The organism is Pseudoalteromonas sp. 1CM17D, assembly GCF_023161805.1.
Lineage (GTDB): Bacteria > Pseudomonadota > Gammaproteobacteria > Enterobacterales > Alteromonadaceae > Pseudoalteromonas > Pseudoalteromonas atlantica.
This window is the reverse complement of sequence record NZ_JALNTP010000006.1, coordinates 173015-262847: the sequence shown is the minus strand read 5'-3', so window position 1 is coordinate 262847 and position 89833 is coordinate 173015. Positions and strand designations below refer to the sequence as shown.

The 89833-nt window shown below is 39.6% G+C and carries 86 protein-coding genes and 2 pseudogenes (1 of these 88 only partly in view); 30 read left to right on the top strand and 58 right to left on the bottom strand.

Annotation, left to right across the window (positions count from 1 at the left end):
• Window positions 1-312: 312 nt before the first annotated feature.
• The 3 genes from MSC25_RS12825 to gcvA form a co-directional block, all read right to left on the bottom strand.
• Entirely contained in the window at window positions 313-1542 is a 1230-nt protein-coding gene (locus tag MSC25_RS12825) for an MFS transporter (RefSeq protein ID WP_248443646.1), read from the bottom strand.
• A gap of 42 nt (window positions 1543-1584) precedes the next feature.
• Complete coding sequence (locus tag MSC25_RS12820) at window positions 1585-2121, bottom strand: carboxymuconolactone decarboxylase family protein (protein WP_248443645.1); 537 nt, start codon at window positions 2119-2121, stop codon at window positions 1585-1587.
• A gap of 155 nt (window positions 2122-2276) precedes the next feature.
• Window positions 2277-3206, bottom strand: coding sequence for a transcriptional regulator GcvA (gene gcvA / locus MSC25_RS12815; RefSeq protein ID WP_248443644.1), 930 nt, complete (start codon window positions 3204-3206; stop codon window positions 2277-2279).
• Between the two features lie 169 nt (window positions 3207-3375).
• On the opposite strand from gcvA, the gene MSC25_RS12810 reads away from it, so the two are divergent.
• The 5 genes from MSC25_RS12810 to MSC25_RS12790 all read left to right on the top strand — a co-directional run bounded on the left by MSC25_RS12810 (window position 3376) and on the right by MSC25_RS12790 (window position 6719).
• On the top strand, window positions 3376-4155 hold the full coding sequence (locus MSC25_RS12810; RefSeq protein ID WP_248443643.1) for an SDR family oxidoreductase: 780 nt from the start codon (window positions 3376-3378) through the stop codon (window positions 4153-4155).
• A 65-nt stretch (window positions 4156-4220) separates the two neighbouring features.
• Window positions 4221-4502: a hypothetical protein gene (locus MSC25_RS12805; RefSeq protein ID WP_096042628.1), complete on the top strand. Its 282-nt coding sequence runs from the start codon at window positions 4221-4223 to the stop codon at window positions 4500-4502.
• A gap of 28 nt (window positions 4503-4530) precedes the next feature.
• Window positions 4531-4875 carry a carboxymuconolactone decarboxylase family protein gene (locus MSC25_RS12800; RefSeq protein ID WP_096042627.1) on the top strand — a complete coding sequence of 115 codons (345 nt, stop codon included), beginning with the start codon at window positions 4531-4533 and terminating at the stop codon, window positions 4873-4875.
• A gap of 62 nt (window positions 4876-4937) precedes the next feature.
• Window positions 4938-5612 (top strand): cupin domain-containing protein, encoded by a 675-nt coding sequence (locus MSC25_RS12795; protein WP_248443641.1) that lies wholly within the window; start codon window positions 4938-4940, stop codon window positions 5610-5612.
• 3 nt (window positions 5613-5615) lie between these two features.
• Window positions 5616-6719, top strand: coding sequence for an FAD-dependent oxidoreductase (locus MSC25_RS12790; protein ID WP_055254279.1), 1104 nt, complete (start codon window positions 5616-5618; stop codon window positions 6717-6719).
• A gap of 117 nt (window positions 6720-6836) precedes the next feature.
• Here MSC25_RS12790 and MSC25_RS12785 read toward each other — a convergent pair whose 3' ends face one another.
• Together MSC25_RS12785 and MSC25_RS12780 are read right to left on the bottom strand one after the other, a co-directional pair.
• The gene (locus tag MSC25_RS12785) at window positions 6837-7355 is read right to left on the bottom strand and encodes a hypothetical protein (RefSeq protein ID WP_054982021.1); all 519 of its coding nucleotides are present in this window, start codon (window positions 7353-7355) and stop codon (window positions 6837-6839) included.
• A 27-nt stretch (window positions 7356-7382) separates the two neighbouring features.
• Complete coding sequence (locus MSC25_RS12780; protein WP_054982020.1) at window positions 7383-7625, bottom strand: hypothetical protein; 243 nt, start codon at window positions 7623-7625, stop codon at window positions 7383-7385.
• Between the two features lie 108 nt (window positions 7626-7733).
• Between MSC25_RS12780 and MSC25_RS12775 the strand changes: the two genes are divergently transcribed.
• The gene (locus MSC25_RS12775) at window positions 7734-8642 is read left to right on the top strand and encodes a LysR family transcriptional regulator (RefSeq protein WP_054982019.1); all 909 of its coding nucleotides are present in this window, start codon (window positions 7734-7736) and stop codon (window positions 8640-8642) included.
• Between the two features lie 119 nt (window positions 8643-8761).
• Here the strand turns inward: MSC25_RS12775 and MSC25_RS12770 are convergent, their stop codons facing one another.
• The 3 genes from MSC25_RS12770 to MSC25_RS12760 form a co-directional block, all read right to left on the bottom strand.
• The gene (locus tag MSC25_RS12770; protein WP_054982018.1) at window positions 8762-9004 is read right to left on the bottom strand and encodes a hypothetical protein; all 243 of its coding nucleotides are present in this window, start codon (window positions 9002-9004) and stop codon (window positions 8762-8764) included.
• A 191-nt stretch (window positions 9005-9195) separates the two neighbouring features.
• Window positions 9196-9927 (bottom strand): SDR family oxidoreductase, encoded by a 732-nt coding sequence (locus MSC25_RS12765; RefSeq protein WP_054982017.1) that lies wholly within the window; start codon window positions 9925-9927, stop codon window positions 9196-9198.
• Window positions 9928-10036: 109 nt separating this feature from the next.
• On the bottom strand, window positions 10037-10588 hold the full coding sequence (locus MSC25_RS12760; protein ID WP_054982016.1) for a carboxymuconolactone decarboxylase family protein: 552 nt from the start codon (window positions 10586-10588) through the stop codon (window positions 10037-10039).
• 300 nt (window positions 10589-10888) lie between these two features.
• Here MSC25_RS12760 and MSC25_RS12755 point away from each other — a divergent pair, with 300 nt between their 5' ends.
• On the top strand, window positions 10889-11473 hold the full coding sequence (locus MSC25_RS12755; RefSeq protein ID WP_054982015.1) for a TetR/AcrR family transcriptional regulator: 585 nt from the start codon (window positions 10889-10891) through the stop codon (window positions 11471-11473).
• 251 nt (window positions 11474-11724) lie between these two features.
• On the opposite strand, the gene MSC25_RS12750 is transcribed toward MSC25_RS12755, so the two are convergent.
• Entirely contained in the window at window positions 11725-12609 is an 885-nt protein-coding gene (locus MSC25_RS12750; RefSeq protein WP_248443639.1) for a LysR family transcriptional regulator, read from the bottom strand.
• 166 nt (window positions 12610-12775) lie between these two features.
• Between MSC25_RS12750 and MSC25_RS12745 the strand changes: the two genes are divergently transcribed.
• Together MSC25_RS12745 and MSC25_RS12740 are read left to right on the top strand one after the other, a co-directional pair.
• Window positions 12776-13258: a DUF2938 domain-containing protein gene (locus tag MSC25_RS12745; RefSeq protein WP_282448124.1), complete on the top strand. Its 483-nt coding sequence runs from the start codon at window positions 12776-12778 to the stop codon at window positions 13256-13258.
• A 21-nt stretch (window positions 13259-13279) separates the two neighbouring features.
• A complete protein-coding gene (locus MSC25_RS12740) occupies window positions 13280-13690 on the top strand; it encodes a hypothetical protein (RefSeq protein ID WP_248443637.1) in 411 nt (136 codons plus the stop codon).
• A 120-nt stretch (window positions 13691-13810) separates the two neighbouring features.
• Here MSC25_RS12740 and MSC25_RS12735 read toward each other — a convergent pair whose 3' ends face one another.
• The 7 genes and pseudogenes from MSC25_RS12735 to MSC25_RS12705 all read right to left on the bottom strand — a co-directional run bounded on the left by MSC25_RS12735 (window position 13811) and on the right by MSC25_RS12705 (window position 18213).
• A complete protein-coding gene (locus tag MSC25_RS12735; RefSeq protein WP_248443636.1) occupies window positions 13811-14401 on the bottom strand; it encodes a TetR/AcrR family transcriptional regulator in 591 nt (196 codons plus the stop codon).
• Window positions 14402-14527: 126 nt separating this feature from the next.
• Window positions 14528-15478, bottom strand: a complete 951-nt coding sequence (gene trxB, locus MSC25_RS12730; protein WP_248443635.1) for a thioredoxin-disulfide reductase — start codon at window positions 15476-15478, stop codon at window positions 14528-14530.
• A gap of 19 nt (window positions 15479-15497) precedes the next feature.
• Window positions 15498-15821: a thioredoxin domain-containing protein gene (locus MSC25_RS12725; protein WP_248443634.1), complete on the bottom strand. Its 324-nt coding sequence runs from the start codon at window positions 15819-15821 to the stop codon at window positions 15498-15500.
• A gap of 540 nt (window positions 15822-16361) precedes the next feature.
• The gene (locus MSC25_RS12720) at window positions 16362-16850 is read right to left on the bottom strand and encodes a GNAT family N-acetyltransferase (protein ID WP_248443633.1); all 489 of its coding nucleotides are present in this window, start codon (window positions 16848-16850) and stop codon (window positions 16362-16364) included.
• Window positions 16851-16906: 56 nt separating this feature from the next.
• Window positions 16907-17107: pseudogene (locus MSC25_RS12715) on the bottom strand (GNAT family N-acetyltransferase); the annotation flags it as partial.
• Between the two features lie 163 nt (window positions 17108-17270).
• A pseudogene (locus tag MSC25_RS12710) lies at window positions 17271-17513 on the bottom strand (GNAT family N-acetyltransferase); the annotation flags it as partial.
• 199 nt (window positions 17514-17712) lie between these two features.
• The gene (locus tag MSC25_RS12705) at window positions 17713-18213 is read right to left on the bottom strand and encodes a lactoylglutathione lyase family protein (RefSeq protein ID WP_054982007.1); all 501 of its coding nucleotides are present in this window, start codon (window positions 18211-18213) and stop codon (window positions 17713-17715) included.
• A 101-nt stretch (window positions 18214-18314) separates the two neighbouring features.
• On the opposite strand from MSC25_RS12705, the gene MSC25_RS12700 reads away from it, so the two are divergent.
• The gene (locus MSC25_RS12700; protein ID WP_248443632.1) at window positions 18315-19184 is read left to right on the top strand and encodes a LysR family transcriptional regulator; all 870 of its coding nucleotides are present in this window, start codon (window positions 18315-18317) and stop codon (window positions 19182-19184) included.
• A gap of 64 nt (window positions 19185-19248) precedes the next feature.
• Here MSC25_RS12700 and MSC25_RS12695 read toward each other — a convergent pair whose 3' ends face one another.
• The 8 genes from MSC25_RS12695 to MSC25_RS12660 all read right to left on the bottom strand — a co-directional run bounded on the left by MSC25_RS12695 (window position 19249) and on the right by MSC25_RS12660 (window position 29826).
• A complete protein-coding gene (locus MSC25_RS12695; protein WP_054982121.1) occupies window positions 19249-20451 on the bottom strand; it encodes a multidrug effflux MFS transporter in 1203 nt (400 codons plus the stop codon).
• A 231-nt stretch (window positions 20452-20682) separates the two neighbouring features.
• Window positions 20683-21762, bottom strand: coding sequence for a heparan-alpha-glucosaminide N-acetyltransferase domain-containing protein (locus tag MSC25_RS12690; RefSeq protein ID WP_248443630.1), 1080 nt, complete (start codon window positions 21760-21762; stop codon window positions 20683-20685).
• Window positions 21746-22384 (bottom strand): hypothetical protein, encoded by a 639-nt coding sequence (locus tag MSC25_RS12685; RefSeq protein WP_248443629.1) that lies wholly within the window; start codon window positions 22382-22384, stop codon window positions 21746-21748. Before MSC25_RS12685 ends, MSC25_RS12690 begins: the two co-directional genes overlap by 17 nt.
• On the bottom strand, window positions 22377-24725 hold the full coding sequence (locus tag MSC25_RS12680; RefSeq protein WP_248443627.1) for a GNAT family N-acetyltransferase: 2349 nt from the start codon (window positions 24723-24725) through the stop codon (window positions 22377-22379). The genes MSC25_RS12685 and MSC25_RS12680 overlap by 8 nt, the downstream gene beginning before the upstream one ends.
• 25 nt (window positions 24726-24750) lie before the next feature.
• The gene (locus tag MSC25_RS12675; protein ID WP_248443626.1) at window positions 24751-25929 is read right to left on the bottom strand and encodes an MFS transporter; all 1179 of its coding nucleotides are present in this window, start codon (window positions 25927-25929) and stop codon (window positions 24751-24753) included.
• A complete protein-coding gene (locus tag MSC25_RS12670) occupies window positions 25926-27245 on the bottom strand; it encodes a SidA/IucD/PvdA family monooxygenase (protein WP_248443625.1) in 1320 nt (439 codons plus the stop codon). Before MSC25_RS12670 ends, MSC25_RS12675 begins: the two co-directional genes overlap by 4 nt.
• A complete protein-coding gene (locus MSC25_RS12665) occupies window positions 27245-28783 on the bottom strand; it encodes an aspartate aminotransferase family protein (RefSeq protein ID WP_248443624.1) in 1539 nt (512 codons plus the stop codon). The genes MSC25_RS12670 and MSC25_RS12665 overlap by 1 nt, the downstream gene beginning before the upstream one ends.
• 365 nt (window positions 28784-29148) lie before the next feature.
• Complete coding sequence (locus MSC25_RS12660) at window positions 29149-29826, bottom strand: haloacid dehalogenase type II (RefSeq protein WP_248443623.1); 678 nt, start codon at window positions 29824-29826, stop codon at window positions 29149-29151.
• Window positions 29827-30305: 479 nt separating this feature from the next.
• Between MSC25_RS12660 and MSC25_RS12655 the strand changes: the two genes are divergently transcribed.
• From MSC25_RS12655 to MSC25_RS12645, 3 genes are all read left to right on the top strand, one after another.
• Window positions 30306-30731, top strand: coding sequence for a hypothetical protein (locus MSC25_RS12655; protein WP_248443622.1), 426 nt, complete (start codon window positions 30306-30308; stop codon window positions 30729-30731).
• Window positions 30732-30926: 195 nt separating this feature from the next.
• Window positions 30927-31403 carry a hypothetical protein gene (locus tag MSC25_RS12650; RefSeq protein ID WP_138685417.1) on the top strand — a complete coding sequence of 159 codons (477 nt, stop codon included), beginning with the start codon at window positions 30927-30929 and terminating at the stop codon, window positions 31401-31403.
• A 140-nt stretch (window positions 31404-31543) separates the two neighbouring features.
• Window positions 31544-32170: a DJ-1/PfpI family protein gene (locus MSC25_RS12645; RefSeq protein WP_248443621.1), complete on the top strand. Its 627-nt coding sequence runs from the start codon at window positions 31544-31546 to the stop codon at window positions 32168-32170.
• Window positions 32171-32285: 115 nt separating this feature from the next.
• Here the strand turns inward: MSC25_RS12645 and MSC25_RS12640 are convergent, their stop codons facing one another.
• The 3 genes from MSC25_RS12640 to MSC25_RS12630 form a co-directional block, all read right to left on the bottom strand.
• Complete coding sequence (locus MSC25_RS12640; protein ID WP_248443619.1) at window positions 32286-32939, bottom strand: class III extradiol ring-cleavage dioxygenase; 654 nt, start codon at window positions 32937-32939, stop codon at window positions 32286-32288.
• Complete coding sequence (locus MSC25_RS12635; RefSeq protein ID WP_248443617.1) at window positions 32923-33075, bottom strand: hypothetical protein; 153 nt, start codon at window positions 33073-33075, stop codon at window positions 32923-32925. Before MSC25_RS12635 ends, MSC25_RS12640 begins: the two co-directional genes overlap by 17 nt.
• A 186-nt stretch (window positions 33076-33261) precedes the next feature.
• Window positions 33262-34017: a glucose 1-dehydrogenase gene (locus tag MSC25_RS12630; protein ID WP_004586289.1), complete on the bottom strand. Its 756-nt coding sequence runs from the start codon at window positions 34015-34017 to the stop codon at window positions 33262-33264.
• A 298-nt stretch (window positions 34018-34315) separates the two neighbouring features.
• Here MSC25_RS12630 and MSC25_RS12625 point away from each other — a divergent pair, with 298 nt between their 5' ends.
• Window positions 34316-35221 (top strand): LysR family transcriptional regulator, encoded by a 906-nt coding sequence (locus MSC25_RS12625; RefSeq protein WP_004586290.1) that lies wholly within the window; start codon window positions 34316-34318, stop codon window positions 35219-35221.
• Window position 35222: 1 nt separating this feature from the next.
• Window positions 35223-36170: a LysR family transcriptional regulator gene (locus tag MSC25_RS12620; RefSeq protein WP_248443616.1), complete on the top strand. Its 948-nt coding sequence runs from the start codon at window positions 35223-35225 to the stop codon at window positions 36168-36170.
• Between the two features lie 64 nt (window positions 36171-36234).
• Here the strand turns inward: MSC25_RS12620 and MSC25_RS12615 are convergent, their stop codons facing one another.
• Together MSC25_RS12615 and MSC25_RS12610 are read right to left on the bottom strand one after the other, a co-directional pair.
• The gene (locus tag MSC25_RS12615; RefSeq protein WP_248443614.1) at window positions 36235-37242 is read right to left on the bottom strand and encodes a zinc-binding alcohol dehydrogenase family protein; all 1008 of its coding nucleotides are present in this window, start codon (window positions 37240-37242) and stop codon (window positions 36235-36237) included.
• Window positions 37243-37447: 205 nt separating this feature from the next.
• A complete protein-coding gene (locus MSC25_RS12610) occupies window positions 37448-38332 on the bottom strand; it encodes a LysR family transcriptional regulator (RefSeq protein ID WP_248443613.1) in 885 nt (294 codons plus the stop codon).
• A gap of 111 nt (window positions 38333-38443) precedes the next feature.
• Here MSC25_RS12610 and MSC25_RS12605 point away from each other — a divergent pair, with 111 nt between their 5' ends.
• On the top strand, window positions 38444-39169 hold the full coding sequence (locus MSC25_RS12605) for an amino acid racemase (RefSeq protein ID WP_248443612.1): 726 nt from the start codon (window positions 38444-38446) through the stop codon (window positions 39167-39169).
• Between the two features lie 66 nt (window positions 39170-39235).
• Here the strand turns inward: MSC25_RS12605 and MSC25_RS12600 are convergent, their stop codons facing one another.
• Both MSC25_RS12600 and MSC25_RS12595 read right to left on the bottom strand, forming a co-directional pair.
• On the bottom strand, window positions 39236-40396 hold the full coding sequence (locus MSC25_RS12600) for an aldo/keto reductase (RefSeq protein ID WP_248443610.1): 1161 nt from the start codon (window positions 40394-40396) through the stop codon (window positions 39236-39238).
• A 350-nt stretch (window positions 40397-40746) separates the two neighbouring features.
• Window positions 40747-41997 (bottom strand): NADH:flavin oxidoreductase/NADH oxidase family protein, encoded by a 1251-nt coding sequence (locus MSC25_RS12595; RefSeq protein ID WP_248443609.1) that lies wholly within the window; start codon window positions 41995-41997, stop codon window positions 40747-40749.
• Between the two features lie 87 nt (window positions 41998-42084).
• On the opposite strand from MSC25_RS12595, the gene MSC25_RS12590 reads away from it, so the two are divergent.
• Window positions 42085-42489, top strand: a complete 405-nt coding sequence (locus MSC25_RS12590) for a MerR family transcriptional regulator (protein ID WP_138685408.1) — start codon at window positions 42085-42087, stop codon at window positions 42487-42489.
• Window positions 42490-42523: 34 nt separating this feature from the next.
• Here MSC25_RS12590 and MSC25_RS12585 read toward each other — a convergent pair whose 3' ends face one another.
• The 6 genes from MSC25_RS12585 to MSC25_RS12560 all read right to left on the bottom strand — a co-directional run bounded on the left by MSC25_RS12585 (window position 42524) and on the right by MSC25_RS12560 (window position 51700).
• Entirely contained in the window at window positions 42524-42886 is a 363-nt protein-coding gene (locus MSC25_RS12585; RefSeq protein ID WP_248443608.1) for a hypothetical protein, read from the bottom strand.
• Window positions 42886-43437 (bottom strand): GNAT family protein, encoded by a 552-nt coding sequence (locus MSC25_RS12580; protein ID WP_248443606.1) that lies wholly within the window; start codon window positions 43435-43437, stop codon window positions 42886-42888. Before MSC25_RS12580 ends, MSC25_RS12585 begins: the two co-directional genes overlap by 1 nt.
• Before the next feature lie 43 nt (window positions 43438-43480).
• Window positions 43481-44947 carry a DNA recombination protein RmuC gene (rmuC, locus tag MSC25_RS12575; protein ID WP_004586298.1) on the bottom strand — a complete coding sequence of 489 codons (1467 nt, stop codon included), beginning with the start codon at window positions 44945-44947 and terminating at the stop codon, window positions 43481-43483.
• A gap of 956 nt (window positions 44948-45903) precedes the next feature.
• The gene (locus MSC25_RS12570; protein ID WP_248443605.1) at window positions 45904-49047 is read right to left on the bottom strand and encodes a DEAD/DEAH box helicase; all 3144 of its coding nucleotides are present in this window, start codon (window positions 49045-49047) and stop codon (window positions 45904-45906) included.
• A gap of 436 nt (window positions 49048-49483) precedes the next feature.
• Window positions 49484-50446 carry a hypothetical protein gene (locus tag MSC25_RS12565; RefSeq protein WP_004586300.1) on the bottom strand — a complete coding sequence of 321 codons (963 nt, stop codon included), beginning with the start codon at window positions 50444-50446 and terminating at the stop codon, window positions 49484-49486.
• A 15-nt stretch (window positions 50447-50461) separates the two neighbouring features.
• Window positions 50462-51700 (bottom strand): AAA family ATPase, encoded by a 1239-nt coding sequence (locus tag MSC25_RS12560; RefSeq protein ID WP_004586301.1) that lies wholly within the window; start codon window positions 51698-51700, stop codon window positions 50462-50464.
• Window positions 51701-52474: 774 nt separating this feature from the next.
• Between MSC25_RS12560 and MSC25_RS12555 the strand changes: the two genes are divergently transcribed.
• Window positions 52475-53689, top strand: a complete 1215-nt coding sequence (locus MSC25_RS12555; RefSeq protein WP_004586302.1) for a hypothetical protein — start codon at window positions 52475-52477, stop codon at window positions 53687-53689.
• Window positions 53690-53751: 62 nt separating this feature from the next.
• On the opposite strand, the gene MSC25_RS12550 is transcribed toward MSC25_RS12555, so the two are convergent.
• Window positions 53752-54627 (bottom strand): DNA replication terminus site-binding protein, encoded by an 876-nt coding sequence (locus MSC25_RS12550; protein WP_138684847.1) that lies wholly within the window; start codon window positions 54625-54627, stop codon window positions 53752-53754.
• Window positions 54628-55617: 990 nt separating this feature from the next.
• On the opposite strand from MSC25_RS12550, the gene MSC25_RS12545 reads away from it, so the two are divergent.
• Complete coding sequence (locus MSC25_RS12545; RefSeq protein WP_024032363.1) at window positions 55618-56967, top strand: 3-deoxy-7-phosphoheptulonate synthase class II; 1350 nt, start codon at window positions 55618-55620, stop codon at window positions 56965-56967.
• Between the two features lie 60 nt (window positions 56968-57027).
• On the opposite strand, the gene MSC25_RS12540 is transcribed toward MSC25_RS12545, so the two are convergent.
• Window positions 57028-57837 carry a pyruvate, water dikinase regulatory protein gene (locus MSC25_RS12540; protein WP_004586305.1) on the bottom strand — a complete coding sequence of 270 codons (810 nt, stop codon included), beginning with the start codon at window positions 57835-57837 and terminating at the stop codon, window positions 57028-57030.
• A gap of 154 nt (window positions 57838-57991) precedes the next feature.
• Here MSC25_RS12540 and ppsA point away from each other — a divergent pair, with 154 nt between their 5' ends.
• Window positions 57992-60367 carry a phosphoenolpyruvate synthase gene (ppsA, locus tag MSC25_RS12535; protein ID WP_248443604.1) on the top strand — a complete coding sequence of 792 codons (2376 nt, stop codon included), beginning with the start codon at window positions 57992-57994 and terminating at the stop codon, window positions 60365-60367.
• A 65-nt stretch (window positions 60368-60432) separates the two neighbouring features.
• Here the strand turns inward: ppsA and MSC25_RS12530 are convergent, their stop codons facing one another.
• Window positions 60433-60642, bottom strand: coding sequence for a TMEM134 family protein (locus MSC25_RS12530; RefSeq protein WP_248443603.1), 210 nt, complete (start codon window positions 60640-60642; stop codon window positions 60433-60435).
• A 145-nt stretch (window positions 60643-60787) separates the two neighbouring features.
• Between MSC25_RS12530 and MSC25_RS12525 the strand changes: the two genes are divergently transcribed.
• Complete coding sequence (locus tag MSC25_RS12525) at window positions 60788-63835, top strand: FAD-binding and (Fe-S)-binding domain-containing protein (RefSeq protein ID WP_248443602.1); 3048 nt, start codon at window positions 60788-60790, stop codon at window positions 63833-63835.
• Between the two features lie 143 nt (window positions 63836-63978).
• Here MSC25_RS12525 and MSC25_RS12520 read toward each other — a convergent pair whose 3' ends face one another.
• Window positions 63979-65178 (bottom strand): cation:proton antiporter, encoded by a 1200-nt coding sequence (locus tag MSC25_RS12520; RefSeq protein ID WP_248443601.1) that lies wholly within the window; start codon window positions 65176-65178, stop codon window positions 63979-63981.
• Window positions 65178-66389, bottom strand: a complete 1212-nt coding sequence (locus tag MSC25_RS12515) for a tyrosine-type recombinase/integrase (protein ID WP_054981980.1) — start codon at window positions 66387-66389, stop codon at window positions 65178-65180. The genes MSC25_RS12520 and MSC25_RS12515 overlap by 1 nt, the downstream gene beginning before the upstream one ends.
• A 137-nt stretch (window positions 66390-66526) precedes the next feature.
• On the opposite strand from MSC25_RS12515, the gene MSC25_RS12510 reads away from it, so the two are divergent.
• Both MSC25_RS12510 and MSC25_RS12505 read left to right on the top strand, forming a co-directional pair.
• Window positions 66527-67090: a YSC84-related protein gene (locus MSC25_RS12510; protein ID WP_055019010.1), complete on the top strand. Its 564-nt coding sequence runs from the start codon at window positions 66527-66529 to the stop codon at window positions 67088-67090.
• Between the two features lie 166 nt (window positions 67091-67256).
• Window positions 67257-67655 (top strand): hypothetical protein, encoded by a 399-nt coding sequence (locus MSC25_RS12505; RefSeq protein ID WP_248443600.1) that lies wholly within the window; start codon window positions 67257-67259, stop codon window positions 67653-67655.
• A 329-nt stretch (window positions 67656-67984) separates the two neighbouring features.
• Here the strand turns inward: MSC25_RS12505 and MSC25_RS12500 are convergent, their stop codons facing one another.
• From MSC25_RS12500 to MSC25_RS12485, 4 genes are all read right to left on the bottom strand, one after another.
• Complete coding sequence (locus MSC25_RS12500; RefSeq protein ID WP_248443599.1) at window positions 67985-69007, bottom strand: patatin-like phospholipase family protein; 1023 nt, start codon at window positions 69005-69007, stop codon at window positions 67985-67987.
• Window positions 69008-69146: 139 nt separating this feature from the next.
• Complete coding sequence (locus tag MSC25_RS12495) at window positions 69147-70553, bottom strand: alanine/glycine:cation symporter family protein (protein WP_004586317.1); 1407 nt, start codon at window positions 70551-70553, stop codon at window positions 69147-69149.
• A gap of 126 nt (window positions 70554-70679) precedes the next feature.
• Window positions 70680-71591, bottom strand: a complete 912-nt coding sequence (locus MSC25_RS12490; RefSeq protein WP_248443598.1) for an arginine deiminase-related protein — start codon at window positions 71589-71591, stop codon at window positions 70680-70682.
• Window positions 71588-72670 (bottom strand): ornithine cyclodeaminase, encoded by a 1083-nt coding sequence (locus MSC25_RS12485; RefSeq protein ID WP_248443596.1) that lies wholly within the window; start codon window positions 72668-72670, stop codon window positions 71588-71590. Before MSC25_RS12485 ends, MSC25_RS12490 begins: the two co-directional genes overlap by 4 nt.
• A 167-nt stretch (window positions 72671-72837) precedes the next feature.
• Between MSC25_RS12485 and MSC25_RS12480 the strand changes: the two genes are divergently transcribed.
• From MSC25_RS12480 to MSC25_RS12470, 3 genes are all read left to right on the top strand, one after another.
• Window positions 72838-73269: an Lrp/AsnC family transcriptional regulator gene (locus MSC25_RS12480; RefSeq protein ID WP_248443595.1), complete on the top strand. Its 432-nt coding sequence runs from the start codon at window positions 72838-72840 to the stop codon at window positions 73267-73269.
• A gap of 86 nt (window positions 73270-73355) precedes the next feature.
• Window positions 73356-74066, top strand: a complete 711-nt coding sequence (locus MSC25_RS12475) for an AraC family transcriptional regulator (protein ID WP_248443593.1) — start codon at window positions 73356-73358, stop codon at window positions 74064-74066.
• A gap of 150 nt (window positions 74067-74216) precedes the next feature.
• Entirely contained in the window at window positions 74217-75080 is an 864-nt protein-coding gene (locus MSC25_RS12470) for an EamA family transporter (protein WP_248443592.1), read from the top strand.
• 67 nt (window positions 75081-75147) lie between these two features.
• Here MSC25_RS12470 and MSC25_RS12465 read toward each other — a convergent pair whose 3' ends face one another.
• The 3 genes from MSC25_RS12465 to MSC25_RS12455 all read right to left on the bottom strand — a co-directional run bounded on the left by MSC25_RS12465 (window position 75148) and on the right by MSC25_RS12455 (window position 78299).
• Window positions 75148-76143 carry a patatin family protein gene (locus tag MSC25_RS12465; RefSeq protein ID WP_029772994.1) on the bottom strand — a complete coding sequence of 332 codons (996 nt, stop codon included), beginning with the start codon at window positions 76141-76143 and terminating at the stop codon, window positions 75148-75150.
• Window positions 76144-76425: 282 nt separating this feature from the next.
• Entirely contained in the window at window positions 76426-77415 is a 990-nt protein-coding gene (locus MSC25_RS12460) for an LLM class flavin-dependent oxidoreductase (protein WP_004586324.1), read from the bottom strand.
• Between the two features lie 140 nt (window positions 77416-77555).
• Window positions 77556-78299, bottom strand: a complete 744-nt coding sequence (locus MSC25_RS12455; protein ID WP_248443590.1) for a siderophore-interacting protein — start codon at window positions 78297-78299, stop codon at window positions 77556-77558.
• Between the two features lie 123 nt (window positions 78300-78422).
• On the opposite strand from MSC25_RS12455, the gene MSC25_RS12450 reads away from it, so the two are divergent.
• From MSC25_RS12450 to MSC25_RS12440, 3 genes are all read left to right on the top strand, one after another.
• On the top strand, window positions 78423-78842 hold the full coding sequence (locus MSC25_RS12450) for a MarR family winged helix-turn-helix transcriptional regulator (RefSeq protein WP_121638559.1): 420 nt from the start codon (window positions 78423-78425) through the stop codon (window positions 78840-78842).
• A gap of 81 nt (window positions 78843-78923) precedes the next feature.
• Entirely contained in the window at window positions 78924-79337 is a 414-nt protein-coding gene (locus tag MSC25_RS12445) for a S24 family peptidase (protein WP_004586327.1), read from the top strand.
• On the top strand, window positions 79325-80584 hold the full coding sequence (locus tag MSC25_RS12440; protein WP_121638558.1) for a Y-family DNA polymerase: 1260 nt from the start codon (window positions 79325-79327) through the stop codon (window positions 80582-80584). The genes MSC25_RS12445 and MSC25_RS12440 overlap by 13 nt, the downstream gene beginning before the upstream one ends.
• Before the next feature lies 1 nt (window position 80585).
• Here the strand turns inward: MSC25_RS12440 and MSC25_RS12435 are convergent, their stop codons facing one another.
• From MSC25_RS12435 to MSC25_RS12415, 5 genes are all read right to left on the bottom strand, one after another.
• Window positions 80586-81041, bottom strand: a complete 456-nt coding sequence (locus MSC25_RS12435) for a hypothetical protein (RefSeq protein WP_248443589.1) — start codon at window positions 81039-81041, stop codon at window positions 80586-80588.
• 181 nt (window positions 81042-81222) lie between these two features.
• Entirely contained in the window at window positions 81223-81738 is a 516-nt protein-coding gene (locus tag MSC25_RS12430) for a DUF4240 domain-containing protein (RefSeq protein ID WP_096043004.1), read from the bottom strand.
• Entirely contained in the window at window positions 81738-81929 is a 192-nt protein-coding gene (locus MSC25_RS12425) for a YwbE family protein (RefSeq protein WP_004586332.1), read from the bottom strand. The genes MSC25_RS12430 and MSC25_RS12425 overlap by 1 nt, the downstream gene beginning before the upstream one ends.
• Window positions 81930-81988: 59 nt before the next feature.
• Window positions 81989-82270, bottom strand: a complete 282-nt coding sequence (locus MSC25_RS12420; protein WP_248443587.1) for a hypothetical protein — start codon at window positions 82268-82270, stop codon at window positions 81989-81991.
• Window positions 82271-82273: 3 nt separating this feature from the next.
• The gene (locus tag MSC25_RS12415) at window positions 82274-82486 is read right to left on the bottom strand and encodes a hypothetical protein (RefSeq protein ID WP_004586334.1); all 213 of its coding nucleotides are present in this window, start codon (window positions 82484-82486) and stop codon (window positions 82274-82276) included.
• 89 nt (window positions 82487-82575) lie between these two features.
• Here MSC25_RS12415 and MSC25_RS12410 point away from each other — a divergent pair, with 89 nt between their 5' ends.
• Complete coding sequence (locus tag MSC25_RS12410) at window positions 82576-83403, top strand: ion transporter (RefSeq protein WP_004586335.1); 828 nt, start codon at window positions 82576-82578, stop codon at window positions 83401-83403.
• Between the two features lie 66 nt (window positions 83404-83469).
• Here MSC25_RS12410 and MSC25_RS12405 read toward each other — a convergent pair whose 3' ends face one another.
• From MSC25_RS12405 to MSC25_RS12390, 4 genes are all read right to left on the bottom strand, one after another.
• Window positions 83470-84585, bottom strand: coding sequence for a DUF748 domain-containing protein (locus MSC25_RS12405; RefSeq protein WP_248443586.1), 1116 nt, complete (start codon window positions 84583-84585; stop codon window positions 83470-83472).
• 461 nt (window positions 84586-85046) lie between these two features.
• A complete protein-coding gene (gene asd, locus MSC25_RS12400; protein WP_039972138.1) occupies window positions 85047-86186 on the bottom strand; it encodes an aspartate-semialdehyde dehydrogenase in 1140 nt (379 codons plus the stop codon).
• A 367-nt stretch (window positions 86187-86553) separates the two neighbouring features.
• Window positions 86554-89271 (bottom strand): TonB-dependent receptor plug domain-containing protein, encoded by a 2718-nt coding sequence (locus MSC25_RS12395; protein ID WP_248443584.1) that lies wholly within the window; start codon window positions 89269-89271, stop codon window positions 86554-86556.
• A 95-nt stretch (window positions 89272-89366) separates the two neighbouring features.
• A protein-coding gene (locus tag MSC25_RS12390; protein ID WP_121638538.1) for a hypothetical protein crosses the window boundary here: on the bottom strand, window positions 89367-89833 show its 3' portion. Its footprint extends 1135 nt past the window's final position; 467 of the gene's 1602 nt are visible here — the last part of the coding sequence; its start codon lies beyond the right edge, outside the window — the gene reads right to left on this strand; it ends in the stop codon at window positions 89367-89369.

Sequence of the window (89833 nt, the reverse complement as noted above, 5' to 3'; positions counted from 1 at the left end):
TGAATATTGGGTACCCATGGCACACCTCCTGAACTTATAGTTTAGTAAAGGTGGTGCACTTCGACCTTGAATCTGGCGTGGGTGTCATTATAATTTTTTTGTGGGTGTCATTATAATTTTTTTTAAGAGGCGATCATGTCAGTAGCACCAGTACAAAAGAGCTTGGTTTTATCAAGCAAGGGAATATTTTAGGCCGCGTTATATTTCATATAAAACAGCCTCGCTACAAGAATTAAAAGTAAGGCAATTTTGCCAGCAGCTTAATAAACTTTAGCTTGCTAATAAAAGCGGCTTGTAGGGCAGTTAGTGTGTTTAAGCTTGCTCGCAAAAATTGGCTTGGTATTTTTTGGTTAATATCAAAACAATAACGGCCAGTAATAAAGGCAAAAACGACGCCCATAAAACGGTGTGCCAACCGTACGCACTTAATAACCCACCTGATGAAAAAGAGCCTACCGCCATTAAGCCAAACACTATAAAGTCACTAAACGATTGAGCACGGTTTTTTTCTTCTGGCTTGTGCGTTTCTAGCACTAATGCGGATGCCCCTAAAAAGCCAAAGTTCCAACCTATGCCTAACAAAATTAATAGCGCGTAAAAGTGATATACACCTTCACCTAAAAAGCCTATAGCTGCTGAAATTGCAGTTAAAATAATACCAAAAACAGAAATACGAGCAGCCCCAAAACGCGCAATGAGCTTACCAGTAAAAAAGCTAGGTGCATACATAGCAATAACATGCCACTGCATTCCTAAGTTTGCTGACTCTTGGCTATGCCCGTGCATATGCATTGCCAAAGGTGCCGATGTCATTAAAAAGTTCATCACCATATACGATGCTGCACCACAAATAACCGCGCTTATAAATCGTGGTTGCAAAGCAATTGTTCTCAATGGTCTTCCTGAATATGCTTGATTTGCTAAAGGCTTAGCCAATTTAACGCCAAACAAAATAACACCAGCGAGAGCCGCGACAATGGCTTGTGCAATAAATGTGGCAGCAAACATTTTGTCTGACCACAGGTGCATGGTATGCGTTACTAACTGCGAGCCAATAATACCTGCAGCTATGCCACCGGCCATAACCATAGAAAGCGCTTGCGGGCGTTTATTTTCGGGCACGCCATCGGTTGCAGCAAACCGAAATGACAAGGCCACTGCCGCATAAGCGCCGCCCAATAGCGCAGACAAACAGTACAGCCAAAAGCTGTCTATATACAACGCAATAGTCGCTAATAGTCCGGTTAAAACACCCGCGCCAGTGCCTGCCATAAAGGCTGCACGCCGGCCATATTTTCGTGCTAATTCACCGGCGGGTAAAACACACAACGCCATTCCTAAAACAAAAATAGAAACAGGTAAAGTGGCTAAAAGTGCAGTAGGAGCAAGCAAGCTGCCCACTACCGCACCTGTTGCATATAGCGCAACGCTATTAGCTCCAGAAAGTGCCTGGGCTAACATTAAACGCCATAAGTTAGCTGTTTGAACTTGAGGGTCGCTTTGCTCAAGCCTATCTGAGTCTATAGCGTTTAATTTTTCCATGATTTCACTTTCCTAAAAGTATTCAAGGCGCTTAAAAGCAATTTATGGTTGAGGTATTAAAATGTCTAACGCCACTAAAAAGCGCGATACCATGTTGTAAGCAGCAACCGTTGCTACCGCTTCTACTGTTTGCGTTTCGCCAAATAGTGCTTTTAAACGTTCAATAACGTCGCCATCAACATTTACTTTAGTGGTTGATTGCTCAGTAAGCTCAAGCAAAGCCAGCTCCTGCTCAGAGAATAACTCAGCATTTACTACCACACTTTTAAGAGCCGTTGCTTTTTCATCGCTACCGCCAGCCTGTATGTATGCAGGGTAGTGCACATTCCATTCAAAATCGGCTTTGTTTAATACCGCTACACGCAGCATAATAAGTTCGCGATACTCAAGCGATAAGCCAAAGTTTGCTCTAACGCGCCCTAACAGCTCATTCCAGCCTTTAGCTAAAGGAAAGCTTTTTAGTAGTACTCTATCTATGCCTATTAGTTCACCGTTTGGACGACGACCTTGCATTTCGGCTAGTAGTTCGCCTGGGGCTTGCTCGCCATCTTGCCATGGCGTTACTCTTACTTGTGACATAATGTTTACTCCTAATTAAACGCCACTTTAGTCATTAAAGTGGCTAACTTGGAGCGAAAGCTTACGGGGAATGAACGTACTTAACCACAGAGATTATCTTTTACCATGGTAAATATTTTCTTTATTGCTGTATTTTATCAAAGTACTCCTGAGCTTTAATCTCTTTTAGCCCGCGGGTTTCCTACCTCTTTAAACAGCCATTCTTTAAATGCGTGTATTCTTGGCAGTTCAGCACATTCGGGGCGGTAAATAACGTAATACGCCAATGGTGATTCAAAATAAATATTAGGGAACAACCTGACTAATCGCCCTGCGGCTAGGTCATCTTTAGCCATTACACTGCGCGCTAAAGCCACACCGTGGCCGTCAATAGCTGATTGCAATACAGCCGCGGAGTTATTTATTTGAATGCTTTTAGTGGTTAAAGGGCCTGTTACTCCGGCTTTTTTTAACCACGCCGACCAAGACGGAAAACCAGTATGGTCATCCATTGACTGATCGTGTATCAGGGTTTCGTTCAATAGTTTATCAATGGTATTTAAGCGGTTTGAGTCTTCTAAAAATTTAGGTGAGCATACTGGGTATACCTCTTCATCCATTAGTTCTTCTGCGCTCAAGCCTTGCCAATTGCCTACGCCAAAGCGTATGCCTACATCTATACGCTGCTCAGTAAAATCAACAGGTTTTAAATTAGTATTTAAATTCACACTGGTTTGCGAACATATTTCTTGAAAAAAATGCAATCTAGGCAATAACCACTTGGCGGCAAATGCGGGGCTTACTGCCACTGTTAACGCGCCACTTATGGCGTTGTCTTTTAAAATGTCTAGTCCTTGGGCAAGTTTATTAAAGCCTTCGCGTATTAGTGGCAGGGCACTTTGCGCGGTTTCGGTGGTTACTAGCCGTGTTTTACCTGAGCTCATTCTATGAAACAGCGGCGTGTCGAGCCACTCTTCTAATGTTTTTACCAGCTGCCCAACGGCTGCAGGCGTTACATTTAGCTCTTCAGCTGCCGCTGAAAAACTTTGGTGCCTTGCGCTTGCTTCAAACGCTTTTAATGCATTGAGATGTATAGGTGATTTCATACGATAAACTTTTTCTTTACTGATGATTCAGATTATCTCGTTTGTTAAAGTAAGTAAATAAGTAAAAAATACCGCCCAAGCCAAATAGCAAGTTACTTGCTATTAGGCAACCCAATACTTTTTATTTATATAACAAATACAGCGCTTAGTGGCGCTTGGAGCAATAAACATGACTAAGCAATTTTTAGGTAAAAAATTACTCGTTATTGGTGGTACTAGCGGAATGGGTTTTGAAACGGCTCGATTAATTTTAGAGCAAGGCGGCCACGCTGTTATTGTTGGCCACCGTAAAGAAAAAGCCCAAGCAGCAAAAGAGCAGTTATCAGCTTTAGGAACTGTTGAGGTGTTAACCGCTGATTTAACCAGCGACGAAGGCGTGCAAAACTTAATTAACACACTTTCACAAGACCACGCAGACGTGGATTTACTGGTAAATGCGGCCGGTGTGTTTTTCCCTAAACCATTTTTAGAGCACGAAGCGGCTGATTACGATCAGTACATGCAAATTAACCGCGCACTATTTTTTATTACACAAAAAGTAGCCGCTAATTTAGTGGCAGCAAAACGCGCAGGCGCCATTGTAAATGTGGGTTCTATGTGGGGTAAGCAAGCTATTGCCGCTACACCATCGTCAGCGTATTCAATGGCTAAAGCGGGCTTACATGCGCTAACTCAACATTTAGCAATGGAATTAGCCGCGCACAACATTCGCGTTAATGCAGTATCGCCAGCGGTTGTACAAACGCCAATTTACGAAGGTTTTATTCCTAAAGCACAAGTAAACGATGCCCTACAAGGCTTTAACAGTTTCCACCCAATTGGCCGTGTAGGTACCAGCGAAGATGTCGCCAATACCATTGCTTTTTTACTTAGCGACAAAGCCGCTTGGGTAACGGGTGCAGTATGGGATATTGACGGCGGCGTAATGGCAGGTCGTAACAGCTATTAATAAATATTGTAAGCGCTAATGGGCTAAAGCTGCCCGTAGCTAAATTTAATCACTGGAGAACAAATATGGTTTATTTACAAATTACACTAAATGTTGACCACGGTAATAGAAAAGCAGCAGCAGAGGTTTTTAATACCTACAAAGCCCCATTTTTAGACACTGTAAGAGGGGCAGTTTCAAAAGAGTTATTAGCGCGTGATGAAGATGTACAGGTACTTCACGGCTTTGAAACTATTGAGCACGCTCATGAGTACTTAGAAAGCGATTTATTTAATGCAGATGTAGTTACCGCGCTCGCGCCACTACTTACTAATGAACCAGAAGTACGCATTTACTGCGTAGCTTAGTAAAAATTTAAGATAGGAAAGTAAAAAAATGTCACAAGATTGGAACGCGTACCGCACCGAAGTAATGAACACTGTAGGTGCGTTTGCTAAGCAAAGCCCAGATACCCTACGCGGATTAATGACAATGGATGGCGCTGGCGAAAAGACAGGCCACTTAACGCCTAAATTACATGAGCTAATAGCGCTCGCTGTTGCAGTAACAACACGTTGTGATGGGTGTATTGCGATGCACACTAAAAAAGCGGTTGAGCACGGCGCAACAATTGGTGAAATATCTGAAGCGTTAGGCGTTGCTGTAGCCTTAAATGCAGGTGCTGCGCTAACTTACAGTGCACGAGTACTTGACGCTCACGCACAATTACAAAACGCTTAATAAGCGTAAATTTATAGAGCAATAACTTATGTTATTGCTCTTATTTTATTTAGGTTGGACAAATGCGAGTCAATTCAGATTTTTCACAACAAGCTTCTATGCTAGCAAGTCAATATAGTTGGCAAACATCGCCTCAGGCGGGTGTTGAGCGGGTAATGCTCGACAGAATAGGCGCTGAAAAAGCCAGAGCAACTAGCGTAGTACGCTACGCGCCTGAGTCTACTTTTCCAAGCCATGCTCACCCCGGTGGTGAGGAAATAATGGTACTTTCAGGCACCTTTTCAGATGAGTCGGGCGACTATCCACAAGGTTTTTATTTACGAAACCCGCCTGGGTCTTCACATGCACCTAAAAGTAAAAGTGGCGCAACCATTTTTGTAAAACTGTGGCAAATGTGCGTAACAGAAGCCACCTCTGTGCGCATAAATACACACGATCCGGCTACGTGGATAACCCAAAATAACCGCCTAATATGCCCGCTTTATCAAGATGATAACGAAGTAACTAAACTGGTAAAGTTAACCCCGCAACAGCCCCTATTTGATAACCTAAAAGCACATAATGCCTTAGAGCTATTTGTACTGGGCGGCAGCGTAATACACAACGAGGTTGAATATACAAAAGGAAGCTGGCTAAGGCTGCCAAGCACGAGTAAAGCGTTAATATCTGCGGGAAATAACAGCGCTACAATTTACCTAAAAGTAGGTAATTTTATAAACATAGGCTGTGGAGGCTAAATAATGCGTACAAAAATTGCGATTATAGGCGGTGGGCTAAGCGGCGTGTATGCAGCTTACCAGTTAGAGCAATGCGGCATTACCGATTACATATTGCTTGAAGCCAGAGACCAATTAGGTGGCCGTATTATGGACTTTACAAGCCTGTCGCAAGCGACAACAAATAGCTTTGATCTTGGCCCAACATGGTTTTGGCCAGAGTTTCAGCCGCAATTAAATGCCATTATTAAAACCCTAAACCTAGAAACATTTGCCCAGTACGAGCAAGGCAATACGTTAGTAGAGCGCTCACATACACAACCGCCCACAGCAATACCCGGTTATACGCATGCGCCTACGTCTATGCGGTTAAAAGGTGGCATGGGCACCCTTATTAATGCCTTACATGCAAAGCTTAGCAACAAACACATAGTGACCGGCGCTTTGGTTAAAACAATTACCCACCAACACGGTAATATTGAAGTTAACTTTAGCACCTCAAAGACAACCGATCATAAAGTAAACGTTGAGCACGTAATGCTTGCGCTACCACCACGCTTAGCCGCAAGCCAAATAACATTTACCCCCGCATTGCCAAGCGATTTAGTAACGCAGTGGCAAAATACCGCAACCTGGATGGCACCCCACGCTAAGTATATTGCAGTGTACGATACGCCATTTTGGCGTAAGCGAACGCTCTCGGGCAGCGCCCGCAGCAGTGTTGGGCCAATGGCAGAAATACACGATGCATCAAATCCACAAGGCCAAGCGGCATTATTTGGTTTTATTGGTATACCCGCCGATGATCGAAAACGCATTAGTAATGAAGATTTAATCACCCATTGCAGAGCGCAATTAGTCAGGCTTTTTGGCACACAAGCCGCTACACCCAAAGCCGATATTATTAAAGACTGGGCACAAGACCCACTCACCGCAACACATTTAGATACACATGCGGCTAATACGCATACCCCAGCACCTTACATAACCGCGCAAAATGGCCCATGGCATCAAAATTTAGTCGGTATTGGCAGTGAATGGTCAGTGCAATTTCCGGGCTACGTTGCCGGTGCGGTTGATGCGGCAAATATAGGTGTTGAGCATTATTTAAAAAAGGTTAAAGCATGATGTGTAGAGGCTGAGGTTTGAGCTTAGTGCTTTAATGGATAGCTCATAACGGCAGCTGATGGGCGGTTATGAGCGTTCAAGAAACAGCCATCATTATAGTGATTTAAACAGATTAACTTATTCGTTTTTAAACTTCCTAAATATCCACACATTCAGCCCAATTAGCAACATAACAATTAATGTTAGAATTGGAGGCTTTGATTGTAATGGTAAAAACTCAGCAGTTACCTCTGGAATCATGTGAACATACACTGCGACAAACATAATAGATAGCGCTAATAGTGATGAGCAATAAAATACTTTTCTTATTATATTTTTTGTTAGAACCTTGGATAAAGTAAGCACAATCAAAAACCCTAAACCTGCTGAAATTTCACCTAATTGACCAGCCCACCTAGCTATCTCGGGTAATGGCAGTCCACTCAAAGCTATTTGTTTAGTAAACATAGTATTGAACGGCTCAAAGAACTTTACTGTGCCAGCCATAATTAAAAAAATAGCTAACAAGCCGGTTAATAGCTTTTGCATGATGGCCGAAGGGTTCATCGCTGAATGGCGTAACGCCAGCCACATTAACCCGACAATAACGAATACACTCGATATTAGTGATACTTCTAGTAATAATTGTTTCCCCATTTCATTTTTCCTATATTTTATGGTGAATTATTTCTCTTCAGATTCTAATAATACTTTGCTAACAAAAAGCCGAACTGTTGGTGCAACTACAGCTAAAAGCAATAGTGCAGAAGGAATAACTTCTCCTATAGAGTATGACCATGCACTCATAAATGAGACATCGTCAGACACCATTTTCCTGGCCATAATAGCCGTCATGCCCAAAAGCATTGAAGGTAAAACCATTGAGGCTATTAGCGGATATTTAAATTTTTGAGGGAATTTTTTCATATTGGTCACACCTTGAATAATTTAGAGGGCATATTTTAAAGCCTTGCCCTTATTTCAAAAATAGCTATTATTGAAATTTATAAATTCATATTTGAATGATTAGATATTATGGATGCAAAAGAGCTCGGCAATTTATATTGGTTTTGCCTGTCAGTAGAGTGTGGTGGTTACGCCCCGGCTAGTCTTTTAGCTACAGCCTCTGCCCCGACGCTTTCTAGGGCTGTGAGTCAGTTAGAAGAAAAAGTAGGTGAGAAACTCATTCATCGACATGCCAAAAAATTCCAACTCACTAATGCAGGTGAAGAATATTACCGACGCTTTGCTCCTATTTTCAAACAAGTTGATGAACAATGGCTCAACCTTTCTAATACACAGGCAACATTAACGGGTGAGATTTATGTATCGTGTCCAGAGCCTTTCGCTGATTATTTTCTTCAGAATCTAGCAATCGAATTTATGACAGAACATCCCGGTGTTAAAATCCACATTAGTTTCTCTTCTGACACTGAAAACTATATTGATGAACGTATTGATCTCGCGATTGTTACTACACCGAGCAATATACCTACATTAATTCAAAAACCCTTATTTCAAACTGAGCTAGTCTTAGCTGCATCACCCAAATACCTTAAAGCTCAAGGTATTCCCAATAATATAGAGTCATTACTTGAACATAATTTACTTGCAGGAAATACTATACCTTTTTGGGAATTTAAGTACCAAGGTGTAACTACAAAGCTACCTGTAATGGCTAAGTATTCAATAAATAGCCTCCGTTTAATGATTAATGCAGTTAAAGCGGGCATAGGGATAGGCTTGATACCGAAAGAAGTGTTAGAATTTGAAAAAGACGCAGTGCTACAGAGGGTATTGCCCGATGTAGAGTGCCCGAAAGGCAAAGCTTATATTGTATGGAGTGATCGTCAGTTGATTGCTAGTAGGGTGGTCGCATTTAGAGAAAAAATAATTCAAAAAATGGATAAACCATCAGACTTATTTAAATCCATAGTGAGTTAGTTTTGCTAGAACAGATTAAGTGCTAAATACATTAAAAAGATAAGTCTAATAGACCGCTATTGGCTATTATAGTATTGATGACGTTGATAAAAATAAGCGCTTAAAGTCAGTACAACTTCTCATTTTGCTTCTGGCTCTAACAATATTTTCGTCACAAGGAGTTTAATCGTTGGTGCGACAACTAATAATAGCATTATTGCAAAAGGGATAATTTGCTCAATAGAGTTAATCCATGCACTGATAAACGAAGCCTCATCAGGCAGGGTTTTATAGGCCATCACCCCAGACGTTCCTAGCAACATTGAAGATGACACCATAGAAACAGTAAGTGGATATTGATACTTACGCGGAATTTTTTTCATGCTTGCTCCAAGGTGTCATTAAAATTCAGCTTACTGAATAGAAAGTAAATAGCTAAGTCCTAATACAGAAATAATACCAAAGCTTGCCATGGTCCATTTTCTTCTATCTTTCTCTGCTATAACGACAAAAAAAAATAACAGTGCTTGAGAGTAGATAGCCGTATAACCCTTAGCTATTAGCTCAAGATTTACTATGAAAAATCTTTCAAGATAATATTGTCTGCGTAGCTTTGGTAAGCACCTTCAATCATCTTAGCCATATCGTCTGGGAAGAGTAAAAAGTCGCCTTTTTCAAGAGAGTCTATAATGCCTTCAGAGACAGACTCAGCACTTGCTAAGTTATCAAAGCCAGCTCTTTTTCCCATATCTGTTTCAATTGGGCCTGGGTGAACACTAAGTACCTGAACGCCTTTTTCGGCAAATGCGTCTTTCAATCCTTGTGTGATTGAGTAGGATGCAGCTTTAGATGCCGAGTAAGTGGTTTCCTGAAGAAAGTTTTTCATCGATACCACAGAATTCAGTTGGACTAACGCACCTTTATTACGTTCAAGCGCTTTTGCAAAGGCGTTAGCGATACGCACTAAACCATAAACATTAACGTCTATTTCCCTAGCTAAAGACTCAAAAATATTCTCTGCTAAAGGTGTAGTCGACAGCATTATACCTGCGTTGTTAACTACAAGATCGACATCAGTAGCCTCAGCTGCCGCTTTGTTAACTGAGTCGGTGCTTGAAATATCCGTCTGGATAGTTGCTACTTTTTCACCGTATTGCTTTTCTAATGCTTTAGTTGACTCAGGATTGCGCACACCAAGATATACTTTTTTGGCACCGTGTTGCAGAAGTGACTCAACAATGGCTTTACCTATGCCACGATTTGCGCCGGTAACGAAAGCTACTTTGTCTTTAATGATAAAACTCATTTGATATTCCTTTGGTTTAGTATCCGTTGCGATTGCTAAAGTTTTATCGCAACGGAAAATTGATTAGGCTGTAATACAGTATTTACTATAACTGTGCAGTTATAACTCGTTACTTTTTAGTCCATTCAAATTTATTAAACATTGAATCTACTGGTGTTTCAGCAATGTGGTTTACATAGTTGCTGATCACTTTTTGTGATAACCCAAGAATGATTTCTAATACTTGTTGCTGCGCGTAACCTGCGGCAAAGAAAGCATCGACTTGTTCAGGTGTTACGTTGCCGCGTTGGCGTACGATAGCTAGCGTGAAATCTTGAAGCGCTTGTAGTTTCTCTGTTGGCATCGCTTCTTGGTTACGTAACGCCTCAGTTAAAGCGGCATCAACTTTCATTGAGTGTGCAATACCAGTATGAGCTGGCACACAATAATGACACTCATGCTCAACGTTAATTGTTTGCCACACTACAGTTAATTCTTCTGCGTTGAATGATGTTGCTGTAAATAACTGATGTAGCTGTGTATAAGCTTTTAATATTTCTGGTGATTCAGCCATTGCTGCATATAAGCCAGGAACAACACCCATTTGCTTTTTAGCGCCCTCTAAAATTGCTTTGCTTTTTTCTGGTGCTGTTTCTACTGTGTGTAATGTAAATTTGCTCATTTTTAATCTCCAATGACATAGGTTGTTTAGGGGTTGTCCCTATATAAAAAGGGAATAAATCTTGAAGCCCCTTAGTTGATGGAGTGAACTATATACCCACCTGAACGATCGTTCAAGCTATATTTGAGCGATCGTTCAATTATTTTAAATATGTAAATATAATCTATTGTATTTAAATGGATATTTGTCTTGAAATATTTTTGCTTTATTAGAAGTCACCTCTGCTGAGTTTAACTTTACCTAAAGATAAAATATAACTATAATTGAACGACTGTTCATTTAATGTTTTTAGGTGAAGTTATGGCAAAGACCACAACATTTGATCGCCAAGAAGTGATAGATAAGGCAACCAATCTTTATTGGAAGAAAGGCTTTCATGCAACATCAATGCGAAACTTGCAAGACGCGGTAGACCTTCGCCCCGGTAGCATATACTCAGCATTTGGTAATAAAGATGGTTTATTTAAGGAAGCCTTAGCTAACTATGCTGATATGAGCCTGTCACTATTACAGCAATGTAAAGACGAACATGATTCGCCACTTCATGCACTAAAAGCCTTTATGAAGTTAATAATAGTAGAGTCACAAAATAGTGCTCCAAATGGCATTTGTATGCTGTCAAAAACTATTTCAGAATTAACAGATGAGAATCAAGATTTAATTGATGTAACGAAAGCACATCTAGTTAATATATCCTCAGCATTGGTCAAATTAATTGAAGAAGCACAGACATTAGGTGAGGTGGATAAAAATAAAAATGCTGAAGATCTTGCTACCCATGTACAAATTCAAATAACAGGTTTACGTACTTTTGCTAAAATTAATAAAGACAAAAATAAGGTTAGTGCCATGATAGACGATATTTTTACGCATTATCCTTTTTAATAGGAGTTAAGGGTTAATCATATAGGTCTAAAGGATCAAACCTTGGCGGCCTACAACATGCTCCTGATCCTCTGAAAATGGCACTCTCTAGCTACTCAACAACATTAAATACTGTAATAATTGGCAAAGTATTTTACTGTGTCGGATGGCGCTTCGCTTATCCGACCTACACTGGCATATACCTAACAGCTCAAGTTAATCCCCCAAATTATTAATTCTCTTCACCGCCTTACATTTAACAGCAAAGCCATTTACACATTTGAGCGGGTTGACTCTATAAACCCTTTTACATAATCAAGCTGTAAGTCGTCATCGCGCACGCCTACATTCACGCTTTTTTGCAGCCCTTTATTACCTATGCGGATGCCTTTTATGCCTAAACGGCTTTCGTGCGATGACACTAGCCACTCGGGTAATGCTGCCACGCCACGATTGGCAGACACTAATTGCAGCATCATTTCGGTGCTTTCTATGGGTACTCTGCGTCTGGGTTGCACGTTAGCGGGGTCTAAAAATCGGGTATATACATCTAAGCGGTTGTAGCCTACAGGCACGGTATAAAGTATTTGGTCTTCGAGGTCTTGCGCTGTAACAAACGCTTTGTTGTATAACGGGTTTTGCTCGCTCACGACAATACATAAATTGTAGTTAAACACAGACCTAAAGTTTAAGCCCTCTGTATTGATGGGGTCGGGGGTTATTAGCACATCTATTTCGTTGGCTTTTAGCGCTGCTATGCCATCAAATCTAAAGGCACTTTTTATTTCTATGTCTACCTCTGGCCATGCTTTTAAAAATTGCTGAATTTTACCCATTAACCATTGCTCACACGGGTGGCATTCCATGCCTATACGCATGATTCCTCGCCGGCCTTGGGCAAATTCTTGCAATACGCGCTCGGCGTGTTCAAACTCGGTGACCATTTTGTCTGCAAGTGAAAGTAAATAAAGCCCCGCCTGAGAATACACCAGCGTATTGCCTTTACGGTGCCACAGTTTTACGCCAAATCGGCGCTCTAATTTAGCAATAGTATGGCTCACAGCCGACTGGCTTAAGTTTAAACTCTCGGCCGCGGCGGTCACGCTTTTAAGGCGATTAACCTCTTTAATAATGTGTAGATGATTACGTTCAAGCATTATGATTTATATTCATTCCAAAACCAGTTTTTACCATTAGTGTTCATAATGGTGTTTTGGTAATATTATCACATTACATACTCAAGTCTATGCACTTTGCTGTTGTGCTATGTATACGCACCAGCAAAACACCTAGCATTTAACGTATTACCAGGAGATACAGCCTATGTTTAGCGACTCTATCTATACTTTTATATTAATAGGTATAGGGGGCACAATAGTGTTAGATATTTACGCGGGGTTACTCGCTAAGTTTTTTGATTTACCTGCCACAAATTGGCGATTAGTTGGTCGCTGGGTGGGCCATATGAAATCGGGGCAATTTTATCAGCCTGCACTACCTAAGGCCGAAAAAATACCGGGTGAGCTTGGTATTGGTTGGGTTGTACACTACCTAATTGGCATAGCGTACGGGTTAATATTAATGGTGTGTGTAAACACGCAGTGGCTTGATTTGCCAACCATACTACCTGCATTACTTGTTTCGTGGTTTGGCATAGTTGCCCCCTTTTTTATTATGATGCCAGGCATGGGGGCGGGTATGGCCGGTGCAAAAACACCTAACCCCACCGTTACGCGCATAAAAAGCTTTGTAGGGCACACCATATTTGGCTTAGGCATGTTTTTAGCCGCACTGGTTTTAGCATAATTTTAAGTAGGAAAGCAGACTATGAACATTTTAAATTTAAGCACCTATTCTACGCATATAAAAATAGTGGGCTTATTAGCTATTGTTATTTCAATAGCTGCGTGGAGCACAGATTTATTAGGCATTGTGTATGCGTGCCCCTATTGTAGAGTGCAGCGCTCAGTAATAGGCCTGTTAGGCTTATTATTAATAACGCCTGCGGTTACACACTGGATAGGCAAATATTTTGCTTTAGTAATTGGTTTTTTTGGCGCAACAGTGGCCGCTAATCAGCACTTTATGGGCTGGAAAAAAATATCAGCAGGCACCTTTGAATTTAAAGATAACCTGTTAGTTGACCCATTTATTTTATCGGCCTGTGCACTAACAGGTATTATTGGACTTACTTATTTAGCAGTAACAGCCACTAAGTTACCCGCTAAAACGGTTTAATATTAAATACTGTAGCTAAAGGCGCACTTTTTATTAAAAGTGCGCCTTGTTTTTTTATATATAAATTTAATTTAGTTACGTTAAATCTGTTTTTTCTACGCGCTTAAAGCAATCTACTTATTACCACCTATCTAAAAATAACTCACAGGCTTCTAAAAGCTTTTCCCGTGCAATGCCGTCTCTTGATTGAATAGAAAGACCATTAATAAAGGTATCTAAAATTAGCATAAATTGCTCTACAGGCATTTCTTGTTGCCACTCTTGCTGAGCAGTTCCGCGCTCTATGCATTTTACAAGCGCTTTACGAATGTCGTTACGTACCGACAGCGCCATTTGCTCAACTTCTTTATTTTCGTCGCCGCAATTTAAGCCAGATAAAACAATCATGCAACCCGATGGTTGCTTAGTTGAGGTTTGCATATGAATGGTTTTAAACACCATGTTTTTAATCGCTGCTTTTGCAGGAACCGACTCGTTTTTTAGCTCCGAAAAGGTCTCTCCACAGGTGCTGGTATAAAGTGCTAAACATTCACTGTATAGAGCTTGCTTTGAGCCAAATGCTGCGTAAAAACTCGCAGATGAAATATTGCCTAACACTTTGCGTAGCTCAGCTAAAGAAGTGGATTCGTAGCCTTTTTGCCAAAATAAATCCATTGCACTTTTTATTGCATCTTCACGGTTAAACTGGCGTGGGCGTCCGGTTCGGGCCATATAAATTACCTCAAGTAAGTAAATTTTAAATAAGTGTATTGTTAGTTAAAACACTCAAGCCCGAAATACTAAGTATTGTCGGGCATTGTGCTGATCATATCATAAGTTTTAAATACAGTTGCTGTGCTAAGCACCTAAGCGAGTAAAGTATTGCTCTACATCTAGTGCTGCTTTACACCCAGAACCTGCAGATGTAATTGCCTGCCTATAATGGTTATCGCTTACATCACCTGCGGCAAATACGCCGGGAATATTCGTTAATGTTTCACCATTTTCAAACCCAGAATACACATTAATGTAGCCATCGCTCATATCAAGCTGATCTTTAAAAATATGTGTATTAGGCTGATGCCCAATGGCAATAAACACGCCATTAACGCTCAGTGTTTCTCTATCTTGCTCAAGTAACGTTGATTTAATAGTAATTCCTGTAACGCCGTTAGCGTCACCCACTATTTCATCCACTTGGTTATTCCACTTAATAGTTACTTTACCTTGCGCTACTTTATCAAATAGGCGCTGTTGTAAAACCTTTTCGGCACTGAGTGAATCACGACGGTGAATAAGCGTAACGTGCGAGGTAATATTAGCTAAATATAAAGCCTCTTCAACAGCGGTATTACCACCGCCAACCACAGCTACGCTTTGGTTTTTATAAAAAAAGCCATCGCAGGTTGCACATGCCGATACACCCTTACCTTTAAACTCGGTCTCGCTTGATAGGCCAAGGTACTTTGCCGATGCACCCGTAGAAATAATTAACGCATCAGCTGTGTAAGTTTGCTGCCCTTTAAGCACAAATGGCCTTTGCTGCAGGTCAACATGTGTGATGTAGTCATGCACTATTTCGGTATCAAAATTTTCGGCATGATCTTTAAACTGCCTCATCAGTTGTGGCCCCTGAATACCCGTTGGGTATCCTGGCCAATTTTCAACATCAGTTGTTGTTGTGAGTTGCCCACCCACTTCAAGGCCAGTAATTAGTAATGGTTTAAGGTTTGCTCTAGCTGCATAAATAGCGGCAGTGTAACCAGCAGGCCCTGAACCCAAAATTATCAACTTTCGATGGGTGCTCATTTACCACCTCTTTGGCGTACTAATCTTTTAAAATTAGCGCTTGTAGCTCTGGCGCAGGCATCATACCTACAGAGCGATTTATTTCTTTACCGTTTTTAAATACAACAACAGTAGGAATACTTCTTACCGCTAATTTGGCTGCAACTGATGGAAAATCATCAATATTAAGCTCACCCATAATAATATTTTCATCAGCGAGGTTATCGGCTACTTGCTCGTAAATAGGCGACATAATTTGGCATGGAGCACACCACTCAGCCCAAAGTCTTACAACTAATTTGGCGTCTTTTTTGTTTAGCGATTCAAAGTTTTCATCATTTAATTTAATTACTTGGTTAGTCATTTTTGGCTCCTAGTTAAAAGTAAAAATCGACCCACAGTGACACACCTATATTTCGCCTAACAGGTCATTTATATATGCAAACTACGCATAATAAATATCAGAGCTATAAACGTGTTTTAAAAAGATGCTATTTAAAATAAGAGGAACAAACTCTTAAAAATATCAACTTAAAACACATTACCAGAACACTTGTGGATCGATTGATCCGAAATTTACACTCAAGAATAGCGAGTGCCAACAACTTGTAGAACACTCATTCCACAAATAAGTGAAATTAACACTCAAAAAGCCGCACTAAAAGATTAATTTGAAGCGACTTTTTTTATTTTTTAAATTAAAGCAATAGGTTATAAAGTAAAAAACAACGCAGCTAGGAGCTGAAATTTAAAATAATTAATTTATTGTTTTTGAGAAAAGAGTAGGGAAGGTGAGCAATATACATTCTGAGGTTGTGAGTTTTTCTTAAATAATTTGAATAATAAATGCGATTTAAAAGCATAATAATGAACGCACATTGTATTTATTATGCTATTTAAAGGTTTAGAGGCCTACGACGGCGCTGCGCCTTTCCATAAAAGTTACATTGCGCCATACGCCATGCAGTTGGCCTAATTTTTCTCGGTTTCCAACTTGCCTAAAACCATTACGAGTATGAAGTGCAATGCTGCTTATGTTTTCAGGGAATATACTGGCTTGTAGCATCCATATACCGTTTTTTTCCGATTCTTTAATGAGTGCACAAAGCAATGCGTGCCCCAAGCCTTTACCTTGGGCTTGGTTTGCAACATATACACTTACCTCGGCAACGCCCGAGTATACCTCACGGCTTGAAACCGCAGATAACCCGGCCCAGCCAAGCACCTTTTCATCCTCAACTGCTACAAGACGACAACAGTTGAGCATAGAACTATTCCATTGTTCCCAATTTTTAGCTTCAGTTTGAAAGGTCGCGTTGCCGGTATCAATGCCTTGCTGATAAATATTTTGAACGGCTAAAAAATCGTTCTTTGCAAATGGCCTTATGATCACAGTATTTCCTTAAAACTATTATCATTCTTTAAAATTAGCGCTTACTTATAAATGAGTTAACGGCTAATTTTAATTACCGCTAACATATCGTCTTCGTCCTCATCGAGGCCAACTTCCTCAAACCCAAAACTTGAATAAAAATCTTTAGCTATTGGGTTTTGCGGGTTATAACAAATCTCGATTTGTTCAAGCTTAGGAGTTGCTTTAATCTCTTCAATTGCCATAGCCAGTGCTTTGCGCCCAATGCCTTTATTTTGATAATACCAACTCCATTAAGTATGTGCTCTAAATTTTACGCCGAAAAAACAATTCAGTTCTAGGCGTAAATTGATGTAAATGGTTGTTCCCTTTACGAAATTTAAAACAAAGAAATGGGTTGTTTTAGCAAGTAAAATAGATCAGCTATTTATTGGAGTTGGTATAAGTTTGATCTACCATAAAGCGCCAAATAGAAACCTTTTTAGGGGTTTCTTGTACCCACATAAAAAAGCCAACTGGCAGAGCATTTAGGTAAATCGCTTTACAGGTATACCCGCTATTATAGTGCGCCTCAACTAACGACCACATATTACACGCTACGTATTCTTCTTGCGTTTTAGTAACATCCAATTCGCATATGGCTTCGTAGTTATCGGCGGTGATGTCTTCCAATGACAGATTCATGTTTTTCCTTTAGAACAACTTTGTGCAATTAGTAAGCTATCAGTGTATGTACCTATAATCAATCAAATGAAGATATTGATTTTTATACACCCAATATTAGCCAAATTAATAATCTACAAGTCTATTTAAAACAAAAAGGCCGCAGTAAATAAATACTGCGGCCTTTGCTTTTAGCTAAACTTTTTTAAACGAGCTACGTTTAATAAGCGCCTGCGCTGTAAATAAGCTCGTAGCTGTGGCTGTAAATCTCAAGGATGTTACCAAACGGGTCTTCCATGTAGATCATGCGGTACGGCTTTTCGCCAGGGTAGTAGTAACGTGGTTCTGGCATACGTTTTTTACCACCTGCAGCAACAATACGCTCCGCTAAGCCTTCCACATCTGGGTCTTGTACACAAAAATGGAAGATACCGGTTTTCCAGTATTCAAAGTTGTCTTTAGGGTTTTCTTGGTCTTTAAATTCAAAAATTTCTACACCAATACGGTCGCCTGTTGAAAGGTGCGCTATTTTAAATTTTTCCCAATTTGGACCAAATACATCGGTGCACATTTCGCCAATGGGGCTGTTATCTTCAGTGATCACGGTAGGCTCCATTATGGTGTACCAGCCCATCACCTTAGTGTAAAACTCTACGGCTTTTTCAACATCTGGTACTGAAATACCAATGTGCGAAAAACTACGTGGATATGTATGACTCATAATGCTTCCTCTTTAACTGTGATTAGTTGATGGAGTTAGTTTACGAATCCGTGTTTATTAAGTAAAATTATCATTAATCATCATTTTGAGTACATTTTGTAATGATAAACCCGACATGGTTAAACACGTTTTGTACGTTGGTTGAGGTAAATCATTTTACCCAAACCGCCGAGCGCTTATTTATGACCCAATCGGGCGTAAGCCAGCATATTAAAAAGCTAGAGCAGCAAGTAAACTGCGCGCTATTAGAGCGCCACGGCAAACAATTTACCCTTACCGTGCATGGGCAAAATTTGTATCAGCAAGGCAGTTTGTTATTAAAAGAATGGCAATTTTTAGAACAACAATTAAAAGATGACTCGCCTTACAGCGGCCTAGTAAAAATACAATCGCCTGGTAGTTGTGGGCTACAATTTTATAGCCAATTATTAGCATTACAGGCTGAGCATACCGAGCTTAATATTGATTATCGCTTTGCACCTAATACCAGTGTAGAGCAAGCTGTAGCAAACCACAGTGCCGACATAGGCTTTTTAACCCAAGCCCCCACGCTTAGCGAAGTTACCAGCCACAAAATTGGTCAAGAAGCTTTATTATTAGTAACCCCCGCACATATTAAAAACCCAACATGGGAGGTTTTATGTGAGCTTGGCTTTATTGGTCACCCCGATGCAAAACACCACGCGCAGCTATTACTTAGCGAAAACTACAGCGAGTTTGAGCATGTTGATCAAATTAATCGTACGGGGTTTTCTAACCAAATAAGTTTAATACTCGAGCCGGTAAGTTTAGGGCTAGGTTTTACTGTTTTACCTGCCTATGCGGTGGGCGCATTTAATAAACCAGCGCTTATAAAAACGCACCATTTAGCCAACCCAATCAGCGAAAATATTTATGTGTGTCATCATCGTAACAGGCCAATGGCAAAGCGCATGCACACGGTAATTGAGGCGATAAAAGCGGGGGAGTAATTTTTTAAAAAAGCAGTACAGCCAGCTTTTATTTGCTGTACTGCCTTTTCGGGTTTTAGCGTGTTTAAACCTTAGACATATAGGCGCTTACATACGCCTTATTTTTAAATACCAACCATAAAGTAAGCGCTATAAGGCCAATACTTAGCTGAATAACACCTAAGTTTTTAATTAATGTTTCTGCATTAAGCGATACAAGCGCCATGCCTATTGCGCCTGCAATCATAGAGCAAAACTGAATAACGGCCACAGCAGAGCCCGTGTCCGTTGTTTGTTGCTCTAACATTAAATTAGTACCGGGCACGCGGGTAATAATAACGGTTAGGGTTGCTATTGCTGCTAATGCACCAAATACCCAAGGCGATAAGCCGCCTATAAAAATGGTACTTATACCGCATGCTGTTAGGGTTAAAAAACTCGCAGTAATTATTTTTTTTACCGATACACGTTTAGAAAGCCGCATATAAATTGTTGGCCCAAACGAGGCGCACACAGCATTCGCTGCAAAGGCGTAACTAAAGGTTTGCTCAGATAAACCAAACCCGTTGATATATACATAAGAGCCCGCCGCTAAAAACGACATTAACGCCATAGGCACAATAGTAAAAACAGCCAATAGCGATAAAAATGGCGGGTTTTTAACTACTACAGCTAATCGCCCCCACGACTGAAAAACAGAACCGGCGTAGCGTGTATGCAAGGTTTCGCGGTAAAAAAAGGTAAATAACATAGCCACCGAGCCAAACACGGCTAAAGCAGCAAACATCATATGCCAATTAGCAATTTTTAATAGCAATGCGCCCAGCACAGGCGCCACCATAGGGGCAATAATAACCAGCGACATAATAGTGGCGATAATTTTTTCTCGCTCGCGGCCATCGTACAAATCTTTTACTATTGCCGTGGCTACAACCGTTACTGCACTTCCGCCAAAGGCTTGTAATAAACGCGCGCCTATAAGCATTTCTACAAAATTAGATAACGCACAAAGCACACTGCCTATTACGTATATTCCAAGGCCCATAAGCAAAATAGGTTTACGGCCAAATTTTTCACTTAATGGGCCCCAGAACAATAATCCTATGGCGTAGGCTGCAAAATATACGCTAAGTGTTAAGTTAACCATGGCTTGGTTAGTATTTAGTTTCTCTACCATAGTAGGTAAAGCAGGAAGATATAAATCGGTAGTTAAAGGGGGAAATGCACTAATAATTACTAAAAAAATTAACGTGCCAGTTTTGCCTAATACAGGCTGCTCTACTTTCAAACTAAACTCCAAAAAAAACAAAGTAACTGACTAATACACAATCTTGCTTATAAATAACGTGGTAAATGCAAAGCACGACTGCACTCATTACCTACTTAATAGACTCCTTTTGTATGCTCCACGTTATAAGTAGATTTTATATACTCTTAGCCCATGTGTATATTGCTCATTTTTTATGTTCGTTTTTTATGGCTGGCTATTACTTTACCAGTAATAGCCAGAGAGTTTAATTTATGCTGTACGCTTAGGCTTTTGCTTAATAGCGAGTATGGTTTGCTTAGCTTGCAAATACACTTTGTGCACTGCAGAGGTTAATAAGCTCATAAGTACCATTAAGCACAACGTTGGCCAAAGCGACTGTGTATGATAACCAAACACGCCCATAAGCCAGCAAATTAGCACCCATTGAATAATGTAAAGGGCCGTTACATGTTTGCTCGCATATAAAAGAGCGCGTGTAATAGGGCCATTAAATTTATTGGCAATGGCATATTCTATTAAGGCTAATGCACATAAATTTAAACCAACTAAATAAATAATACCGCCACCATTTAAGTGAAAAAAGTTACCAAACTGGCCTTTAAAATCAATAAATAACCACACTGAACCAATCACTAATAATGCGGCCCCTAACTTTGCACACACATTAAATAAATACGCTGCATTACGCTGGCTATTTATATATACACGCCCAAGCACGTAGCCGGTTAATATAGCGCTTACCCACGGAAATACCGGAAAATAAACTTGGTAGTTATTAGCAAAAAACAAATCACTAATGTAAGGCGAAAGCGCAAACTGCTGCCCCCTAACAAACTGGCTTACAAGTGCAATAGCCATGGCTAAACATGCAATCCATGTGGTTTTCCAGCGGGCAATATTAAGCGCGCCAAACAGCACTAAGCTCACCCCAGCAAGTTGTAAAATATCACCGGTTAACACCATAAATTGTAACTGCCCAGCACTGAGCGGGCTTTGCCAGCCATAGGCATTTATAAATGCCTCGGGCATGGTATTAAATACCTCAATGGGTAGCCAAAATTTTGCCACATTCATTAAATAGGCAAGTAGTAAAAGCTGTATACCACGCTTAATTAATAACATGGGGGTTTGCCTGCGCGAAAGCGCCATAGACAGCCCCATTGCCACTAAAAACGAGGCGGTGCCTTTGCCAAGTATATGAATAAAAGCACCAAATAGGCTTTCACTTTGAAGCATTGTGCTCGAGTACATCCATAGGGTGTGTACCAAAATCATAATAAAAACGCTCGCACCTCGGGCAAGGTCTATCGTTTTAAGACGTGTGTTCATTGGTTTTAATATCCTTTTTAGGGCAGGTTTGGCATTTGTTATAACCAGCTAAATAATAACGACAGCACGTTAAGCGATCGGCCGTTAATTTAAATGGGGTGTTTAAATTAAAGTGATTGCTGATTAAATTGTGTAGCTGTTGATGGCAATGTGTAGTGTGATCAGCGCTTGCTAATTTTAAGCTATGGGCGCGCTCAAATGCGCTGTTAAGGGTGTCGATTAATAAGCGCCCTTGCTCTTTTTTTCCCAGCGCATAATCGGTATTTATCCACTTTCCTACACAGCTAATAAACTCAATAAGTGCAGTGTTTTGCTCAGCTTTACTTAATATAGGCGCACCGCTGAGGTTAAACCCTCGGCTATAAGCGCCATTAATTTTAAGCTGTAATTGCATGGGGTTATGTGCATTTTGTTTAGAAGTATGCCAATAACAATAGGCATAAATAGTTTGCCAACAAAGCTGCAAATATAAATGGCGGCTAATAAATTGCCCAGGCGCATGTGGGTAATGCGCCTTGCAATGAATCGCTAATTTGCGCACTAAATGTAAGCTTGGGTGAGCCGCAGTAGCTGGCTCACTTGGGCAAAATAAAAAGTGCGCAAGGGTTACTGGCTTAGCCATACAACTTTGCCGATACCGGGTTATTTAAACTTCCGGCAAACTGTAAACTGCCTGCTGGGTCGGTTAAATCAACCATTTGTTTATTATTACCAAGTTGTAAGCGGTTTAAGCAAGAGTGTGCAAATTCATCACTAAAAAAGTCATACTCTTTAAAACGCGCATTTAAGGCAGGGTTAGCCTGTTGATACGCTTTAACACTTTGCGCAACGCCGTGCCAAAAGTCGTGCTCGGTAATGCGTTCTTCTCTTACTAAAATAGCCACTAGGTATCTAAAAAAGCAGTCAAATACATCGGTAAATATGCTCAGTAACTCAAGCTCTTTTGGCATAGCAATATGAATACGCGACACTTCCTCAGGTAAAGGTTCAGTGCTATTAAGCAGCGCGACTTCTTCGCCGATGTCTTTCATGTAAGCGCCCACAGGGACTGAATTTTTAAGTTTTAAAATAAGGTTTTCGCCGTGCGGCATAAACACTAATTTATGGGCATAAAAACAATGCACTAACGGAATAAGATAGGCGTTAAAATAGTGTTGCAGCCAAGCATGTGTGCTTAAACCACTTTGATCTATTAATGCACCTGCCATACTTTTACCGTTGTTATCTAGGTGCAGTAGTGCGGCCATGGTGGTGAGCTGCTCATTATTTTGTAAGTTATGGTTTGGGTTTTCGCGCCATAAACAGGCAAACATTTTACGGTACGGTGTATCGCCCAACGCGCTTTGCTCAAAGGTATGATGCGCATACCCTAAGGTGGCGTACTCTCTTAGTGCCGTAAAATTGCACGCGCTAAGCGTGGGGTCGTAGTTTACTTTATTAAATACCCAATCATTTATAGCCGGGGTTACCGCCATATAAGCGCGCGAAAGCCCGCGCATAAACCCCATATTTAAAATAGACAGCGCCACTTTTAAATACGGCTTATGCGGGTGTGAGCAGTTATATAAGGTGCGAATAGATTGTTGCGCTTGATATAAATCGTCGCCTTCACCTAAATACACTAAGCGGTTATTGGCAAACTCGTTGGCAAACACCACACTTAATTTATGTTGGTATTGCCACGGGTGGGCAGGCATAAATAGGTAGTCGTCGGGGTTTAGGTTTTGCGTTTTTAGCGCTTTGTTAAACGCATTACGAGTGGTTAAATCAAGCTCGCCACTAATATGGCTTGGGTAATCACTAAAGTATTCACTATAAGCAAAATCACATACTGTTTTGTGCGCCGCTAACCACAGCACTTTAAACGGTTTACCCACCTCTGGCGCATAGCGTAAAAAGTCGCTTTTGCTAAAACCAATTCGGCCATTATTAGCCACAAACGCAGGGTGGCCTTCGCTCATTGCAGCCTCTATTTGTTGCAGCCCTAATTGCGCAAGTTCGGCTGCGCTAAGAGTGTTGTTTTCGCGTTTATAACAGGCACTCGCAAGAGTGGCGTTAAGCTCTTCAAGGTAGGTGGCTAAACGCTCGCCAGTTAAACCCAGTGCAGGGCCTTGCACACTAAAAAAGTGCAGTACATCAAGCGCTACTTGCTCGTTGTTAAGGTTATAAAAGCATAAGCTTGGCTCGTCTATATCTATGTGGTTAAGCGCCATAGCACGGCCATTAAATATAAAATAACCCCCTTCAATATTTACTTTAAAACCTTGTGGGGTTTGCTCTGCAACCAATAAGCGCTCGTGTACCAGTTCGCTAATGGCTTTACTTTGTAAGTGCCTGTTAGCCCACTGCCAGTGGTCAAACTTTACATAGTCGGTGTTTATTGGCGTTTGCGCTTTGTGATGTAAATTAACATGCGTTTCAAATGCAGCTTTATTACAAAACCCAAGGTAGGCGTTTTTATCACCCAGGGTTATTTGCTTAGTATGCACAAAGCCTAAACGCTTATTTAAGGTATGAATTTTACTATTGGCAATATCGGGCTCTACTACTACGCGTGCATCGGCATTATGAGTAAAAATACTGTGCAATACGCACTGCATTATTTCAAAACTAAAATGGCGTTTAGGCTGTGTATTTGGGGCAAGTAAAATATGCATGCCGGTATCGTTTGGCAGTACCTCATAGGCAGCTGCGAGTAGCTTGTCGTGCTTTGGGCTGTAAAGCTCAACTAAGGCAAGCAGCTCATTATTTTGCTCAATAACATAGGCATGATGGTGCGGGTGGTTAATTATATCTTGGTAGGCGCTGCACATTTGATCGGGTGTGTGTTTGCTCATACCCCAAAAATGGGCGTAAGGCAGTGTAAGCCACTGGCAAATTATGGGCATATCGCTTTGCTGTAGTAACCGCATAGTCACATTACCTGTGTGTTGTAACGTGGTTACAAAAGATGAAAAATACATAAAAACTCCTAAATCTTTTTAATTATTAAGTGGCTGTGTGTGCAGCTTGACCAACAAATTTAACGCGCCATAGCAAAATAGCGCCAAGGCTTGCAAAGCCAATGGCAGCAAAGTAAAAAGGCACGGTGGTATTAAAATATTCCACACTCATACCCACTAATAACGACGCTAAAATAACGCCAATATTTTGCGCAACATGCACTTTGGCAAAATCACTGCCGTAGTGAGCAGGCTCGCTTTTAGCAAATAGCATCACTTCTAATAAAACCATGACCTGAAATAGCGCTATACCGTATAAAACGCGAGAGCTAACCACTAACCACACCGACTCTTGCGCCTGTAAATAAAGCCCAATAGCGCCAAAAATAAGTGCACACAATAGCGTGCTAGTGCGGCTAAGCGTAGGAAGAGGTAAGTGCTGCCGAAAGTGGTTAAACAACAGCATTAATAGGGCTGAAAAAGCAGGTATGGCGTACACAAGCGCGCTTACAAATGCACTGCTTTGTGCGCTCATACCTTGCCAGTGGGTAGTAAAAAACGGCCTAATTAAAAAGGCGCTAAAATAAACCACCACGCTTATAAAGCAAAATTGCCAAATAAAATACGGTGTACGAGTACGTGGTTTTTCGCTTTCAATCGCTTGCTGATAAATACCTAACTTTAAGCTCACCATTAAATAGGCGCACAGCAGCACTTGTATTACATCGCCCGCAGCACTTAATAACAATGCATAACGCGGAGCGTTCAAACTAAAAAAGTACCCGCCCACTAACGCGCCACCAATAGCACCAAAGTGCATAAGTACCGAAAACAAGCCAATAATAGAAAGATGCTTACCTTGCTGCTCTAAACGCAGTGCAAACGGGTAAATAAGCAGGTAACTGGCTTTGAGCACCAACATAAGCTGATAATAAAACCAAAATTCCCACACGTTAGTTGCAAAATAACAAAGCAAGCCAAAGCAGGCGGCAATCACTTGCGTTACAAGCCAAAGAGCCAGCTCGTGGTATTTTTTGGCAACCTTTGCCCACAGGGGCAGCGCGAGCATAACGGTAATACAACAGTTAGCTACAAACACGCCAATAAGTGTGGGGTTACTTACAGAAAATTCGCTGGCAAAAAATTGCGGATAAAACGGCAGTAATAAGGTGTCGCACACTACCGAAATAACCGTAAGCAAAATAAGCGCTAAACGTAAACTCATGCGGCGTTACTCTTTTGCTGTGAATGGGTTTCTACATCGCTTAAATCAAAACACTGAAAAGCAATTTTTTGTTCAACCTGATACGGCGCATAACCGAGTATTTCGCGCAAAATTATACTGTTGCGATAACACGCCATGCCTAAATCGGGGGTTACAAAACCATGGGTGTGCTGCTCTGCATTTTGTACAAATATACGTTTTTGTTCGCTATCTACCGCATACTCGCGGCTAACTAAGTAGCGGCCTTGCTCATCTTCTGGGAGTTGCTGTGCAATGGGGTTTAAAAAAGCAGGGCGCTTGTATTTAAAGCCCGTGGCACAAATTAAGTAATCGGTTTTTATTTCAAAGGCTTCATTTAGCTCTTGATGATAAAACTCAGTGACTAAGCGCCCAGCACTTTTACGTGTATTAGTAAGCTTACTGTTAGTTTTAAATGTGGTAGAAATGGGCCCATCTAGGCTTTGCGCGTAAAGGGTGTCAAAAATGTCATTAATTAAATCGCCATTAATGCCTTTAAATAAGTTTTTTTGATTTTGATTAAGCCAATCTCGTTGCTCAGTTTTTAAATTATAAAAGTAATCAACATACTCAGGTGAGGTCATCTCAAGGGTGAGTTTAGTGTATTCCAGCGGAAAATAACGCGGCGAACGCGCAATCCAATCTAGTTGCAAACCTTGTGGCACACCTTGTTGTAATAAGGTGTGATAAATTTCAGCAGCACTTTGTCCTGCTCCTACAACCGTAACGCGTTTAGCAGCTTTTAGCTCATCAAGGCGGTGGCAAAAATCGCTACTGTGCAGTACGTTATTAGAATTACTTTGCACTGCGCAATCAGGAATATATGGGGCAGGGCCGGTGCCAAGCACTAAGTGGCGTGTAACATAGTGTTGCTCCCCATTAGGGGTTTTACAGGTAACGGTATAGCACTCACTTTGCTGGCAAAACTCAACCTTAGTTACACTTTGCTCAAAGCTTACGTTACTAAGTTGCGAGCACACCCACTGGCAATAGAGATTGTATTCTTTACGCAGTAAAAAAAAGCTCTCGCGAATATAAAATGGGTATAAGCGATTATTAAGCTTGGCATAATTTAAAAAACTGTACTTACTGGTAGGGTCTGCAAGAGTCACCAAGTCAGACATAAACGGCGTTTGTAAAGTAACACCTTCTAGCATCATGCCGGGGTGCCAATCAAATTGACTACGCTGCTCTAAAAATAAGCTTTTCACGCCCTCCAGTGGCTCACTTAAACACGCTAACGACAAATTAAACGGGCCAAGGCCAATGGCTATAAAGTCATAAGGTTGGTTACTCATTATTTTTGCTCCTTATACGTTTGCCACGCAATAGTGCTAATTTGTTCAAGCACGGCGCGCACATCGCTCAATTGGCACTGGGCATTAAGTAACGTAAATTTAAGGTAATGTCGGCCGTTAATTTTGGTGCGCGCAATCATGGCTTCACCAGTATTTAAGAATGTTTGGCGTACGTGCAGGTTTAGGGTGTCGAGTAAATCGGGGTTATGTTTTAGCTCCTCTGGTGCAAAGCGAAATACCAATGCGCTAAGTTCTGGGTAATTTATAACTTCAAAATCTGGGTGGTCGTTAAGTACAATGTGGGTTTGACGAGCAAGACCAATTACTTTATCAAACGCTCGACCAAGTGGCGCCTCGCCCATGGTGCGCAGTGTTAACCAAAGCTTTAGGGCATCAAAACGGCGTGTGGTCTGTAAGCTTTTATCAACTAAATTTGGCGTACCATTGCCGGCCTCAGCAAGCGGGTTTAGATAGTCGGCGTAAAGGGTAATATGGCTAAAGTGGCGTTTGTCACTTAATAAAAAAGCACTGCAGCTAACCGGTTGCATAAACGATTTATGGTAATCAATGGTAATTGAATCTACTTGTTCTATGCCGTTTAAAGCACTTCGGTGATGCTCGCTTACCAATAATCCGCCGCCGTATGCGCCATCAACATGGCACCAAAGCTGCTCTTTTTTAGCAAGTTTTGCTATGTCTTTAACAGGGTCAATTGAGCCAAAATCGGTTGTACCTGCGGTAATTACCACGGCGATAGGTAAATCGCCCTTAGTTTTAGAATCCGCAATTGCGTGGTTAAGCGCGTCCATATCCATTTGCATTTTGCTGTTTGTAGCCACGGGCACCACCGCGTTATAACCAAGGCCCAGTAATGCCGCTGCCTTTTGAATACTAAAATGCGCCACCTCAGAGCAATAAATACGAAAACGTGAGGCTACTTCAGGCAAGCCTTGCAGTTTTACTTCATGATTAGGTGCATAGCGGCTCACTGCGACTTCGCGAGCAACAAGCATGGCCATTAAGTTCGATTGCGTACCACCACTGGTAAAAACACCATCAGCAGTGCTAGGTAATTTTGCTTTTTCACAGCTCCAATCTATTAATTTTTGTTCAATAAGGGTCGCGCCAGCGCTTTGATCCCAGGTGTCTACCGAGGTATTGATTGCGCCAATGATGTGCTCTGCTACAACTGCAGGGTACGTAACGGGGCAATTTAAATGCGCCATATAACGCGGATGATGAAAATAAACAGCGTGATCTAAATACACACTTTTAAGCTCGTTTAATACGGCAGGAAAATCAGCAAGAGGTTTGGCTAAATCGACATCATTTACAGTAGCGGCAAGCGTATTAACCGCCACGCCAGAAAACGGCTTTTGCGCTTTAGCCATAGCTTGTTGTACAGCCGAAAGCCCCTGCAACGACGCTATTTGGTAGTTAATAAACTGATCGAGATTAAATTGAGGAGGTAACCCGTTTTGCTCAAATATTGCTTTATTTTCGACAGGGCTGAGCTGCGCCGATTGTAATTGTGACATATTCGCTCCTTGGTTGTACTTGTATTGGGGTTGAGGATCTTAATAGTAACAATTTGCATTTACAATAATGATTAAGGGTTAGATATAGGTTTATTTTCACAATTAGGAGTGACTGATTAGTTATAAGGAATTACTTTTAAAACTAACAAAGTGTATAAAATGAGCTATGAGAAGGTGCCAAAATGCGTGCTAAATAATGACAGTTTGTAAAATAGTGCGATGGTTTAAATATAAGAGTTGAGAAATGGGGGGTAGCTAAAAGCGAACGTATTATAAGTGGGCAGTAGCACTATAAGAAGTAAACCCCCTTTACAACTCGGCTAAACCTTAAGTGCTATAGAGGGATATAAAAGTAAAAATGCAGCTTAATTGATATCTTCAAGCTTATTTTTTAAATCCACTAGATCGGTGGCTACGGTGGTTGGCTGAATTTCCCACGGATCAAAAATAGAATCCTCAGAGCGTTTTATCCATGCTCCGCGCATACCATGTGAAATAGCGCCGGTAATATCAAACGGGTTACTCGAAATAAGCCACGTGTTTGCGCCCGTTGAATTGGTCTCGCGTAAAAAATGGCTGTAAACACCTGGATTTGGCTTAAATGTTTTCATATCGTCGGCACTTACTACACCTTCAAAAAGCTCACTAATACCTGCAGTTTCGAGCAATTTATTAACCGCATCAGCAGCGCCATTTGAAAATGCAAACAACCGGTAGTTTTGTGCTTTAAGTTGCTCAAGCCCTTTTTTAACATCGTCAAAGGCCGGTAAAATTTTATACTGCTCAAGCAATTGCTGCTTCTGATCGTCACTAAGCTGCGTTTTATGCGCTAAACACGCGTAATCGAGGGCATGTTTGGTACATAACGAAAACGGTATATAGTTTTGCATCAACCCACGCCTAAACGAATACTCTAATTGTTTTTCGCGCCATGTATTTGAAAAGTTTTGCGCGTTATCGCCTATCATATCTTCAAGTAAAGACAGCACGCCGTGAGTGTTTATAAGCGTACCGTATACGTCAAATGCGAGTGTGGTTGCCATGTTTGCTCCCTATAAATTTAAGATACTTGTAAGTTAATCGTTTTGAGCTTAACTTACTTTGAACACTTGCTCAAATTAACAAAGCTTATCTGTTTTAAAAGTTAGAGCATTAAAATCATAATAATTGAAAGGATTTTATCTATATGGATGATCATTTTAGTAGCCGCCCATAATTAATTTTGGATAAGAGGACACAAATTAAGGCAGGTTTAACTCAATCTAAGAGTTAAAAACTAATACCTTTTAAATTAAAGTTCGCAATTGTTGTAAATTTAGCGGTGGAATAAAGTCATAATAAAACTATTAGAGTTATTGTAAAAATCAACAAGCATTAATTAGGGATTTAAAGTTTAACAAACGCTTGGAACTCCAAAATTATAACTATAAGATAGTTACGAAAATGCTGACCTTCAATAAGTTCGAGCAACTAGCTTTTGTATAAATACAAATGCCAATATTTAAAACACATGGAGTCTCAAATGGATGCTGTTGAGTATGGTTTAATATGCGACCGTAGTGATGAAAAAGATATAGTTAAAAACGTTAATGCTTATTTAGCTGAAAAGGGCTACAGAAAATTATACAAATGGAAGGATAAAGGTGGGATCAAAAATATTGATGATCCATCGAGCGATCCGCAACTTGAGTACACATATGGGCAATTTATAAAAGAGTCTCTTAGATGGTATTTTGATATACTACCTAATACAGATCTCAGAGGTGTATACAGGTTTGCTGAGCAGAAAGATTGCGCATGGACTCTATTTTTTTCAAAGACAAACCCAGTATCAAATACAGAAGCTGACAATATATATCTCGATAACTTTCTAAAAGACCTTCTCACAGGCTCTGGTTATAAAAGTAGATTACTTCATAAGTACTCAGATGACGACTATCGAAGGTAATTACGACTCATCTAGCTCCCCTATTTTATAGCCAAATAAACCAGAGGCTAGATACAAAGATCCTAAAACAGTTGTAAAAATTAAATGATCACTTGTACATACAACGACATGACTTTTTAAAGCTATGTGGAATCACAAATTAAGTGAAAGTAGATTGTTTATAACCAAATCTAACAACTAATTAGAGTACCCGTAATGAACAAACAAGAGTTAACCGAAACCTTTCGAAAGTTTGGAGCTTCTAACCCTGAACAGTGGGCAGAGAGCGAAATAGAAGAAGGTATCCCTCAGCTGGCTAGGTTTTTATTTTTAAAGGGTGCGTGGAGTAATGTCGTTCCAGACAACGATGAATGGATTCAGCACATCTTAAAAAATTATGATCCAACTGATAATGGCCCATACAGCGGAATGATGCACTCCATCAAAGAAATGATAGACGCAGGTGTTAGCAAAAATGCGATTACAGAGTTCGCTCGATGTATTGGTGCAGAAATGATATTTAGTATGACTTACCTAATGGATGACCCCGAAGTTGTTGAAGATAACGAATATGTAAATTGGGGGTTATTTATAACCGATGATGAAGGCCGGCCGATTAAAGAATTAAGTGGCCTTTATGAGAGTGTTTTAGGCACAGACCCAACAGGAAGAGAAATGTGCCCAAAAAAATAAAATTGACCCAAGTAATGATTTAATAAACGCATAAAATTCTGGCTCTATAGCTTAAATAAAAAGGCTCCCTCAGTTATGTGAAAGCCCTGTTAGGGAAATTATTTAAAAATGATACAAATTAAAGGACTAAATAACATAGTATGAAAATATATTTTTTAATTTACGACAAAGTTGAAGAGCTGGATTTAGTTGGTTCATGGGAACTAATAGGTCTGCTGGCAGAAAAGGGGCTATGTGAAAAACCCAAATTAATATCGCTAAATTCTATGACTCCCTCAGGTGAGCACGGCATGCGTTTTAGTGCCGATTATCATTTTACTGACCCAGTGCAGCCCGATGTATTATTTGTACCTGGCGGTAGTGGTGCACGTATAGCAATGGAAGATATTGACGTTATTAATTACCTTAAAAAAACAGCTGAAAACTGCCACAGTGTTTTATCTATTTGCACTGGTATGTATTTAATGCAAAAAGCGGGGCTATTTAAGCATAAAAAAGTAACCACCCACTGGGCTTTTTTAGAGCACCTTAAAAAAGATAACACTGTAACCGTAGTTGAAGAACGCTTTGTAAAAGATGGCAATATTTGGTCTTGTGCGGGTGTTTCAGCAGGTATGGATATGTGCCTTGCTTTTATTGCTGATTATTTTGGTGAAGATGTTGCCTCCACCATACAGTTAGACGCAGAATACTATCCGTCACCAATTATTTATGGTGACGCGCATAAAGATAGCGCCAGACCTAATTACATTAAAAAGCTGCGTTAAAGCCCACTTTATAACTTTATGTTGGGCTTTGCTGCTCTTAACCCAACATACGCTTTGTAAACCCCCATTACACTTTGATTAAAAACCAAAGGCACTTGCAGCGTGCTGATTAAAATTAATAAAACTTATAGGTATCAAGCGCTAAAATATCCATTTCAATATCACTAAAGAGTTTTTCAACTTGCTTGCCGCCTGCGCCCATAGCAGCAAAGAGTGGTAAAAAATGCTCTTGGGTAGGGTGGTTAAATAACACATGGGGTGCATCGGCTAAGTAATTTAAAAGTGCGGGTGTGTCTTGCGCTAAAAGCTTATATTCAACCCATTGGGTAAACGCTTTTACCCTTTGTACACGGTTAGGTGTAGCAGGGGTTTTAAACACTTCTCGTAGGTTGTGGCTAATGCCGCCAGAGCCAATAATTAATATATTATCATCGCGAAGTGGGGCAAGTAACTGCCCATATTCATACATGGCTTTTGCGCCTAATTGAGTATTTATAGATACTTGTACAATAGGAATATTTGCCTGCGGGTACATTAAGCGCAGTGGTATCCATACTCCATGATCCCAGCCTTGGCGTTCATCAAGTATTGCTGTAATGCCTTTATTTTTAAATAGCGTTGCAATATTACCCGCAAGCTCAGGATGACCTGGAGCTGGGTATTTAATGTTATACATATGCGCAGGAAAATTATAAAAGTCGTGAATGGTTTCAGGCGCTTGCCCTGCGGTTATTACAATATTATGAGCCGCTTCAGTGGGCCATATCAAAGTGCGCCGAAAAAATAACAATAGCGCGTGGCGTGTTGAGTGACTTGCCAAGCGCTTTTAAAAAATCAGACGTTGGCGATTGCTGTACGGCCATAATAGGTGAACCGTGAGAGATAAATAGTGCAGGTTGAGCCATGGTAATACCTAAGGGTTTTATTAATATCCCCTTATTTTATTGGCTTTTATTTTGTTAATAAATAAAGCGCCCATTGAGATATTATAAATACAGTATTGTTAAACTGATTTTTATTTACCCCCTCGTTAGAAAGCCGATGCGTAAACATCGGCTTTTAAATTAACACTAAATAAGCAATCAGGCTTGTTAGTAGTTAATTGCGCCACCATCAACGTTAATACATTGTCCGGTCATAAAATCGCTGTCTTCACTGGCTAAAAAGTAAATAGGGCCAAGTAAGTCTTCAGGCTCCATTGCACGTTTAATTACTCGTGAGCCTAGTGTGCTATTTTTAGCTTTATCAAACTGTGCGTTATTTTTAACGCCTTCGCTTTCGGTTAAGCCAACTAATAGGCAGTTAACTAAAATATTATCGTTAGCAAGCTCAGTGGCCAACGCACGTGTTTGCCCAACAACCGCGCCTTTAGATGCCACATAATGGCAAAACATAGGTGCACCGCGTAAAAATGTACCCGATGCAATGTTAATGATTTTACCACGACCTAATTTACGCATGCTAGGCAACACTGCTTTGGTACACTGAAAAGGCCCACGTGCATTTACGCGCATAACTAAATCCCATTCGTCTTCAGATATTTCCCAAAATGGTTTAAGCTCAAGCGCAGCAAATATAGCAGCATTGTTAACTAATATTTCAACCGGGCCAAATTCAGCTTCGGTTTGTTTTACCATGGCATCTAACGATTCACTATTCGTTACATCTACTTTGCAGCCTATTGCTTGGCCGCCAGCGGCAATAATTTCAGCTACAGCTGCGCTTGGGTCGGCTAAATCAGCAAGCACAACTTTAGCGCCTTGTTGAGCTAAACCTTTTGCATAAGCAGCGCCAATACCTTGTGCTGCACCAGTAACGATGGCTACTTTGTTGTTTAATCTTTTCATGGCTTTATCTCTTAGTCATTAATAAAAATATAAGCGTGCTTATTCACGTACAGCGATACTGCATTATTAATAAACCCGACTTGGCGTTAGAATGGATAAAAAGAAGCGTGATTGCTGCAGTAGCACGTATTAACTCCATTTTGTTGTAAATAAATAGTTATTTACGCAAAAAAATGTGTTTATAACGCTATAAAAACTCACTAACTGTGCAAAAATGCGATGTGTGGACTTTAACTGTTTTTATAAACATAATTAATACGATCTTTATTTAAAAATTATAAACAAGGCATTGCTAATAATGGATAAGCTAACCACCATGAAGACTTTTGTAAGTGTTGTACAAGAGGGGTCTTTTTCTAAAGCTGCCGATAAGCTCGATATATCGCCGCAACTTGTGAGCAAGTATGTGTCTGCGCTAGAAGAGGGGCTTGCTACCCGATTACTGCACCGCACCACGCGCAAAGTAAGCACTACCGAGGCGGGAGATCACTATTTTACCCGCTGCTTACAGGTACTAGACGATATAGACGACATGGAAAATTCGCTCGATAACCTAAACGAAAATGTCTCTGGTGTGCTCAGTATTAGTGCCCCTATGTCGTTTGGGGTAAAGCACTTAGCACCGCTATTGGTTGAGTTTCAAAAGCGTTATCCAAATTTAAAATTAGATCTAAACCTTACCGACCAGTTTGTTGATATTGTTGAGCAAGGTATTGATATAGCGCTGCGCATTGGGGTTTTAAAAAGCTCATCACTTATTGCTAAAAAAATAGCGCCTATTAGATTAGCGGTGTTTGCCTCTCCTTCTTATTTAGCGCAGCACGGCACGCCTACTAGCTTAGAAGAGCTGCAATCGCATAACTATTTACGCTACGCACACACCGAGCCCACAAAAAAGCTACGTGGAGCGAACGAGCTTAAAAACGAGTTAAAGCTTGAAAGTAACCTAGTTGCTAACAATGGCGACCTACTACTCAATGCCGCTATAGCAGGTGGCGGTATTGCCATGCAGCCAACATTTATAGCCGGAGAGGCGCTGGCACAGGGTAAAGTAGTACGTATATTAAAAGACTACGAGCCTGAGCCAATAGGGCTTTATATGGTGTACGCAAACAGGCAGTTTTTACCCAGTAAAGTGCGCGCGTTTGTTGATTTTGCGAGCAATTATTACACCGATACACCTTATTGGGATTTAGGAGAGTGAGATGTCAATCACCAACCAATTAGCGCTATTTGTTGATGTAGTACAGCAAGGCTCATTTGCAAAAGCCGCGGCCCTGCACGATATGGACAACTCATCGCTTTCAAAGCAAATTAAAAAGCTAGAAAGCAGTTTAGGTATTCAATTACTTAATCGCTCTACGCGCTCCTTTTCGCTTACCTCCGCAGGGGAGGAAATACTCCAGCAAGCGCATATTTTAATTGATACGCTCAGTGATATTCATAGCATTGCCGACTCCTACCAAGCAAAACCTAAAGGTATTTTGCGCATTACCTCGGGCATGTTTTTTGGGCAGCAGTATGTGCAGCCTGCCATTAATTTATTTATGCAAAAATACCCTGAGGTAAAAATAACCCTCATGCTTGATGATAAGCGCAACGATATTATTGCCGATCATTACGATTTAGCATTTAGAATTGGCAAATTGAATGACTCCAATCTAATGGCAAAAAAAATATCTGATATGCACTTTGCTTTGGTTGCCTCTAATGACTTTATTGCACGCCATGGTATGCCAAGCACACCCGAAGAACTTATCGCCTTACCTGCAGTGGTTTATGGCAATGGCGATGTAAGCCTAGATCAAATTAAATTAAGCACTCAGCCTCATGGTGATGAATACAAAACCCACAAAATGAAGGGCAATTATAAAGTAAGCGATGTACGCGCCATGCTTGATGCCACAAAAGCGGGTTTAGGGTATGTGATGCTTGATTTATTTAACCTAGAAAAACCCATAGACGAAATGGGGCTAGTGCCGCTATTAACTAATTATAAGCTCAGCGCATCGGGCACCGGTATTTATGCGCTGTATCCTCACCGTAAACAAACGCCACTGGTGAGCGAATTTATAAAAACTGTACAAGAGTATATTGGCAGCCCTGCATTTTGGGTAAAACATATTCCTAATTACAAACAGCTTTATAAATAACAGGCACAAAAAAGCCCCGTAATGGGCTTGGGTATACTCAAAAAAACGTTATACACGAGATAGCTTAAAAACCTTCTAAAACCACTTTGCCTTTAGCTGTTTGGGTTTCAAGGTGCTGATGCGCTTTGCGTAAATTGGCAGCGTTAATTTTACCTAAGTGCTCACCTACCGTGGTTTTAATCTGCCCTAGGTCAATCATAGTGGCTACGTTGTTTAAAATAACGTGTTGCTCTTGCATGTCGTCGGTTTTAAATAACGAGCGAGTAAACATAAGCTCCCAATGTACCGACACGCTTTTATTTTTAAATGGCACAATGTTAAGCGTTTCAGGGTCATCAATTAGTGCAAATTGACCTTGTGGCTTCACTACTTTTTCAATTTCAGCTAAGTGCTGCTCTGTATTGTTTAAGCTTACTACGTAATCCACTTCGCTTAAGTTTTTAGCTGCAAACTCTTCACTTAACGGGTTACGGTGATTAACAATAGTATCGGCACCTAAATCTTCTAACCACGAAATTGTTTCAGCACGAGAAGCACTGGCAATAATATTTAATTTAGTACGCTGCTTTAATAGCTGCACCATAATTGAACCCACACCACCGGCGGCTCCAATAACTAAAATGCTTTTAGAACCATCATTTTTAGCTACGTTTAAACGGTCAAACAATAATTCCCACGCAGTAATGCTGGTAAGCGGCAATGCTGCGGCTTCGCCATACGAAAGCGAACTTGGCATATGGCCAACAATACGCTCGTCAACTAATTGAAATTGCGCATTACTGCCTGAGCGCGTAATGTCGCCCGCGTACCATACTTTATCGCCTGGCTTAAATAACGAAACGTTTTCGCCAACTGATTTAACTACCCCAGTTGCATCCCAACCAATTACTTTATATTCGCCATCTGCTGCTGGCATTGCTTGGCGAATTTTAAAATCAACCGGATTAACCGATACCGCTTTAACTTCTACTAAAATATCGTGGCCGTGTGCTGCTGGCGTTTCAAGTTCAATGTCTTGTAATGATAATTCGTTTTCGATAGGTAAACTTTTTTGATATCCGATTACTTTCATGGGAGTTGCCTCGTTAGCTAGTTAATACTCTGTGTTGATGACGCTATTTTGGCTTTATCAAGACTATTAAAAAAGAGACAAAACACCCAATTATTATGGGAATAAAAATCCATAATAATATAGGTAAATAATTTAAATTCCATTACACATAGCTGTTATCGTTTTAAATTAGTAACACCTCTTTAACTGTAACGGGGGTTTACAGTTAGCTTATATTGAGCTCAGTTAATTTATTCCACACACTTTCGCCACCGGGGTGCAAAGCCGCATGATATCTATACGCATAGTAAGTTATTGGCACGCAGTGGTGCTCACTCCCTACAACTACCAAAGTATTATTTTTAAGCTCGTTTGATATAACGTAGTCGGGCAGCCAGGCAATACCATTGCCCGCTACAGCGTGCACTTTTAAAAGCTCAGTCATGGATGAAACAAACACCTTTTTAAGCTTAGCGCCCGATATAATAGGCTCTAACTGCCGGCCCATGTAGGAGTCGAGGCTGTAGGCTAAATGCGGTATAGGCGCTGCGCTTTCTAGGTTATATAAGGCTTTGCCTTGCTCGTCACAGGCGCTAACAGGTAACAACTTAGCATTACCTATTTTTTGATGACTAAACGGCGGCAGTTTAAGGCGTTCGTTATCAAAGGCAATAAGTAAGTCGCATTCACCTTGCTCTAGCGCTTCGGTGGCTTTATCTACGTCTATAGCCTCTAAATTAAGTACAATGTCGCGCTCATCTTGTGTTTGAAAGTTAGCGAGTTGTAGGGTTAAAAAACTCGCTAAAGAATGTGCGGCTGCAACCTTTACAGAATAATTTTGCTGCACCGATAACTCCTCAAGCATGCTAACCGAGGTATTCATTTGGTTAATTAAATTACGCGCCGTTATATGAAATATTTTACCGCTTGGGGTAAGGGTAATAGGCAAGTTTTCTCGGTCGATTAGGGCTGCGCCAAGGGCATCTTCAAGGGCTTTTATACGCCGACTAAATGCAGGTTGCGTAATATGCCTAAGCTTTGCCGCTTGCGAAAAGCTTTTTGTGTGCGAGAGCGTTAAAAAATCTTCTAACCATTTACTTTCAATATTCATAGCGACCACTTAGTTATGCAATTTGTGCATGGGTGGTAAAATAATAGCATTATTCAAACTAAATAAAACACTATAAATTAAGCCTATAAACTCAATAACTGGAATGCAATCATGCTTAGAACTCTTGGCGTACTAGGTGGAATGGGGCCTTTGGCTACCGCCTCATTTATGAATCAGGTAATTGCGCTATCGCCCGCTAAAAATGATCAAGAGCATATACCTATGTTTATAAGGAATATCCCACAAATTCCTGACAGAACAAAATTTTTAATGGGTCTTGAAGACGAAAACCCATTTTTTGAGCTTAAAAAGGGCTTTAAAGAGCTAACAAGTGTAGGTGTAAGTTGTATTGTTATTCCGTGTAATACCGCGCATTACTGGTACGACGCGCTCACTAAAAATGCCGATGTACACACCATTAGCATTGTGAAAAGCGTTATAAAACGAGTAAAAGCAACCAATAAGCAGAGAGTGGGTATTTTAGCCACTACAGCCACACTAAATATGGGTATTTATCAAAACGCATTTGAGCAGCACAATATTGATTTTATTGAGCCAGGCACACAACAGCAAATGGCTATTATGGATGGTATAACCGCTGTAAAAGCAGGGGATTTAAATACAGGGCGCAATTTATTAAGCAAGGCTTACGAGTCAATGCTTGCCCAAGGTGCAGATTGCGTTCTGTTTGGCTGCACCGAAATACCACTTGTGTTAAATGAACAAGCTAAACACTCGCCAGATACCTGTTTAGACACCATCGCTATTTTAGCGCAAGAGTGCGTTAACTGGGCATATGCAAACGCCCATCAATCAACGCTCTCAAGTGTGGCTTAATTAAATATTAATTATAAATAGGTGTGCTTACACTGGCGCATTTAAGTAGCACACCTAAATAGCAACTTACACTGGCGCGTTTTGTTCAATCAAGTTTTTAGCTTTTAACTCACTCCAAAACGCATCCGGAATAGCGACCTTCATTGATGCTACATTTGCGTTAATTTGCTCAGCCGTTCGTGCCCCAGGAACAATTGAGGCCACAGTAGACGGTGCTTCTGCAAATTGTAGCGCAGCTGTTTTAATGTCGATGCCATGCTTAGTAGCAACTTCACTTATTGCATTATACTTTTGCTGCATAGGCGCTGGTATTTTAGGTGAGTAATTAAAGCGATTACGCCCTGTTAAAAAACCGCCATTAAGCGGCGCACCAATAACCGCTGAGATCCCGCGTTTATCAAGCATTGGGAATGTTTTATTAAGTGCTTCTTTGTGATCTAAAATAGAATATTGCAGCGCTAATAAACAAATATCGGGATCTGACATATCAAGCGCTTTATAAACAGCGTGCGGCGTATTAACCCCAAAACCCCAACCTTTAATTATACCTTCGTCGCGCATTTTAGTGAGCTCAGGTATGGCACCTTTAGCAGCTTGATCAAAGTACTTAAGCCAATCATCGCCCATATCGCTATTTTGAGGCGATAAATCGTGAATATAAACAATATCAAGCGACGCCACGCCAATTCTTTGTAGCGTATCTTCTATTGAACGGCGCGTGCCCGAGGCTGAGTAATCATACTTATAATGAAACGGTGAATGGTCAGCCCAGTGCCAGCTATTTTCTAAAGGCTCAGCAGAGGGAGTAAGCAAGCGTCCCACCTTGGAGGATAAAACAAAGTCTTCGCGTTTTTTATTACGTAATAAGTCCCCAAAGCGCCTTTCACTTAGGCTTAAACCATAAAACGGAGAAGTATCGTAATGCCGTATGCCTGCATCCCACGCAGCGTTTAGCATTGTTAAGATTTCTGTATCGCTAGATATAGTATTAAAGCCGTTACCAGCCGCTAAACCACCTAGCCCCATTCGTGCTTCAGGGCGATAATGTTTAGCGTTCGTAAAATCGTTAGTTGGAAGGGCTGCGCTTTTATCAATTGGGCCCTTAGTTGGCATAAGCTGCCCTTGAGACATTTTTACTTTTAGCTGCTCAGCCAATGCTGATGCACTAAAAATAGAGCCCAAACTTAAAGCGGCTCCTGCTTTTATAAAGCTTCTGCGAGATACCATGTAACCTTTCTCCTTGAGTAACGTTAAATATCTACTCTATACGCTAGTATAAAACTCAAGCAAAAACAACAAAAGCAGCTACAATAAAGTTCAATGTTATCAACAGGATAAGTTAAATTAACAGGCACTGAACAAGCATTTTATTTAACATAACTGAATGATTGTTTAGCTTGTTAGTACAGTAATTGAACATGTACAAAGTGGTGCACTTTAATGGCTTGATAAAAAAGCATTCTTCCACCATGGTGCACCTTTTAATACCAACAAACACAATATCTAAGTGGTTACATTTATTACAATGTATACATAGCTAAACAAACGGTAAAAAATAAACAAGCAAAACTAAAAGCTTAATTTAGCTCTTTAGTAAAGCGCTTACGGTAGCGCTTTGTAAGCTTAGCTGTGCGTATTTGATCGCTTATCAAAGTAAAAATAGCGGAGGCATTTGCTTTAACATGTTTCCCTTGGCCAACTCGGCGAATTTGCCTTTTTACCAGCGCCATAGTGGCAAGCCCAGCAATGGTTTTGTCTTTAAAGGTAACACGCGGCATAAGCAGGTTTTGCGTTGGCTGTGTTTGCCAGCAATTAACTAAATTAGGCTGATAAGCCAGTGCCGTGGCCATACCAACGAGCGCTACGCCTGAGCTAATTACCTTATTTGCCACATATAATCGGCTAATGCCACCGGTGGTCATAATGGGTATGGTTGATTGCTCGCTAATTGCTTTGGCAAACTCTAAAAAGTAAGCCTCACGTGCAAGTGTACGCTCATCGCCTGTTTGTCCTTGCATAGCCGGTGCTTCGTAACTTCCGCCCGAAAGCTCTACAAAATCAACCTTTAATGCGCTTAGCATATTAACAACCGCTTGCGCGTCACTTGGTTCAAAGCCACCGCGCTGAAAATCAGCTGAGTTAAGTTTTATGGATACCGAAAAATTCTCGCTACAATGTGCTTTAACGCTTTTGGTAATTTCAAGTAATAAGCGGGCGCGGTTTTCAAGGCTACCGCCCCATTTATCATCTCGTTTATTAGTAAGAGGAGATAAAAACTGTGCTAATAAATAGCCATGTGCAGCATGTATTTGTACGCCATTAAAGCCTGCTTTTTCAGCCTGTAAGGCTGTTTGTGTAAAACGCGTAACTACATCGTTAATATCACTTTGTGTCATTGCCTTTGGCTGAGCAAATAAATGTGAATGTTTACCCACATCAAGCGCAATGTCTGAGGCACTAAAGGCTTTTCCGCCCATATTTTTAAACACTTGGCGACCAGGGTGATTAATTTGCATAACAATTTTACAATCGTTCTGCTGCGCCAAGCGTGCAAGTTCTGCAAATGCTGTTATATCTGTTTGTTGCTCAAGTGCTAAGCCGCCTGGACCTGTCATAGCAAGGTGATCGACCATAACATTACCGGTAATAATTAACCCGCAGCCGCCTTTTGCCCATTCACTGTATATATTTTTAAGCACTTGCGATGGCGTTAGGTCGGCCTCTGCGAGGTTCTCTTCCATAGCGGCTTTGACTACTCGGTTTTGAAGCGTTAAACCGCTTGGTAGGGTAAAGGGCGTAAATACAGCAGATTGTTCAAACTCAGACATAAATATAAACCATAAATTGACATTACAGGCACTATAACCTTAAAGTCAGCTTTAAGGTCAACCCGCTTTTTTATAGTAGAGGCAATAATGAAAATAGGTGAACTAGCTAAGCACTCGGGTATTGCAGCAAGCACCATACGGTATTACGAAAGTATAGGGCTGCTGCCACACGGTACGCGAAATAACAACGGGTATAGGCAATACGACAAAGCCAGTGTAGAGCAGCTTAAAATGATTAAGTTTGCACAAAGTTTAGGGTTTTCGCTTGAAGAAATCCCCTCCCTGCGTAAGCCTAATGAGGAGCTAGATCACAACGCCATTATTGAGCGCCTCACTCAAAAACAACATGAAGCTAATGCACTAATTGAGCAGCTACAGCGTAAGTCTGAGCGTATTGGTAATTTAATTACACTACTTAATGCAAGTTGGTCTAATGGAGAGTGTATTGGCGATGAAAAAATAAATGAGTTATTGAATGAGGTGGAGTATTGAAGGCGTAAGCGAGTACATGTGAGCTTTAGTTGTATTAGTTTTGCGGCGCTCTACCATGAAAATTGATATAAAGCTTTTGTAAGTTGCCAGGCACTAGAGGCCAACCAACCGCAATAGTATGAGAACTTGCGCCCCAAAATAATGTTTCTACGTAATATACGTCTATGTATTCAATTACTTTTGCCTCAGCGTTTACTAGCTTTTCAGCCATAAAACTTAAATAACGCTGGGCTTGCTCCACATAGCCAAGAGCAAAAGCGTGTGTTGTGGCTTTAGAAAACGCCTCCATTTTAAACGTGGTTTCGTCTTTATCATATATGCTCAGCAACGCTTTAACTTCAGGGAATTGAGCAGTAATTTCGTGCAATAACTTATAAATTACAACATCCGTTTTCATCACTTGAACTCCGCGCTTAAAAGTCCAAAGCATTTTAGGTCGTGAAACTGCCCTTTCCAAAAACCACTTTGTCGCCTTGTGCCTTCTTCACAAAAGCCAAGCTTTATTAAAAGCGCCTCTGATGCGTTATTTCCTGGTACTGTGTCGGCTTGTATTCGATTTATAGCACCGCAACTTAGCAATCCATCAAAGGCAGCTTTTATAATCATATGAATAGCCTCAAAAGCATAGCCTTTACCCCAATACTGGCTATTAAGGTCGTAACCAATAAATGCGTGCTTCATTGGTACTGACCAACTATTAAAACCACAAGTACCTATTAACTCATCAGTATTTTTTAAACGGATAGCCCAGCGGATCCCTTCACCATTTTTATACCGAATATTGAAAAATTCGATTAACTTATCGGCCTGAGAAACTTGAGTAAAGGGCGCCAGATCATAGTATTTAGTAACACCTTGGTCTGAAAAAAGAGCAAAAATAGCGTCTCTATCCTCATAATTTATAGGGGTTAACGCTAACCTTTGCGAATTGAGTAAGGGAAAAACCATTAACCTTCCTTTCAATGTATAAAACAGTAGAGATAAATCGAACTTAATCCAGCTCTAATTGGGCTTTTTCTACGCTTTCGTTTGGTAGCTCTTTTTGAACCGATACACCTAGCTCTTTAAATTCTGAAGCTTGTTTAATTAAGTTACCTTTACCACGGTAAAGCTGTGAAAAGGCTTTATCGTAGCTTTCTTTTGCGCGGTCTAGTTGTTTGCCAACACCTTCCATACTCGTTAAAAAGCCATTGAGCTTGTTGTAAAAGCGCTCTGCACGATTCGCCAGCTCTTTAGAGTATTTGGTTTGCTCTTCAAAGCGCCACAGCTGTTTAACAATATTAAGGCTTGTAAGCAGAGTAGTTGGTGTAGCAACTAAAATGTTTTTTTCGATAGCTTGTTGGTAAATATCGCTTTGATATTTAAGCGCCTCTACAAATGCAGATTCTATAGGCACAAACATAATAACTACTTCAGGCGAATTTATACCAGGGAGACGATCGTACGATTTACTGGCAAGCTCGTTAATACGCGCGGTAACAGCATTTACATGCTCTTTAATTGCTTGGCTAGCCTCTAGCTCGTTTTCGGCATTAACGTAGCGGGTATAAGCATTTAGCGATGTTTTAGCGTCAATCACTAAGTGGCGGCCCTGAGGTAAATACACCACTACGTCGGGGCGCAGTCGACCGTCTTCGGTATTAAACGATACTTCGCGTTTATAGTCAGTACCCGCGCGAAGGCCTGCGCTGTCGAGTACGTTTTCGAGCATTAGTTCGCCCCAATTACCTTGGGTCTTTTTTTGCCCTTGTAAGGCATTACTAAGCTTATCGGCTTGCTCGGTAATAGCTTGGCTTTTAGCTTGCAAGTGCAGTAGCTCAGTTTTAAGGGCAGCACGTTGTTTTAAATCTTCAACGTGAATCGATTCCATTTTATCTCTAAAGCCTTTTAGCTCGCCTTGAACTGGCTTTAATAGTTGCTCAATGCTTTCTTGGTTTAGCGTTTTAAAGCTTTGCGATTTTTCTTCTAAAATTTTATTAGCTAGGTTTTCAAACTCTTTTTTAAGCACATTTTTGCTTTGCTCTATTTGTGCAAGCTGCTCGGTAAAGTTTTGCTGCTTTTGCTCAAGCGTAGTTCGCATATTATTAAGCTCAATATCGCGCTGGTTATATTGCTCTCGCAAGGCACTAAGTTCGCCTTCGGCTTTACGCCAAAAATGGTTGTATTGAACACTTTGTTTTTCTTGCTCGCTAAAGCGAGTTTTAAAATGCTGCGCTTCATCGCGTTGCTCTTGATGTGATTGCTCGAGCAGCTCGTGCTCATCAAATAAGGCGGTGTATTGCAGCTGTTTATTGTCGTACTGGTTTTGTAATAACGATAACTGTTGCTGTTGCTCGCTAATGTGCTGTTTTAATTTATTACGAGAAGGGAGCGACACTAGGCCATATAGTACGAGTCCTGTTGCAAGCCCTGCACTGGCACTTAACCAATCTATATGCGTTAATAACTGAGTAAACATAAAATAAACTTATAAAATTTAGAGACATGCCATCATAACGAATAAAGGTAGTGGGGGGTAGGGCGTAACATTTACTAAAGGCATAAAAAAAGCCAGCTAAAAGGGCTGGCTCAATCATTACTAAATTTAGTAACCAATCAGGGAAATCAACATGAAGCTTGTGATAACTGCAATTAATCAACAAGCGTAATAGTAGACGCCACTCATTAAATTAAGTTCACATAAAAATATAAATAATTATAAAAACTAAAATGTGGGCATAAAAAAAGCCAGCTTAAAAGGAGCTGGCTCAATCATTACTAAAATTAGTAATTAAACGGGGTAAATCAACATGAAGCTTGTGTTAACTGCAATTAATCAACAAGCATAATAGTAGACGCCGCACATTAAATTAAGTTCACATAAAAATATAAATAATTTAAAAATTAAAATGTGGGCATAAAAAAAGCCAGCTTAAAAGGAGCTGGCTCAATCATTACTAAATTTAGTAACCAATCAGGGAAATCAACATGAAGCTTGTGATAACTGCAATTATTCAACAAGCATAATAGTAGACGCGTGTTTTTAAATTTAGTTCAAACTATTTATAAAAAATGCAATTTAAGGTGTTAATTACAGGCATAAAAAAAGCCAGCTAAAAGGGCTGGCTCAATCATTACTAAATTTAGTAACCAATCAGGGAAATCAACATGAAGCTTGTGATAACTGCAATTATTCAACAAGCATAATAGTAGACGCGTGTTTTTAAATTTAGTTCAAACTATTTATAAAAAATGCAATTTAAGGTGTTAATTACAGGCATAAAAAAAGCCAGCTAAAAGGGCTGGCTCAATCATTACTAAATTTAGTAACCAATCAGGGGAAATCAACATGAAGCTTGTGATAACTGCAATTATTCAACAAGCAATATAATAGACGCCGTTTGGTTAAATTAGTTCACATGCTAAGTAAAAAAATTAGCTTTTTATAAGTGATAACATTTGCTGCTCATCAAACGAAGTAAAGCTCATTGATTTATCGGTAAATAATGCATCAACAAGCGCTTGCTTATCTTGCTGCATTTTAAATACCTTTTGCTCTATTGAATTGCTCATAATTAATTTATAAACAAACACTGGATTTGTTTGGCCAATACGATAAGCACGATCGGTGGCTTGTTTTTCAACAGCCGGGTTCCACCATGGATCAAAGTGAATAACGGTATCGGCTTGAGTTAAGTTAAGCCCAGTACCGCCTGCTTTTAAACTGATTAAAAACACCGAGGTTTTGCCACTGGTAAACTCGTCAATAACTTTGTCGCGATGACGCGTTTGCCCAGTTAGCATACTAAATTTGATATTTATATCGTTTAAACGCTCTGCAATTAAATCGAGCGCAGAGGTAAATTGACTAAAAATAATCACTTTACGACCAAGGCTTAGCATTAACGGCAAATGCGTAGTTAGCCATTCTAATTTTGCTGAACCTGCTTGTGTTTCTGGCTCAATTAATTTTGGATGACAACAAATTTGCCTTAGCTTTAGTAGCGCTTCTAAAAATGCGAGCTTACTTTTTTGTGCGCCTTGCTCAGCAAATAAGTCGATGAGCTTTTCTTCTAGGGCGCGCGTAATACCTTGGTACATATCTTTTTGCTTAGGTTCAAACTCAAACTCTTTTAACAGCTCTGTTTTTTGTGGCAGCTCTTGAGCTACCTGCGCTTTTGTGCGGCGTAATATAAACGGCATAATAAGCGCTTTTAGTTGCTCAGCTCGCTCTGAATCGGCTTCGCGCTCAATAGGTGTTTGAAAGTGCTGTTTAAAGTGGGCTTGCGAGCCAAGTAATGAAGGCATTGCAAAGTCGAGTAACGACTTAAGCTCAAACAAATTATTTTCGATAGGCGTACCGCTTAAACATAACTTAAAGTCGGCATTTAAACGCTTAACTAAGCGCGAGACCTGTGCAGTATCGTTTTTAATATATTGCGCTTCGTCTAAAATAATATTTTCAAAGTAAAGTGGCGAGTAGTAAGCAATATCACGCTTTAATAATGGGTAAGTAGTTAAAATACACTGCGCTTGCGCTAAATGTTGTAAAGGCTCATTACGTTGCGAGCCAAAAATAGTGGTTACTTTAAGACTTTTAGCAAATTTGGTTATTTCGTTTTGCCAATTACTTACCAAACTTGTAGGGCACACTATAAGAGTAGGCCCCGCTTGCGGGCGATTAAAACTGCTGGCCAAAAAGGCAATAACTTGTAGCGTTTTGCCAAGCCCCATGTCATCAGCTAGTATGCCGCCTAATTTGTGGCGCTTTAAAAAGCTAAGCCAATCAACGCCTTGTTGCTGGTATTCACGTAGTGTTACCGAGTCATTTAAACCGTGTAAGGGCACCACTGGCATTGCCTGCTCGGTGTTGTTTAACTCATCAAGATAACGCTCCAATGAGTCATCATGAAGGTCTATAGTAACTGCGGTATGCTTTACCAGCTCAGGTAAATAAGAAAGCGGGATATTAAATTCATCGCGTGTTTTAACAAATTCAAACCGTTGTTTAAATTCGGTCAGTAAATTAATGGCGGCTTTACTAATAACACCAAATTGACGCCCAACAGGATAGTAATAAAACAGCTCACTTTGACGATTTAACGATTGATACGTGGCATCATCGGTATTAAAAAGTACAGCGGCTTTGGCATCACTTAATTGCACTTTACAATGCATTTGGTGACCTGCAGCACGGTTTACATCGAGTGTAACGTGCCCTTGGGGGTCGGCTACATTTACTTTAGTTTGAGTTACCTGCCAGCCACGCTTTTTAAAGCCAGGGAATACTTCGTAAACAAGCCAATGTAAATGTATAGGTGATTGTTTATTAAATATAAACTCACTTTGTAAACCCCCTTTACAAAACTCAAAACCTAAATTTACTAACTCATTTGTTACTGTGTTTTCAAATGCACTATTTATTAAACTCGCGGGTGCTGTTCCCGCTAAATAATTTTTATTTTTATATTTAAATAATAGCGAAACTTTAAGCCCTTGCTCATCCATAGTGGCTTTTAAAACAGCATTACCAAGTTGCTTAACATTGACTTGTTCGTTATTCGGATGCGGAATAACACCGGCCCCAAAATTGTCGGCAAGTTGTTTATAAATGCGATCAAAATTAGCATCGTGAAGTGCGGGAATTGATTGTAAATGTGCTATTTCGTCGGCGCTAAGCTGTGTTCTGATCCGGCCGACTTTAAAGTGATCGAGGTCTAAATAAGCGGGCGGCGTGGTTTTTATCAATGCCCAATTTTTACTGTGTTCAAGCTCAATAATTAATTGCGATAACTCGTTTTGTTGCTGCCAATTAAAGTTAAGCGATTGCCCAGTTTGCGCTTTAATAGCAACACGAGAGCGTTGTAAAAATAAACGGTCGGTGGCAATTAATTGTTGTAAAGCGCTAAAGCCCCATTGACCTTTTAGCTCTAAATTACCCACTGCATTTTGTGAGCGAATCCAACTAAAGAGTCTAAAGTCACTTTCGAGCAAATCGTTTGGCGTTACAAAGCTATTTAATTGTTGCTCAGTTAAATTGCGCCCGAGCGTGTAATTATTATTTTTGTCGTAATTGGCAATTTTTGGCGTTAAAAATACTTTATTGTTTTCAATGTCTAATACAAATAAAAGAACTTGCGAAGGGGCTTTAGTATCAACACTTTTAAGTGCTGTCAGTTCACTAAACCAATCGTTAATAAAGTAGTCTTCTCCGTATTCACCTGAGTGCTCTATTTTAAGTTTAAATAATACAGCGGCTAAGTGCCTACATTTGGTTTTAGCATTACAGGTACAATGCGTATCAACAGAGTAACCAGTAGGTACTTTACTGATCTCAATGCGTTGGTTAAATGCTGATCCGTTGTCGCCTTGTACCGTTGAATCAATAACAGCAAAATCACTGCTGTGCTCTAACCAACTAATTTGGCCGTTTTTATAATACTCTTTGCCTTTATCGAGCACGTTGGGCCTAAACAGCTTTTTTATAAAGCGCTCAGAAAGAGGGAACAAGGTTGCCTGCTCATTTTTTATTTCTTCAAAAATAGCCAGTAAATCATTTTTTGATAAGTTAGCAGACATGTCACTCTAAGTATTAAATTTTTAAAATAATTCTGCCAGTATATTCTTTAACTGCGCACAGCAAAAGCAATATTAACGTTATATAAACTGGTTGGAGCTGCTAGGTTAGTAAAAAATCGGTTTATACGTACTTTATGGCACTTTATCTGCCAATATGAGAATAGGTAAACAGCAAACACACATGTTACAAACAATTTATTAACAACGCAGGGGCTTTACAGATCAGTTTTTTACTAACAAATTAAGATCCAGCATCAAATAGTCGTAAAAACTAAATTCAGTTAGTAAAAATGTGATCTTTAGAGCAAAAATGAGGGGTTTATGAGTTATAAATAGCAAAAAAGATCAGGATTTTACTAAGTAAAAAGCCCATCAGATCAGAATTTAACTAACCTAACAGGCTTTTAAGATCACTATTTTACTAAGTAATAAGGGGCTAATTAAACGCGCTTAACAACTTAGTAAGTTGTTCTAAGCGTTTGTCAGTCAATACTTTATTATCTATTTTAATAGATACGTCACCACTTTTTAAATTACGTTGTACGTTTATAAAGTTGTTTTCAAATACAGCTTCACGTTTAGCAACCACGCTAGGCTCGGTAGTTAAACGTTTAGTAATTGCCATAGCGCGTTTGTCGTCGCTTGTAATGGCGTTAATCTCATCGTCTGTATGTAATTCGCTAACTAGGGCATTAAACGCCTGCTCGTCGCGCTCCTTTGCACTAACAAGCTTTTTAGCGACTTCTCTGCCTACGTGATTAGCCGTTGGGTAAAGTGAAATTACATCAGCGGGGATTTGCTCGTACGCTTTAATGGCATCTGCAATTGCGGTGTGCGATACACCTTCAATAGCGGCAATTTCGCGATAAGAGCCTTTTTTACCTTGCTCAATAAGATCGTTCTTAGTTTGTTGATAAGCTTGCCCTAGCTCCCAAAGGCTTGGGGCTATGTACTGATCTGAAGATACAGCTAAAATTTTAGCGTCTTGATCGGTAAAATCAGGAGAGCTTAAAACTAAATAATCGGCATTACCTAAAATACATGCCTTTCGACGGCGTGAACCGGCAAGTACTAAGTTAGTATTTCCCTGATCCCAAAGTAAAGCAGGGTGTTGATTACGTCCATCTTCACTGATTGCAGGTAAAATATCAGAAACCGACTTTTCGTTTAATAGCGCTTGTACACGGCGGTTTTTACCGTAAACCGTGGTGCTAGATTCAATATCTGCATGAGCAATAACTTTACACACTAAAGTTATTTCGCGTGTAGGGTCGCTTGGCGCAGGCATTCTTATTACATCACCAGCGCTTGCTTGCTCAAGTAAAGCATCGAGGCTGCTATTGCCTACGGCAGTTGCAAATGGATCTAAGCGGGTGTCGTTTTTACGTTTTGTAGCCATTTTTATGTAACATCCTTACTTAGTGTTGTTAAGTGATGATTGGGTTGACTCCCAATTAGAACGAATAAGCATTTCTAATTCGTCCACAACATCTTTAATATTTTCTTGCGCGCGCAATAAAGACTCGCGACTAGCTAAACTATCCGATGCTTTTTGATCAAATATGGTATTAAAAGACGATGAACTAGCCGTAATTGCCGAGCTGTGATTAATTGGGTAGCTCATTACTTGGCGGCCAAACGCACTACGTACATCTTTAACAATATCGCGCTGTGAATGATTACCCTTAACGTAATTAGTCACTAAAAACTGCATAAAGTCCCAACCTTCATGACCAAGTGCCGCTACTGTATGGTAAATCTCACCTAAACGCTTTAAATATTTATTGTTAGCATCAAAATCTACAGCTTCTGGATGAACCGGAATAAGCATCGCCGTAGAAGCCATTAAAGCATTATAAAACATAAAGTTAAGTGTAGGAGCGGTATCGATTAAAATAATATCGAATTCGTCTTTAACCGGCTCAATAACTTTTTCTAAAAGCTTATGATAATGACGTGTTTGTTCGTAATTAGAGGTGTCTTTTAAAAGTGTTGCGGTCTCGTGTTCAAAGTAAAAATCATCCATACCTGAGGGTAAAACACGAATATTTGGAATATGCGTAGTCACAAAAGCACTAGAAACAAACTCTGGCCAGGTTTCGCCTTCGTCTAAATCAATACAATCACGCATTAAGTCGCCTACTGTAACAGGGTCGTGATCGTTAGAAGGGAAAAAGCTAGAAGACGAACCTTGAGGATCTAAATCAATAATACCAATACGATAACGTTTGATATTAGTCGTCGCCAACGCAGCAGCAATATTAACCATACTGGTTGTTTTACCACAGCCACCTTTAAGTGAATTAATAACAATAACTTGGAGTTTATCGTTAGCAGTGCGGTGATCTGGCTGAATATCCATGATATCGGCCATCGCAAAAATATTAACTAACGTGTACGCATAGTGCCCATTTGCACCACGCTTAATATTTAAATCATCAAAGTCACCATTGTCATGACGACGTTTTAAGGTACGATTATTACACCCTAATAAATCTGCTGCCGCTTTTTGGGTGTAAGTTCTTAATTCTTTTTCTTCTGATTTAAGATGAGCGCGATAGTGTTGTATGCGTCCTTTTAAAGATTTTTCAGCAACTTCGGCTGTTGCTTTTAAAAGCCGGTAAGTACTTAGCGCGTTATTATTGATAGACATACTTTCTTCCTCAAAGTTAGGCAGTTAGTATAATGTCCATTCAAATAGCTGTAAACAACTATTTAAGGCGACATGCATTTTAATAACAAGACATTTAAAAATATTTTTACACCTTTAAGATTGCTTAGTATAAATAAAGAAGTTTAAAGGTGGTTAAATGTATAAGGTAATAAAGGTTAAGGGTGTATAATAGCTATATAACTATATGATATTTATAAATAATGTTAAAAAAAGCAGATCACCTTTATACTTGGTTAAGATCAGATCTTTATCTACATGCAGATCAGCTTTTTACTAAGCCTTATTTAATTATTAGAGTTATGCACAACTTACTCAATAAGTTATGTACAAAATGACTGTGTGAGATCAGTTTTTTACTAAGTAAATTATAAAGTTATACACTTAAGCTTACGAAGAACAGGGCGTTTAATTGGTATAGATCTGATCTGTAGTAAGTACAGATCAGATCTATGCTAACTCGAAGTGCTGTTATCCACAGCAGGTATTTATTTTACTAACGTTTGTCGTGTAAAAAGTTTAAAAATAGCGCTTTTAATGGACAAAAAATAAATTGAGTTAGTAAAAATTTAGCTTGAGAAGCTTACCTTAGTAAAATAGTGATCTGAAATTAAGCTTATCACTCACTACTTAGTATAATAATGATCCGTTACGTTTATTTATACTCGGATCAGTTTTATACTAACTTAAACATTTAACTTTTGTTGCTTAATGTGTTGTTATTAGCTGTCGCAATAAAAAATGGAAATCAGAACAATGAGCCGAAAGGTCAACATCTCGGTAGATAACTTGCCCGATACACTTAGGGGCCAAATACACGGGGTGGAAAGTGCAATAGATAACGAAAGTTTAGCACTATTTACAGATAACAAAGATGTGCGAATTTCTATCGAAAATGCCGCTCATGGGTTACGTGCTTATTCAAACACGTTTAACCACTATGATTTATGGGGGCGTTTTGTACGTTCTGGGCATAAAAAATTGCCATTGGAAGAAGCACCTAAAAAAACAATTATTACGCGTAAAATATCCGAAAAAGTAGATGGTATTTTATATGACGGCGAAATAAAAATTACACCGGCCGTTGTAAGCACGCGTAAAGATGGCGAAGACGTAGAATATTTAGTGTGGCCATCGGATAGAGAAGAAAAAGTTGAGCGCGCGTTAATTCGCCTTGCATCGAAAGGTAAAATCGTAAAAATCAATTTTAAGTCCGGTATTCAATATGCCGTGGTTTTTTCGATGAACGAATTAGCCCAAGAACTTAAAGCGGTTGGCCAATCAATGCCATACCCACAAATTAAAGAATCATTAGAAGCACTTCAAGGTTCTAAACTTTCATTTAAATACTCGGCTACTGATACTAAAAATACAGATATTGATGACTCTTTTTATGAGTCAAACATGAACTTTTTATCATCTCTTCACTTTAGTGGTAAAAAAGGCCAAGGCGGCAACGTTAAATGTGTTGCATGTTTAAATGCATTTGTTCATAACATGATTGATAACCTTGAATACAAAGGATATTACTTTAACAGTGCGCAAGAGTTAAAACGTGGTTTATCGCGTTGGATGATGCTGCGTTTATACCACCTTTGGCGATATGCCGCGCCTGGTAAAACGTATCATTTTAGATTGCTATCTATTATGGAAAAATACGGCTCTATTTATTCAACCGACGATATCACAGAAAACAAATTAAAAGCATTACGCCGTGATATGACCACAACAATGAAAGACTTGATTGAGAAAGGGGCTATTTCAGAATACAGCATTACTAATGTAAAAGATGATAAAACCGGTAATATTATTGATTACACCTATGAAATGCATCCTTCTGATCAGTTTTGTGATGAGATACTCACGCTCAATAAGCACAATAAGCGTATTGAGATTCAAGGTGGTAAACGAATTGTCGAAAACGCAGTTTTAATTGATGAAGATAAAATAGAAGAAATAGTCGAAAAATAACAACGATTAAAATACTAGACTACTTACCAAAAAGGCCACACTATGTGGCCTTTTTAACATAATTATTTATCTACTTGTTCTAAATAAAGTCTATCCACTAAAAAGTCATACTCTTTTTTTCTCGGGTGAGACTCTGGTTTTTGATAATCTGGCAAAGTACCTAACTTAACATCCGGCTGTGGGTTAATTAAAATAAACGGCAATGCTGCACTTACGTGATACCTATTTTCTGCGGTATACCTAACATTAACTTGGGGACTTACTCGGGTAGGGCGGCGAATTCTTAACTTTTCTTTTTCACCTAAACTAGCTACTCGCATTTGCTCTTGTGCAACGAGGGACTGCCATTTTTGTTGGTCGATCATTCTTGGATTTCTATAACCGGCGGATTTGTCGAGCATTTCAAGCGCCATTTTTTTAGTTAGAGTTTTAGTGGCATGCTTATGCATCCAAGTAAATCTCACTGAAAAAGGGGACTCACTTTGAAAATGAATTTTTCGATAGGCTGCAAGAGTGATTAAATTTGGAACCGCGTTATGAACAGCTTCAAATCGAGCATCGTTATTATCGATAGCCAAAACACACTCCTTAAAAGCAGCCTTAGCTTTATTAACTTGTTGTATTCGGCTAGTTAATGCTGCGACATCTGCATTTTTTAGAACCAAAAGCCCAGGATGACGCTTGAGTACTCTACTACTTAAACTTTCTTTTTTATAAATATCAGTAAATGAGTTTAAAATTGCCCTATGAGCAATTTCGCCGGTTAATTTTTTTACAGGAATTGACTCGGGAATAATATTTTCATCAACACTATTTATATCTGGTAGTTGATAATACTCAGCCTTTGAATATTCACAGACACGTAATTCATCAATCAATAACGATGTTAATTCATTCATTAAATCAAACTGACTTCTTATTTGTACTTTAGAAACCATAACCACCCTGAGAACACATCTTACCTATATAATTATTAAGTTTAACGTTTTGCCCTGTTCTTTTAAAGTTTATTTATTTTATTAAGGCTAAGATTACCTTTAATTGAAATTAAGTATGATGTGTTCTTTAATGCTGTTTACTTATGCTTGTGAGATTCGGTGCGTGAATATTTGCATATAACAGAAAGAATTAGTGAACCCAGGCGTGATCAATACACTTATGTGTATTTACGCTATATGAGGAAATTTGTTGTAACGCAGGTAATTGCTAGGGCGATGTATACTTTTATATAATATCGCTCTGTGTAAAATAGTTATTGAGCCTTTAGTTTAAGGCCAGCAATCAATTTTTTGGTTCGACACTTTAGATAGTGTTGGGCACTCATTGTATAATCTCTTATAAGTGATACTTGTAATACAGCGCTAGGCTCCTGTGATGGGGAAGGCTGCTCTGTCAAGATGAACTCTACTACAACTTAGTATTTAAAGTAGTCGTTCATACAGACTGTTTTTAGTAGCTCTAATTAGAGTGCTTGCATCGTCTAACAACCTGATCACAGTTGTACAGAATAAAGTGGACTTATTGCTATAGCCTTGCTCAACCTCCGAGCCACTTATCACACACTCAAAATAAATTCTAGTCACTTGGTTTATTTAATTAAATCACCACTGTAAAGCTAAGATTACATTTAACCCACTTTAAGTATGATGTGTTCCTGTAGAAACTGTTAACTTTAAGGCTTTGAATTCAATTTGGTTTGGGATGGTTAAAAAAACGCCTTCATATATTTAACTTATTGTATTTAAATAAAAATAGTAAAATTAAAACACGCTTAAAACTAAGCCTGTGCAGCCTTAAAATCACAAATAACCTTATATATATTTAACTCATAACAAATTAGTTGGTAAATAGTGAATATAGTCCTTGAACTTAGGGCCATGCATACGTTAATTTCTTTATATCAGGTAAAGTAGGAATGAGGAAAGAACATGCAATCGTGGAACCCAAATAGCTGGAGAGAACTGCCAATACTGCAGCAGCCACAGTATCCAGATCAAGAAGAACTAAAAACAGTAGAAAGCCAGTTAAAGAGTGCTCCGCCACTTGTTTTTGCAGAAGAAACAAGAAGCCTCTTTAAACAATTAGAAGATGTATGTGAAGGTCGTGCATTTTTACTTCAAGGTGGCGACTGTGCCGAATCATTTAGCGACTTTAATGCCGCTAATATTCGCGATACATTTAAAACCATTTTACAAATGGCTGTTGTTTTAACATACGGCGGTAAATGCCCAGTTGTTAAAATTGCACGTATGGCAGGCCAATACGCTAAACCACGCTCTGCAGATTTAGAAACTATTGACGGTGTATCTTTACCATCTTACCGTGGTGATATTGTAAATAGCTTTGAGTTTACAGAAGAAGCACGTATTCCAGATCCACAACGTTTAATGAAGGCATACCACAATAGTGCAGCTACATTAAACTTACTTCGTGCATTTGCACAAGGTGGCTTAGCAGATTTACACCAAGTGAATCGCTGGAACATGGGCTTTGTAGCCGCTAATCCGCAAAAAGAACGATTCCAACAGCTTGCTGACAAAATTCAAGACGCACTTGAATTTATGGAAGTATGTGGCATTAATTCTACTATTGCGCCAAGCCTTAAAGAAACCGACTTATACACGTCTCACGAAGCGTTATTGCTAGGCTATGAAGAAGCACTAACTCGTCGCGATCACCTATCAGGTGACTGGTACGACTGTTCTGCGCACTTTGTGTGGATTGGTGAGCGTACGCGTCAATTAGACCATGCACACATTGAGTTTTTCAAAGGTATTAAAAACCCTATTGGTGTTAAAGTTGGCCCAGGAATGGACCCAGATGACCTAATTCGTTTAATTGATGCTGTAAACCCAGATAACATTCCGGGCCGTTTAACGCTAATTACACGTATGGGTGCCGACGTACTGCCAGAAAAACTTCCAGCACTTGTAAGACGCGTTCAGCAAGAAGGCCGTAAAGTTATTTGGAGCTCGGATCCAATGCACGGTAACACTGAAAAAGCGACATCAGGCTATAAAACGCGTAGCTTTGATAATATCATGCGCGAAATTAGCCAGTTTTTTGCTGTACACAAAGCTGAAGGTTCATACGCAGGTGGTATCCACTTAGAAATGACTGGCCAGCACGTTACAGAGTGTACTGGTGGTGCATACGGTTTATCTGATGATGACCTAGCGCAACGTTACAAAACACAATGTGACCCGCGTCTAAATGCAGACCAAGTATTAGAAGTAGGCTTTTTAGTAGCTGACTTACTAAAAGATGCACGTAAGTAATAAATAAAAAATTAAAGCCGCATTACGCGGCTTTTTTTAGCAAAATAGCAAATAAGTTGGTTAGTACTTACGTCGCTCAAGGTTACTGTCAATTAAGATTTTTGCAGATATTTCCTCTACAGAATGATGGGTAGAATTAAAGTATGCAATTTTATGTCGCTTATAAAGCATTTCAACTTCACGCACTTCAATTCGGCATTGTCTTATTGATGCGTATTTGGAATTTGCCATACGGCGATGCCTAATTGCAGCCAAACGCTCAGGGTCAATAGTTAACCCAAATAACTTATGTTTGTAAGGGAGTAAACATTTAGGTAGTCCCTCACTCTCTAAGTCGTCTTCAGTTATTGGGTAATTTGCAGCCTTAATGCCGTACTGTAGGGCTAAGTACAAGCTTGTTGGTGTTTTACCGCTTCTGCTAACACCTACTAAAATAATATCGGCTTCAGAAAAGTTTTTAATATTTCCGCCATCATCATTCATAAGGGCATAGTTAACCGCATCTATTCTAAAGTCATAACTTTTTTCATGAATAGAGTGGGTACGATGCATTTTTGGCACTGGCGCAACATTAAGCTCTTTTTCTATTTTTTCACTGTAAGTAGACAAAAAATCATACGCGATTGCATCGGCCGATTTAATAATTTCACTTAAGTTGTGATTTACGAAGGTAAAGAATACAAATGGCTTCTCACCTTCTTTTGCAGCAGTTGCGTTTATTAACGCTTTAATTTCATTTGCTTTTTCTTCTGTTTCTACAAAAGGAATAGTTTTATGATTAAATTCAACCGGAAACAACGACAAAGTCGCGTGACCAAACACTTCGGAGGTAATAGCAGTGCCGTCTGATATATAAAAAGCAGTTCTCATAGTTAACCTTTTTATTACGTTTAATACCTAAAATGGCTTACTCACGGTTTACGTGAGGTCTAATGCCAGTGTAGAATGAAGGTGACCTTTATAAAAGGTTTTCTTTCTTAACTCTCACAGTTACAACTACAATTTGTTTTTTGGAGAAAGACCCGTGCAAGAATACGTTCTCTGGTATCAAGAGCTTGGTATGCAAGATGTTCCTCGTGTTGGCGGCAAAAATGCCTCACTGGGTGAAATGATTTCAAACCTCGCTAACGCAGGTGTACAGGTTCCGGGTGGTTTTGCCACTACAGCCGACGCTTTCAATGAGTTTTTAGAGCAATCTGGACTCAATGCAAAAATTCACGACATTTTAGATACACTTGATGTTGATGATGTAAATACACTCGCTAAAGTCGGTGCCGATATCCGCCAATGGATTATCGATACCCCATTCCAACCTAACCTAGACCAAGCCATTCGCGACGCATACAGCCAACTTCATGGCGATACATCAGCCGATGTATCATTTGCAGTACGCTCATCAGCCACCGCTGAAGATATGCCAGATGCATCATTCGCAGGCCAACAAGAAACCTTCCTAAATGTACGTGGTATCGACTCAGTAATGGTCGCTATTAAACACGTATTTGCTTCTTTATTTAACGACCGCGCCATATCGTACCGTGTTCACCAAGGTTACGATCACCGTGGTGTTGCACTATCTGCTGGTATTCAGCGTATGGTACGTTCAGATAAATCAGCATCAGGCGTTATGTTTAGTATTGATACAGAGTCTGGTTTTGAAGACGTTGTATTTGTTACTTCAAGCTACGGTTTAGGTGAAATGGTTGTACAGGGCGCAGTAAACCCTGATGAATTTTATGTTCATAAACCAACATTACAAAAAGGGTTGCCATCAGTAGTACGTCGTAATATTGGCTCAAAAGCCATTCAAATGATTTACTCAACAGATGAGGCACACGGCAAACAAGTAGAAATTGTTGACGTAGAGCCAAGCCTTACAAACAAATTTTCAATTACAGATGAAGAAGTGCAAGAACTTGCAAAACAAGCTGTAATTATCGAAAAGCACTATGGTCGTCCTATGGACATCGAATGGGCAAAAGACGGAAACGATGGCAAATTGTACATAGTACAAGCGCGCCCAGAAACCGTTCGCTCAAACGAAGATGCCAATATTATGGAGCGTTTTCAATTAAATGGCACAAGCAATGTAATTGCTGAAGGCCGCGCAATTGGTCATAAAATTGGTAGTGGTGTTGTTCGTGTACTTGATTCAATTAAAGAAATGGACCAAGTACAAGAAGGCGACATTTTAGTTACCGACATGACCGACCCAGATTGGGAACCTATCATGAAACGCGCCGCGGCTATTGTTACAAACCGTGGTGGGCGTACGTGTCACGCAGCAATTATTGCCCGTGAACTTGGTATTCCTGCGGTAGTTGGCTGTGGTAACGCAACCGATTTAATTAAAGCAGGCCAAGAAGTAACTGTATCATGTGCTGAAGGCGATACAGGTTACATCTACGAAGGTATTTTAGATTTTGAAATACTAACGTCGCGCGTTGATAAAATGCCAGAACTACCAATGAAAGTGATGATGAACGTAGGTAATCCAGACCGCGCGTTTGACTTTGCACGTTTACCACATGCAGGTGTTGGCCTTGCCCGTGTTGAATTTGTAATAAACCGCATGATTGGTGTTCACCCTAAAGCTCTATTAAATTTTGATGCCCAATCACCTGCGTTACAAGCTGAAATTACCGACATTATTGCCGGATACGAATCGCCGGTAGAGTTTTATATCTCTAAATTAGTAGAAGGTATTTCAACGCTAGGCTGTGCCTTTGCACCAGAGCGTGTAATTGTGCGTATGTCTGATTTTAAATCAAACGAATATGCAAACTTAGTAGGTGGTGAGCAGTACGAACCAGAAGAAGAAAACCCAATGATTGGTTTTCGTGGTGCTGCACGTTATATCTCTGAAGACTTCCGTGATTGTTTTGCCCTTGAGTGTGAAGCAATTAAACGCGTAAGAAACACCATGGGTATGACCAACATTGAAATCATGATCCCATTCGTACGTACCCTTGAAGAGGGTAAACGTGTTATCGAATTACTAGAAGAGCATGGCCTTAAACGTGGTGAAAATGGTCTAAAAGTAATCATGATGTGTGAGCTTCCTTCAAATGCATTACTTGCAGATGAATTTTTAGAGATGTTCGATGGTTTTTCTATCGGCTCTAACGATTTAACTCAGCTAACACTTGGCCTTGACCGTGACTCAGGCCTAATCGCACATTTATTTGATGAGCGTAATCCTGCGATTAAAAAGCTACTTTCTATGGCAATTAAAACAGCTAAAGAAAAGGGCAAGTATGTAGGTATTTGTGGTCAAGGTCCTTCAGATCATGAAGACTTTGCAGCATGGTTAGTCGAGCAGGGCATTGATTCTGTTTCACTAAATCCAGATACAGTACTAGAAACTTGGTTATACCTAGCAGACAAACTTGCAAAATAATCATCAGTACCCGTAAAAAATAAAAATGCCAGCAATTATGCTGGCATTTTTGTATGTGGGCTAAATTACCGTGCTAATTTTTTATCTAAATAATTACACGATTTAGTTAAGGCTTTTTGGCAAAGCTTTAAATAATGCCTGGCTTTTGGGAAATAAAACGAAAAACACAGTAACCCCGCCATAAAAAATATCAGCGAGGGGCCTGGAACTACAGCAAAAAATAGCCCCAGCAAAATAAACAACACACCTATGATCTGTAATAGTAATTTTTTCATATAAAGCTCTACACTGTGGTTTAACTTGATTATAAATACAGCAGCTCAAATTACGATAAAAAGAGTGTTACAAACTGTAAAATCTTCAATTTCTATTAGCCATCACCATGATATAATTACACAAATGCCTTAAATTATCGCCGTCATGATAGCAACAATTACACAGCAAGATGCAGCGACAGAGCTTGTCGCGAACTACTTAAGTACACTTAAAAATCAGGGGTTTAGTGGAGACACCGATGCAAGCTATGCAACGCGTTTAACCGCCTCTACTGATAACAGTATTTATCAGCAAATCCCACAAGGTGTTATTTTTCCTAAAACCGAAAAAGACATTCAACTGGCATTGCAAACAGCATCTCGCGACCCATTTTTGTCGCTTACTTTTGGCCCTCGTGGTGGTGGTACAGGTACTAATGGGCAATCACTCACACCAGGAATAGTGGTTGATTTGTCTCGCTACATGCGCGAAATACTCGAAATTAACGTTGAAGAAGGTTGGGTTAGAGTACAAACAGGTGTAATTAAAGATCAATTAAACGACTTTTTAAAACCGTACGGCTTTTTCTTCTCACCCGACTTATCAACCAGTAACCGAGCAACCATTGGCGGAATGATCAGTACAGATGCATCAGGTCAAGGTTCATTAGTGTACGGTAAAACCAGCGACCATGTTTTAGGACTTACTACCTATTTAGTCGATGGCAGCCCAATGGTGACATCACCAATAGACATAGAAAAAGCCAAAGTAATAGCCGAGCAAGAATCATTAATCGGTAGCCTTTACAAAACAGTATTGGAAATTTCTTTAAATGAGCGCCAAGCTATTTTAGACAAGTTTCCTCGCTTAAATCGCTTTTTGACCGGCTACGACCTAGAGCATGTGCTAAGTGATGACTTACAAACTTTTGATATGAGTAGGCTAATTACCGGTTCAGAAGGCTCACTTGGTATAGTTACTGAAGCTAAATTAAACCTAACTCCCATAGCCGAATTTAAAACACTGATAAATATTAAATACGACAGTTTTGATTCGGCACTTCGCCACTCTCCATTTTTAGTTGATGCGCGTGCAACATCGGTAGAAACAGTCGATAGCAAAGTATTAAACCTGGCTCGCGAAGATATTATTTGGCATTCAGTATCGGACTTAATAACCGATGTACCAAATAAAGATATGCAAGGACTCAACATGGTTGAGTTTAATGCAGTATCACCTGAAGATATAAAAGACAAAGTAAACACACTTTGCACATTATTAGATGAATGCGTAGCAAATCAAACCAATGGTGTCATTGGCTATCAATTAACAAGCAGTAAAAGTGACATTTTAAAAATTTATGCAATGCGTAAAAAATCTGTCGGATTACTCGGTAATGTTAAAGGCAGCCAAAAGCCATTGGCCTTTGCTGAGGATACCGCTGTACCGCCAGAAAACTTAGCCGACTACATTGTAGAATTTAGAGCATTACTCGATAGCCATAATTTACAATACGGTATGTTCGGCCATGTTGATGCGGGTGTTTTACATGTACGCCCGGCGCTAGATATGTGTGACCCAGAACAAGAAAAACTGCTTCGTAAAATTTCAGACGAAGTTGTAAAACTCACCGCTAAATACGGCGGCTTAATGTGGGGCGAACATGGTAAAGGTTACCGAAGTCAATACGGCCCTGAGTTTTTTGGCGAGCATTTATTTAAACAACTACGTAAAATAAAAACAGCGTTCGACCCTAATAATAGAATAAACCCTGGTAAAATATGTACTCCCATAGAAAGTGAGGACTCACTAGTTAGTGTAGATGGGCAAAAACGTTCGTACTTCGATAAGCAAATTTCTATCGATGTAAAAACAAGTTTTAACAATGCAATGACCTGTAATGGTAACGGCATTTGTTTTAACTACGACGAAAATTCTCCCATGTGTCCTTCATATAAAGTAACCGGCGATCGCAGGCATTCGCCAAAAGGCCGCGCAACATTAATGCGAGAATGGTTACGGCTTCAAGAGTCTAAAAATGTAGATTTGCTCGAAGTAGAAAAAGAGCTGAACAAAGGCGAAGTTATTACCTGGTGGGAGCGTTTTGTTCATAGCCGTGAAAAAAACAAAGGTGTTTACGATTTTTCTCACGAAGTAAAAGAGTCAATGGATGAATGTTTAGCGTGTAAAGCGTGTACAACATCTTGCCCAATTAAAGTAGATGTACCTACTTTTAGAGCACGCTTTTTAAATTATTATCACAGTTATTACGCGCGCCCACTTAAAGATTATTTAGTCGCTAACATTGAAAGTTCGGCGCCTGTAATGTCTAAATTTGCACGCGTGATCAACCCAATTGTTAAAACAAACTTAGTAAGTAGTTTAATTAAAAAAACAGTAGGGTATGTAGATACACCCCAATTAAGTGTGCCTTCACTCGAAAAACGCGTAGCAAAAGCACATAAATTTAATTTTGAATTATTAAATTCACTTTCAAGCGATGAACAAAATGACTATGTGCTAATAGTGCAAGACCCGTTTACCAGCTTTTACGAAGCCGAGTTAGTGCAAAGTTTTATAACACTTATCACCGCGCTAGGTAAAAAGCCGATGCTATTGCCGTTTAAACCTAATGGTAAAGCCCAACACGTAAAAGGGTTTTTGCATGAGTTTAAAGTAACGGCAAAAAATGGCGCAGAGTTTTTAAATAAACTCGCTGATATTAATTCGCCTTTGGTTGGTTTAGATGCATCGTTAGTTATGTGTTATCGCGATGAATACAAAACCATTTTAGAAAATAATCGCGGCGAGTTTCATGTACAACTTGCCCATGAATGGTTACAAACTCAATCGTTTAAATCATTATCGGCTAAACAAAAAACTGATACTGAATTTACATTACTAAGCCACTGTACAGAAACAACCGCTTTACCAAAAGCTGCAAGTGTATGGAAAACAATTTTTACTGAAATTGGTTTAACCCTAAATACAACCAATACCGGGTGTTGTGGCATGGCCGGTACTTATGGCCATGAAGCACAAAACCAAGAAAATTCCCGTGCACTGTACGAAATGAGTTGGAAACCAATAGTAGATAAAAATAAACCAGAGCAACTTTTATCTACCGGTTTTTCGTGTCGCAGCCAAGTAAAACGTTTTGAGCAATTTAAACCAAAGCACCCAATAGAGTTGCTCGCTCAGGTACTTAGCTAGTAAAAGTTAAAAATAAAAAAGGCGTAACTTAAAAATAAGTTACGCCTTTTTTATTAATACCAATTCGCTTAGTTAAGTGATTTATTTTAAAGCTAATAAACGTGTTTATAGCAAAACAATAGATTCGCTAATTTTTCTAAACGCTATTTAGATTTTTTAACGAAGCTATCTGCAATTGGCTTTGTACTTATACCATGTATAAACACGCTAAATAAAATAGTAGTCATTGCAATAGTGGCAATATCGTATTTATTTTCTATTTGCGTGTCTATTACCATTAAAGTAAAAACAATAGATGCCAAACCGCGTGGCCCAAACCATGCAAAAGTAAAACGTTCCTTCCAATTAAGTGCTGTAAATTGTAACGATAACATAACCGGAATTATTCTAATTAATGTAGTGCTTAGTAAGGCATACACAATTATATTTGTATTTAATTTGGGTATTACTAAATACGCACAAACAAATCCAAATAAACACCAAATCATTAACGAAGTAAAATCAGCAATGTGCTCCGAATCCTCTATTAGCTCAGCGCGAATGTCAGTTTTAGAAAATTTATCAAATAACAAACCTGCTATAAACACCGCTATAAACCCGCTGCCATGAAAATATTGTGTGATAGAAAACACCGCCATCGCAAAACCTAAAAGTAAAAATGGGCTGGTGCTTTTTGCAAAGTAATGGCGCTGCATTGCAAAATTTAATGCCGGAATAAATATCGCTATAGAAAAACCAGCAATCAATAATGCTAAGCCAAGCTCTCTTGAAAACACACCTAATGTATGTGAAGCAGTAATAGCAGAGTCAGGGTTTTTAGCTAATAAAATAAAAATTAAAAATACTGGTACACATAAGCCATCGTTTAATCCGCTTTCGGTATTTATACCTTCCCTGATTTTTTCGGGCACTTGTGCACTTTGCAATAACCCTTTACTCAAAGCGGCATCGGTTGGTGTAAGTATAATTGCCAGCAGTGCCGATTGAATTAACGACAACTCTGCAAATAAAAATAAGCTAACACCAATACCGCACAATAAAGTTAAGGGTAGGGCAACGAATAGTAATAGGCTAGGGTATTGAAAACTATGCCTCAATACACCTAACTTAGATTTAGCCGCATCAGAAAATAAAAATATACTTAGCGTTAGCTCTATCAGTGGTAATAAATAATCTATTCCTGTTTTTAATTTTTCGCCTTCATTAGGAAGTAAAAACGCCAAAAACATGCCGCCAATAACAAAAAACATAGGGCCTGTTATTTCTGTGCGCTCTAACTGCCTTATTGAAATTGAATAAACTAAAAATAAAAAACCAATAAATGCTATTACTAAGTATTCCATTAAATTTTCCTTTTAACGCCTGATTTTGCTCGCTCTTTAATATTTGTTTGAATGTAAATTTGATCAGTTGTCGCAATTTTTGAATGCCCTAAATCTTCCGATAAATGTTTTAGCGGTCGAGTTTGCGCATCATGTGTTGCACCCGTGTGACGAAGCCAATGGGCAGTGGCCGCTTCAAGTTGTTCTGCATCATCTTTAAACCCGTCATCAAGTAACGATTGCTGAGCTAAATCAAAACTTTGCTGCACTAAACGCCTAATTTGCCTAACTGTCATCCCACCTTGGCCACGAATTTTATGCACCAATGGCTCAGATTCATCAACGCGAGGTAGGGCGGGTAACCCTCTGTATAATCGGTAACGTTTTAAATACTCAACAAAATCATCACTTAACGTAACATCTCGTAGCTTATTACCTTTACCCATAATTCGTAAAAACCAAAAACCGTCATTATCTTGCCAAAAGTGTGACATAACTGGCGACCACTGCGGGCGCTCTGATAATTCTGATATACGTAAATATAGCCCTTTTAAACACGCGAGCGTAAATAGGTTACGTTCAAGCTCTGGTTTTTTTTCACATAAATCGCGTGTTACGCCAAATACATATTCCCATTGTATGTCACTTAAAGTGTCTGGGATCTGAATTTGAGATTGAACTACCAAATAGGGGCTATTTTTTTTCACTACAGGCACAAAGTTAGCAAACGTTTTTTCTTCTAAAATAGAAAACTTATAAAATACATTTAGCGCAGTAAACATAGCCGCTAATGTTTGCTGGCTCGCAATTGACTCTTTTAATATAAAAGGGCGCCAATTTTGATTTAACCGACGAATGCCTTGTTCATCTTTGTAACGCCATTGCACCGAAGTTGATGCCCATTTTTTATCTGGCTCAGCCATAAAATCAACATACGCTTCAATGTCTTCGCGCTTTAAACTAAATACAGATTTTTCGGCAATTAGCCAAGACCACAAATAAAATCGTTCAAGCTCATTACGAAAACGATTAAATGTTGCCTCAGATTTTCGGCCGTACACATATAAAAATTGGTATAAAAATTTAAGATCGTCCTTTGATTCAGTTACAGTCAAGCCAACTTGCTGTATAAAGGATGCAAGTTCTGGGTATTCTGAGTTTAGAGTACCGTCGTCAAGATGAGCAATTTGGTATCTTAATTGTTTTAACGTATCAACTAAAGCAACAAGCATAATGTATAAATATTCAATAAAATAATAGACTTACAGCTTAACGTTAAAGTCCGATACTGTCTAGTATTGGACATAGTGAAAGTGTATTTATTTATACATTGTTGTGTATTGGTATGAATCTTATTAAGGAAAGTTTTATGAAAAAATTTATAGTGTTAGGCCTACTTACAATAAGTGTATTACTAACAGGTTGTGCTACTACAGGTAGTGCTTCACCTAGCGAAAAACGCGCTTTAGTACAAAGTATGAAAAACAATACCCTCGACAAATTATACGCACAAAAACCCGATGTTAAAAAACAAATTGCCAATTCTGCCGGTTACGCCGTATTTGATAACGCAAACGTAAATGTAGTTTTAGCTAGTTTTGGTGGCGGGTACGGTGTAGTAAAAAATAACTTAACGGGTAAATCAACCTACATGAATATGGGTGAAGCCGGTTTAGGGCTTGGTTTAGGCGTTAAAGATTTTAACGTTGTTATGGTTTTTCATAACCAAGCGGCAGTAAATAGATTTATTGAACACGGTTGGGCCTTTGGCGGAAACGCAGATGCAGCAGCAAAATACGAAGATAAAGGTGGAGCACTGGTTGCAGAAGCCATTGCCGACCAAGTTACCGTATATTCTTTAACCGAAAATGGCCTTGCACTTCAAGCAGTACTAAAAGGCACTAAATTTTGGGTAGATTCTGAGCTAAATTAACACCTAATTACTCTCCTAAAAGCGGGCTGGTTTGTATAATCACGCTCGCTTTCTTATTAATCACACAATTTAACATAACGTAATTTATGAGCTATGATGATAAGTTGTAAATTCTTTTACAATCTTGTATATTTTTAATACTGTTAATTATTTAAAGGAATAAAAAGTGACTACTTTCAAAATATTGATGTTTTTCATATTTTTCACCCTATCCATAAGTAATGCGTTTGCAAATAGCTCAACATCTTCATATTTAAAAAATGAAATCAATGAAGCCCATAAAGCTTATTTGTTTAATGATACTGCCACCGGTTTATATGCATTAAACTCACTAGCTCGTTTATTAAAGTATATTGGCCCAGATGAATTTTCAATAGAAGGAACAAATTTAAACCTTGCTTTAACTTACTTCCGAATTGGGCTATTACATGAAAAAAATGGTGATGAACTACTTAAAGATAAATATTTTTCACAAGCAATAGTTTTAGTCCCAAATTCAGAGGAAATTCTAACTAATGACTTTCGCTCTCTCGTTAATAAACTTGATAAAAATTTTAGTGAATAAAATTTTTTATAGATAAGAATTAGTCGATACTAAAAATTTTTTTATAGAAATGAAACCGTGAAATTTTATTTCACCAAAACGTTATATAAATAATAAAGCTAGTTATTTAGGTATTAATAATTAGCTTTTTTAATTAAAAATTACACCATATCTTATGACGCTAATCTATATTAGTAGAGCAATACATCAGTAATCAAATTAAGCTCAAACTACTTTTTGACAAAGATTATTTTATAAATTTTTATTTATGAGATTAGATATATTTCCTTATCGAATCTTCCTTTACTTATAAACAGTACCTAACTTATTGTTATTTCTAATTCATACATTTATTTAATCATTAATTTCTTATCAAATGCCTCAGCCAACTTTTCAGTTTCACTAAAAACAGTATTCCAATATTTAATACGTGTGTCTGCATCAAGATCGGTAAAGTCATTTCTGTCTGGAATTTTTCCGTAAGGTAAGCCGGCTATAAATTCTTTTGATGGGGAGATCATCACCACGTTATCGTAATTTTGTGGTGCTACTTTACGTTTTAAATTTTTATCAAACCACCCTGCTTTTGGCTCGCTATTAAAATGCGGATATAAAATTAAGCCTGGGTTATTAATTTTTAAATCAAAGTGGTAGTCAATTATTCCGCCATCGCGATAAATGCCGGGTGGCGAACCTGCAATATTTTTTATTCCTTGCATAACAAGTGGTATAGAGCCTGATGCAAGTAAGGCATCTTTTAAATTTGTTTGGCTAAGTGGTATGTTTTGCGTTTTAAAATTATAACTGTCGGTTATAGATAAATTGCTGTTTGGCGCGCCAAAAATAAATCTCTCGTACTGCGAGCCTAATAATTTTCGGTTAACCCGATTAAGCATATAGCTTTTTGATAAACCTAAAAGCTGAATTAATTTATTTTCACTCGCAATAAAGCCATTCGATTTTGCCACTATAAAATGCGCTTTAAAAATAGGATTATTTAAAATTTCGGTTACGCCGTGCTCCCCAAATACATCATCTAATAATGCGCGGGCTTTTAGTGTAATTTCAGCAGGTATTGGTTTATTGCTAGAATAGCGCGTTTGCGAATACGATTTGGCTAAACGTTCAATGGCAGCAACGGGGTCGTTTTGTGCAAAACAGGCTGATCGAAATGCGCCAGCAGATGAACCAATTAAGTTAAGTGGTTGGGTACGGTTTTTAAAAAACTCACCAAAAATATATTTGTCTAAGCCAAATAATGTAAACCATTTAGGCCCACCACTTGCCCCTAAAAAAGAGGTAAATAACTCGGGTTTAAAGCCCTGTTCGTTAATAATTTTTGCTGCGGTTTTACCTGCGTGAATGTCGATCATTAAATCAATTTACCTTGTTATTCTTATATTTTAGTGCTGTTCACACAATCTAATTTTGAATAATTATGCAAAATTAAAAAGCGGTATTATGTTGCCATAAAACCGCTTTTTATCGTTAAAATTGCTTAAAATACGGGAATCAATCCCAAATGCCGCTTTCGCATTTACCCTGTACTTTTACGTCTTTTACTTTAAATTCGGGCTCTATGCCTTTTTCTCTTTGTGTGTTGTAGTCGCGATTAACAGACAAAATAGTTGGCGTGAGCAATATAATAGCGATAACGTTAACCACTGTCATTAACCCTAATGCTATATCGGCTAAATCCCAGACTTCTTTTAGAGATGCCGATGCGCCCCACAGCATCATTGATAAATAAAGTAATGTATAAATTGTGCGCCCTACTTTGTTATCGAGCTTAAATAAATGCAGGTTACTTTCGGCGTAAGCATAGTTGGCCACTACCGAGGTAAAAGCAAATAAGGTTATGGCTGCAGCAACAAAGTACACACCGCCTTGTGCTAAATGTGCGGTCATGGCGCTTTGGGTTAAACGTATGCCTTCCATTTCGCCGCTTATATCTACATCGGCCAATAAAATAACTACCGCGGTACAGCTACAAAGCACAATTGTATCGAAAAACACGCCAAGCATTTGTATATACCCTTGTGTAACTGGGTGATTAGGCATTGGGCTTGCGCTTGCTGCAGCATGCGGCACACTACCTGCGCCGGCTTCGTTAGAATATAATCCGCGTTGTATACCGTTTTTAATGGCTGCGCCCATTGCTCCTGCGCCGGCTTCTTGTAAACCAAACGCTGATAAAAACACATCTTTAAGCATGGCAGGCACTTGCGGTAAATTCATAATCGTAATAATAACCGCCGCGGCTACAAATAATATGCCCATTAGTGGCACTACTCGCTCAGCAAAGCGGGCAATAGCTTTAAAGCCACCTAATATAATTGAGCCTGCTAATACGGTAATAACTAATCCAGAATAAAAGGTAGGTACTTGAAAAGCATAGTTAAGGGCGTCGGTTATGGTATTGGTTTGCATGGCACTAAAAGTAAAGCCATAACCTAAAAATAAACACGCGGCAAACACAATAGCAAAGGCACGGCTGCCCAAACCTTGTTGAATATAATAGGCGGGGCCGCCTCTAAATTCGCCACTACTATCGCGTACTTTATACACTTGCCCTAATACACTTTCGGCAAAGCCGGTTGCCATGCCTAGTATGGCTATAACCCACATCCAAAATATGGCGCCGCTTCCGCCTAGTGAAATTGCAACAGCGACCCCAGCTAAGTTACCTGTACCTACCCGGGCACACAGGCCAGTACACAATGCTTGAAATGATGAAATGTCGTCTTTTTTACACTTGCTACTGCCTTTTAACAGGCTAAACATGTGTTTAAATTTTACTATTTGAATTGCTTTTAAACGTACCGAAAACCAAATACCTGCAAACAGTAGTATGTAGATTAGTATTTGGCCTTCTCCCCATAATAGGCCATTTACACTTTTTACTACGGTATCGAACATGGGCTAATCCTTTTGTATTTATTATATTTTTACTCAGCGCGCAGTTGAGTAATTGGCATTTAATAATGCATGTTAGCCATAGATTAAGGCAGCTAAGCTGCCTTAGTATGTTGACTTAGTGGTAGGTTATTTACTTTGCAGGTGTATGCCAGCAATCATGCATCTAACCGAACCTCCCGCCGACTCTATGGTTGGTATAGGTAACGGAACAAGTTTAGCTGTTTTTTGTATTGCTGCTTTTTGCTCGGTTGTAAGTGCATTAAACGCCGTTTGTGAGAGTGCTAAAATACGACCATTTGTACCTTGTAACTCTATTGCGTTGCCGCAAAAGCTACTTATTTGCGCATTAGATAAGTTTATTACTTCTAAATGGCTTTGTATAAAATGGCTAGTTAATTGTTTGTGCTGACTATTTGGCACCATATTTAAGCTGATCATGGCAAACTCTGTGGCTACACACATTAATACATTAGTATGATAAACCGCAGTGCCTTGCTCATCGTAGGCGTTAAATACAACAGGTTTTAGCTTTAATTGCTCGCACACTGTATTAACCACGGTTTTAGTAGTGCGCTTTGATTCTACTGCATAAGCAAGCTTATGGGGGTGGTCAATAACAAGCGATCCTGTGCCTTCTAAAAATGCATTTTCTTTCGCTAAAAATGAATAATCAGTCACAGACAACACTTTATAGTGATTAGTCAAAAAATCAATAATATCTTTTCGATATTCTAACCTTCTGTTTTCTGCGTACATTGGATACATAACTAGCTCGCCACTTTGATGGGTAGAAAACCAATTATTTGGAAACACAGAGTCGGGCGTGTGTGTATGTTCGTCTTCAAAAAGATGAACCGTTACGCCCTCGTTTTGTAATAATTTAACCGCATTAGTGACTTCGTCAAAGGCAAGCTGACTCTGATTTTGTGAGTTGCAGGTACTTTGAAACGTGTTGTCTAACATGGTTTGTGGGTTAGATGTAAAGTGATGTGGGCGCACCATCACCACCGCTGTCGGTGCTTGCTTTATGTGGCTCATGCGACTTGCTCTTGCTTAGGTGTTTTTGATGGTTGTGTACTATTAAGTACCGAAAATAAATTACGCGGATCAGCTTGTTGTGTAATTAAATCAAGTAGTTCAAACTCACCCGCAGCCACCAGCGCGTCTTTAATATACACCAGCGCGGTAAAGTCTTCGCTTGCAAAGCCTACCCCATCAAAAATAGTAAGCTCGTCGTTACTTGTACGCCCAGGTGTGTGTTTATTAATTACTTTATGAAACTCTGTTACGGCAAAGGTTTCGCTCATTTGCTGTATTTCGCCCTCTATTCTGGTTTGCGGTTCGTACTCTACAAACACATTTGCGCGCGTTAATAATTGTGAATCAAGCTCTGTTTTACCAGGGCAATCGCCACCAATGGCATTTAAATGCACGCCCTGGGGGATCATATCGCTGGTTAAAATAGTGGCATTTTTTTTATCGGCAGTGCAGGTGGTAATAATGTGCGCGCCTTGTACGGCATCTTCTGCGCTATTGCATAGAGTTACATTTAAGCCGTAACCACTTAAGTTGTTGTAGGCTTTTTGTGAGGCGTTTTTATCAATATCGTATAAACGAATGTGAGTAATACCTAATACGGCTTTAAAAGCTAATGCTTGAAACTCAGACTGTGCACCATTACCAATTAATGTAAGTGTTGTTGAGTGCTTAGGCGCTAAATATTTTGCCACAAGCGCCGATGTAGCCGCTGTACGTAAGGCTGTTAGTAAGCACATTTCGCTGATCATGACCGGATAGCCGCTATCAACATCCGACAAAATACCAAATGCGGCCACGGTTTGAAGTTTCTTAAAGGTGTTTTTTGGATGACCATTTACATATTTACAGCTAAACATTTTACCGTCGCTTACGGGCATAAGCTCTATTACGCCATCTTGAGAGTGCGCCGCATAACGTGGCGATTTTTCAAATTCTTCCCAGCGAGCAAAGTCGTGTTCTAATCTTTGAGTAAGCTCAAGCAATACGTTTTCTATTCCGACTTTATTTATAAGTTTGGCCATTGCCTGTACGCTAACGAATGGAACACCTTGTTTAGGTTGTGCGATAAAATGACTCATAAATACCTCTTTAATGACTAAATAAATTAATTGAAATAAGTTTATAGGCCAGAGGTGTTACTTAAAATGCCAAAAGTTTATACAAATAATAGTATTTTTTAGCAAATTGCTATGCAATAAAGTACAAATTTAGTAATTTGTAATAAAAACATAACCCAAGGCGTTTTATGACCCCTTACATTTACGACTCATTAGATAACGCATTAATAGCCGAATTACGAAAAGATGGCCGCGCTTCTATTTCAGCCCTAGCCGATGTTTTAAATGTGTCGCGCGGGACAGTGCAAAATCGCTTAGACCGTTTAGTCTCATCGGGCGCTATATTAGGCTTTACGGTGCGTGTACACGAACACATAGAAACCGAAGCTGTAAGAGCAATAATGATGGTTGAAGTGGTGGGTAAATCTACATCGCAGGTAATTAAAACCATGCGCGGCATACCAGAGCTAACAAAGTTACATACAACCAACGGCGCTTGGGATCTAGTGGCTGAAATACAGGCGGCAAATTTAAGTGAGTTTGATGGCGTACTCAGGCAAGTACGCGAAATAGAAGGCATTTTAAATAGCGAAACCAGTATATTATTGTCATCTACTTAGGTTTATTAACGCCATGTTTTACTTAAAGTATGTTAGGCAATACTCGGGTTCTGTATTAGGTATTGGAGTAGGTATTGGAGTAGGTAATGAATAAGCTTTCTATTCGGTATTATTCGCAAGATATAAAGCGCCACCAGCACAATTACCATCAACTCGTTTTACCCCTACACGGGGAAATTTTTATAACGTTAAATAATGACTATAAAACAACGGTGAGTACGGGCAGTTGTATCGTTATAGAGAAAAACGTAGTGCATGCCTTTACGGCCGATGAAGCCGCGCGTTTTATTGTGGCAGATTTAGACGCGCTCCCTGAAAACCTTATTAACCTTTTATGCCCTAAAATCTCAATAGATAGCCGTTTATTAAGTTACTTACAGTTTATAGAGCAGCAACTGCTCGTTGTTAGGGATGAAAAGCTTACTAATTCAACTTTTGATTTATTTTACTTATTACTTTGTGAGCAAAGCAGCCACAGTAATATTGATAAGCGAATAGATAATGTAATAACCACTGTTAAGCAAAATTTAGCCTACCCCTACACGTTAAAAGAGCTGGCCGATATAGCCTGTTTAAGCGTTACACAATTTAAAACTGTGTTTAAAAAAAGTACCACTATGAGTGCGCTGCAATATTTAACTATGTTGCGAATGCAGCACGCGCGCGCCCTTTTAACCCATTCAGACTTACCGATTGCTTTAGTAGGTGAGCGCATTGGTTATAACGATGCCTCTGCGTTTAGCCGCCGGTTTAATTTATATTTTGGACAGCCACCTAAAGCGTTTGCAAAGCAGTAATACAGATAACCTAAACACGAAATAATAAAGCAAACTCAAGCAGAGCGTAGGTTAAATAGCGTCAGAGCAAACAATAACACCGTCTTTTTAGCATATTTTTAAAAACCTATATTGATACACTCAGTACATAGTATTTACGGAGGGTAATTAATGGCAACACACATAGGGTTTTTAGCAATATTTTCGTGGGGGCTTTTAGCATTACTGGGGGATTTAACCAAAGCGCTCCCGGCTTTTCAGTTACTTTTTATGTGCTTTGCACTTTCTTTTATTATTTTATTAGTAAAACGTTTTGCTACAAAACAGCCATTATTAACCCCTCCAAAGCTTTCTAAAAAACAAATTTTAATAGGTGTGACTGGCTTATTTGGTTTTCACTTTTGTTATTTTATGGCTTTAAAATACGGCCCTTTAATAGAGGTAAGTTTAATTGTGTACCTTTGGCCATTATTACTGGGTGTATTTGTGGCTACCCCTGGGTCTAAATTTAAAGCAATATTGGGCGGATTATTGGGGTTTTTAGGCACGCTTAGTTTAATTACCGATGGCAGTGGGCTATCTATCAATAGTGAGTATTACTTAGGGTATTTTTTTGCAGGATGCTGCGCAGTACTGTGGTCTAGTTATTCTTATTTAATGTCGCAATTTAATAGCCATGTAGATGACATAGGCTGGCTTTCGCTTATTGTGGCTGTGCTTGCCCTTTGTGCACATTTTTATTTTGAAACAACCGTTACTAGTTTGTCTATTTCACAATGGCTAGGCGTTATTTTATTAGGGTTAGGCCCAGTGGGAGGTGCATTTTATTTATGGGATCATGGTTTAAAATTTGGTAACCGCTCGCTATTAGCCTCGTTGAGTTTTTTAACGCCGGTGCTTTCTACTTTTATTTTAATACTCGCCTCGCAGACTCCCTTTAGTTGGTCAGTGTTTATTGCTTTAGCGCTTATTTTAATAGGTGCGGCGATTAGCAATAAAAAGCCATCGATAAGTTTAAAAAAAGCAGAGCTTTAATTTTGCCACGGCACTTTACTAACGCTTAAACTTAAGGGGTAATTTAAGTTTAAGCGTTAATACACAGCTACATAGCGTAGCTGTGTGCGTAATCTACTATACGTGCGTTTTGGCTTTTTAAATAAGCGCGGCCTGCTTTTACACCTAGCTTATGATCAAAGCGTAAATCGTCGTTTGAGCTACCTAATAATTTACTGTGTAGCTTTTCGTCTGCAAAAATTTGTATAATTTCTACATCACTAGGCGGATTGGCAATAAACGTTAGCTCGTCTAGGTATGCTTGCTCGTGTTGAATCAAGTAATCAAGTGTTTTTGGGCAGTAGCCTGATGCACATGCAAATGTTCTAAGCTTTTGAACCCATGCAGTTTGCGCCTGAAAATGCTCATCAACGGTTCTTATTACCACGATTTTTCGTGCGCCACGGTTATAAGCTTCGCGTACAGGCAAGGGCGCAGCTAAGCCGCCATCTAAATAAAAATCTTCACTTGATTGCTCTGCAGCTAAATGCGCTTCGTTTGCCGCTTTTGTACCTAACCAAGGAGTAAGTTTAACCCCTTGTTTATACAAAAAAGGTAACGCGCTCGATGCTTTTAACAAATCTCGCCATTGCTTACCCTCGCCTGTAGGTGAAAGGTAATAGGCTTTTCTGTCGCGTGCATTGGTTGCCGTTATAAGCAGCTCTCGCTCGCCTAAGCTGGTTTTTGCTGTTTTAAAATCAAGGGCTCTGTTTACTTCGGTGGTTTTTTCAAAGTACCAGTCTAAATCAACAATGTGCTTGCCCATTAAACCACGCCCTAATTGAAAAAAGCGTTTGTTACGAGAAAGCCCTCTAATTAAGCGTTTAGCGTAACCTTTTTGGCGTGCTAAATAGCTTGTTAAATTTTGCGAGCCGGCAGAGGTGCCAATAAATAAATCAAATGGGTCGTAGTTTTGCTCTAACCATGCATCTAATACACCGGCTGTGAATATCCCTCGTTGTCCGCCACCTTCAGCTATCAGAGCAACTTTTGGCTGCGCTGTATGAGTAACTGAATTAGCCGATGCGGTTGTTAGAGCGTTCACGGTGTACCTTCCTTTAATTTAATGATGTTTGGTTAATAACTACATTATAAAAAATAAAAGTGATGCCTTAAAATTGATTGTTTAAATCAGTTTGATTGAAAAAACAGAACGATAAATAATGCAAAATGGGCCTTATCCTTGGCAACCTAAATATGTTTAATTATCGAAAGTGTTTGTTCAGACATCACTTAAAGTTAATAAGTTTGTATTCACTTTTAATGATGTCTACATAGTAGCAAGGCTTGTGTGTACGCTTGCTTAACTAAACACTTCCTTTTTTAATTAATGCTTTATTTCCATTAAAATTTCTAAAGCTCGGTGGCGTTTTTCGCTGTCGTAAACATCGTTGGTAAATATAAACTCATCCACTTCTAGCTCTTTCGCTATCATTTGTAATTTATGTTTTATACTCACATGCCCGCCAACAACGCTTAAGCTTAAAAAGTTTTCTACGTGGGCGCGCTCTTGCTCACTCCATAAACCTTCCATACTCTCTACCGGTGGCTTTAGCCATAGCTCTTTGCCGCGTATTAATTCAAGCACGCGTTGCTTTGAGGTGGTAGATAGGTACTGCGCTTCTTCATCGGTTTCTGCTGCTACCAGCGGTAAAGCAAGCATTACATAGGGTTTATCGAGTACATTTGAGGCTTTAAATTCTCGCTTATATAGCGCAATGGCATCGTGTACAAAACGTGGTGCAAAGTGCCCTGCAAATACATAAGGCAACCCTTTTTGCGCAGCCAATTGGGCGCTAAACAAACTTGAGCCTAATAACCAAAGCGGTACGTTTGTGTCCTCCCCCGGAATAGCACGTATAGGGTGTGTGCCATTGTATGGGCCTAATAATGTTTGCAGCTCTGTTACCTCCCCCGGGAAGTTTTCTGCGCGGCTCATATCATTATTTAGCGCACGGCTGGTTACTGGATCACTACCAGGGGCGCGGCCAAGGCCTAAATCTATTCGTCCAGGGTATAAACTCTCTAACGTACCAAATTGCTCAGCCACAACTAAGGGCGAATGATTCGGCAGCATTATTCCGCCAGAGCCAACCCGTATACGCTGAGTTTTACCTGCAATGTGACCTACTAATATTGAGGTGGCAGCACAAATTATACCAGGCATATTGTGGTGCTCGGCCAGCCAAAAGCGGTTAAACCCTAATTGGTCGGCGCGCTGGGCGTATTTGGTGGTTTTATTGAGCGTATGAGAAACGCTGTCCCCTTTGATCATGGGGGCAAGCTCTAATAACGAAAAGGGAATGGAAGATAACAAAATAGCAGCTCCTTAAAATGCATGCTAATAATGGGCTTCATCATCAGCATAAAACACTTAAATGGGTCTGCTATTTATTCAATTCAAGTTAGGTAACGGATAAAAGCAAAATAGCGTTAGGCTGTTTTGCTCTAAGGTATTTATGCAAGCTCAGGGCTTTGCTGGCGCTCTTTTTTATAACCCTCTGAGTCTACGCCTTTTTTCCAATAACCAGAGGAAACTATATTACTGCGCGGTATATTACAATCCTGGGTAAGTAAGGTTTTTGCTTTACGTACTAACCCTGCCTCTAATGCCATAAATACAATAGGTGGCTCGTTTGTGTGTGGCAAATTGTTAAGCGCGCTGAGCATATCCGTATCCGGTGTATCTGTAATTAACCAATTAACATCGCGCTGCGTGTTTAAATCAATAATGTCTTGCTCTGTAGGGGCATGCACAAACGCGTCAATTTTTGCGCTGGCGGGTAACTGCTGCATGTACCCTTTTATTGCATTAACTGAGGTTAAATCGCCTAGCAATACATAATGCGGATGCTGGTAATTATCAAGCTTTTTAGGGCCTGGGCCCGCTATGCCAACCTCGTCACCTACTTTTGCAGTTATAGCCCATTGCGTAGCCGGACCTTGGTGCATGTTTATTACAAAGTCGAGCGTTAACGCGCCCGTTGCATCATCAACGTCTCTTATTGTGTAAGAGCGCATGCACGCGGTTTTTAAATTAAAATCAACTTTGCCATTTTGGGGGATAAGCACTTTTACATAGCTGCCAATATGCGCTTGTGTTAAATCCGAAAACTCATCTGAGCCTACAACAATGCGCTGTAAATGCGGTGTTATTTGTTCAGTACTTAGTACCGTAGCTTTGCGAACTTGTTTACCCATTTAAAATCACCTCGTTTAACAAAATAGTTAACTGCTTTTTAAAGCAAGCATTGCACAACGCCCCATTGGTTGATAAAATCAACTATAACAAACTAATTGATATTGTCAACCATTAGAGAGCTTATGAACACGCTTTTATCAAATACCCTATTTGAGCTGATGCAAAATTACCGCGTAACAATTCGCGAGGCTATTAACGCAGGCGACCTTGGTATTAATGCTATGCACGTGCGTTGTATACACATTATTGCCAGTACATCTAACTGTACCGCTAACGACATTGTGACTAAAACACAGCGCGACAAAGCCCAAATTGCCCGCTTAATTAAAGATCTTATTGCCTTAAACCTTATTAATAAGCAAGCAAGTGAGCACGACAAACGCTGCTTTATTTTGTCGCTCACCGAACAAGGCAATACATTATTTGATAAGTTATTAGCCTCTGAGCAGGAAATAAATGATCAAATGTGTAAAAACTTAAACCCGCAGCAAATCAAAGACTTTTTAGATACCGCACAACAAATGATCAAAAACATGGCGTGATCTGTCTTTCATTTCTTGGCATAACTTACACAAAACGCATATACTGTACACTTATACAGTATATGCGTTTTAGGTTGTGTTATGTTTGTTATTCCCGTTTATATAGAAGCCGGTGTGTGTGGGTTTGAATCGCCCGCGGCGCAATACGCCGAGCTCGGTGTTTCTCTTGATGAGCTATTAATAAAGCACCCCGACGCCACCTTTATTGGTATTGCCTCGGGTAATTCCATGCAAGAGGTGGGGATTTTTGAAGGCGACTTACTGCTTGTAGACCGTGCTGAGCAAGCCGATAACGGCGATGTTATTGTTGCTAACTTAAATGGTTTATTTGTGTGTAAGCTATTAGATAAAACCAATGCGCGGTTACTCTCTGCATCGCCTTTACATAAGCCGGTACAACTAACCTCAGCTGATGAGTTTCAGTTAGAGGGAGTGGTTACACTATCGATTAGAATGCACCGCCCAAGCCCTGAGCTATTAAAATGTACGCCTTAGTCGATGCCGTTGCATTTTATGCCAGTGCCGAAAAAGTGTTCGACCCCGCTATTCGCTCTAAACCTGTGGTGGTTTTAACTAATAACGATGGCTGCGTATGTGCGGTATGCCCGATAGCTCGGCGCTTAAACATTCCTAAATTTGGCCCTTATTTTAAAGTTAAGCACCTGCTTGAGCAACACAAGGTGGTTGTACGTTCGAGTAACTATGAGTTGTACGCCGATTTAAGCGCCAAAATGATGAACGTAATTGGCCGCTTTTGCGACACACAATACATATACAGTATTGATGAATCGTTTTTGCACTTTAATGGCTACACCCCCCTTATACAAAACTGGCACGAGTACGGGCATACAATAAGGCGCACCGTTTGGCGCGAAACTAAACTCCCTGTGGGTGTTGGTTTTGGCCCAACCCCTACTTTGGCAAAAGCCGCTAACCATGCAGCTAAAAAGCTAAGCGGGTTTGATGGGGTGGCCGTTATACATAACGAGCAAAGCCGCCAAGCAATTTTACAAAGAATGAGCTGCGCCGATGTATGGGGCATAGGTAAGCGCCTAGCTAAAAAGCTTAATATAATGAACATACATACCGCGTGGGATCTGGCACAGCAAAACCCTAAAACCATGCGCCGCGCGTTTAGTGTGGTGGTAGAGCGTACCGTAAGTGAGCTAAATGGTATTGCGTGCTTAACATGGGACGATGTACGCCAAGATAAGCGAGAAATATATTCTACTCGCAGCTTTGGTGAGCGGATCAGTGAGCCTACTGCACTTAAAACCGCCCTTATTAACCACGTAACCACGGTTGCCAGTAAACTACGAGGGCAGCGCTCATTAGCAAAACAGCTTTATATATTTGCCGCCACTGGCAAACACGAAGACCGCTATTGTAAAAAGTCGTTTATATATAAATTTGCCACCCCCACTAACGATACCTGCGTAATGGCAAATGCAGTATCAGAAGTATTTACTCATATTTACCAGCCAGGTGTACGGTTTTATAAATGTGGTGTAGGCGCTTTAGAGCTTACCTCGGTGCAGTATCAGCAAACTGATTTATTTAGCCAAAGTGCCGATAACCCTAAATTAATGCAGTGTCTTGATACAATAAACAACCGCTACGGAAAAGGCATACTCACCCTAGCCAGCAGCAAACTAAATCAAGGCTGGCATATGAACAGAGATTACTTATCGCCCCAATACACAACGCGCTGGCACGATATACCGCAAATTCATTGCAAGTAAGTTAATCAACCTGTCTTGTAAATGTGCACTCTACTGCGGGGGTATTCTGCGTATATTCGAGCGTTGTAACACTGGTAAACTTAATGCTTTGTCTGATGGTTTTTTCGTTATTGGGGTCAATACAGCGGCTCATTTTTAAGCTGTTATCAACACCATCACTTTTGTATTTATACGAGCTAGTTACAAAACAAAAATTTGGCTTTTTAGTTGTACGGGTGCCGTTGTGTAAACTTTCAAACGCAATATGCTCGCCTAATTTAAAACCCGCGTCTGGGTAAACTGGGTTAATTAAACTCAACTGACTATCCACACACAGTGGGGAGTTAGCAGTTACCACCTGGTAATCACCAAGCATTGTTTTTAATAACGGTATAAAACGGCTTTTATTACTCGGCGCAGCCAATGCAGATGCACTAATAAAGGTTGTCGAAATTAAAAAACAAAGTAAGGTTTTCATTAAGTGGGCGTATCCTCGTAATAAGTAACGTGCGGCGCTAACTTTTATAACTATAACAGAGATTTAATCTAAAAAAAGGACGCAGCACTTAGCATTATGTAATGCAGTGTTGTAGTTATGTTTTACGAGTAATAAAACAAAGTGGTTTATTTACTAAATAAATAAACCACTAAGAGTGACTTTACTGCCAGTATTTTGCAAATAATTGCGGATAGCTTTGTTTTAAAAACTTGGGTTTGTCTTTAAAGCGTTTACCTGCAGGTTGCTCGCCTGAGGGTACAAAAGGTAATTCGTCGTCGTTGCGCTCTTCAAATAATAAACCGGCTATTAAGTCGTATTCATCAATATAAGGGTAAGGTTGCTCATTTAAATAATACACAGGGGAGCACTGTGCAAGTGAGTCGGCATTGCTTAATGCGTTATTAAATACCGTCTCCCCGCGGGAGATGAGCCAGCACCTAAATTCGCTAAAACCGTATTCATCGTTACAGCCAGCCATAACAAATGCGGCACCAAATAAATCCCAGGTAAAACATTTGCGCATGTGAATACCAAAAAATTTATCAAAAGCAATGAGCTGCTCGTCAGTTAAATCGCTCAATTTAGCTTTTAAGTTGTCGCTTACGCTTTGTGGGTCGAGCCCTAACTCAGGCGTGGTCACTAAATCCCAAAATTCCTGCTCTGTTAACGCTGTCATTATAAAATCTCTTTTACTCGGCCGACTTGACCATCTTCTAGGCGTACTTTAATACCATGCGGGTGATTAGGTGATTTCGTTAATAAACGCTCAACTACACCTTGAGTTAATGTGCCGCTGCGTTGATCTTCTTTTAATACAATATTTACGGTTGTACCTGGTGTGATTTGCGAACGCGATGGAACAGCCATGCTTTACATCCTAAAAATAATTTTGGTAATTATAACGTCCATAGCTAGGCAAACCAATGTTAATCAACTAAAAACGCTATTTGCTTAGCCGCTACCAGTAAGCTTATTTTGCTAAGCTCAGCGTTAATAATATCGACTAGCTGAGAAAAATGCGCTTCGGTGTCGTTATAGGCTATATCATCTTCAAAATAGCAGCTTATTTTTAGTGACTTTGCTTCATTTTTTAAATCAATGGTGTGAGTTAAATAAGCAAAACCATCATGAGTCGCTTTTATTTGCTCACAGGCGTTGGTGAGGGCTTGGCGTATTTGTTTATCGCGCAATTTTTGTGTTTTAGTCATAAATTATTGTGTTTGTTCACTTTGCTGTTTTTTATACTCTTCAAAATTTTTATCTTGATTTTCAAGGCACTCGTAATACTCTTTATCGGCTTTATAATTACATTCATCTAAACGTGCTGATTGAATTTCGTGAAAGCGAGCGTCGGAGCTACACCCTGCAAGTACCGAAAATCCCACAAACAGCAATGCGCTTTTAGTTATTTGACTGATTAACATTAGAATTCCTTACACTTTCGTTATCGAAAGCAACAATATTATTGTATATTAGCGTCATAAAAACCTGACTTTGCATAGGACCCATAATTATGATGTCGCAGTTACAAAAGCTGTTTCAGCGTATAGACAAAAGCAAGATATTTCAATCATTTGTTATAGCTGTCATTGTTGTTTCTGCCCTCACCGTAGGTGCTCATACATATTCTCTTCACCCCACTGTAGAATTCATTCTAAATTGGATGGATGTAGGGATCACAGCTTTCTTTTTAATCGAACTCATTATTCGCTTTATTGCAAGTAAAGGAATAAAAGACTTCTTTTCAAAGGGCTGGAATATATTCGATACCATTATTGTACTTGGCAGCTTATACCCAGCTGCAGGATCAACTATGTTACTTGCCCGATTGCTGCGTATATTTAGGGTACTGCGTTTAGTATCTATGATCCCAGAGCTGCGTTTGCTTGTAAATTCGTTGCTTAAAGCCATTCCGCAAATGGGCTATATAGCACTGCTTATGTTTGTTATTTTTTATATTTACGCAGCCATGGGCAGTATGATGTTTGCCGATATTAACCCGGTACTTTGGCAAGATGTATCCATTTCAATGTTAACGCTATTTAGGATAGCTACCTTTGAAGATTGGACCGACATTATGTACGAAACCATGGCGGTGTACGAGCTAAGCTGGATTTACTACCTCACGTTTATCTTTTTAACTGCGTTTGTGTTTTTAAACATGATGGTAGGTGCCATTTTAGAAGTAATGAGCGAGGAGCATCGTAATGCCCGTGAGCTAAAAGCGGATAATAACTCACTTCCTGCAACGCAAGGACAAGTGGTTGAACTACAAGCGCAAATAGCTGAGCTAAAAACGTTATTAAGTAAAACCTCAGATATTACCAACTCCAATAAATAGCTGATCTATTTTACTTGCTAAAACTTAAAAAGCCCTTTGTATTGAGTTAATACAAAGGGCTTTTAGTTACTCACCTTGTTGTTCTTGCGTGCTTTCAAACGAAATAACATTATCAACCTTCATTTTAAAAGCTTCAAAAAACGCATTTTTTAATACAGAAACCACGGCTTCAAAAGTAGATACATCAGCGTTATCTAATTGCCCATCTATGGGCACCCGAGCAGCCACCAGCTTTGACTCATCGTTTTCTAATAGCGAGCTGAGTAAATCAATACTGCCTTCAAAAATAGCGGTAAATAGACCGTCATCATCTTTTTCTATATCTTCGCGCCACGAAAAAACACTTAAATCGTGCACACCCGCTTTTACATATCCATTTAAGTTATTATTGTTAGCGGCCAATTCCATTGCGCCATCTATTCCGCCGGCTTCAATGTCAAATGGGGTATACACTTTAAAAACAGTTTCGAGATTTTTAACCGAAAAACGCTGCACTTCAACATTAAAATCAAAATTAGCTTCATCACTAAAGGGGTCCAATTTACCATTTAAAGACAGCTTAGCTTCGCCCATTAGCTGCCCTTCTACTTTTAAACTCGTAACTAAAGTTTTAGAGAGGTTTTGTGCATTGGTAATATTGTTAATGTTAGCGTTTATATTTGATACGTAAGTAGGCTGCTCTCCTTCGCTGGTGGCGTTAACTAAGGTTACTTTACCATTGTCTATACGTAGCGTATCAATTGAAAAAGGCACGAGATCATTAGCAAGGCCTACCCACGTGGTTTCATCTTTCACCTGTTGATTTTGTTCAGCGGTAGTTGGGTCTTTATCGTAAATAACAATTTCTGGGCGGGTAAAAGCCATGTTGGTGACAAAATTACCGTTTAATAAAGCAGACCACGCAAGCGAAAAATCAAGTGTATCAATAGACAGTAACGGCTTAGGCATCTGCGTGGCATCTACCGCGTAAATTTCTACCTCATCAACAGCGTAAGCGCCTCGGTATAAGTACAAATCAACATCACCCACATGCCCTGTTATGCCTTGAGTTTGTTCAAGCTGCTGATTTACATAATATTGAACCGCATAAGGGGCTAAAGCTCTGAGTAAAATTAACCCCAAGGCTATCACCACTAAAGCATAAAACCATTTTTTGCGTGTATTTTTAAAAGTAGAAGCCATTATCTATCCTTATGTGAAGGCTTAGCATCTCGGCATAAGTAAAAAATACCTGCATAAGTGAATTAAGTACTCACAAAACAGCGAAAACCGAGCGAATAAAGGTGTAATAGATTAGTACGAGCAAAAGCTATACCAAAAAATGCAATGAGCCGAGTTAAGCAAGCTTACTGAGCCTTTCATATACTCATTAATTTTATAACTGCTCCGACAGAGCATAGGGGATGGCAATATTAATATTTATTACGTTTTTCCTAGGTATTAATGAAGCACAAACTTATACGCTTTATATACAGTGCATTTATATACAGCGCGTTACAGCATCATTGAGCAAGCGTTGTAAATAGCAAAACGAAAGCTAAGCACGAAGGAAAAAATAAAGTAGCGTATGCAGTGCCGCTTAACTAAAAAAGGGGTTAGCAATATGCTAACCCCTTTTAAATACATACTTTTAAATGCAGAAATTATTCACCGTCTACAATGATGCGAAGCATACGACGAAGTGGCTCTGCAGCGCCCCATAACAGCTGATCGCCCACGGTAAATGCGCTAATGTATTTAGGACCCATGGCTAATTTACGAATACGACCAACAGGAATACTTAAAGTACCTGTTACTTTAACTGGGGTTAAGTCAGTTGCACTAATTTCGCGCTCATTAGGGATAACTTTAACCCACTCGTTATGCGAAGCTAAAATTTCTTCAATTTTTTCTACGCTAATGTCTTCACGTAATTTAATGGTCATTGCTTGGCTATGACAACGCATTGCACCAATACGTACACATAAACCATCAATTGGCACAGGCTGTTTAGAAGAGCCTAAAATTTTGTTCGCTTCAACCTGAGCTTTCCACTCTTCTTTAGACTGGCCACTTGGCATTGGCACGTCAATCCAAGGAATTAAGCTACCGGCTAGCGGCACGCCAAATTGGTCTTGTGGTAAATCGCTTGAAGCCATTTTTTCGCTCACTATTTTATCAATTTCTAAAATAGCTGAACTTGGATTATCTAGTTGCTCGGCAACACTTGAATGAATAGCGCCCATTTGTGCAATAAGCTCTTTCATATTACGAGCGCCGGCACCAGAGGCCGCTTGGTAAGTCATTGGGCTTACCCACTCAATTAGGTCTTGCTCAAACAAACCACCTAAAGCAAGTAGCATTAACGATACGGTACAGTTACCACCTACAAAAGTTTTTACGCCTTGCTCTAAACCTTGTTCAATGACATCTTTATTTACAGGGTCAAGTACAATAATGCTGTCATCAACCATACGAAGGGCAGAAGCTGCATCAATCCAGTAACCATCCCAACCCGATTCGCGTAATTTAGGGTAAACCGCTTTGGTATAATCACCACCTTGACAGGTAACAATAATATCCATTTTAGCAAGTTCATTTACATCACTTGCATCTAATAACGGTTTTGCGTCGCCAGCAATATCAGGGCCGAGTTGCCCAGCTTGTGAGGTGGTGAAAAAGGTGGTGTCGATATGTGCAAAATCACTTTGCTGTTGCATACGTTCTAATAACACAGAGCCAACCATGCCACGCCAACCGACTAATCCTACTTTTTTCATTGTTTTTTCCACTGTTTGATTCATAAAAGATGCCTTAATACATTAAAAATTAAAATTCATTGCGTGAGAATTAATTTTTATTAAAACCAATCATATTAAGTTATTAATCATTTATAGCGGCAAATTAATAGCGAGATAACAAGCCATAAATTTTTATATGTAGCTGTTCTGCATCAAAAATTTATAACGCCTTTAGCGCTTTATTTAGCACACTAGAATGACTAGATATTTAAGTTGATTAGTATAAAGCTAACCTAACACCCCAAGCGCCCTAAAACTAGTGAATAAAGCGAAACTTAAATATTTTTCATAGTCATAAAAAAGCCCTGTATTAAATACAGGGCTAGTCGGTAGTTAGGTTTTATTATATCCCCCTTCCTTGGGAAGAAAATTAAAACTCGTAGCTGTAACTTAAATCAAACGTTACACCTTGCTCTTTTGAGCGCACTATAATGTCTGATTGTGTTACCTCTTGATCTTCATCGAGTAAGTTTTTAACTTTAAACTTAATCTTAGAATTAAAATCAGGGTAATAAGTATAAACTAAATCAAGTGAGTGAAATGGCTGCTCATACGCGTCATCTCTATTAGCAACACCCGCTGCTAAAATTCGCTCACCAAATACGTTATAAACTAAAGAACTGCTGTGCATGCCATCTAACGAATCGTAGTTTAATTGTAAATTAACTACATATTCAGAGTGGCCAGTCATACGTTTTTTAGGATTAGTTAATGTACCCGCCAGTGCTGGGTCAATAGACGCTTCAGAATCACTTAATGTGATATTACCGCTAGTAAATAGGCCTTCACTTACAAATGTTAAGTCTTGTAGCCATTCAGCTTCAATACCATAAACTTCTGCTGTTTCACCATTTATAAACGATGCTGAGTAATCTTCATCACCAATGTTTAAAACCGTTTCAATTGGCGCAGTAATATCTTTATAAAACGCCGCTACGCTAAATGAATTACCGGCTTGTCCGTAATATTCATAACGTAAGTCGTAGTTTTTAATTGGGCTACTTTTCATACCTGTACGACCAAACGTTCTAATGTCGGTCAAAGGGTCATAATACGTAACAGGCACTACTTCACGAAAATCAGGGCGTACCACTGTTTCACCATAACCTAAGCGCACTTGGTAATCATCGCCACCTACATAGGTAACAGACAGTGCCGGATACCAATCATCGGTAATAACAGAGCCTGCTTGAATTTTATCTGGATCGTAAAAGGTATTTAAATCGTCTTCATCAAAAATAAGGCTCGATGTACCGATAGAAGATTGTTTAAATTCTTCATAACGAATACCACCGCTTATTCTTATCCATTGATCATAAAACACATCGAAAGACGCATAACCTGCATCCACCTTTTGCGCAGCAATGTAATCATCGGCATCAGGTGCTGTTGGCTCATTAAAGTCAACTAACACAGCGTTATTATCAATAAAGTCGTCAGTTAAAAAACCACTATTATTAAGCGCATCAGTGCTACCGTCGTTTATTGAAATACCTGAGCCACCACTATTGTTTATAGCAAAGCTTGAGGTATTAAATATTCGGGCTCTGTCAGAAAAATCGTAACCCACTTTAAACTCAACTTCCATAGACTCAAAGCTAAGCGGCAGCGTTAAGTTACCACCGTACGACTTAACACGCTCTTCCATATTGGTGTATGACATAATTACACGGTTATCATCCCCTGTAATAGTTGAGCCGGCATAGCTGCCATCACTATTGTAAGAGTCACGAAACTCAAAATCGGCACTGGTAGGTATATCAGTCGTTGCTTTAGCTTCGGTGTACTGCCAATCGGCACCAATACCAAAATAATCTAAAAAGGTATGTTGGCCCATAACTTGAGTAATGTTTAATTGGCGTTCTTCGTAATTAAACTCATGATTACGGTTTGCAATCCCATCACCTGCAATACTAAACGTAGAACTCCCCGCAGGACTTTGCGAAATAGCAATTTCAGACTCATCTTCATTATCAATAATGTAAAGCTGTTGAGCAGAAATACTGTGCGTACCTAAACGGTATGACAAGCTTAATGAACCGTTATAACTTTCGGTTTCAGTTGTCACTTGCGAATTTTTGACTGTGTTGTAACACGAGTTACTCACATCTTCACTGGTCGCTAACGACGTTGTACAATCAACATTGCCTTCTTCGTTTTCTAAATCTTGGGTGATAACTGAGCTAAAGCGTTCTTCAAAATCCCATTCGTTTTTGTAAGCACCTGCCAGTAAAAACCCAACCTTGCCGCCAAAATAGCTCTCTTCAAAGCTATCACCATAATGGGCTTTAATATTATAACGCGGGTCTAACGACTCTTCTTTTAACTCATAATCGCGAGGAAGCGACTTTAAAAGTGCGTTATTAACAGCGGTTGCTTGTTCTGCACGCGTTAAATCGCCATCTTCAAAGCCTTCACTACTAACAATATTGCCAATACTAAAATCACCACGGTATGTTGAAATAGCCTGCGATAACTCACTTGGAATGCCATTTTCGTTACGATTGTAGGTAAAGCCATCACTTGATGCCGTATCGTAACCTGCACCCACTTCAATGCCTGCTGTAAATTCACTCGGTGCGGTTTTAGTTCTAATATCTATATTACCGCCACCAAACGCTGCTGGCATGTCTGGAGAGTAAGCTTTTTGAACAGCCATACTTTCAATAATACTTGCAGGGAAAATATCAAGCGGAATAACGTTACGGGTTAAATCTGGGCTTGGGATGTAAGCGCCATTTAAACGCGCACTAGAGTAACGCTCACCTAGGCCCCTAACGTAAATAAACTTACCATCAACAAGCGTTAGGCCTGTCACTCGACGAAGCGCAGATGCTGCATCGCTGTCGCCCGTGCGTGATAATTGTTCAGAGCCTAAAATATCGGCAACAAAGGCTTGGTTTTTACGTTCTTCTACAACTGCCGCAGCGCTCCCTTGTAAACGCGTACCTACAGCAACAACTTCTTCTATTTCTTGTTCGTTTGTTAACTGTTCATCGGCTTGTGCAGCAATTAAGCTAGTCGAATGAGCGACTAAACCTAAACCAATTGCCCAAGTAATTTGATTGAGTCTATGCTTTTTAGACATGAGATAATCCTAATCAGGTTATACAAAAGAGGCGCCTGACGCTTAAATAACAAGCCACAAGGCGCCTTTAATCAGAGGTTATAATGGTGTGCTATTTAGTCAGCATTTGCTGCTGTAACAGCCGCTTCAACCCATTTATACCAGCTAGAGTCTGTATCCTGATCCGATACCGCACCAATGTAGTTTACGCTTTCAAAAAATGAATCGCTTGTGCTTAAGTCTGTTGCAGTAACCGTTACTTCTGCAGCTGCTGTGTTCGTTGCAAAACCGTTATCTGCAAGTACTGCAACATCATCAGTTAAGATTTGGTTAGCACCATCATTTTCAAACCACGCTGTTTTTGTTTGACCTTCTAATGGGCCGCTTGCAAACGTATCTGTATCAGTAAAGTTTGCAGAACACGCCATTACAGAGCTTGTGAATGAGATTTTATCTGCTTGTGCTTCACCGTCGCCTGAGAACTCAATACATTGCGTGTTAGTTGCGTTTTGCTTAACGATAACAGTGTTGTAAATGCTTGAATTAAATTGGTCATCAAACTTGTAAGCTTGTGAAGGGTCGT

What these genes read in the sequence shown, in the direction of transcription:
- MSC25_RS12550 (WP_138684847.1), bottom strand. Translation starts at nt 54,627, where the DNA reads ATGGTTTCTAAAGTACAAATAAGAAGTCAGTTTGATTTAATGAATGAA.
- MSC25_RS12615 (WP_248443614.1), bottom strand. Translation starts at nt 37,242, where the DNA reads ATGAAAGTAATCGGATATCAAAAAAGTTTACCTATCGAAAACGAATTA.
- MSC25_RS12650 (WP_138685417.1), top strand. Translation starts at nt 30,927, where the DNA reads ATGAACAAACAAGAGTTAACCGAAACCTTTCGAAAGTTTGGAGCTTCT.
- MSC25_RS12510 (WP_055019010.1), top strand. Translation starts at nt 66,527, where the DNA reads ATGAAAAAATTTATAGTGTTAGGCCTACTTACAATAAGTGTATTACTA.
- MSC25_RS12420 (WP_248443587.1), bottom strand. Translation starts at nt 82,270, where the DNA reads ATGACTAAAACACAAAAATTGCGCGATAAACAAATACGCCAAGCCCTC.
- MSC25_RS12405 (WP_248443586.1), bottom strand. Translation starts at nt 84,585, where the DNA reads ATGGCTTCTACTTTTAAAAATACACGCAAAAAATGGTTTTATGCTTTA.
- MSC25_RS12395 (WP_248443584.1), bottom strand. Translation starts at nt 89,271, where the DNA reads ATGTCTAAAAAGCATAGACTCAATCAAATTACTTGGGCAATTGGTTTA.
- MSC25_RS12590 (WP_138685408.1), top strand. Translation starts at nt 42,085, where the DNA reads ATGAAAATAGGTGAACTAGCTAAGCACTCGGGTATTGCAGCAAGCACC.
- MSC25_RS12665 (WP_248443624.1), bottom strand. Translation starts at nt 28,783, where the DNA reads ATGTCACAATTACAATCGGCGCAGCTCAGCCCTGTCGAAAATAAAGCA.
- MSC25_RS12485 (WP_248443596.1), bottom strand. Translation starts at nt 72,670, where the DNA reads ATGAGTCATTTTATCGCACAACCTAAACAAGGTGTTCCATTCGTTAGC.
- MSC25_RS12440 (WP_121638558.1), top strand. Translation starts at nt 79,325, where the DNA reads ATGTACGCCTTAGTCGATGCCGTTGCATTTTATGCCAGTGCCGAAAAA.
- MSC25_RS12560 (WP_004586301.1), bottom strand. Translation starts at nt 51,700, where the DNA reads ATGTCTATCAATAATAACGCGCTAAGTACTTACCGGCTTTTAAAAGCA.
- MSC25_RS12415 (WP_004586334.1), bottom strand. Translation starts at nt 82,486, where the DNA reads ATGTTAATCAGTCAAATAACTAAAAGCGCATTGCTGTTTGTGGGATTT.
- MSC25_RS12495 (WP_004586317.1), bottom strand. Translation starts at nt 70,553, where the DNA reads ATGTTCGATACCGTAGTAAAAAGTGTAAATGGCCTATTATGGGGAGAA.
- MSC25_RS12520 (WP_248443601.1), bottom strand. Translation starts at nt 65,178, where the DNA reads ATGGAATACTTAGTAATAGCATTTATTGGTTTTTTATTTTTAGTTTAT.
- MSC25_RS12525 (WP_248443602.1), top strand. Translation starts at nt 60,788, where the DNA reads ATGATAGCAACAATTACACAGCAAGATGCAGCGACAGAGCTTGTCGCG.
- MSC25_RS12500 (WP_248443599.1), bottom strand. Translation starts at nt 69,007, where the DNA reads ATGATCGACATTCACGCAGGTAAAACCGCAGCAAAAATTATTAACGAA.
- trxB (WP_248443635.1), bottom strand. Translation starts at nt 15,478, where the DNA reads ATGAGCACCCATCGAAAGTTGATAATTTTGGGTTCAGGGCCTGCTGGT.
- MSC25_RS12700 (WP_248443632.1), top strand. Translation starts at nt 18,315, where the DNA reads ATGATAAACCCGACATGGTTAAACACGTTTTGTACGTTGGTTGAGGTA.
- MSC25_RS12545 (WP_024032363.1), top strand. Translation starts at nt 55,618, where the DNA reads ATGCAATCGTGGAACCCAAATAGCTGGAGAGAACTGCCAATACTGCAG.
- MSC25_RS12570 (WP_248443605.1), bottom strand. Translation starts at nt 49,047, where the DNA reads ATGTCTGCTAACTTATCAAAAAATGATTTACTGGCTATTTTTGAAGAA.
- MSC25_RS12735 (WP_248443636.1), bottom strand. Translation starts at nt 14,401, where the DNA reads ATGGCCCGAACCGGACGCCCACGCCAGTTTAACCGTGAAGATGCAATA.
- MSC25_RS12435 (WP_248443589.1), bottom strand. Translation starts at nt 81,041, where the DNA reads ATGAAAACCTTACTTTGTTTTTTAATTTCGACAACCTTTATTAGTGCA.
- MSC25_RS12430 (WP_096043004.1), bottom strand. Translation starts at nt 81,738, where the DNA reads ATGACAGCGTTAACAGAGCAGGAATTTTGGGATTTAGTGACCACGCCT.
- MSC25_RS12740 (WP_248443637.1), top strand. Translation starts at nt 13,280, where the DNA reads ATGAACATTTTAAATTTAAGCACCTATTCTACGCATATAAAAATAGTG.
- MSC25_RS12540 (WP_004586305.1), bottom strand. Translation starts at nt 57,837, where the DNA reads ATGAGAACTGCTTTTTATATATCAGACGGCACTGCTATTACCTCCGAA.
- MSC25_RS12490 (WP_248443598.1), bottom strand. Translation starts at nt 71,591, where the DNA reads ATGAGCCACATAAAGCAAGCACCGACAGCGGTGGTGATGGTGCGCCCA.
- MSC25_RS12425 (WP_004586332.1), bottom strand. Translation starts at nt 81,929, where the DNA reads ATGGCTGTTCCATCGCGTTCGCAAATCACACCAGGTACAACCGTAAAT.
- MSC25_RS12680 (WP_248443627.1), bottom strand. Translation starts at nt 24,725, where the DNA reads ATGTATTTTTCATCTTTTGTAACCACGTTACAACACACAGGTAATGTG.
- MSC25_RS12825 (WP_248443646.1), bottom strand. Translation starts at nt 1,542, where the DNA reads ATGGAAAAATTAAACGCTATAGACTCAGATAGGCTTGAGCAAAGCGAC.
- MSC25_RS12805 (WP_096042628.1), top strand. Translation starts at nt 4,221, where the DNA reads ATGGTTTATTTACAAATTACACTAAATGTTGACCACGGTAATAGAAAA.
- MSC25_RS12600 (WP_248443610.1), bottom strand. Translation starts at nt 40,396, where the DNA reads ATGGTATCTCGCAGAAGCTTTATAAAAGCAGGAGCCGCTTTAAGTTTG.
- MSC25_RS12410 (WP_004586335.1), top strand. Translation starts at nt 82,576, where the DNA reads ATGATGTCGCAGTTACAAAAGCTGTTTCAGCGTATAGACAAAAGCAAG.
- MSC25_RS12585 (WP_248443608.1), bottom strand. Translation starts at nt 42,886, where the DNA reads ATGAAAACGGATGTTGTAATTTATAAGTTATTGCACGAAATTACTGCT.
- MSC25_RS12515 (WP_054981980.1), bottom strand. Translation starts at nt 66,389, where the DNA reads ATGCTTGTTGCTTTAGTTGATACGTTAAAACAATTAAGATACCAAATT.
- MSC25_RS12660 (WP_248443623.1), bottom strand. Translation starts at nt 29,826, where the DNA reads ATGGCAACCACACTCGCATTTGACGTATACGGTACGCTTATAAACACT.
- MSC25_RS12820 (WP_248443645.1), bottom strand. Translation starts at nt 2,121, where the DNA reads ATGTCACAAGTAAGAGTAACGCCATGGCAAGATGGCGAGCAAGCCCCA.
- asd (WP_039972138.1), bottom strand. Translation starts at nt 86,186, where the DNA reads ATGAATCAAACAGTGGAAAAAACAATGAAAAAAGTAGGATTAGTCGGT.
- MSC25_RS12480 (WP_248443595.1), top strand. Translation starts at nt 72,838, where the DNA reads ATGACCCCTTACATTTACGACTCATTAGATAACGCATTAATAGCCGAA.
- MSC25_RS12795 (WP_248443641.1), top strand. Translation starts at nt 4,938, where the DNA reads ATGCGAGTCAATTCAGATTTTTCACAACAAGCTTCTATGCTAGCAAGT.
- MSC25_RS12475 (WP_248443593.1), top strand. Translation starts at nt 73,356, where the DNA reads ATGAATAAGCTTTCTATTCGGTATTATTCGCAAGATATAAAGCGCCAC.
- rmuC (WP_004586298.1), bottom strand. Translation starts at nt 44,947, where the DNA reads ATGTTTACTCAGTTATTAACGCATATAGATTGGTTAAGTGCCAGTGCA.
- MSC25_RS12610 (WP_248443613.1), bottom strand. Translation starts at nt 38,332, where the DNA reads ATGAATATTGAAAGTAAATGGTTAGAAGATTTTTTAACGCTCTCGCAC.
- MSC25_RS12690 (WP_248443630.1), bottom strand. Translation starts at nt 21,762, where the DNA reads ATGAACACACGTCTTAAAACGATAGACCTTGCCCGAGGTGCGAGCGTT.
- MSC25_RS12800 (WP_096042627.1), top strand. Translation starts at nt 4,531, where the DNA reads ATGTCACAAGATTGGAACGCGTACCGCACCGAAGTAATGAACACTGTA.
- MSC25_RS12565 (WP_004586300.1), bottom strand. Translation starts at nt 50,446, where the DNA reads ATGGCTACAAAACGTAAAAACGACACCCGCTTAGATCCATTTGCAACT.
- MSC25_RS12790 (WP_055254279.1), top strand. Translation starts at nt 5,616, where the DNA reads ATGCGTACAAAAATTGCGATTATAGGCGGTGGGCTAAGCGGCGTGTAT.
- MSC25_RS12780 (WP_054982020.1), bottom strand. Translation starts at nt 7,625, where the DNA reads ATGAAAAAATTCCCTCAAAAATTTAAATATCCGCTAATAGCCTCAATG.
- MSC25_RS12455 (WP_248443590.1), bottom strand. Translation starts at nt 78,299, where the DNA reads ATGGGTAAACAAGTTCGCAAAGCTACGGTACTAAGTACTGAACAAATA.
- MSC25_RS12765 (WP_054982017.1), bottom strand. Translation starts at nt 9,927, where the DNA reads ATGAGTTTTATCATTAAAGACAAAGTAGCTTTCGTTACCGGCGCAAAT.
- MSC25_RS12555 (WP_004586302.1), top strand. Translation starts at nt 52,475, where the DNA reads ATGAGCCGAAAGGTCAACATCTCGGTAGATAACTTGCCCGATACACTT.
- MSC25_RS12630 (WP_004586289.1), bottom strand. Translation starts at nt 34,017, where the DNA reads ATGAAAAGATTAAACAACAAAGTAGCCATCGTTACTGGTGCAGCACAA.
- MSC25_RS12445 (WP_004586327.1), top strand. Translation starts at nt 78,924, where the DNA reads ATGTTTGTTATTCCCGTTTATATAGAAGCCGGTGTGTGTGGGTTTGAA.
- MSC25_RS12620 (WP_248443616.1), top strand. Translation starts at nt 35,223, where the DNA reads ATGTCAATCACCAACCAATTAGCGCTATTTGTTGATGTAGTACAGCAA.
- MSC25_RS12685 (WP_248443629.1), bottom strand. Translation starts at nt 22,384, where the DNA reads ATGGCTAAGCCAGTAACCCTTGCGCACTTTTTATTTTGCCCAAGTGAG.
- MSC25_RS12595 (WP_248443609.1), bottom strand. Translation starts at nt 41,997, where the DNA reads ATGTCTGAGTTTGAACAATCTGCTGTATTTACGCCCTTTACCCTACCA.
- MSC25_RS12580 (WP_248443606.1), bottom strand. Translation starts at nt 43,437, where the DNA reads ATGGTTTTTCCCTTACTCAATTCGCAAAGGTTAGCGTTAACCCCTATA.
- MSC25_RS12745 (WP_282448124.1), top strand. Translation starts at nt 12,776, where the DNA reads ATGTTTAGCGACTCTATCTATACTTTTATATTAATAGGTATAGGGGGC.
- MSC25_RS12775 (WP_054982019.1), top strand. Translation starts at nt 7,734, where the DNA reads ATGGATGCAAAAGAGCTCGGCAATTTATATTGGTTTTGCCTGTCAGTA.
- MSC25_RS12635 (WP_248443617.1), bottom strand. Translation starts at nt 33,075, where the DNA reads ATGGCTCAACCTGCACTATTTATCTCTCACGGTTCACCTATTATGGCC.
- MSC25_RS12605 (WP_248443612.1), top strand. Translation starts at nt 38,444, where the DNA reads ATGCTTAGAACTCTTGGCGTACTAGGTGGAATGGGGCCTTTGGCTACC.
- MSC25_RS12470 (WP_248443592.1), top strand. Translation starts at nt 74,217, where the DNA reads ATGGCAACACACATAGGGTTTTTAGCAATATTTTCGTGGGGGCTTTTA.
- MSC25_RS12785 (WP_054982021.1), bottom strand. Translation starts at nt 7,355, where the DNA reads ATGGGGAAACAATTATTACTAGAAGTATCACTAATATCGAGTGTATTC.
- MSC25_RS12530 (WP_248443603.1), bottom strand. Translation starts at nt 60,642, where the DNA reads ATGAAAAAATTACTATTACAGATCATAGGTGTGTTGTTTATTTTGCTG.
- MSC25_RS12670 (WP_248443625.1), bottom strand. Translation starts at nt 27,245, where the DNA reads ATGAGTAACCAACCTTATGACTTTATAGCCATTGGCCTTGGCCCGTTT.
- MSC25_RS12675 (WP_248443626.1), bottom strand. Translation starts at nt 25,929, where the DNA reads ATGAGTTTACGTTTAGCGCTTATTTTGCTTACGGTTATTTCGGTAGTG.
- MSC25_RS12645 (WP_248443621.1), top strand. Translation starts at nt 31,544, where the DNA reads ATGAAAATATATTTTTTAATTTACGACAAAGTTGAAGAGCTGGATTTA.
- MSC25_RS12770 (WP_054982018.1), bottom strand. Translation starts at nt 9,004, where the DNA reads ATGAAAAAAATTCCGCGTAAGTATCAATATCCACTTACTGTTTCTATG.
- MSC25_RS12750 (WP_248443639.1), bottom strand. Translation starts at nt 12,609, where the DNA reads ATGCTTGAACGTAATCATCTACACATTATTAAAGAGGTTAATCGCCTT.
- MSC25_RS12760 (WP_054982016.1), bottom strand. Translation starts at nt 10,588, where the DNA reads ATGAGCAAATTTACATTACACACAGTAGAAACAGCACCAGAAAAAAGC.
- MSC25_RS12725 (WP_248443634.1), bottom strand. Translation starts at nt 15,821, where the DNA reads ATGACTAACCAAGTAATTAAATTAAATGATGAAAACTTTGAATCGCTA.
- MSC25_RS12705 (WP_054982007.1), bottom strand. Translation starts at nt 18,213, where the DNA reads ATGAGTCATACATATCCACGTAGTTTTTCGCACATTGGTATTTCAGTA.
- MSC25_RS12755 (WP_054982015.1), top strand. Translation starts at nt 10,889, where the DNA reads ATGGCAAAGACCACAACATTTGATCGCCAAGAAGTGATAGATAAGGCA.
- MSC25_RS12810 (WP_248443643.1), top strand. Translation starts at nt 3,376, where the DNA reads ATGACTAAGCAATTTTTAGGTAAAAAATTACTCGTTATTGGTGGTACT.
- MSC25_RS12450 (WP_121638559.1), top strand. Translation starts at nt 78,423, where the DNA reads ATGAACACGCTTTTATCAAATACCCTATTTGAGCTGATGCAAAATTAC.
- gcvA (WP_248443644.1), bottom strand. Translation starts at nt 3,206, where the DNA reads ATGAAATCACCTATACATCTCAATGCATTAAAAGCGTTTGAAGCAAGC.
- MSC25_RS12625 (WP_004586290.1), top strand. Translation starts at nt 34,316, where the DNA reads ATGGATAAGCTAACCACCATGAAGACTTTTGTAAGTGTTGTACAAGAG.
- MSC25_RS12655 (WP_248443622.1), top strand. Translation starts at nt 30,306, where the DNA reads ATGGATGCTGTTGAGTATGGTTTAATATGCGACCGTAGTGATGAAAAA.